89 protein-coding genes, 1 tRNA gene, 3 pseudogenes and 1 riboswitch (1 of these 94 only partly in view) are annotated in these 115,343 nt (G+C 52.2%); of the genes and pseudogenes, 54 read left to right on the plus strand and 39 right to left on the minus strand.

Going from position 1 to position 115,343, the window contains the following annotated elements:
• Positions 1–1,464 (minus strand): BT4734/BF3469 family protein (locus BQ8005_RS02720; RefSeq protein ID WP_159436191.1); only part of this gene is annotated, 1,464 nt, incomplete at its 3' end.
• Here BQ8005_RS02720 and BQ8005_RS17315 point away from each other — a divergent pair.
• The 8 genes from BQ8005_RS17315 (at position 1,442) to cbiD (ending at position 13,372) form a co-directional block, all read left to right on the plus strand.
• Positions 1,442–1,753 carry a hypothetical protein gene (locus tag BQ8005_RS17315; protein WP_159436192.1) on the plus strand — a complete coding sequence of 104 codons (312 nt, stop codon included), beginning with the start codon at positions 1,442–1,444 and terminating at the stop codon, positions 1,751–1,753. The two genes, BQ8005_RS02720 and BQ8005_RS17315, sit on opposite strands and share 23 nt — an antisense overlap.
• 111 nt (positions 1,754–1,864) lie before the next feature.
• Positions 1,865–2,081: riboswitch (cobalamin riboswitch) on the plus strand.
• Between the two features lie 142 nt (positions 2,082–2,223).
• Entirely contained in the window at positions 2,224–4,611 is a 2,388-nt protein-coding gene (locus tag BQ8005_RS02725) for a TonB-dependent receptor (protein ID WP_083610480.1), read from the plus strand.
• 26 nt (positions 4,612–4,637) lie between these two features.
• The gene (locus BQ8005_RS02730) at positions 4,638–5,963 is read left to right on the plus strand and encodes a hypothetical protein (RefSeq protein ID WP_075316957.1); all 1,326 of its coding nucleotides are present in this window, start codon (positions 4,638–4,640) and stop codon (positions 5,961–5,963) included.
• 12 nt (positions 5,964–5,975) lie between these two features.
• Positions 5,976–6,917 (plus strand): sirohydrochlorin cobaltochelatase, encoded by a 942-nt coding sequence (locus BQ8005_RS02735; protein ID WP_075316958.1) that lies wholly within the window; start codon positions 5,976–5,978, stop codon positions 6,915–6,917.
• Positions 6,918–7,012: 95 nt separating this feature from the next.
• Positions 7,013–8,422: a precorrin-3B C(17)-methyltransferase gene (gene cobJ / locus BQ8005_RS02740; protein WP_075318867.1), complete on the plus strand. Its 1,410-nt coding sequence runs from the start codon at positions 7,013–7,015 to the stop codon at positions 8,420–8,422.
• 10 nt (positions 8,423–8,432) lie between these two features.
• Entirely contained in the window at positions 8,433–9,638 is a 1,206-nt protein-coding gene (locus BQ8005_RS02745) for a bifunctional cobalt-precorrin-7 (C(5))-methyltransferase/cobalt-precorrin-6B (C(15))-methyltransferase (RefSeq protein ID WP_075318869.1), read from the plus strand.
• 14 nt (positions 9,639–9,652) lie between these two features.
• Entirely contained in the window at positions 9,653–11,506 is a 1,854-nt protein-coding gene (cobM, locus tag BQ8005_RS02750; protein ID WP_075316959.1) for a precorrin-4 C(11)-methyltransferase, read from the plus strand.
• A gap of 3 nt (positions 11,507–11,509) precedes the next feature.
• Complete coding sequence (gene cbiD, locus BQ8005_RS02755) at positions 11,510–13,372, plus strand: cobalt-precorrin-5B (C(1))-methyltransferase CbiD (protein ID WP_075316960.1); 1,863 nt, start codon at positions 11,510–11,512, stop codon at positions 13,370–13,372.
• A gap of 5 nt (positions 13,373–13,377) precedes the next feature.
• Here cbiD and BQ8005_RS02760 read toward each other — a convergent pair whose 3' ends face one another.
• Genes BQ8005_RS02760 through BQ8005_RS02775 form a run of 4 tightly spaced genes read right to left on the minus strand, consistent with a single transcriptional unit; the run spans position 13,378 to position 18,047 of the window.
• Positions 13,378–14,751: an MATE family efflux transporter gene (locus tag BQ8005_RS02760; protein WP_021848505.1), complete on the minus strand. Its 1,374-nt coding sequence runs from the start codon at positions 14,749–14,751 to the stop codon at positions 13,378–13,380.
• Positions 14,752–14,766: 15 nt separating this feature from the next.
• On the minus strand, positions 14,767–15,795 hold the full coding sequence (locus BQ8005_RS02765) for an ABC transporter ATP-binding protein (RefSeq protein ID WP_075316961.1): 1,029 nt from the start codon (positions 15,793–15,795) through the stop codon (positions 14,767–14,769).
• Positions 15,796–15,828: 33 nt separating this feature from the next.
• The gene (locus tag BQ8005_RS02770) at positions 15,829–16,869 is read right to left on the minus strand and encodes an iron ABC transporter permease (protein WP_075316962.1); all 1,041 of its coding nucleotides are present in this window, start codon (positions 16,867–16,869) and stop codon (positions 15,829–15,831) included.
• A 5-nt stretch (positions 16,870–16,874) separates the two neighbouring features.
• Positions 16,875–18,047 carry an ABC transporter substrate-binding protein gene (locus BQ8005_RS02775; protein ID WP_075316963.1) on the minus strand — a complete coding sequence of 391 codons (1,173 nt, stop codon included), beginning with the start codon at positions 18,045–18,047 and terminating at the stop codon, positions 16,875–16,877.
• A 213-nt stretch (positions 18,048–18,260) separates the two neighbouring features.
• Between BQ8005_RS02775 and BQ8005_RS02780 the strand changes: the two genes are divergently transcribed.
• A complete protein-coding gene (locus BQ8005_RS02780; RefSeq protein ID WP_075316964.1) occupies positions 18,261–18,965 on the plus strand; it encodes a precorrin-2 C(20)-methyltransferase in 705 nt (234 codons plus the stop codon).
• A gap of 121 nt (positions 18,966–19,086) precedes the next feature.
• On the opposite strand, the gene BQ8005_RS02785 is transcribed toward BQ8005_RS02780, so the two are convergent.
• From BQ8005_RS02785 to BQ8005_RS02815, 7 genes are all read right to left on the minus strand, one after another.
• Complete coding sequence (locus BQ8005_RS02785; protein WP_075316965.1) at positions 19,087–20,631, minus strand: alpha-N-arabinofuranosidase; 1,545 nt, start codon at positions 20,629–20,631, stop codon at positions 19,087–19,089.
• Positions 20,632–20,982: 351 nt separating this feature from the next.
• Positions 20,983–22,578, minus strand: coding sequence for a xylulokinase (locus tag BQ8005_RS02790; RefSeq protein ID WP_075316966.1), 1,596 nt, complete (start codon positions 22,576–22,578; stop codon positions 20,983–20,985).
• A gap of 83 nt (positions 22,579–22,661) precedes the next feature.
• Positions 22,662–24,188: an L-arabinose isomerase gene (gene araA / locus BQ8005_RS02795; protein ID WP_021848513.1), complete on the minus strand. Its 1,527-nt coding sequence runs from the start codon at positions 24,186–24,188 to the stop codon at positions 22,662–22,664.
• Positions 24,189–24,245: 57 nt separating this feature from the next.
• Entirely contained in the window at positions 24,246–24,935 is a 690-nt protein-coding gene (locus BQ8005_RS02800; protein ID WP_075316967.1) for an L-ribulose-5-phosphate 4-epimerase, read from the minus strand.
• 23 nt (positions 24,936–24,958) lie between these two features.
• A complete protein-coding gene (locus BQ8005_RS02805) occupies positions 24,959–25,636 on the minus strand; it encodes an NUDIX hydrolase (RefSeq protein WP_075316968.1) in 678 nt (225 codons plus the stop codon).
• 20 nt (positions 25,637–25,656) lie between these two features.
• Positions 25,657–27,402, minus strand: a complete 1,746-nt coding sequence (locus BQ8005_RS02810; RefSeq protein ID WP_021848516.1) for a sodium:solute symporter — start codon at positions 27,400–27,402, stop codon at positions 25,657–25,659.
• 36 nt (positions 27,403–27,438) lie between these two features.
• Positions 27,439–28,575 carry an aldose epimerase family protein gene (locus tag BQ8005_RS02815; protein WP_075318871.1) on the minus strand — a complete coding sequence of 379 codons (1,137 nt, stop codon included), beginning with the start codon at positions 28,573–28,575 and terminating at the stop codon, positions 27,439–27,441.
• Positions 28,576–28,918: 343 nt separating this feature from the next.
• Between BQ8005_RS02815 and atpD the strand changes: the two genes are divergently transcribed.
• The 13 genes from atpD to BQ8005_RS02880 all read left to right on the plus strand — a co-directional run bounded on the left by atpD (position 28,919) and on the right by BQ8005_RS02880 (position 41,011).
• Positions 28,919–30,439, plus strand: coding sequence for a F0F1 ATP synthase subunit beta (gene atpD / locus BQ8005_RS02820; RefSeq protein ID WP_075316969.1), 1,521 nt, complete (start codon positions 28,919–28,921; stop codon positions 30,437–30,439).
• A gap of 64 nt (positions 30,440–30,503) precedes the next feature.
• Positions 30,504–30,749 (plus strand): ATP synthase F1 subunit epsilon, encoded by a 246-nt coding sequence (gene atpC, locus BQ8005_RS02825; protein ID WP_075316970.1) that lies wholly within the window; start codon positions 30,504–30,506, stop codon positions 30,747–30,749.
• 43 nt (positions 30,750–30,792) lie between these two features.
• Positions 30,793–31,200, plus strand: a complete 408-nt coding sequence (locus tag BQ8005_RS02830; protein ID WP_021848520.1) for a hypothetical protein — start codon at positions 30,793–30,795, stop codon at positions 31,198–31,200.
• Entirely contained in the window at positions 31,197–32,327 is a 1,131-nt protein-coding gene (gene atpB, locus BQ8005_RS02835) for a F0F1 ATP synthase subunit A (RefSeq protein WP_075316971.1), read from the plus strand. The genes BQ8005_RS02830 and atpB overlap by 4 nt, the downstream gene beginning before the upstream one ends.
• A 21-nt stretch (positions 32,328–32,348) precedes the next feature.
• Complete coding sequence (gene atpE, locus BQ8005_RS02840; RefSeq protein ID WP_075316972.1) at positions 32,349–32,606, plus strand: ATP synthase F0 subunit C; 258 nt, start codon at positions 32,349–32,351, stop codon at positions 32,604–32,606.
• Between the two features lie 79 nt (positions 32,607–32,685).
• A complete protein-coding gene (gene atpF / locus BQ8005_RS02845) occupies positions 32,686–33,192 on the plus strand; it encodes a F0F1 ATP synthase subunit B (protein WP_021848523.1) in 507 nt (168 codons plus the stop codon).
• Positions 33,193–33,213: 21 nt separating this feature from the next.
• On the plus strand, positions 33,214–33,774 hold the full coding sequence (locus BQ8005_RS02850) for a F0F1 ATP synthase subunit delta (RefSeq protein ID WP_075316973.1): 561 nt from the start codon (positions 33,214–33,216) through the stop codon (positions 33,772–33,774).
• Between the two features lie 81 nt (positions 33,775–33,855).
• Complete coding sequence (atpA, locus tag BQ8005_RS02855) at positions 33,856–35,439, plus strand: F0F1 ATP synthase subunit alpha (RefSeq protein WP_111936090.1); 1,584 nt, start codon at positions 33,856–33,858, stop codon at positions 35,437–35,439.
• Positions 35,440–35,532: 93 nt separating this feature from the next.
• Positions 35,533–36,426 (plus strand): F0F1 ATP synthase subunit gamma, encoded by an 894-nt coding sequence (locus BQ8005_RS02860; protein WP_075316975.1) that lies wholly within the window; start codon positions 35,533–35,535, stop codon positions 36,424–36,426.
• Positions 36,427–36,514: 88 nt separating this feature from the next.
• Positions 36,515–36,904 (plus strand): DUF1573 domain-containing protein, encoded by a 390-nt coding sequence (locus tag BQ8005_RS02865; protein WP_021848527.1) that lies wholly within the window; start codon positions 36,515–36,517, stop codon positions 36,902–36,904.
• Between the two features lie 460 nt (positions 36,905–37,364).
• Positions 37,365–39,359 carry an OPT family oligopeptide transporter gene (locus BQ8005_RS02870; protein WP_075316976.1) on the plus strand — a complete coding sequence of 665 codons (1,995 nt, stop codon included), beginning with the start codon at positions 37,365–37,367 and terminating at the stop codon, positions 39,357–39,359.
• A gap of 15 nt (positions 39,360–39,374) precedes the next feature.
• A complete protein-coding gene (locus tag BQ8005_RS02875) occupies positions 39,375–40,238 on the plus strand; it encodes an alpha/beta hydrolase (RefSeq protein ID WP_075318873.1) in 864 nt (287 codons plus the stop codon).
• Positions 40,239–40,240: 2 nt separating this feature from the next.
• Complete coding sequence (locus BQ8005_RS02880; RefSeq protein ID WP_234983987.1) at positions 40,241–41,011, plus strand: N-acetylmuramoyl-L-alanine amidase-like domain-containing protein; 771 nt, start codon at positions 40,241–40,243, stop codon at positions 41,009–41,011.
• Between the two features lie 212 nt (positions 41,012–41,223).
• Here the strand turns inward: BQ8005_RS02880 and dnaB are convergent, their stop codons facing one another.
• On the minus strand, positions 41,224–42,780 hold the full coding sequence (gene dnaB / locus BQ8005_RS02885) for a replicative DNA helicase (RefSeq protein ID WP_021848531.1): 1,557 nt from the start codon (positions 42,778–42,780) through the stop codon (positions 41,224–41,226).
• A gap of 192 nt (positions 42,781–42,972) precedes the next feature.
• On the opposite strand from dnaB, the gene ispE reads away from it, so the two are divergent.
• Positions 42,973–43,803, plus strand: a complete 831-nt coding sequence (gene ispE / locus BQ8005_RS02890; protein WP_075316978.1) for a 4-(cytidine 5'-diphospho)-2-C-methyl-D-erythritol kinase — start codon at positions 42,973–42,975, stop codon at positions 43,801–43,803.
• Between the two features lie 89 nt (positions 43,804–43,892).
• On the opposite strand, the gene purT is transcribed toward ispE, so the two are convergent.
• Positions 43,893–45,059, minus strand: coding sequence for a formate-dependent phosphoribosylglycinamide formyltransferase (purT, locus tag BQ8005_RS02895; RefSeq protein ID WP_075316979.1), 1,167 nt, complete (start codon positions 45,057–45,059; stop codon positions 43,893–43,895).
• A 135-nt stretch (positions 45,060–45,194) separates the two neighbouring features.
• Complete coding sequence (locus tag BQ8005_RS02900; RefSeq protein WP_021848534.1) at positions 45,195–46,712, minus strand: DUF4301 family protein; 1,518 nt, start codon at positions 46,710–46,712, stop codon at positions 45,195–45,197.
• Between the two features lie 204 nt (positions 46,713–46,916).
• Here BQ8005_RS02900 and BQ8005_RS02905 point away from each other — a divergent pair, with 204 nt between their 5' ends.
• The 6 genes from BQ8005_RS02905 (at position 46,917) to BQ8005_RS02925 (ending at position 53,886) form a co-directional block, all read left to right on the plus strand.
• A complete protein-coding gene (locus tag BQ8005_RS02905; RefSeq protein WP_075316980.1) occupies positions 46,917–48,248 on the plus strand; it encodes a sigma-54-dependent transcriptional regulator in 1,332 nt (443 codons plus the stop codon).
• Between the two features lie 15 nt (positions 48,249–48,263).
• Positions 48,264–49,634, plus strand: coding sequence for a sensor histidine kinase (locus BQ8005_RS02910; RefSeq protein WP_075316981.1), 1,371 nt, complete (start codon positions 48,264–48,266; stop codon positions 49,632–49,634).
• A gap of 30 nt (positions 49,635–49,664) precedes the next feature.
• Positions 49,665–51,116 (plus strand): potassium/proton antiporter, encoded by a 1,452-nt coding sequence (locus tag BQ8005_RS02915; protein WP_075316982.1) that lies wholly within the window; start codon positions 49,665–49,667, stop codon positions 51,114–51,116.
• A 118-nt stretch (positions 51,117–51,234) separates the two neighbouring features.
• Positions 51,235–52,902, plus strand: a complete 1,668-nt coding sequence (locus tag BQ8005_RS02920; protein ID WP_075316983.1) for a long-chain fatty acid--CoA ligase — start codon at positions 51,235–51,237, stop codon at positions 52,900–52,902.
• 2 nt (positions 52,903–52,904) lie between these two features.
• Positions 52,905–53,174: a hypothetical protein gene (locus tag BQ8005_RS17490; RefSeq protein ID WP_200806320.1), complete on the plus strand. Its 270-nt coding sequence runs from the start codon at positions 52,905–52,907 to the stop codon at positions 53,172–53,174.
• A gap of 439 nt (positions 53,175–53,613) precedes the next feature.
• Positions 53,614–53,886 (plus strand): hypothetical protein, encoded by a 273-nt coding sequence (locus BQ8005_RS02925; RefSeq protein ID WP_075316984.1) that lies wholly within the window; start codon positions 53,614–53,616, stop codon positions 53,884–53,886.
• 29 nt (positions 53,887–53,915) lie between these two features.
• Here the strand turns inward: BQ8005_RS02925 and BQ8005_RS02930 are convergent, their stop codons facing one another.
• Entirely contained in the window at positions 53,916–55,625 is a 1,710-nt protein-coding gene (locus BQ8005_RS02930) for a DUF3078 domain-containing protein (protein ID WP_234983988.1), read from the minus strand.
• Positions 55,626–55,791: 166 nt separating this feature from the next.
• On the opposite strand from BQ8005_RS02930, the gene BQ8005_RS02935 reads away from it, so the two are divergent.
• From BQ8005_RS02935 to BQ8005_RS02945, 3 genes are all read left to right on the plus strand, one after another.
• Positions 55,792–57,429, plus strand: a complete 1,638-nt coding sequence (locus tag BQ8005_RS02935; protein WP_075316985.1) for a CTP synthase — start codon at positions 55,792–55,794, stop codon at positions 57,427–57,429.
• A gap of 40 nt (positions 57,430–57,469) precedes the next feature.
• Complete coding sequence (gene yidC, locus BQ8005_RS02940) at positions 57,470–59,320, plus strand: membrane protein insertase YidC (RefSeq protein WP_075316986.1); 1,851 nt, start codon at positions 57,470–57,472, stop codon at positions 59,318–59,320.
• A gap of 138 nt (positions 59,321–59,458) precedes the next feature.
• Positions 59,459–60,802 carry an MATE family efflux transporter gene (locus BQ8005_RS02945; RefSeq protein ID WP_075316987.1) on the plus strand — a complete coding sequence of 448 codons (1,344 nt, stop codon included), beginning with the start codon at positions 59,459–59,461 and terminating at the stop codon, positions 60,800–60,802.
• Between the two features lie 494 nt (positions 60,803–61,296).
• Here the strand turns inward: BQ8005_RS02945 and BQ8005_RS02955 are convergent, their stop codons facing one another.
• The 7 genes from BQ8005_RS02955 to BQ8005_RS02985 form a co-directional block, all read right to left on the minus strand.
• Positions 61,297–62,808 (minus strand): S41 family peptidase, encoded by a 1,512-nt coding sequence (locus tag BQ8005_RS02955; protein WP_083610594.1) that lies wholly within the window; start codon positions 62,806–62,808, stop codon positions 61,297–61,299.
• A 39-nt stretch (positions 62,809–62,847) separates the two neighbouring features.
• Entirely contained in the window at positions 62,848–65,331 is a 2,484-nt protein-coding gene (locus tag BQ8005_RS02960; RefSeq protein WP_075316990.1) for a glycoside hydrolase family 31 protein, read from the minus strand.
• 42 nt (positions 65,332–65,373) lie between these two features.
• Entirely contained in the window at positions 65,374–66,681 is a 1,308-nt protein-coding gene (locus BQ8005_RS02965; RefSeq protein WP_075316991.1) for an anaerobic C4-dicarboxylate transporter family protein, read from the minus strand.
• A gap of 1 nt (position 66,682) precedes the next feature.
• The gene (locus BQ8005_RS02970; protein WP_075316992.1) at positions 66,683–70,288 is read right to left on the minus strand and encodes a glycosyl hydrolase 2 galactose-binding domain-containing protein; all 3,606 of its coding nucleotides are present in this window, start codon (positions 70,286–70,288) and stop codon (positions 66,683–66,685) included.
• Positions 70,289–70,534: 246 nt separating this feature from the next.
• A complete protein-coding gene (locus BQ8005_RS02975) occupies positions 70,535–72,757 on the minus strand; it encodes a GH92 family glycosyl hydrolase (protein WP_075316993.1) in 2,223 nt (740 codons plus the stop codon).
• Positions 72,758–72,844: 87 nt separating this feature from the next.
• Positions 72,845–74,320, minus strand: a complete 1,476-nt coding sequence (locus tag BQ8005_RS02980; protein ID WP_083610482.1) for a glycoside hydrolase family 125 protein — start codon at positions 74,318–74,320, stop codon at positions 72,845–72,847.
• A 15-nt stretch (positions 74,321–74,335) separates the two neighbouring features.
• Positions 74,336–76,393 (minus strand): glycoside hydrolase family 20 protein, encoded by a 2,058-nt coding sequence (locus tag BQ8005_RS02985; protein WP_075316994.1) that lies wholly within the window; start codon positions 76,391–76,393, stop codon positions 74,336–74,338.
• A 682-nt stretch (positions 76,394–77,075) separates the two neighbouring features.
• Here BQ8005_RS02985 and BQ8005_RS02990 point away from each other — a divergent pair.
• From BQ8005_RS02990 to BQ8005_RS03000, 3 genes are all read left to right on the plus strand, one after another.
• Entirely contained in the window at positions 77,076–77,927 is an 852-nt protein-coding gene (locus BQ8005_RS02990) for a DUF6261 family protein (protein ID WP_075316995.1), read from the plus strand.
• An 84-nt stretch (positions 77,928–78,011) separates the two neighbouring features.
• The gene (locus tag BQ8005_RS02995) at positions 78,012–78,212 is read left to right on the plus strand and encodes a LytTR family DNA-binding domain-containing protein (protein WP_159436194.1); all 201 of its coding nucleotides are present in this window, start codon (positions 78,012–78,014) and stop codon (positions 78,210–78,212) included.
• Positions 78,213–78,290: 78 nt separating this feature from the next.
• A complete protein-coding gene (locus BQ8005_RS03000; protein WP_075316997.1) occupies positions 78,291–80,405 on the plus strand; it encodes a dipeptidyl-peptidase Dpp5 in 2,115 nt (704 codons plus the stop codon).
• Positions 80,406–80,472: 67 nt separating this feature from the next.
• Here the strand turns inward: BQ8005_RS03000 and BQ8005_RS03005 are convergent, their stop codons facing one another.
• Together BQ8005_RS03005 and BQ8005_RS03010 are read right to left on the minus strand one after the other, a co-directional pair.
• Positions 80,473–81,585 carry a PspC domain-containing protein gene (locus BQ8005_RS03005; RefSeq protein ID WP_075316998.1) on the minus strand — a complete coding sequence of 371 codons (1,113 nt, stop codon included), beginning with the start codon at positions 81,583–81,585 and terminating at the stop codon, positions 80,473–80,475.
• Between the two features lie 44 nt (positions 81,586–81,629).
• Complete coding sequence (locus tag BQ8005_RS03010; protein ID WP_075316999.1) at positions 81,630–81,956, minus strand: PadR family transcriptional regulator; 327 nt, start codon at positions 81,954–81,956, stop codon at positions 81,630–81,632.
• 304 nt (positions 81,957–82,260) lie between these two features.
• Between BQ8005_RS03010 and BQ8005_RS03015 the strand changes: the two genes are divergently transcribed.
• Positions 82,261–83,601, plus strand: coding sequence for a hypothetical protein (locus BQ8005_RS03015; protein ID WP_234983989.1), 1,341 nt, complete (start codon positions 82,261–82,263; stop codon positions 83,599–83,601).
• Positions 83,602–83,651: 50 nt separating this feature from the next.
• Positions 83,652–84,149: a GNAT family N-acetyltransferase gene (locus BQ8005_RS03020; RefSeq protein ID WP_075317001.1), complete on the plus strand. Its 498-nt coding sequence runs from the start codon at positions 83,652–83,654 to the stop codon at positions 84,147–84,149.
• Positions 84,150–84,207: 58 nt separating this feature from the next.
• Here BQ8005_RS03020 and BQ8005_RS03025 read toward each other — a convergent pair whose 3' ends face one another.
• From BQ8005_RS03025 to uvrA, 3 genes are all read right to left on the minus strand, one after another.
• The gene (locus tag BQ8005_RS03025) at positions 84,208–85,731 is read right to left on the minus strand and encodes a peptide MFS transporter (RefSeq protein WP_075317002.1); all 1,524 of its coding nucleotides are present in this window, start codon (positions 85,729–85,731) and stop codon (positions 84,208–84,210) included.
• 70 nt (positions 85,732–85,801) lie between these two features.
• The gene (gene ybaK / locus BQ8005_RS03030; RefSeq protein WP_021847633.1) at positions 85,802–86,278 is read right to left on the minus strand and encodes a Cys-tRNA(Pro) deacylase; all 477 of its coding nucleotides are present in this window, start codon (positions 86,276–86,278) and stop codon (positions 85,802–85,804) included.
• Positions 86,279–86,479: 201 nt separating this feature from the next.
• A complete protein-coding gene (gene uvrA / locus BQ8005_RS03035) occupies positions 86,480–89,308 on the minus strand; it encodes an excinuclease ABC subunit UvrA (RefSeq protein ID WP_075318879.1) in 2,829 nt (942 codons plus the stop codon).
• 193 nt (positions 89,309–89,501) lie between these two features.
• Between uvrA and BQ8005_RS03040 the strand changes: the two genes are divergently transcribed.
• Positions 89,502–91,274: a LysM peptidoglycan-binding domain-containing protein gene (locus BQ8005_RS03040; protein ID WP_075318881.1), complete on the plus strand. Its 1,773-nt coding sequence runs from the start codon at positions 89,502–89,504 to the stop codon at positions 91,272–91,274.
• A 54-nt stretch (positions 91,275–91,328) separates the two neighbouring features.
• Positions 91,329–92,018 (plus strand): porin family protein, encoded by a 690-nt coding sequence (locus BQ8005_RS03045; protein WP_075317003.1) that lies wholly within the window; start codon positions 91,329–91,331, stop codon positions 92,016–92,018.
• A gap of 27 nt (positions 92,019–92,045) precedes the next feature.
• On the opposite strand, the gene BQ8005_RS03050 is transcribed toward BQ8005_RS03045, so the two are convergent.
• The 3 genes from BQ8005_RS03050 to BQ8005_RS03065 form a co-directional block, all read right to left on the minus strand.
• Entirely contained in the window at positions 92,046–92,990 is a 945-nt protein-coding gene (locus BQ8005_RS03050) for a retropepsin-like aspartic protease (RefSeq protein ID WP_075317004.1), read from the minus strand.
• Between the two features lie 69 nt (positions 92,991–93,059).
• Positions 93,060–95,195 (minus strand): outer membrane beta-barrel protein, encoded by a 2,136-nt coding sequence (locus tag BQ8005_RS03055; RefSeq protein ID WP_075317005.1) that lies wholly within the window; start codon positions 95,193–95,195, stop codon positions 93,060–93,062.
• Between the two features lie 425 nt (positions 95,196–95,620).
• Positions 95,621–96,292: a CatA-like O-acetyltransferase gene (locus BQ8005_RS03065; protein ID WP_075317007.1), complete on the minus strand. Its 672-nt coding sequence runs from the start codon at positions 96,290–96,292 to the stop codon at positions 95,621–95,623.
• Between the two features lie 166 nt (positions 96,293–96,458).
• Here BQ8005_RS03065 and BQ8005_RS03070 point away from each other — a divergent pair, with 166 nt between their 5' ends.
• From BQ8005_RS03070 to bioA, 8 genes and pseudogenes are all read left to right on the plus strand, one after another.
• Complete coding sequence (locus tag BQ8005_RS03070; RefSeq protein ID WP_075317008.1) at positions 96,459–97,025, plus strand: DapH/DapD/GlmU-related protein; 567 nt, start codon at positions 96,459–96,461, stop codon at positions 97,023–97,025.
• 14 nt (positions 97,026–97,039) lie between these two features.
• Positions 97,040–97,858: a carboxymuconolactone decarboxylase family protein gene (locus tag BQ8005_RS03075; protein WP_021847447.1), complete on the plus strand. Its 819-nt coding sequence runs from the start codon at positions 97,040–97,042 to the stop codon at positions 97,856–97,858.
• A 13-nt stretch (positions 97,859–97,871) separates the two neighbouring features.
• On the plus strand, positions 97,872–98,432 hold the full coding sequence (locus BQ8005_RS03080; protein WP_075317009.1) for a flavodoxin: 561 nt from the start codon (positions 97,872–97,874) through the stop codon (positions 98,430–98,432).
• 74 nt (positions 98,433–98,506) lie between these two features.
• A complete protein-coding gene (locus tag BQ8005_RS03085) occupies positions 98,507–100,027 on the plus strand; it encodes a sensor histidine kinase (protein WP_075317010.1) in 1,521 nt (506 codons plus the stop codon).
• A 4-nt stretch (positions 100,028–100,031) separates the two neighbouring features.
• Entirely contained in the window at positions 100,032–100,727 is a 696-nt protein-coding gene (locus BQ8005_RS03090) for a response regulator transcription factor (protein ID WP_075317011.1), read from the plus strand.
• An 82-nt stretch (positions 100,728–100,809) separates the two neighbouring features.
• Positions 100,810–101,409 carry an occludin gene (locus tag BQ8005_RS03095; protein ID WP_075317012.1) on the plus strand — a complete coding sequence of 200 codons (600 nt, stop codon included), beginning with the start codon at positions 100,810–100,812 and terminating at the stop codon, positions 101,407–101,409.
• A gap of 13 nt (positions 101,410–101,422) precedes the next feature.
• Positions 101,423–102,319: an SDR family oxidoreductase gene (locus BQ8005_RS03100; RefSeq protein WP_200806321.1), complete on the plus strand. Its 897-nt coding sequence runs from the start codon at positions 101,423–101,425 to the stop codon at positions 102,317–102,319.
• Positions 102,320–102,584: 265 nt separating this feature from the next.
• Positions 102,585–104,642, plus strand: a pseudogene (gene bioA / locus BQ8005_RS03105) (adenosylmethionine--8-amino-7-oxononanoate transaminase); the annotation flags it as partial.
• On the opposite strand, the pseudogene BQ8005_RS17960 reads toward bioA, so the two are convergent.
• The 6 genes and pseudogenes from BQ8005_RS17960 to BQ8005_RS03130 all read right to left on the minus strand — a co-directional run.
• Positions 104,613–104,711 (minus strand): annotated as a pseudogene (locus tag BQ8005_RS17960) (hypothetical protein); the annotation flags it as partial. The pseudogenes bioA and BQ8005_RS17960 sit on opposite strands and share 30 nt — an antisense overlap.
• Positions 104,712–104,823: 112 nt before the next feature.
• On the minus strand, positions 104,824–105,015 hold the full coding sequence (locus tag BQ8005_RS17885) for an energy transducer TonB (protein WP_083610484.1): 192 nt from the start codon (positions 105,013–105,015) through the stop codon (positions 104,824–104,826).
• A gap of 6 nt (positions 105,016–105,021) precedes the next feature.
• On the minus strand, positions 105,022–105,234 hold the full coding sequence (locus BQ8005_RS03115) for a hypothetical protein (protein WP_075317013.1): 213 nt from the start codon (positions 105,232–105,234) through the stop codon (positions 105,022–105,024).
• 323 nt (positions 105,235–105,557) lie between these two features.
• A complete protein-coding gene (locus BQ8005_RS03125; RefSeq protein WP_159436195.1) occupies positions 105,558–106,070 on the minus strand; it encodes a hypothetical protein in 513 nt (170 codons plus the stop codon).
• Between the two features lie 12 nt (positions 106,071–106,082).
• Positions 106,083–106,325: a hypothetical protein gene (locus tag BQ8005_RS17325; RefSeq protein WP_159436196.1), complete on the minus strand. Its 243-nt coding sequence runs from the start codon at positions 106,323–106,325 to the stop codon at positions 106,083–106,085.
• Positions 106,294–108,003, minus strand: a complete 1,710-nt coding sequence (locus BQ8005_RS03130) for an RHS repeat-associated core domain-containing protein (RefSeq protein WP_394334091.1) — start codon at positions 108,001–108,003, stop codon at positions 106,294–106,296. The genes BQ8005_RS17325 and BQ8005_RS03130 overlap by 32 nt, the downstream gene beginning before the upstream one ends.
• 127 nt (positions 108,004–108,130) lie before the next feature.
• On the opposite strand from BQ8005_RS03130, the pseudogene BQ8005_RS03135 reads away from it, so the two are divergent.
• From BQ8005_RS03135 to BQ8005_RS03155, 6 genes and pseudogenes are all read left to right on the plus strand, one after another.
• Positions 108,131–109,681, plus strand: a pseudogene (locus BQ8005_RS03135) (AAA family ATPase); the annotation flags it as partial.
• Positions 109,682–109,700: 19 nt separating this feature from the next.
• Positions 109,701–110,114, plus strand: a complete 414-nt coding sequence (locus BQ8005_RS03140; RefSeq protein ID WP_075317016.1) for a helix-turn-helix domain-containing protein — start codon at positions 109,701–109,703, stop codon at positions 110,112–110,114.
• A 228-nt stretch (positions 110,115–110,342) separates the two neighbouring features.
• On the plus strand, positions 110,343–110,501 hold the full coding sequence (locus BQ8005_RS17495; protein ID WP_200806323.1) for a hypothetical protein: 159 nt from the start codon (positions 110,343–110,345) through the stop codon (positions 110,499–110,501).
• 7 nt (positions 110,502–110,508) lie between these two features.
• Positions 110,509–111,054 carry a GNAT family N-acetyltransferase gene (locus BQ8005_RS03145; RefSeq protein WP_075317017.1) on the plus strand — a complete coding sequence of 182 codons (546 nt, stop codon included), beginning with the start codon at positions 110,509–110,511 and terminating at the stop codon, positions 111,052–111,054.
• Between the two features lie 448 nt (positions 111,055–111,502).
• On the plus strand, positions 111,503–112,549 hold the full coding sequence (locus BQ8005_RS03150) for an N-acetyltransferase (protein WP_075317018.1): 1,047 nt from the start codon (positions 111,503–111,505) through the stop codon (positions 112,547–112,549).
• Positions 112,527–112,937, plus strand: coding sequence for an ASCH domain-containing protein (locus BQ8005_RS03155; protein WP_075317019.1), 411 nt, complete (start codon positions 112,527–112,529; stop codon positions 112,935–112,937). Before BQ8005_RS03150 ends, BQ8005_RS03155 begins: the two co-directional genes overlap by 23 nt.
• A gap of 374 nt (positions 112,938–113,311) precedes the next feature.
• On the opposite strand, the gene BQ8005_RS03160 is transcribed toward BQ8005_RS03155, so the two are convergent.
• Positions 113,312–114,403 (minus strand): site-specific integrase, encoded by a 1,092-nt coding sequence (locus BQ8005_RS03160; protein WP_075317020.1) that lies wholly within the window; start codon positions 114,401–114,403, stop codon positions 113,312–113,314.
• A gap of 404 nt (positions 114,404–114,807) precedes the next feature.
• Positions 114,808–114,882 (minus strand) — tRNA-Asp (locus BQ8005_RS03165).
• 168 nt (positions 114,883–115,050) lie between these two features.
• Here BQ8005_RS03165 and BQ8005_RS03170 point away from each other — a divergent pair.
• Positions 115,051–115,343: the 5' portion of a pyridoxal phosphate-dependent aminotransferase gene (locus BQ8005_RS03170; RefSeq protein WP_021848239.1), read on the plus strand. Its footprint extends 1,027 nt past the window's final position; only the first 293 of its 1,320 coding nucleotides appear in the window; the start codon lies at positions 115,051–115,053; the stop codon falls past the right edge of the window.

Below are 115,343 nucleotides of genomic sequence, written 5' to 3' on the forward strand. Positions count from 1 at the left end.
ATGTGTATAAGAGACAGGCTTGAAGTAGGGCATCTTCTCCTCCTCGGGCTTCAGGGCAAAGTCAGGCTGGCGGCGCTGCTTGCGGGCTTCGGCCAGCTCCTGCTCCCACAGGGTCTGCGCCTCCTCGTTCTTCCGGCGCCGCTCGGCACGCAAGCGGCCGTACCAGTCTTCGGTGGCGTCGAGCAGCGAGGCGGTGAAGGCCACGACTCCCTTGCCCGTACCGGCTGGGGCCACGACGGCCAGGTAGAAGTGGGGCGAATACTCCACCCGCTTGTAGAGGAAGCGCACGCGGGGCAGCAGCGCGCTGCAGCTGTTGAGCGAACCCAGCAGCAGGAAATCGCGCTCGTAGGCATTGGCCGCGGGGCGGACACACCGCTCCAGCAGCGGCGGCAGGGCGTCATACACTTCCCGGGGGATGAGGGGCAGGGCAGCCATGAGGGCTTCATTTTTTTCCGACACTTCGTCCGCCTCGTCGGCCGTTTTCGCCGAAAAACCGGGTTTAAGGGAACCCTGAAACTTGCCTTGGCCCTTTTCGCCTGCCTTTTCCGGCGGCATTCGCGAACTAACATACTGATAACCAGACAGCACCCGCTGGCGGATGTCGCCGGCGTTGAAGTCGGACATGGCGTGGCGGGCGGCATAGAGCGCGATGACCTCGTCCAGTTCCTGCGTCGAAAAACCTTTACGGCGGGCCGAGCGGCCCAGGCGCAGGGCGATGTCGTTGCGCTGTCCGGGACGGAAGGGATACTCCTGCTCGAAGCGGTGGACGAAAGCCGCCAGGAAGCCTTCGCCCGGCACGACGCCGGCATCCTCTCCGCCTGTGGCGGCAGAAGCGGTGCCCACAGGTTGCGGGGCGGTAGGACGTGATGCGGGAACAGCCTCCGCAGGGTCGTAGGGGAAAGGCGTGGCGGCGGGATTGTAGTACGCGGCGGGGTCCCAGGAGTAATAGCAGGGCTGGGTCACGGGGGCGCACTTCTCGTCGTAGGCATGGCGCACGGCGGCACTCACCGCACGCCCCACGGCAGCGTAGACGGGCGCATAGCCCCCGGCCAGGTCCTCCGTACGGATACGGACGAAGATCTTCACCCCTTCGCCCGATATGCTGCGGAAGGCGGCCGCCACATAGGGCAGTGCAGCAGCCAGGGCCATAATCTCGTCCGTTCGACCGACGGTGCCGTCGTAGTCCGCACACGCCAAGCCGCTGTACGACTGCAAGTTGCTCGCGGCATGCCCGCCGAAACAGCGACACGAGGGCGTGACGCAGGGCATGGACGACTTGACGCGTTGTGCCTCGGCCTCCTGTCCGCGCTGCGAGCGCAGGCGACGGTACTGCTCCACCCGCTTGCGGAAGGCCTCGCCGCGGATGTCGGCCACGAACTGCTCGAGCGTAGTGTCCGTGGCACATTTGCTCCTCACGCTGCTGAAACGCGAGAAGCAGAAGATGTTTTTGGATGTTGTTTCCATCGTTTTTGTGATTTTAAAGTCCGGCAAGGGCACCATTGCCCTTGCACAGAGGCAAATCACGGAAGAAAACAACAAAAGAATTCCGGCGGATACCGCACTTTTGGGCAGACACGAAGTGAACGGTATGCAGACAAATGTCACCGTCACTCACATGGATGGACACAGATTATACGCTGAAAACCAAGCTTCTGGAGAGAAACCTATATCTATCCGTATAAGCGAAGGTGAGTTTTTCCATCTCTCCCCGCCCGTCCGAAAAGTGCGGCGCCTGTCGCGAGCGGACTTTTAAGACGATTTAACGGCCGGCATCCGTTTTCTCGGAATCGCGCATGTTGATAAAATCATTGCAACGCCACAAAATATTTCTGCCGACATGGCGACGGAACTCGAAAAAAGGACTATCTTTGCCGCCGATTTTGGTATCGCAGCCCCACCCGCTTCGGAGGCCGCGATGAAAAGGGAACCAGGTGAAAGTCCTGGACAGACCCGCTGCTGTGAGTCCCCGCCATGAAGAATCCTTGGAAAACCCCAAGCCACTGTCCCCTACCAACGGAGGGATGGGAAGGCATCCAGGGATTGGGACAAGTCAGAAGACCTGCCAGAATCTGCCAACGTTTTAACGCTTTCGGGAAATAAGGCGGTGAAACATCGAGTCGGACCTTTCTTTGCCGGACATCCCCCTGTCGCGGACAGGCGAGGGCAAGGCCGTTTCTCTTTGTACTTCTTCTGTCCCTGTTTTCCCGTAGAACTGATAGGAATATGAAAATGGGTAAAACAAACATCCGCTCCTGCCTCCTGCTCGTCGGGATACTGCTGTGTCTGACCGCAGGCAGCCTTGAGGCCATAGGCCAAGTCAAGGTGCGCCTTTCGGGCAAGGTGACCGACCGCGAAGGTCATCCGGTGGAACAGGCCACCATCGCCATCGAAAACAGCAGCACGGGCTGCTACAGCCATACGGACGGAAGCTACGAACTGATGGTGACGCCGGGCAGGCATGTGGTGGTGGTGTCGTTCGTGGGATACGAAACACTGAAGATGCCGCTTCGCATCGACGGACCTGTGACCCAGGATTTCCGCCTGAAGGAAAACAACGTGGGACTGGGGACGGTAGAGGTGTACGGCAAAAGCCAGACGCAGAAACTGAAGGAAGGCGTATTTGCGGTCAACGCGCTGGACGTGAAGGCACTGGCCTCTTCGCTGAACGACCTGAACAGCCTGATGGACCGCACGACAGGCGTCAAGGTACGCGAAGAGGGCGGCGTGGGTTCGGACTTCGATCTGTCTATCAACGGACTTTCGGGCAACTCGGTGCGCTACTTCCTGGACGGCATGCCACTGGACAGCAAAGGCAGCGGCATGTCGCTGGCCAACCTGCCTGTCGGCATCATCGACCGCATAGAAGTGTATAAGGGCGTAGTGCCTGCCCACCTGGGTACCGACGCGCTGGGCGGTGCCATCAACATCGTCACGAAACAGGAGAAGAAAAACTACCTGGACGCATCCTACGGCATCGGCTCGTTCCATACGCACAAGGCAGACCTGAACGCACTGTGGGTGGAACGGCGGACAGGACTCATCGTGCGGCCTACGGTGGGCATCAACTATTCGAAGAACGACTATCGGATGAAAGACGTGGAGGTGTGGGACGAAGAGGCGGACGCCTACGTCTACGCCGACCGCAAGCGTTTCCATGACGACTATCTCTCCCTGCTGGGCCAGCTGGAAATAGGTTTCGCCGACAAGTGGTGGGCCGACGCCTTCTTCGTCTCGGGCTCCTACTCGAAAACGGACAAGGAACTGCAGACCGGCTCGGTGCAGACGGTGGTCTACGGCATGGCCGAACGGCAGACGGACGCATGGAACGTGGCGGCACGCTACCGGAAACGCGACTTCCTGGTGGAGGGACTACAGCTGAACGCCTCGCTGTCGCACACGTGGGACCACTCGCTGACGGTAGATACCGCCTACCGGAAATATGACTGGAACGGAGGCTACATCGTGAGCTCACGCAACGAAATTACGGGAAACAAACGCTCGATGCGCCACTACAAACGTCCGATGACCCTGGTACACGCCAATGCCGACTATGCGCTGAACGCACACCATGGTTTCAACCTGGACTACTCGATGAACCGCACGGGCAATGACCGCTATGACGACCTGGATACGGACTTCGAACCGTCGAACGACATACTGACCAAGCATATCACAGGCCTCTCCTATTATCAGTCGTTCTTCGACGACCGGTGGAACAACACCCTCTTCGTGAAAGACTACGTGAACCATGCCAATATCCGCCAGACCGACTCGGGCGCGACGACGGGTTCGAATAACGTGCGGGGCTCCATCACCCGGAACTACTGGGGATATGGCGTAGGTACCCGCTTCACCCTTGCCGCTCCCTTTGCCGTGAAGGCCTCTTTCGAACACAGTGTACGCCTGCCCATCGCCCGCGAACTGCTGGGCAACGGAACGACGGTCTATGCCAACGTGGCACTGGAGCCCGAAAGCAGCGACAACGTCAACCTGGGCTTCTTCGGAACCTGGCGTCCGGCTGCCGGGCACACGTTGTACTACGAAGCCAACGGTTTCCTGCGCAATGTGGACAACTTCATCCAGGTGCAGGTGATCGAAAAGGAAGGCATGATGCAATACCAGAACGTTCCGGCCGTACACATCAAAGGCATGGAAGGGGAAGTGCGCTACGACTGGCAGAACAGACTGCAACTGTCCGGCAACCTGAGCTTTCAGGACGCACGCGACCAGCAACAATACAAGACCGACGGAAAACCTTCGGCCACCTACAACAACCGCCTGCCCAACCGTCCCTGGCTGTTCGGCCGAGCCGAAGCAAGCTATACGTTCCACAACGTAGGCCTGCCGGACAGCCGCCTGCGACTGAACTGCAACTACCAATGGGTGCACTGGTATTTCCTGACGTGGGAAGCCTATGGTTCGTACGAGAACAAGTCGCGTATACCGACGCAGCACATCTGCAATGCGGGCCTCTCCTACTCGTGGAAGAACGACACTTACAGCCTGTCGCTGGAATGCTCCAACCTGCTGGACGAAACGGCTTACGACAACTACAAGCTGCAAAAGCCTGGCCGGGCCTTCTTTGCCAAATTCAGACTATTCATCAACTAATCTAACCAATAACCAATTGTTTCATTATGAAAAAATTCAAATTTTTACTGAGTGCATGTATGGCTGCCCTGCTGGCCACTTCTTTCACAGCCTGTTCGGACGATCCCGCCGAAGGAAATGGAGGCAACAATAATCCGGAAGAAACGACGAAGGACTATCACTTCGACCTTTTCCTTAGTGTGGGCAAGCATGGCGGCATGAGCCAGGGCGACGGAACCATCGTCAGAAGTGTATCCGACCTGAGCGCCGATGCAGACAAGATTACGATCGAAGGAATCGGCTCCGAATTCGAATCCAATGGAAACACCTACACCATGGAGGCGATCGTGAAAGGCAAATATTATTATGAAGTGCCTTACCAGCCGGCCGACCGCTTTGTGAAACTGGAAGTGAACTATGACCCCACGACCGGCAAAAACGCCCTGAACATTGTTGGCCAACGTCCGTTTGCCGACGGCTATACATTCAAGGCACGCTCGTACACACATGCCTGGCTGGACGACAACACACTGCTCATCATGGCCGCCAACGGCGATGCAGACAAAATCATCTGGACCAAGCTGAACGCCGACGACATGAGCATCATCGACAGCGGCACCCTGAGTGAAATTACTGCTCCCGAAGGCTATCCGGTACTCACGACATCGGGCATCCTGACCTACCGCCAAAGCGACAAGAAACTTTATTATTTCTACTTTGCCAAGACTTCGAAACGGAACGGAAAGGCTACACCTTATTTCTATACGGCCATCATCGACCCGGCTACCATGAAGGTGGAAAGCAACGAACCGAACAATATAGCCCAACAGACAGCCGGCAGCGCCTACGGCGAACTGATGCAGAACAGCGTGATGTATGATGAGGATGACAATCTTTACCTGGCCACTTTCACTCCGGACGAAAACGAGAAGGAAATAGGCCACCTGCTTCGCATCAAAAAGGGCGAAACACAGTTTGATACGACTTACGACGGTTATCCGAACGCTGACGGCAAGTTGCTGACCATTCAATACCTGGGCAACGGAAAGGCACTGGCCTACGCACGCAACGATGACGGTGACCCGCAGGACGGTACACTAAACATCGACTCCTACTGCCACTACTACACCATCCTGAACCTGGCAGACGGCACAAGAGAACGGCTGAAATACAACGGTGAGGAAATAGCCTACAATGCCGGCCGCTTCTCCCAACGCACGGCCGTTGTCGACGGGAAAGCGTATGTAGGCGTGAACACCCGTGAGGAATCCTGCATCTATGTCTACGACATCGCAACAGGGAAAGTTGAAAAAGGCGCAGAGGTGGATGCCAGCTTCTACTTCGACATCCTGCGCGTAATGAGCAACCAGTAATCAGCCCCCTGCATGAGAAAAGTCCTTACTTTACTTTTGTTATGTCAAACCGCCCTCCTCTGTCGCGCATACGGAGAGGGCGGTTTTGTTCCTTGCGACTTGCTTGCCAATCTGAAGAGTGGCGAGAAAGCAGCCCTGCTGATGGTACATTTCGGTACGACATACGACGACACACGTGCCCTCACCATCGATGCCCTGAACCGGAAAGCGCAGGAAGCGTTTCCTGAACTTACCTTTACCGAAGCCTACACATCGCGTATTGTCATCCGCCGCCTCAAGCAACGCGGTATCCGGAAAGACACGCCGCTCGAAGCACTTCTGCGCCTGAGGGCCGAAGGCTATACACACGTCGTCGTACAGAGCAGCAACATCATTGACGGAGTGGAAATGGAATCGCTTCGGCGCGACGTGGAAAGCGTACAGGCTTTCTTTAAAGAAATTCGGGTGGGTACTCCCCTGCTCTATTCGGTGAACGATTGCCAGAAAGTAGCCGATATCCTGACCAGACGCATGGGCGCAGCAACGCCGGATGGGAAAAAGGGAACAGAGCATTTCGTGCTCGTAGGGCACGGCACTCATACTCCAAGCACAGCTGTCTACAGCCAAATGGACCATGTATTGAAAGCCGCCGGACACTCAAACTGCCACGTAGCCACGATAGAAGGCTATCCGACCCTCGCCACCCTGCTGGCACAACTGAAAGCTGCGAAAGCCCGAAAAGTGACCTTACAACCCTTCATGCTGGTGGCAGGCGACCATGCCCGCAACGACATAGCCACAGAATGGAAAGAAAAGCTGGAAGCGGAAGGATATACCGTTAATATACGCCAGGAAGGCCTGGGACAAATACCTGAAATCCAAGACATCTTTATCGAACACCTCCGCTTCAGCCTGCACCATCGCAGTGTAGGCATCATGGAAAAGAAAGCTGCCTATGCTGCCGGAAAAGATTGAGGCAAGACTGAACCGCCCGCGATAAAGACAGCAGTAACGACCGGAAAGTTTGCCGAAAAAACGTATCTTTGCCAGAGATTATGAAATCCAAAGAAATGAAACAACCGAAAATAATCGTTGCCGGCATCGGACCGGGCAACGAACAAGACATCACCCCGGCCGTCAAGGCTGCACTGCACGAAGCAGATGCCGTGATAGGCTACAAATACTATTTTCAGTTTATCACTCCTTACCTGCATCCGGAAACACCCTGCATCGACACAGGGATGAAACGCGAACGCGTGCGGGCCGAACAGGCTTTCGAACTGGCAGAGCAGGGAAAGACGGTATGCGTCATCAGTTCGGGCGATGCAGGCATCTATGGCATGACACCGCTCATCTACGAAATGAAGCGCGAACGGGGCAGCTCTGTCGAAATCGTATCCCTGCCCGGCATCAGTGCCTTTCAGAAGGCAGCCTCCCTGCTGGGCGCACCGGTGGGCCACGACTTCTGCGTCATTTCCCTCAGCGACCTGATGACTCCGTGGGAACGCATCGAGAAACGAATCGTGGCCGCTGCCCAGGCCGATTTTGTCACTGCAGTCTATAATCCCAAAAGCGAAGGCCGCTACTGGCAACTCTATCGGCTGAAAGAAATATTCCTGCAGGAAGGCCGTTCCCCCCAGACACCTGTGGGCTACGTCCGCCAGGCCGGAAGACCGGAACAGGAAGTACACGTGACCTCCTTACAAGAATTTGATCCCGAACAGACAGACATGTTCACAGTCGTCATTATCGGCAACTCACAGTCTTACGAATGGGAAGGCAGCTTTGTTACTCCCCGGGGATACTATCGGGAAAACGAGGAATCGGGAGCTTCCATCGGACAGGACATCATGATACGCAGTTTCCGTACCATCGAAAGCGAACTGAAGAACAAGGATATCCCTTTGGACCACAAATGGGCCCTGCTGCACGCCATCCATACTACGGCCGATTTCGAAATGGAAGACTTGCTGCGGACCGACAACCATGCCGTATCTACGCTGTACAGACAGATTGCTGATGGACAAGTGAAAACCATTGTCACCGATGTGACCATGGCCGCCAGCGGCATCCGCAAGGGAGCGTTGCAACGGCTGGGAGTGGAAGTGAAATGTTATCTCAGTGATCCGCGCTCGGCTGAAATGGCTGCTGAAAAAAAGATTACCCGTACACAGGCCGGCATCCGACTCGCGGTAGAAGAACATCCTGACGCCCTGTTTGTCTTCGGCAACGCACCGACGGCGCTGATGGAGCTATGCGACCTGATTCGCAAAGGGAAAGCCCGTCCGGCAGGCATCGTGGCAGCACCTGTAGGTTTCGTTCACGTAAAGGAATCCAAGCACATGGTGAAACCTTTTACAGAAATCCCCAAAATCATTGTGGAAGGACGCAAGGGAGGAAGCAACCTAGCCGCTACGCTGGTCAACGCCATCCTTTGCTACAACGATGCCGAGCAACTGCGCCCCGGCCGAGACGTATAAACAGATAAATATGGAACAGAATTTCATCCTGATAGGACTGGATGACAGTCCCTCACCCTTCTTTCCTCCCGAAGTACAGGAACTGATCCGAAACGGAAGGTACTTCTCGGGCGGTGTACGGCACAGGGAGATTGTAGCTTCCCTGCTGCCGGATGATGCCACGTGGATGACCATCAACATACCGCTGGACAACGTATTCGCAGAATACAAGGCCCATTTCAAGACCGACGGACATCCTATTGTGGTATTCGCTTCGGGCGATCCGCTTTTTTTCGGTTTTGCCAACACGCTCCGTAAACGGATGCCTGAAGCCCATCTGCGACTCTATCCTGCCTTCAACTCCTTGCAGACATTGGCACACAGGATGGTAATCCCCTACAGCGACATGCGAAACGTATCGCTGACCGGACGCCCTTGGCAGGAACTGGACAGAGCCTTGATAGAACGAAGCACCCAAATCGGCATCCTGACCGACCGGGAACATACTCCCGACGCCATTGCCCGCCGCATGCTGGACTATGGCTACAACCAATATACGGTCTATGTAGGCGAACACCTGGGAAACCCAGACAAAGAACGCATCCGCCGGATGACGGTTGAAGAGACTGCCCGAAGCTGCTTTGAACGCCCCAATTGCTTGATCTTGAAAGCTGACACTCCTCTCCCACCACGTCCCTTCGGCATCCCTGACGAGGCTTTCGATCATTTGGACGGACGTGCCCGCATGATAACCAAGGCCCCTATCCGGCTGCTTACGCTCCGTGCACTCGGACTGAACAGCCGACATGTGTTCTGGGATATCGGTTCCTGCACGGGTTCGGTATCCATCGAAGCACGCCTCCAGTTTCCGCATCTGACGGTCGTTTCTTTTGAAATACGTCCCGAAGGCCGACAACTGATGGAAGTGAACAGTCGCCGCTTCGGCGTTCCGGGCATACAACATCTGACAGGAGACTTTCTGCAAACCGACCTTTCCTCCCTACCTCTTCCCGATGCCGTATTTATCGGTGGTCATGGAGGCAAACTGGGCGTAATGATGGAAGGAATAAAGAAACTTCTCCAGCCCGGTGGATGTATCGTCTTCAACTCCGTATCTGCCGAAAGCGGGAAAGCCTTCCGCGAGGCAGTCGCAAAACTGGGTATGCAACTGCAACCATCGGTACGCATTGCGTTGGATGACTACAATCCCATCGAAATAATGAAAGCTACCTTATAATAGAAACAGAAAACATGGATAAAAAGACAGCCATTATATTGATTTCCGAAGAAGGATTGCCGCTGGCACACCGTCTGTTGCCGGAATTTCCCCAAGCCGTCATCCTCAGTACGACGGTCAAGGACAATACCTGCCTGAATGTAGAAAGCTATGCGAACTTCTTCAATGAAAATTTCCATCGCTATGACGCCTTTATCTTTATCGGAGCCATGGGGATTTGTGTACGGAGCATAGCGCCTTTCATCGCAGACAAGCATACTGATCCTGCAGTAGTATGTATAGACAGTACGGGGCGATATGCCATTCCTGTCCTGTCGGGACATGTAGGCGGAGCAAACGAGCTGGCCCGATGTGTGGCCGGATGTATCGGAGCGGAAGCCGTGATTACTACACAAAGTGACCGTACCGGCCTGTGGGCACTCGATACACTGGGCACTGAATACAACTGGACAGTCCTGACTGCCGAAGGTGGAAACATGATTTCCGCAAATTCTGATGAAGGACATCGCATAATAAACCGACTCATCAGCCTGTTTGTCAAACAGGTACCCACATTGCTGTACATCGGTGTACGGGTGCCGGGGGTAGAGCGGTTGGAGCGGACTTGTCCGCCGCATGTCAGCATCCGTTACGGACGCTTCGAAGACATCGACTTAAAGCCTTACGAACTAGTCTTGCTGATTACGCCTTTCCGCTACAACACTGCCGGAATCCCTGCTCTTTATTACATTCCGCAGGTACTCCATGCAGGCATCGGACTGGCACACAACGCCGGACCTGTCGAGGAAGTCATCCGGCAACTGGACGAAACGCTGTACAGCCAACACATCCATCCCGCCGCAATTTCCGATTTTGCTACTATCTGCGAGAAACGTGAAGAGCCGGTAGTCGGACAGCTGCAATCCCGGTTCCCCGTGCAGTTTTATACAGCCGACGAGCTGAAGACCGTAAACGTACCTACCCCGAGCGAAGTAGTACAAAAACACATGGGTACGCCCAGCGTCAGCGAAGCAGCAGCCCTGCTGGCCTCGGAAAGCGGGTGTCTGGTACTGAACAAACAGAAAGGCAGCAACTATACCCTGGCCGTAGCCATTGGAAAGGGAATAATGACCGACAGCGGCCATATCGAAATCGTGGGAGCCGGTCCGGGCGATCCCGACCTGATATCCGTACGCGGACGACAGATGCTGGAAAAAGCCGATCTGATACTCTATGCCGGCAGTCTGGTGCCCCGCGAACTGACCTATTGTGCCAAACCGGGTGCCGTAGTCCGCAGTTCTGCCTCCATGAATCTGGAGGAACAGTTCGCGCTGATGAAAGAATTCTATGACCGCGGTTGCTTCATTGTCCGGTTGCACACGGGTGATCCTTGTATCTATGGAGCCATACAGGAACAGATGAACTATTTCGACCAATACCAGATGAGTTATCACATCACGCCGGGTATTTCTTCTTTCCAAGCCGCTGCCGCTGCCCTGAAATCACAGTTTACCATTCCCGAAAAAGTGCAGAGTATCATCCTGACCCGCGGCGAAGGACGGACACCCATGCCCGAACGGGAAAAGCTCCACCTCATGGCGCGGTCGCAAAGTACGATGTGCATATTCCTCAGCGCGGGTATTGTAGACCAGGTGCAGAGCGAACTGTTGCAGGAATATCCCGAAGATACGCCTGTAGCTGCCTGTTACCATCTGACGTGGAAGGACGAACGAATCTACCGCGGTGTGCTGAAAGATTTGGCCAAGATTGTGAAAGAAAACAACCTGACACTGACTACCCTGCTAGTAGTGGGCGAAGCCATTGACAACCGCCAAGGCTTGTCCCGCCTCTATGCGCATGAGTTCAAACATCTGTATCGGAAGGATTGAATTATGATTCTTATTTTAGGAGGAACCACCGAAGGCCGACTGGCGGCAAACACACTGGACGAATCGGGCAGTCCGTTCTACTATTCCACCCGTGGAGATGAACAGGAAGTGTCCCTACACCACGGCATCCGCCTGCAAGGAGGCATGGATGCGGAAGCGATGGAGCTATTCTGCCGGCAAAAGGAAATCCGGCTACTGGTCGATGCCGCTCATCCTTTTGCTGAGGAACTGCATCGCAACGTGGCTACAGTGGGGCAACGTCTGCAAATCCCTGTAATCAGACTTGAGCGCATCTATCCGCCACGTACGGCCTGTCCTGTTATCTGGTGTGCCGGCTATGACGAAGCTGTGAAAAAAATACAGCAATCGCATCCGGCCTCTCTCCTCCTGCTTACGGGCGTACAGAGCATTGCCCGCCTGGCTGCGCTATGGAAAGATGAAAACATATGCTGCCACTGCCGCATCCTCGACCGCGACAGCTCACGCCTGTTGGCCGACCGCCAAGGATTTCCTCGCGAACGCCTCTGCTATTACCACGAAGGCGAAGACGAACGAATCGTGATGGAGCAACTTCATCCGGAAGCTATCATACTGAAAGAAAGCGGTTTATCAGGAGGATTTAAAGAAAAAGTTGAAGTGGCAACAAGCCTTGGTATCCAAGTGTTTGCCATCCAACGCCCGCCACTTCCTCCTTCGTTTATAACCGTAACAGGGAGACATGGACTCCGTCGGCAAGTTGAACAACTGCTTCCCGAATTCTACCCGCAACACACGGGACTTACCACCGGAACCTGTGCCACAGCCGCCACCGTAGCTGCTGTTTGGAAAGCCCTTGACGATAATACTCCCGACACTTTTCCAGTCCTTCTGCCAGACGGCGAAATCCTGACGATACCTGCCCGTCCGACAGAAAGGATTTTATCTGCCGACGGTAAGACCGTCGTCGCTTCAGCCTTTACTGTAAAAGATGCAGGAGATGATCCGGATATTACCAACGGCATGACGATAGAAGCCCGCGTCACGTTGCACCTATCGTCCGCTGCCACTTCTACCACTCCTCTATCCATTCACATCGATGGCGGTTGCGGAGTGGGTCGTGTTACGTTACCAGGTTTGGGAATTGAGGTGGGACAAGCTGCCATTAACGCTACCCCACGTCGGATGATAGAAAACAGCATCCGTCACTTGCTGCATTCCTTGCCTATGAAAGCCAATCCTGTCTCGATAGACGTCCTCATTTCCGTACCGAGTGGTGAAGAAATTGCCCGCCGCACTTTCAACCCTCGCCTAGGCATTGAAGGGGGAATTTCGATTATTGGCACGTCGGGCATTGTGAAGCCCTTCTCGACAGATGCTTTTATCCGCTCCATCGCCAAATCTATGGAAGTGGCACGCGCTACAGGCAGTCCCCGTGTCGTTATCAATTCGGGGGCCAAGAGTGAACGTTTCGTCCGTGCCTATTATCCCGACCTACCGCCACAGGCTTTCGTACACTACGGCAACTTTATCGGCGAAACGCTGAAACTGGCTGACAGCCTGAAGCTGCCTCGCATTACGCTGGGTGTTATGATAGGTAAGGCTGTCAAGCTGGCAGAAGGGCATCTGGATACCCACAGCCGCCAGGTGACGATGAACCGTGATTTCATCATTTCAATGGCTCGTGAAGTCGGTTGCGGTGAAGATGTCTGCACACGCATCGACGGCATCACTTTGGCTCGTGAATTATGGGATCTTATACCAGCCTCGCTTTTGCCAACCTTTACGCAGACCGTCATTGACCACTGCCACCACCACTGTGCCCCTCTCTTACCTCACGGTGAACTGACCATTTTACTGATTTCGGAAGATGGGCGAATATACGTATAATCCTATCAGCTTTTCAATCCATTTTCTTGCCGCTTCATCTCCAGTAATACGCCAAACGTCAGCGGAAGGGCCAGTAAGAAAGTGCAGATGTCGGAAACGGCCTGACACATCTCCACGCCCTGAAGCCCGAAGAAATGGGGAAGGATAAAGATAAACGGCACAAAGAACAAGCCCTGACGGGCAGACGAAAGGATGGTGGCACGCACGGATTTGCGGATAGTCTGCAACATCATGTTGCTGATGATGACAAACGTGCCCAGCGGATAGGTGACAAGCTGCCAGCGCAGGGCCGAAGCACCTGTGGCCACCACAGCGGGGTCGCCTTTACGGAACAGCTCCACCACCTCTTCGGCAAAGCCGAAACCCAACACAGCACAGCAGGTCAGGAAAATAAAACCGATACGTACACAGAGCCAGAAACCCTGACGCACACGGCTATAAAGACCTGCGCCGTAGCAGAAGCCACAGAGGGGCTGGAAACCCTGCCCGAAACCGATCAGGAAAGAATTGATGAACATACCAATGCGTGACACGATGGACATGCCTGCGATGGCAGCGTCGCCATACGCTCCGGCGGCCAAGTTCAGCAGGATGGTGGACAGACTAGCGAGTCCCTGGCGGGCAAGCGAGGGCGTACCACCGCCAATAATTTCCTTGATGAAGGCGAACGACGGCGTAAAGTTGCGATAACGGATGGGGATATTCCCCCCCTTCGTAGCCATGTAGAGCAGCAGCGTAAAGCTGCACACCTGACTAATGACCGTGGCCAGCGCAGCACCCGCCACGCCCATATCGCAGACGAAGATGAATAGCGGGTCGAGCACCACGTTGAGGATCGCCCCGCTCACGATACCCACCATAGCGTAGGCAGCATTCCCCTGAAAGCGTATCTGATTGTTCAGCACCAGCGATGAAGCCATGAAAGGCGTACCTGTCAAGATAATACCCAAGTAGCGTTCCGTATAAGGCAAGATGGTGGGTGTAGAGCCCAGCATCAGCGACAGCGGTGTGAGGAATAGCAACCCCAGCACTGCCAACACACAGCCCGTGAAGAAGGCCATGAAAAAGCCCGTGGCTGCCATCTTCTCCGCATTGGCCACGTCGCGGGCGCCCAGACGGCGCGAGATGTAGTTACCCGACCCGTGGCCGAAGAAGAAACCGACAGCCTGGATGATGGACATCAGCGAGAACACGATGCCTACCGCCGCCGTGGACTGCGTATTAATCTTACCGACGAAGTACGTGTCGGCCATGTTGTAGAAAGCCGTCACCAGCATACTGATGATGGTGGGGATGGCCAGGCGGGTGATGACACCCGCAATGGGGGCAGTAGTCAGCTGCTCGTAATTTTCTTTGGCTGTGTGGTGGTGTATCAACATCTCATATAATCTTTTTTATCCGTTAGGTAACAAGTCCGCCTCCCGGATAACGCCCAGCAATTCGCTGATACTGCAGACAGTGACCATAGTGCCGTCCGCCCGGTGAAGCACGAAGGGAGCGTCACCCCGCAGGTCGCCCGTCTCGATGAAGACAGCAGACTCCACGTTGCGGTTAGCCAGAATGCCGTTGCGCTGCAAGGCCTTGCGCACCATGGCATAGCGTTGTCCGTGTCCGGCGAGGCGGATTTGCGAAGTGTATTCATTGTCCATACGGAAGAGGCCCGTCTCCAGATCGAACACAATGCCCTTACGGGCGAAAAAGCGACTCAGGCTGCCGTCCAGCGACAGGTCTTCGGGCGTGCCGATGGTCACCCCGCTCGCCTTGTCCATCAGCCAGATTTTGTCGGCTATTTGGAGAGCCAGCTCCAGGTCATGGGTAGAGAGAAAGATGGTCTTGCCCGTGCTACGGCTCAGGCGGTGGAGCAACTGCATCATCTCCACCTTGCTGGGAAAATCGAGGAAGGCCGTCGGCTCGTCCAGGTAGATGACGGGCGTCTCCTGTGCCAGCGCCTTGGCTATCATCACCTTCTGGCGCTCGCCGTCGCTCAGGGTATCCACCATGCGGTCGGCCAGGTGTGCGATGCCCACCAGGGCGATGGAGCGCGCCACCACCTCCTTGTCTGCCTTCGACAGGGTTCCCCAAAAGCCGGTGTAAGGGCTGCGTCCCAGACCCACCAGCTCCGTGGCGGTCATGTTACGAATGTCGCATTTCTCCGTCAGCACCACGCTCAGCACGCGCGACAGCTGCTTGTCCGTGTAGGCATCAATTTCCTTGCCCTGCACGTAAATGTTTCCGTCCAGCTTGGGCTGGAAGGCCGAGAGCGTGCGCAGCAGGGTGGACTTCCCCACTCCGTTGGCTCCCAAAAGGCAGGTCAGCTCGCCGCCGCAGATGTCGGCCGAAATGCCTGCCGCCACCATCTTCACGCTGTGCTTCGAGGCATAGCCGATGGAGAGGTTTTCGATATGGATGGTCGGTTCGTTCAAAGGGTCTTTCTATATTAATAGGTTCATATTCAGTTATTCGTCTATCTCACTTTTCCTGCGTCTGAAGAGCACCGAAGCAACGACCGGTGCACCAATGAGTGCCGTCACCGAGTTCACCGGCAGAGCGCCTTCGAAGCCCGGCATACGGGCAATGAGGTTGCACACCAGAGCCAGGGCGGCACCCGTCAGCAGCGTGGCAGGCATCAGCACACGGTGGTCCGACGAGCGGAAGATGGCACGGCACAGATGGGGCACGGCCAGCCCCAGAAACATGATGGGGCCGCAATAGGCCGTCACGATGGCCACCAACACGCCCGAGCAGAGAATGACCAGCAGGCGGGCCCGCCGGATGTTCAGTCCCAGGTTGCGCGCATAGCTGTTGCCCAGCAACAGCAGATTCATGGTCTTGATGAGCAGGAACGACAGCGGCAGCAGCACAGCCATGATGCCCACGAACAGCAGCATCTGGTCGCCCGATACGCGGGCGAAGCTGCCCAGCCCCCAAATGACATAGGCACGGATATCTTCTTCAACGCTGAAGAACTTCAGCACACCGATGACGGCATTGGCCACGTAACCTATCATGACGCCGATGATGAGCAGCGTCACGTTGCCGCGCACCTTCATCGACACATAGACGATGAGCGCCATCACCGACATGGCACCCACGATGGCGGCCAGCGACAACGCCACTTCGCCCAGATAACCCAAACGGCTCAGGGCCACGCCCCCGACAGCACCGGACAGCAGCACTACCATCGCCACGCCCAGGCTGGCACCCGAGCTAACGCCCAGCACCGAAGGGTCGGCCAGCGGATTGCGGAACACCGTCTGCATCTGCAGGCCGCTGACCGACAGACCCGCGCCCGCCACAAGCGCCGTCAGGGCCTGGGGCACGCGCGACTTCCACACGATGTTCTGCCACACCACCGGCTCGTCCGTCCCGCCCGCCAGGATGCGGCACACCGAGCGCAGGGGGATGTCCACCGAGCCTAGCAGCAGGTTCAGCAGGAAGAACAGGGCGATGAACACGGTCATCAGCAGCATCAGGGGGAGTATGGGGCGATGGTTCATGGCGTTTATTTCAGTCGTTCGTAATACGTGGGTTCATACTGGGGCAGCAGGTCGGGATGGAAGGCGTGTATCAGGTCCTTCAGCACCACGTCGGGCTGCATGGGCATGCTCTCGTAGAAGGGCGTGGTGCGCATGTTGCAATAGACCACCGCCCGCTCGCGGAAGGCACGGAAGTCGGCATAGCGCGCGTCGGTGGCCTTCAGAGCGTCGTAGGAGAAGGTGCCTTCGTAGCTGTTGACGATGCGCCAGAAGTCGGCCTCGTCGGCCCGGCTATAGACGGTCTCGAAGTCCAGCGTCACACCGCCCGAACGGGGGTCGTCCTTCAGGAAATAGTCGGCTCCGGCATCGCGGAACAGCTGGGCCAGGAAACTTTTGCCGCCTACTGCATACCAGTTGCCTCCACGCAGCTCGCCGCTGAACACCACGGGACGCTTCTCCACGCCCGCGGCCAGGCGACAAAGCTCCTTGTAGCGCGCCTCAATGGCGGCAAAGCACTCGTTGGCTTCGCGTTCGCGCCCGATAAACAGGCCCACCAACTTCACCCACTCCGCCTGTCCCAGGGGCGTCATCTCCTTGTAGCCCAGATGGGGCACCAAGGGGATATCCGTGTCGCGCAGGGCGTCGTAGCCACCGCGCTTGAAGGGGGAGATGAAAATGACATCGGGTTCCACGCTCATCACCACCTCAGAGTCGAAGTTGCCTTCGATGCCTATCTTCACCGTGTGGCCCTCGGCCAGCTGGCGGTTCATGGTGGGGTCGAAGAGGTGGCGCGTGCTGGTGATGCCCGTCACCAGCGGACAGGCGTCCAGAGCAATGAAATTGGACAGCTGGAGCGACGTCATGCAGATGACGCTGCGCACGGGTGTTTCTATCGGGGTATAGTCGCGAGGAATACCGGCCGGATGCGTACCGCGGGGCACAAGGGCGAAATGATAACCCGGCGCCTCGGGGTTCTGCGGGTCGTGTACGTCCAGCAGGCGCACGCCGTCGGCACGATAGTCTATGGTGTAGCCTTCGGCATAGGTGGGAATCACCCGTAACAAAGAGTCGGTCGGGGCCATGGCGGCGCTGTCGGTCTGCATTCCATCGGCGGCCGAAGGCTTCGACGACCGGGAACCGCAAGAGCCCGCAAAACAGGTGACGGCAAACAACAGGCCGGCAAAGAGGAGTCTGTTCATCGGTAAGGTCTTTTTAAAATCAGGTGCAAAGTTAACCGAAACGACTGAATATCGCAACTTACGTGTGTGAAACTTCCCTATCGGCGGACAATGGAATGGATACGCAGACAGGATAATCTGTGGTTGAAAAACCATCCGCGACACACACCCGTTCCGCATTTCTTTTTGTAATTTTGCCACCGCAAAAAAACCGAAACAACAGAAGAAAAAACTATGAACCACTACCCCATCCTGTTCATCTCCCTGGGCCCCGGCGACCCGGAACTCATCACCCTGAAGGGCTGGAAGGCCCTGCAGGCAGCCGACATCGTGTTCTGCCCCGAGACGGAGGGGCGCAACGGAGAGCGCACCTCGCGCGCAGCGAACATCGTGCGGTGGCTCGGCGTGGGCGACGACCACATCCGCCGCTTCCTGCTACCCATGAGCAAACGGCGCGAAGCGGCGCTTCAGGCCTACGACGGCGTGTATGCCGAAGCGCGTGCCCTGCAGGACGAGGGTCTGCACGTCTGCATCGTAGCAGAGGGCGACGCGGGCTTCTACTCGTCCGTCCACTACGTCTTCGAGCGGTTGCGGGCCGACGGACGGGCGGCGGAACACGTGGCGGGCATCCCTGCCTTCATTGCTGCAGGAGCCCTGGCAGGACTGCACACAGCCAGCCAGGAACAGCGGCTCACGGTGTTGCCCGGCACGGCGACCGCACAGGAGTTGGAACGGCTGGTGGACGACGGCGGAACGGTGGTCATCATGAAGCTGTCGCAATGCGCCGACGAAGTGCACCGCTGCATGGCCCTGCATCCAGAGTACACGTACCACTACTTCGAGAACGTAGGTACGGCGACGGAGTTCTACACGTGCGACGCGGCGGTGGTGGCCGCGCGGCGCTTCCCCTACTTCTCGCTGATGATTGTACAAGGGTAACGAAGAGAACATAAGAAAGACACACAATATTTTCATAAACAAACTGGTGTATAAAAAAGGGGGCCGAAGCCCCCCCTTTTTAGAAAAATCTGCGTATTCCGCGTCATCCGCGGCAGAACCGTCATTGCAGCTCCAGCGTCACGATGGACTTCGCCGGCAACGTCAATCGCAGAACTCCCTTCTCAATTTTGGTATCCTTGAACGGTACGGGCCGCACGCGGTCGGGCTGGTCGAAGGTGTTGCAGTCGGTGACGTGCTCGGCCGTCAGCACCTCGCCCACGGCCTTGAGTGCCGTGATGCCAGGCAGGTGGACGGTGACTTCCTGTGCTTCATTCAAATCGACGTTGGAGAGCGAGAGGTGCACGCGCCCCTCCTTGTCGCGCGAGGCGGTGGCGCTGAGCAGCGGCAAGCGTCGGCCGTCGCGCACATCGACAGTGGCGCAGTCCAGTTCCAACGGCAAATAAGTGGCATCCTGGTGCACGCGGTACATCTTGAAGACGTAGTACGTAGGCGTCAAGACCATGCGGTCGTCCTTCGTCAGAATCATGGACTGGAGGACGTTGACCACCTGGGCGATGTTGGCCATCTTCAGGCGATCGGTGTACTTGTGGAAGATGTCGAGCGAAAGGGAGGCCACGAAGGCGTCGCGTAGGGAGTTCTGCTGGTAGAGGTGTCCGCGGATAGTGCCCGGTTCTTCATCCCACCACGTGCCCCACTCGTCGAGCATCAGGGCTATCTGCTTCTTGGGGTCATACTTGTCCATGATGGCGCAGTGGCGACGGATGACGTCCTCCACCTCGCGGCACTTGCCCAGCGCCCAGTAGTAGTCTTCGTCGGTGAACTGCGTGGCCGAACCCTTGCTGCCGCTCCAGCCTGCCACGGTGTAGTAATGGAGCGAGAGACCCTGCATCCGTCCTCCCACGCGGTTCATGAGGACGTCGGTCCAGTTGTAGTCATAATCGCTGGCACCGCTGGCTATCTTGAACAGGCGGTTGCCGTCGTAGTTGCGGCAGTAGGTGGAGTAGCGGCGGTAGAGGTCGGCGTAGTATTCGGGGCGCATGCTGCCGCCACATCCCCAGCTCTCGTTGCCCACGCCGAGGTATTTCACCTTCCAGGCCTTGTCGCGTCCGTTCTGCCGGCGCAGGCGTGCCATGGGCGAATCGCCCTCGGAGGTCATGTATTCCACCCACTTGGCCAGCTCCTCGACCGTGCCGCTGCCCACGTTTCCGCTGACGTAGGGCTCGCAGCCCAGCATCTCGCAGAGGTTCAGGAACTCGTGCGTGCCGAAGCTGTTGTCCTCGATGGTGCCGCCCCAGTTGTTGTTCACCATCTTAGGGCGCTGCTCACGGGGACCGATGCCGTCCATCCAGTGGTATTCGTCGGCAAAGCAGCCGCCGGGCCAGCGCAGGACGGGCACGCGGAGCTCCTTCAGGGCGTTGAACACGTCGGTGCGGTAGCCCTGGATGTTGGGTATCGGCGAGTCCTCGCCCACCCACAGGCCGCCGTAGATGCAGGTGCCCAGGTGTTCGGCAAACTGGCCGTAGATTTCTTTCGGAATGATTTGGTTGCCGCGGTCGGCCTCCACGGTAAGGTTCGCGCTGCGCTGTGCGGGGAGCGACAGCGAGGCGGTCAGCAGCAGGCTGCTGAGGAAGAGTTTGTTTGTCATGGAATAGTAATCTTTAAGTATGATAAATAGAGTTCTACAGTTGTTGATAGATAAGGAAAGCCAGCCGACAGGTGTCGGCTGACCGTCCGAGCCCTCGGGAATGCTCCCGATATAGGTCGGCTGGCCGTCCGAGCCCTCGGAAATGCTCCCGATATAGGTCGGCTGGCCGTCCGAGCCCTCGGAAATGCTCCCGATATAGGTCGGCTGGCCGTCCGAGGCCTCAGAAATGCTCCCGACCTATGTCGGCTGGCTGTCCGAGGCCTCAGAAATGCTCCCGACCTATGTCGGCTGGCTATCCGAGGCCGCAGATTTGCTCCCGACCTGTGTTGGCTGGCCGTCCGAGGCCTTCGCCTATTTCTTGCAACTGACAGCTGACGCTTCCACAGGCAGGCAAGCCTTGTAGGTCTCGATGTAGGCGTTGAAGCCGGCCACGTCTTCGGGCACGGGCGCCATCTCGACACCGGCGTCGCCGGCAAACACCTGCGCGTCCAGGAAGTCGGGCAACGACAGGCCCTGAGCATTGTTCACCAGGTAGGAACCCAGCAGGGCGATGCCCCAGGCTCCCCCCTCGCCTGCCGTCTCCATGACGGAGATGGGCGAGTTGATGGCTGCCGCCAGGATGCGCTGGCCCACGCCCTTGGTCTTGAACAGGCCGCCGTGGCCCGTGATGCGGTCCACACGGATTTTCTCGTCGTTGAACAGGATGTCGTTGCCTATTTTCAGCACGGCCACGGAAGCGTAGAGGTGGGCGCGCATCAGGTTGGCCAGGCTGAACTTGTCCGTGGCCGAGCGCACGAACAAGGGACGCCCTTCGGCCAGTCCGGTGACGGGTTCGCCGGAGAAATAGTTGTAGGCCATCAGGCCGCCGCAGTCGGCATCGCCTTCGAGGGCATGGTTGTAGAGTTTGCCGTAGATGTCGTTCATGTCGACGGGCAATCCCATCAGTTCCTGGTATTCCTTGAAGAGGTTGACCCACGCGTTGAGGTCGGAGGTGCAGTTGTTGCAGTGGACCATCGCCACGGGGCTTCCGTCGGGCGTGGTCACGATGTCGATGGCCTCGTAGGGGCGCGAAAGCTCCTTCTCCAGCACAATCATGGAGAACGACGACGTTCCGGCGGAGACGTTGCCCGTGCGCTGCTTCACGGCGTTGGTGGCCACCATGCCCGTGCCTGCGTCGCCTTCGGGCGGACAGAGCGGGATACCGGCTTTCAGCCGTCCCGTGGGGTCGAGCTTGCGGGCACCTTCGGCCGTCAGGCGTCCGGCATCCTCACCGGCCATCAGCACACGAGGCAGGATGTCGCGCAGCTTCCAGCCGTAGCCCGGAGCAATCAGCTGCTCGAACTTCTCCACCATCGGGGCGGAATAGTCTTTCGTTTCGGGATCGATGGGCAGCATACCGGAGGCATCGCCGATGCCCAGCACGCGTTCACCCGTCAGCTGCCAGTGGACGTATCCGGCCAGCGTCGTCAGAAAGTCGATGGAGGGCACATGGGCCTCGCCGTTCAGAATGGCCTGGTAGAGGTGCGAGATGCTCCAGCGCAGGGGGATGTTGTAAACAAAGAGCTCGGACAGCCGGGCGGCGGCGGGACCGGTGTTCGTGTTGCGCCACGTGCGGAAGGGCACGAGGATGTTCTGCTGCTTGTCGAAGGCCATGTAGCCGTGCATCATGGCGCTGACGCCGATGGCGGCGAGGGTCTCTATCTCCGTGCCATACTGCTTCTTCACGTCGGCTTGCAGGTCGGCGTAGCAGTCTTGCAGGCCGCCCCACACGGCGTCGAGGCTGTAGGTCCAGAGGCCGTCGACAAGCTGGTTCTCCCACGTGTGGCTGCCCTGTGCGATGGGCTTGTTTTCCTCGTCGATGAGTACCGCCTTGATGCGGGTGGAGCCGAACTCGATGCCGAGGATGGCGCGTCCGGCTTCTATGGTGGATTTGGGATCTGATTTCATACGAATGGTATTGTATATAAGGTGAAACAAAAAGAAGAAGGAAGACACACTCAATATGTGCCTTCCTTTCTTCGGTTACAGATTTAGCAAAGCGCCTTGTTCAGCATGTAGTACACTTCGTTCATGCGGAGCTCTTTCTTGAACTCGCTGATAGTGGTGTCCTTGTTGATGTGAACCATCTCGATGCCTGCAATCTCGGCGTAGTCTTCCCAGTATTCGGCCGTCAGGTCGTAGGAGAAGCAGGAGTGGTGTGTACCACCGGCCAGGATCCAGGCGCCTGCGCCTACCTCGAAGTTGGGCATCGGTTTCCACAGGGCGGAAGCCACGGGCAGCTTGGGCAGCGGTTTCGGCTCGATGCACTCTACATCGTTTACAATCAGGCGGAAGCGGTTGCCCAAGTCAACGACCGTAGCGGTGCAGCCGGTACCCACCTTCGACGTGAACACGAGACGGGCCGTCTGGCTCTTGCGGATGCCGATGCCGAGAAAGTGTACCTCCAGGCGGGGTTTCTGGGCAGCGATGAGCGGACATACCTCCAGCATGTGGGCCTGAAGGATGGAGCTGTTCTCGCCGTCGAAGTTCAGCGTGTAGTCCTCAAGGAAGGAACAGCCGGTGGGCAGGCCCTGGTTCATCACCCATACGGTGCGGTAGAGGGCGGCAGACTTCCAGTCGCCTTCGGCACCGAAGCCGTAACCCTCGGCCATCAGGCGCTGAGATGCCAATCCCGGAATCTGGTCGAAGTAGCTGCCGTCGGTCTGGCCCAGGTCGTCGAAGTTGGTGGTGAAGCCTTTGGCACCCTTCGCCTTCAGGATGGCACGCAGGGCGAGTTCGGCCTTGGCGGCATTCCATACCTTTCCATAAGCCTCGGTACGTCCGTCTTCCAATGCGGCGTCGTGGTCGTAGAGGCGGAAGTATTCGTCCACCAGAGCCTTCACGTCTTCGTCCTTCACCTGTGCGTGGTATTCCATCAGCTCGCTCACGGGGCAATAGTCCACGTGGTAGCCCATGCGCTGCTCGGCCTCCACCTTGTCGCCGTCGGTCACGGCCACGTTGTTCATCTGGTCGCCGAAGCGGATAATGAGCATGTCCTGAGCATCGGCCCAAGCGGCGCAGACGCGCATCCATACGGCGATCTTCTTCTGCGTTTCCTCTTCCTTCCAGTAGCCTACCACCACTTTGCGGCGGATGCGCATGCGGGTGCAGATGTGGCCGAACTCACGGTCGCCGTGGGCACTCTGGTTGAGGTTCATGAAGTCCATGTCCATCGTATCCCAGGGAATTTCCTTGTTGTACTGCGTGTGCAGGTGGAGCAACGGCTTCTTCAGCTGCTGCAAGCCGTGAATCCACATCTTGGCGGGCGAGAAGGTGTGCATCCAGGTGATGACACCGATACAGCGTTCTTCGTTGTTGGCAGCCTTGAACACGGCTTCCACTTCCTTGGACGAGTTGGCCGTACCTTTATATACCACCTTGACAGGCAGCTTGCCCGACTCGTTCAGCCCCTTAACCATCTCGTTGCTGTGTGCATCTACTGCGATTACTGCGTCTCCTCCGTACAGAAGCTGTGCTCCTGTGACGAACCATACTTCATATTGATCAAATGCGTTCATAATAGTACAATGTTTATTAATTATTGGGTTATGATTCTTTTTGGTTGATTATTCATATCATTTCTTCTGTCCGTAGTAGGCATTCGGTCCGTGCTTGCGGCTGAAGTGCTTCTCGATGAGCAGCGGGTTCATGGTCAGGTTAGGATTGACGGCGTAGGCAATGGATGCCATCTTGGCCACCTGCTCCATGACGACGGCGTTGTGAACAGCGTCGTGCGCATCCTTGCCCCAGGCAAAGGGACCGTGGTTCTTGACCAGCACGCCTGGTGTGTGCACGGGGTTCAGGCCTTCGAAACGCTTCACGATGACGTTGCCCGTCTCCAGCTCATACTCGCCCTTCACTTCGGCCTCGGTCATGTCGGCCGTGCAGGGAATGGCGTCGTGAAAGTAGTCGGCGTGCGTCGTGCCGATGTTAGGTATATCGCATCCGGCCTGTGCCCAGGCAGTGGCATAGGTAGAGTGTGTATGCACCACTCCACCGATTTCGGGAAAAGCCTTGTAGAGCACCACATGGGTCGGCGTATCTGAAGAAGGACGAAGATTCCCCTCCACTACCTTACCGTCTAGATCTACCACCACCATGTCCGTGGCCTTCATCTCGTCATAGCTTACACCACTGGGCTTGATGACCACCAGCCCGCTTGCGCGGTCGATGGCCGACACGTTTCCCCAAGTGAAGATGACCAGTCCGTGCTTCACCAAGTCGAGGTTGGCACGGAATACTTTTTCTTTCAGTTCTTCTAGCATAATTATATCGCTTAAACGTTAACTTATAATTTAAATTTAGGAGCTTTCCGATAAATGTTCTCATTAAATTGATACAGGGCCGCACTACGTTTGGAGCCGGTTTTGTCTTTTTTGTCCGTCTTCTCAATGTAGTTCATCTCCGCAATCCGCTTACGGAAATTGCGTTTATCAATAGGCTCTCCATAAATAGCTTCATACAGACTTTGCAATTGTGACAGGGTAAAGAGCTTGGGAAGCAGATTGAAGCCGATAGGCTCCGTAGATGCTTTCTTCTGCATCATAGCACGTGCCTTCTGAACCATCTCCAAATGGTCGAATATCAAAGGAGGCAAGTCATTGATTCCAATCCAGAAAGCATTATGCTGTTGAACCAGTTCACGGTCGTATTCATCGATATTGATCAAGGCATAATATGCAATGGAAATGACTCTTCCTCCCGGATCGCGGTCTATGGCACCGAACGCTCCAACCTGTTCTATATAGACTTGTTCCAAACCTGTCAACTCAGCCAAGACTCGTTTGGCAGCATCGTCCACGCTTTCATTTTCCTGCACAAAACCGCCCATCAGCGACCACTCGCCTTTGGCCGGCTCAAAGTTTCGTTTCAACAGGAGAAGGCTCAGTTCTCCTTTGCTGAAACCGAAAATAATGCAGTCTACCGAAATATAGAACTTCGGATTAATATTATAATATGTTGTCATTCAAGAAACATTAAATACAATTACCAGAAATAAGCATAGAACAGGGCACAAAGCAACACGACACCCAGTGAAGCAATAACGTCCCATTTATTCCAGCTCTCACGGATGAGTTGTTTATAACTGCCAGTGAAAGTAATGGCTTCAATCTGCTGGGCAGAAGGTTTCGGCGTAAAGCAGGATACAACAACCATCAAAACAATCAAAAAGACAAGCAACCAGACTTCGAAAATAAGCCAATTGGTCTGCCAGAACCAAGTAGTGCATTCCCAGAAAGCACCATCCATCACGGCCTTACCCGAATCTGTGATGACATTGGTAAGCAGACGGACCATACCGATGAGGAAACCGCCGATGAGTCCCCATTCGCCTGCTTTCGGAGTGATACGCTTTGAGAAGATACCCAGCGTAAAGACAGCAACCATTGCGGGTGCAATCAGTGACTGAATGTCCTGCAGGTATGAATAAAGATTTCCCATATTCATCATGATAGGCATCCAGGCCAGGCCCAGCAATACGACTACTACTGTAGCAATACGCCCTACCAGTACGTAATGGCTTTCGCTCATGCCTTTCTTCATCGGTTTGTAAAAGTCCTCTGTGAACAACGTGGCGCAGCTGTTGAAGAAGGCTGCCAGCGAGGCGACAAGAGCACAGATGAAACCGATAGTCACAATTCCCTTAATACCGGCAGGCAAAATATTTTTCACCATCATGGCAAAAGCACCGTCTGTATCGTGAGCGTTGGTAATATCCATCACAATGCCACTACCAGTCTTTTGAGCAAGCGCATAAGCAACCATACCAGGAATCAAGAACATGAATACTGGTAACAGTTTGAAATAACCAGCAGCAATAGAACCACGACGAGCACGTTTCATCACGACATCGTCCGATTCACCCTTTTGCTGTCCGAGTACACGTTGTACGATGTGTTGGTCGGTACACCAATACCAGAACCCAATAATGGAAGCACCGAGGAATACTACATATCCGGGAAATTGCGGATACATGGGATCTGCAGGATCGGTATGGAACATGTGAGTTGTACCAAAACCGTCGTGAGCAGCGTTACAAACAGCCATCATCTGTGACCAGCCTTCGCTGATACTACCGTCACCCAACATGCTCAGTCCCAAAAACAATACCAGGAAAGAACCGATAATCAAAATCGGAGTCTGAATGGCAGACAGTGTCATTACACCCTTCATACCACCGAAAACCGTGAATACAGCCGTAACAGCAATCAAGCCAATAGCACCATACCAAAAAGGTAAGCCAAGCAAATACTCAAAGAAAATACCACCTGTAAAGGCTGTAACAGAAACCTTAGTCAACACATAAGCTATCAAAGTGATGATAGACAACCACGAGCCCGTACGTTGAGTATAACGGAATTTCAAGAAATCAGGCATAGTGATAATCTTACCCATCTTGTTGTTCAGCAGTTGATAGAAAGGAACAAACAGCCATCCCAAAATCAGAATCATCCATCCCTGCATTTCCCAATGAGCCATCCCTACACCATCTTTGGCTCCAGTTCCTGCAAGACCAACCAAATGTTCAGAACCAATGTTGGCAGCAAAGATAGCCGCGCCAATGATATACCAAGGTTCGCCTTTTCCGAACAGATAATCCTGACTATCGGCACCTTTCATTTTTTCCTTATCTTTCTTTATGGCACGATAAATCGCCCAGACTATAGCTACGACTCCTACAGCAAGTATCACCCAGTCGAGCCAGATAAATTCATTTGTATTCCAATTCATATATTTCTATTTTTCTAGTTAGCACTATTTTTAAGGTTATTTTTCAATACCGAATTTAAAGATACATTCACTGTTATATGTTTGCCCCGGTTCTAGAATCACAGATGGCCATTCAGCTTTATTGGGACTATCAGGATAATGCTGAGTCTCCAGACAAACGGATGCCCGTTGATTATAGACAATACCTTTTTTACCTTTTACTGTTCCATCCAAGAAATTACCTGTATAAACTTGAATTCCAGGTTCATTAGTATATACCTCCAAAGTTATTCCTGTTTCAGGAGACGTCAAACGAGCAGCGACCTGCGTCAAATCACCTTTAGTATTCAATACCCAATTATGATCATATCCATTGCCATTCTTCAATTGAACGAAATCATAATTGCTGATATCCTTTCCTATAACTTTAGGAACAGTAAAATCCATTGGCGTATCTTTTACAGGCAGAATCTCTCCAGTTGTCATAAATGTACTGTCAACAGGAGTATAAGTATCTGCATTTATATATAGAATATGGTCAGTAGCAGCCTTGGATGGATCTCCTGACAAATTGAAATATGAATGGTTAGTCATGTTAATCACCGTTTTCTTATCGGTCGTTGCACTGTATTTGATATCAATGGCATTGTCATCCGTAAGTTTATAGATAACTTTGGCTGTTACATTTCCAGGAAAGTTCTCATCACCGTCTGGCGAAACAATTGTCAACTCCAGTGTAGTATCATCAATTTGGTTAGCGTCATACACTTGATACTGCCATCCCTTAGGACCTCCATGTAAACAATGGCCAAAATTATTTTGCGGTAATTGAATCGTATCTCCATCCAAGACCAAACGTCCTTGGTTTATACGATTGGCATAGCGCCCAATAGACGCACCAAAATCACTCGGAATATGAATATAGTCAACAATTCTGTCAAAGCCTAAAACTACATCCCTCATTTCCCCATTTTTATCTGGGACCATAACAGAAACTATACGGCCTCCAAAATTTGTCACACAGACCTCCATTCCCCTTTGATTTCTCAGTTTATACAAATTGGTCTGGGCATCATTCACTATTGTCTGATAAGCCATAGGATTTAATCCAGAAAGTGTCAAATCAGATTTTTGAACACAAGAAGCTGATAATAAACAAATTATAGCTCCAACTAACAAAAAATGTTTTTTCATAATAACTGGTATTTGATTCAAACTCCTTTTTAAGTGTAAAAATAACACTTTATTTTCATCCAGTAATCAAACATTATTATGTTTCACAACATGAAAGAAAGAGAGAACATATGCTTAAACAAACGTTAACAATACTTGCATCTACGTAAACCGAATGTTCAAAAAGGAACCTTAAACGTCCAAAATTATATAATCATTAAAAAAAAACATATGCAAAAGTACATCTCATGCCGAATTGTTTCTACTTTTGCACGTGAAGTAAGAGAGATATGAATAAATTTTCAATATTTTTCTAGTCTTCGATAGAAATATGAGATTTAGATTATATATAAAGAATTAGCTTATGTCACAAATTGTCGGACATATTTCCCAGGTCATCGGACCTGTGGTTGATGTATATTTCGAAGGAGCTGAAACAGAAACGGTTCTTCCAGCCATTCATGATGCACTCGAAATAAAGAGACACAACGGCAAACGCCTGATTGTGGAGGTACAGCAGCACATTGGTGAAAACACTGTTCGTACGGTAGCGATGGACAGCACCGACGGTCTGCAACGAGGCATGAAAGTACGACCTTTGGGTGGTCCTATAACAATGCCAGTAGGTGATCAAATCAAAGGTCGATTGATGAACGTAGTAGGCGACTCTATTGACGGTATGCGAGAATTGGACCGCACAGGCGCTTACCCCATTCATCGCGAACCTCCCAAATTTGAAGACTTAACCACAACTCAAGAAGTTCTTTACACAGGTATTAAAGTTATCGATTTACTAGAGCCTTATAGCAAAGGTGGAAAAATCGGTTTGTTTGGAGGTGCAGGTGTAGGCAAGACAGTCCTTATTCAGGAACTCATTAATAATATTGCTAAAAAACAACACGGCTTTTCTGTATTTGCCGGTGTAGGTGAACGTACGCGCGAAGGTAATGATTTGCTAAGAGAAATGATTGAATCGGGCGTAATACGTTATGGAGATGAGTTTAAGAAAAGCATGGAAGAAGGAAATTGGGATTTATCAAAAGTAGACTACAACGAAGTAGCCAAATCTCAAGTATCACTAATATTCGGACAGATGAACGAACCTCCTGGAGCACGTCAATCCGTAGCCCTTTCCGGTCTGACTGTCGCTGAATCATTCCGTGATATGGGTTCAGAAACAGATGGGCCACGCGATATCCTGTTCTTTATTGATAATATCTTCCGTTTCACGCAGGCGGGTTCCGAGGTTTCTGCTTTGTTAGGTCGTATGCCTTCAGCTGTAGGCTACCAACCGACATTGGCAACTGAAATGGGAGCCATGCAGGAGCGAATCACATCAACACGCAACGGTTCAATTACTTCAGTTCAGGCTGTATATGTACCTGCAGATGACTTGACCGACCCTGCTCCAGCTACAACCTTTACTCACTTGGACGCAACGACAGTGCTTAGTCGTAAAATTACCGAACTGGGTATCTATCCAGCCGTAGATCCTTTGGAATCTACTTCACGTATTCTGGATCCGCACATCGTAGGCGAAGAGCATTATCAAGTTGCCCAACGGGTAAAACAGATATTGCAACGAAACAAGGAATTACAGGATATCATCTCCATCTTAGGTATGGAAGAGTTATCGGATGAAGACCGCACATTGGTTAATCGCGCACGTCGTGTCCAACGATTCCTTTCTCAACCGTTTGCCGTAGCCGAGCAGTTTACGGGCGTCCCCGGTACCATGGTGAATATCGAAGACACCATCAAGGGATTCCGTATGATCTTGGATGGAGAAGTTGACTACTTACCCGAACCAGCTTTCTTGAATGTAGGTACTATCGAGGAAGCTATAGAAAAAGGTAAAAAGCTGTTGCAACAGGCCAAATCATAATACGTAATTATCTGTCTGTAGCTTATTTAACTGCCGACGATAAACCAAATATCAAATAAAGGCAATGAAAAAATTACAGTTGACTATCGTATCACCGGAAAAAAAACTCTTTCAAGGTGAAGTGAATCAAGTCACTCTACCAGGAGTCATGGGTTCTTTTACCATTTTGCCACAACATGCCCCTATCGTTTCTTCACTCACACGTGGAAAAATTCTGTATGTTACGGCAGACGGTACGTCACAAAACTTAGAAATAATGGGAGGATTCGTAGAGATGAATGACAACAACGTTTCCGTCTGCATTAATTAATAAAGTACATTATTATAAATACATTGAAAAAACGAATGAGGACGTGAGCAAAACAAAACGTAATTACCTGATCCAAACCGCGGTATTAACCTTCTTATTGGGAATAGTAGGAGGATGGATCTATTTTAATACTAATCCACACCATTATTTTAACGGTTATCCATTAATTCCCTCCTATTTCTTTCTATTCGGTTGGTTAATGATCAACATAGTGGAATGGAGTCGCAAAAAGATGACGGGCAAGTTGTTGCAAATATATATGTTGCTCCGTGTAATGCGAATGCTTGCCTCATTCATTCTGATGGTACTTTATTGCGTGATAGTCCGCGAAGAAGCACAAGCTTTTCTGCTGACGTTCATCGCCAACTACTTGATATATCTAACGTATGATTCTTGGTTCTTCTTCACATTTGAAGTGAACAAAAAATCACAAAAAGAGAATAAACGATGAAACGATTGTATAAAATATGGACCGGATTGTACATCATGGCAGCATTATTGCTCCTATGTCCTGCTTCCGCTTGGTCAGCTGACTCCTCCTCAGAACAACCGGCTGAAGAAAAAGTCGATATTAAAGAAATTGTATTCGGACATATCGGTGACTCATACGAATGGCACATTACATCATGGGGAGATACTCATCTCACCATTCCTCTACCAGTAATTGTGTACAGCCAAACGAGTGGATGGCACATATTCTCTTCAGCACGCTTAGAGGAAAATGAAGGCAGCTACGAAGGACTGTCCATTGCCCCTGCCGGTAGTCCATACGAAGGGAAACTGATAGAACATGATGCTGCCGGTAACGAAATCCGCCCTTTCGATATTTCGATTACCAAAGTTGTTCTAGCGTTACTAATCAACAGTGTACTACTAACATTTATCATCCTTTATGTAGCACGCTGGTATAAGAGACACCCGAAAGACAGTGCAGCTCCTGGAGGATTTGTTGGACTGATGGAAATGCTCATTATGATGGTCAATGATGACATCATCAAAAGTTGCGTAGGACCCAAATACAAAAAATTTGCTCCCTACCTTTTGACTGCTTTCTTTTTTATTTTCATCAATAATCTGATGGGGTTGATACCTTTCTTCCCTGGTGGTGCTAACGTGACAGGAAACATTGCCATTACCATGGTATTGGCACTCTGCACTTTTTTGGCAGTCAATCTGTTCGGAACCAAAACCTATTGGAAGGATATTTTCTGGCCAGACGTTCCATGGTGGCTGAAAGTACCGGTACCGATGATGCCATTTATCGAATTCTTTGGTATTTTCACTAAGCCATTTGCACTGATGATCCGTCTTTTTGCCAATATGTTAGCTGGACACGTAGCAATGTTGGTACTGACCGGACTGATATTTATTTCTGCCAGCATGGGACCAGCACTGAATGGAACACTAACAGTTGCTTCCGTTTTATTTAACCTGTTCATGAATGCCCTTGAATTACTGGTAGCCTTTATACAAGCTTATGTTTTCACCATGTTGTCTGCTGTATTTATAGGACTGGCACAAGAAGAACATACTCACAAAGAAGAAGTTAAAATAGAAGAAAAACAATTAATAAAATAACCCTTTAAAAATTAGAAAGTTATGTTACTATCTGTATTATTACAAGCTGCTGCGGCAGGTGTTGGAGTTACAAAACTGGGAGCTGCACTGGGTGCCGGCCTCGCTGTAATTGGTGCCGGTTTAGGTATTGGTAGAATCGGAAGCTCGGCTATGGAAGCTATCGCTCGTCAACCGGAAGCTTCAGGCGATATCCGTATGAACATGATTATTGCTGCAGCTTTGATCGAGGGTGTTGCCCTTCTGGCTGTAGTTGTATGTTTGTTGGTATTCCTCATCTGATTTGTAAAACTTCCAATTTGTATATGTCTGATCGTTTTTAACGATCGGGCATTACAGATTGACAAATAAACGAATATTTATGTCATTGTTATTACCCGACAGTGGTCTGCTGTTTTGGATGGTCTTGTCTTTTGGCATTGTCTTCGTCATCCTGGCCAAATACGGTTTCCCTGTGATTACCCGAATGGTAGAAGAACGAAAAGCTTACATCGACCAGTCCATGAAGGTAGCCCAGGAAGCAAATGCCCAACTTGCCCATTTGAAAGAAGAGAGTGAAGCATTGATAGCTTCTGCTAGCAAGGAACAGGGACGCATCTTGCGGGAGGCGATGCAGGAACGTGATAAAATTATCGCCGACGCACGCAAACAAGCAGAAATTGCAGCCCAAAAAGAATTGGACGAAGTGCGCATGCAGATTCAACAAGAAAAGGAAGAAGCCATTCGCGACATCCATCGCCAAGTGGCAGTTCTTTCAGTGGACATTGCCGAAAAAGTGCTTCGTAAGAAATTGGACGAAAAGCACGAACAAATGGACATGATAGAACGCATGCTCGACGAGATGCTGACTACGCCCAAAAAGAACTAACGAGATAGATAAAAGGAAAAGATGGATATAGGAATTGTTTCAATGCGATATGCCAAAGCATTGATTGATTATGCTTACAACAGTGGTAAGGAAGATATAATGTACAGAGAATTCAGTACACTGGCACATAGTCTGGAAACATATTCCGAACTACGTGAAGCATTACTGAACCCTATTCTCTCTGCCGAAGATAAGTTCACGCTTATCTGTACAGCAGCCTGTGGTGAACAACCGGCAAGCGAAGAGTTCAAACGCTCTATAGCACTGATACAGAAAAACAGGCGTGAAGGGATGCTTCAATATATCAGCCTGTCATTTCAGAGGCTATATCGCCAAAGAAAACATATTGGTACCGCCAAACTGACGACAGCTATTCCTGTCAGTCAGAAAGTGGAGGAACGTATCCGCCAAACAGCCTCTTCCCTGTTGCATGCCCGCATGGAATTGCAGACGGAGGTAAATCCTGCCATAGAAGGAGGGTTTATCTTCGACATCAACGATTTTCGCCTGGATGCCAGCATCGCAACCCAGATCAAGAAAGTGAAACAACAATTCATCGACAAGAACCGCAGAATTGTATAATTTTCCGCTATGAAGACAAGATTGTTGGACTCACTCTATTCATTAGGAAAGTAAAAAGTAAATTATTAGGAAAGTAAAATGATCTCAGAAAACATAAAAGTAAGTGAAGTTTCTGACGTCTTACGCAAACAACTGGAAGGCATCGATACCCGCGTCCAACTGGACGAAATAGGTACCGTACTCCAGGTAAGTGACGGTGTTGCCCGTATATACGGACTGCGTAACGCAGAGGCAAACGAACTGCTTGAATTTGAAAATGGCATTAAAGCCATTGTGATGAACCTGGAGGAAGACAATGTAGGTGCCGTATTACTGGGACCAACCGACCGAATCAAAGAAGGATTCACCGTAAAGCGTACCAAACGTATTGCCTCCATCATGGTAGGCGAAAGCATGCTGGGACGTGTTATCGATCCACTAGGTGCTCCTCTTGATGGCAAAGGACTGATAGGTGGTGAACTTTGTGAGATGCCATTGGAACGTAAAGCTCCTGGTGTCATTTTCCGCCAACCGGTCAACCAGCCATTACAGACGGGATTGAAAGCGGTGGACGCCATGATTCCTATCGGCCGAGGACAACGTGAGCTGATTATCGGTGACCGCCAAACTGGTAAGACAGCTATTGCCATCGATACCATTATCAATCAGCGGGCCAACTACGAAGCAGGGGATCCAGTCTACTGTATCTATGTGGCTATCGGTCAAAAGGGTTCTACTGTTGCCACGATTGTCAATACCCTGCGCCAATATGGAGCCATGGATTATACCATTGTCGTAGCTGCAACAGCCGGTGACCCGGCCGCTCTGCAATACTATGCTCCTTTCGCAGGTGCCGCTATCGGTGAATATTTCCGCGACACCGGCCGTCATGCGCTGGTTGTTTACGACGATTTGTCCAAACAGGCCGTCGCCTATCGCGAAGTTTCCCTGATTCTGCGCCGTCCTTCTGGCCGTGAAGCCTATCCGGGTGACATTTTCTACCTGCACTCCCGTCTGCTGGAACGTGCTGCAAAGATCATCAACCAGCCCGAAGTGGCTGCCCAAATGAACGACCTGCCCGACAGTCTGAAAGGCAAAGTCAAAGGAGGAGGTTCGTTGACGGCACTCCCCATCATTGAAACGCAGGCAGGTGACGTATCGGCCTATATTCCGACCAACGTAATCTCCATTACCGACGGCCAGATATTCCTCGACAGCAACCTCTTCAACCAAGGCAACCGTCCGGCTATCGACGTAGGTATTTCCGTCAGCCGTGTAGGTGGTAATGCTCAGATCAAGGCCATGAAGAAAGTAGCCGGAACGTTGAAGATAGACCAGGCACAATATCGCGAACTGGAAGCCTTCTCCAAGTTCAGCGGCGACATGGACCCCGTTACGGCTCTCACCATCGACAAAGGACAGAAGAATACGCGACTGCTCGTACAGCCACAGTATTGCCCGATGCCGGTAGAAAAACAAGTCGCTATCCTCTATTGCGGTACACACGGACTGCTGAAAAACGTTCCGCTAGCCAAGGTCAGCGACTTTGAACGCAGCTTCCTCGATACACTTGAGATGAACCATCGGGAAGATGTACTCGATGTACTGAAAAAAGGTGTTATCGATGACGATGTATGCAAAAAGCTGGAAGAAACGGCCGAAATGGTCGCCAGACAATTCTCATAAACAGACGGACTTCTGGCTACATCGGTACAAGGTCGGTAAAATCTTGTACCGATAGCCTTAAATCCTGAATATATCATTCATAATCAAACAGAAATGGCATCACTCAAAGAAGTAAAAAATAGAATTAATTCCGTAAAGAGTACTCGCCAGATTACTTCAGCCATGAAGATGGTGGCTTCTGCCAAACTCCACAAAGCACAGGGACGGATCGAAAGCATGTATCCCTATCAGCAGAAGCTGAATGAGATTCTGACGAACTTTTTAGGAACTGACATCACGGTCGAATCTCCCTACATCGAGGTACGTCCCGTAACGAAAGTTGCTATCGTCGCCTTCTCGTCCAACAGTTCATTGTGCGGTGCCTTCAACTCCAACGTGGTGAAAATGCTCGAACACACGCTGGAAGAATACAGCACGCTTGGTAAAGATAATATTCTCCTTTTCCCCGTAGGCAAAAAGGTAGAAGAAGCTGTCAAGAAGCTAGGATATACTCCTCAAGGAACTTATCAGTCCATGGCCGATAAACCTTGCTATACCGAAGCCTACCAACTGGCCGAACAGTTGCTGGCACTATATGCTGAAAAAGCGATAGACCGCGTCATACTGATCTATCACCATTTCAAGTCCATGGGTTCGCAAGTGCTGCAGCAAGAAGACTATCTCCCTCTTGATCTGGAACAAATGGGCATGCAAGTAGCAATGCATCCCGACAAGAAAGAAATGGCAACTTATAACAACGACTACATTGTGGAACCGTCGGTCAGCGAGCTGATAGCCGAACTGCTTCCCAAGGTACTCTGCCAAAAGATATTCACGGTGCTTCAGGACTCCAACGCTTCCGAACACGCTGCGCGCATGCTGGCCATGCAGGCTGCAACCGACAATGCCAACGAGCTCATTCAGGACCTGACGCTGCAATACAACAAAACCCGACAACAGACCATTACCAACGAACTGCTCGACATCATCGGCGGCAGCTTGAGGTAAAAAAATACTAATAAACTCCGAAAGACAAGTTACTTACAGGAAAATAGCTTATCTTTGCCGCCGTAGTAACTGAAAACGTGTAATAAAAATGAAGAGAGCATTTTTGTATATGATGTTTGCCCTGTTGGGTATGGGTTATGCCATGGCACAGGCTGAAATCAAGTTTGATAAAACCACTGCCAACCTCGGTACATTCCCCGAAGAAAAACCCGTAGTAAGCTGTGTATTTACTTTCACCAACATTGGCGACGCTCCCCTGGTCATTCATCAGGCAGTAGCCTCTTGTGGATGTACAGTTCCCGAATACACACAAGAGCCTGTATTACCTGGAAAGAAAGGAACAATCAAGGTAACTTACAACGGAACAGGCAAGTATCCTGGTCACTTCAAGAAGTCCATTACATTGCGTACAAATGCCAAGACGGAAATGATGCGCCTGTTCATCGAAGGAGATATGACTCCGAAAGGCGAAAAATAAGAAACAAACCTACCAAGTTATAACCGAAAAGGATGCCCGACACTGCGACGGCATCCTTTTTCTTTTCCTGCAGTTCTCCTTCCTCCCTAATCTTATCAGAATAACATCAGCTGTAGGAAGCTCCTTTGACACAGCACTTCCTGACACACTCACGAAGCACTTTCTCACCACCTCATAAAGCACTTCTTCAGACCCTCATGAAGCACTGTGTTACACCCTGAGGAAGCACTGTGTCAGAAGTCCATAAAGTACTGTGTCCATTCACCATCTTCAGACACATACGTTCTGTCCGGTTTTTCGGCAAAAGATTTATCTCCTTACTGGCTGCAGACCTCACTCACCACATTTAGGACACAGATAATTTTGACACCTCCCGTTTTTTTATTTTCTTTGACCTCCAAATAAGGAGTACATAGCTAGCCTATTATTAATTCTAAAAAACAATATCAAACATTCTACTATGAAACAGGAAGAAGAACAAGTGACCGGTTTGCCGGAAAACGCATTCCGAGAACTGAAACCGGGCGAAACGTACAACCCGCTGATGAGTCCGGACAAAAAGTATCCCGAAGTAAACGTGTGGTCGGTATCGTGGGGTATCTGCATGGCCATCCTCTTTTCAGCTGCCGCTGCCTATCTGGGCCTGAAGGTAGGCCAAGTTTTTGAAGCCGCCATCCCCATCGCCATCATTGCCGTCGGCGTGTCGAGTGCCGCCAAACGCAAACATGCTTTAGGCGAAAATGTCATCATCCAATCTATCGGTGCCAGTTCGGGTGTTATCGTGGCCGGTGCCATCTTTACCCTACCCGCCCTTTATATCTTGCAGGAAAGCTATCCACAGGAAGTGGCCGTCACTTTTGCCCAGGTGTTCATTAGTTCTCTGCTGGGAGGTGTATTGGGCATTCTGTTCCTCATTCCCTTCCGCAAATACTTTGTCAGCGACATGCACGGCAAGTATCCTTTCCCCGAAGCCACAGCTACCACACAGGTGCTTGTGTCGGGCGAGAAAGGTGGTAGCCAGGCCAAGCCGCTACTGGCCGCCGGTCTGATAGGAGGTCTGTACGACTTCATCGTGGCCACTTTCGGCTGGTGGAACGAAAACTTTACTACCCGCTTCTGCTCGTGGGGCGAAATGCTGGCCGAGAAAACCAAGCTGGTGTTCAAAGTGAACGTCGGCGCAGCCGTATTGGGTCTGGGTTATATCGTCGGCTTAAAATATGCTGCTATTATTTGCTTCGGCTCACTGGCCGTGTGGTGGATCATCATTCCTGGCATGTCACTCATTTGGGGTGATGCTGTATTGAACCAATGGAACCCTGAAATTACAGCAACCGTCGGCCAGATGTCGCCCGAACAGATATTCACCTACTATGCCAAGAGCATCGGTATCGGCGGTATTGCCATGGCGGGCATCATCGGCATCATCAAGTCATGGGGAATCATCAAGAGCGCCGTGGGGCTGGCCGCCAAGGAAATGGGTGGCAAGTCGAAAGCCGACGTTAACGTCATCCGTACCCAGCGCGACCTCTCGATGAAATTCATCGCCATCGGCTCTCTCATCACGCTGGTGCTGGTGTTCCTCTTCTTCTACTTCGACGTGATGCAGGGCAACCTGCTGCACACCGTTGTAGCTATTCTGCTTGTGGCAGGTATCGCCTTCCTCTTCACCACCGTAGCAGCCAATGCCATTGCCATCGTAGGTACCAACCCTGTATCGGGCATGACGCTGATGACGCTTATACTGGCTTCGGTAGTCATGGTAGCCGTCGGCCTGAAAGGCCCCGGCGGCATGGTAGCTGCACTGGTTATGGGTGGCGTAGTCTGCACAGCTTTGTCTATGGCAGGTGGGTTCATTACTGACCTCAAGATCGGTTATTGGTTGGGAACAACTCCCATCAAGCAGGAAGCCTGGAAATTCTTGGGTACCATCGTCTCAGCAGCTACCGTAGGCGGAGTAATGATTATCCTGAACAAGACTTACGGCTTCACAAGTGGACAGCTTGCCGCCCCGCAGGCCAACGCCATGGCTGCCGTCATCGAACCGCTGATGAACGGTGTAGCCGCCCCCTGGTTGCTCTACGGCATCGGTGCCATACTAGCCATCGTACTTACACTACTCAAAGTGCCCGCACTGGCTTTCGCCCTGGGTATGTTCATTCCACTCGAGCTGAACATCCCGCTGCTTGTGGGCGGTGCCATCAACTGGTATGTGACAACCCGCAGCAAGGATGCCAAAGTAAATGCCGAACGTGGTGAAAAAGGTACATTGCTGGCCTCTGGTTTCATTGCTGGCGGTGCACTGATGGGTGTAGTCAGTGCAGGTATGCGTTTCGGCGGTGTCAATCTGGTCAACGACGCCTGGATTGCCAACACGTGGTCACAGATTGTAGCACTCGCAGCCTACGCTATCCTGATATTCTACTTCATCAAGGCATCCATGAAAATCAAATCATAAATATTGGACAAGCTCATGAAAACAATCTTTTTTTCAATCTTATTATCTGTTGCAACGATGTTATCTGCACAAAATACGTTTGAACTTCCACTCTGGCCCGCCGGAGCGCCCAACAGTAACGGCCTGACCGGAACAGAAGAGGACCTCGAGGGAGGACGGGTAGCCAATGTGATAACCCCCTCCATTACTGTCTATAAAGCCGACAAGCCCAACGGCGTGGCCATCATCATGTGCCCCGGCGGTGGATATGCCCGTCTGGCCATGAACCACGAAGGCCACGACATGGCGCCCTGGCTCAATGCCCAAGGTATCACTTATATTGTACTGAAATACCGCATGCCGAACGGCCATTATGAAGTACCGCTGAGCGACGCCGAGCAAGCCATCCGCCTTGTTCGCCAACATGCCAAGGAATGGAACATCCGACCGGACCGCATCGGAATCATGGGTGCCTCGGCCGGCGGCCATTTGGCAGCCTCGTTAGCTACCCTCTACAGCAGTAACGAGACGCGCCCCGACTTTCAAGTATTGTTCTATCCGGTCATTTCGATGGTACCCGGCGTGACCCACGGAGGCTCCCGCCAAAACCTGCTAGGCAACAATCCTTCGCAAGAATTGGAGGATAAATACACACTGGAGAAACAAGTAAACGAACGCACCCCCCAAGCCTTCATCATGCTCTCGGCTGACGATGGAGCCGTACCTCCAGCCAATGGCATTCATTACTTTGAAGCCTTGCTCCAACATCAGGTTCCGGCTACACTGCATGTCTATCCTACCGGTGGCCACGGCTGGGGGTTCCGCGACGCGTTCACTTACAAACGCCAATGGACAGGCGAACTGGAAAAATGGTTGCGCGAAGGACTTAAATTTGAATGATAATGAAACTATCGATCCTTATACTGCTGCTAACGGCAGCCTCTTTATCCCTGACAGCCGGTGCTCAAGAGCCCGGCTGTCAGCTTGTATTAAACAATGCCCTTACCTATCTGGGCAAGCCCTATGTAGCTCACACATTGGAAATAAACGACGAAGAACAGTTAGTTGTGAATCTTGAAGAAGTAGATTGCACTACATTCGTAGAATATGTATTAGCCCAGTCGCTGGCCACAGTCCGCGGTGGAGCAATGGAAGATTACCTGAAGCGCATCCGCTATCGCGACGGACGCATTGACGGCTATACTTCACGCCTGCACTACATAGCCGAATGGGTAGAAAGCGGCGTACAGAACGGCTTTATCGAGGACATTACAGCAATGAATAGCACGGATACTGTTCCACTGAAGCTTTCATTCATGTCCACCCATCCAAACGCCTACCGACATCTGAAGGACTCTCCTGAAAATGTGAAAAAGATGAAAGATGTCGAAAGGAAACTATCCGTAGGATCCTTTCACTATCTCCCTAAAGAAAAAATCTCCGACGAAGGTCTTCCTTGGATCAAGGACGGTGATATCTTCTGCATCACGACCAACATCACCGGGTTGGATGTTGTTCATCTCGGCTTTGCCTGCTACCGCGACGGACAACTGAAGTTGCTCCATGCATCTTCCAGCAGCAAACAGGTCGTTCTGTCCGAAGGCTCCTTTGCACAAATGTTCCGTCACAACAAAAATTGGACAGGCGTACGAGTACTGCGAATGATACAGTAAAATCTCTATAGCGATCGTTCACCTTTACCAGACTACCAGCTTTAAAAAATTCAATCCCCTATTTTTACCATGCAAAACCATGCAAACAAATAACCCGCTCCGTACCTGCTCCGTACCAACTCCGTTTACAGGTACCTTTACAGGGAGAAAATACGGAGATGGTACGGAGCGGGTAATAGCTTGGTACGTTTCTTCTGGCATGCCATCAGTCGTCAGAACGGGACGGGGCCATCCATACCTACCCCGCCGAAAGGATTGAAATCAGCTTCAGTGGGAGGAGGAGGGGTAGCCGTACTCCCAATAGGTGCATTCATGCGAGAGCCGAAAGTTGTTCCTCCACCTTCGCCCGGAGGCGGTATTACCAAATCGTCCTCCGGATTCTGGAAGCGGGTATACTGACCGATAAAACGCAGGCGAACATCACCGACAGCACCATTACGGTGCTTGGCTATAATGATTTCGGCCATACCGCGCAGGTCTGTACCGTCGGCCGAAGTATAAATCTTATAATATTCGGGACGATGGATAAAACATACCATATCGGCATCCTGCTCGATGGCACCAGACTCACGCAGGTCGCTCAGCTGCGGACGCTTGCCTTCCTCTCCTTCACGATTTTCTACACCACGATTCAACTGCGACAGGGCGATGATGGGGATGTTCAGTTCCTTGGCCAATCCCTTCAACGAACGAGAAATGGTGCTGACCTCTTCCTGACGGCTACCGAAGGACATACCGCTGGCATTCATCAATTGCAGGTAGTCGATGATAATGAGCTTCACCCCGTGCTCGCGCACCAGTCGGCGTGCCTTGGTACGCAGTTCGAAAACGGAGAGCGAAGGCGTATCATCCACGTATAGCGGAGCGTCCAGCAGATCACGCAGTTTATAATCCAGTTGTTGCCACTCGTAGTCAGCCAACTGTCCGCTCTTAATTTTCTCGCTTGGTATTTCGCAGACGTTCGATATCAGACGGTTCACGAGCTGCACATTACTCATTTCGAGCGAAAACAGTGCGACGGGATTGTGAAAGTTCACGGCAATATTCTTAGCCATAGACAGCACGAAAGCAGTCTTACCCATAGCCGGACGGGCAGCAATGATGATGAGGTCGGAGTTCTGCCATCCGGAAGTCATCTTATCCAGTTTGGTAAATCCGCTTTCCAATCCGCTCAAACCGTCTGTACGCGCAGCCGCCTTCTGTATCAACTGATAGGCCTCGGAAATGACGGGATTAATTTGCGTATAATCTTTCTTCATGTTCTGCTGGGAGATTTCGAAGAGCTTTCCTTCAGCCTCCTGCATCAAGTCGTCCACATCGATCGTTTCATCAAAAGCCTTCGTCTGGATATTGCTGGTGAAAGTAATTAATTCACGAGCCAAGGCTTTTTGAGCAATGATGCGGGCATGGTATTCAATATGAGCCGACGAAGCCACCTTGCTGCTGAGTTGTGCCAAGTAGAAAGGGCCACCCACCTCTTCCAATTCTCCCCGCTTGGAAAGCTGATCCTTGACAGTGAGAATATCCACAGGCTTCTGATTGACAGCCAGGTCGGTAATGGCTGCATAAATCAGCTGATGGCGGTGTTCATAAAAAGATTCCGGCCTCAGTATCTCGCCTACCAGTGAATAAGCATCTTTTTCTATCATCAGTGCACCTAGTACAGCTTCCTCCAGTTCGGGAGCTTGGGGCTGAATACGCCCGTAGTCGGTCACCGGCTGCGGCGTCTTGCTTCTCGATGTGCGTATGTTTCGTTTCTGTTCTGCCACGGTCTTGAATTATAGCGGTTTAATTAAATGCATTTCTTTTTCCCTTGTTGCTTTTAACATAAAGGGAAAACAAAGATACATGAAATTCTCCATACTCTATCTCCTCATCCCCGTCTTTTTATAAAACCTTTGTGCGGTGGTTTGCCGGTTTATTGTTACATTTGTGCGAACAACCACTAACTTAAAACAAGTATGATCACCTTTCCGAATGCTAAAATAAATTTGGGTTTGAACATTACTGAAAAAAGACCTGATGGATATCACAATCTGGAAACCATTTTCTATCCCATCCCGCTAGAAGACGCTTTGGAAGTATGCACCCGCCATGAAGGTGAAGGGAAATATTCGCTTACACAAAGCGGACTGTCAATCGAAGGAGATATAGAAAAAAATCTGGTTGTGAAAGCTTATAAGTTACTACAAGATGAAGGTTGTGACTTGCCTCCCGTAGATATCTATCTGCATAAACACATTCCCTCGGGAGCCGGGCTGGGAGGTGGTTCGGCTGATGCGGCCTTCATGCTGAAACTGCTAAACGGGATTTATAACTTACATCTGACAGAGGACTGTCTGGAAGAATATGCCGCCCGCCTGGGTGCAGACTGCGCTTTCTTTATCCGTAACCAACCGACGTATGCGGAAGGTATCGGAAATATCTTTTCACCTGTCAAGCTATCGTTGGCAGGCTGGCAATTGCTGCTGGTGAAACCGAATGTCTTTGTTTCTACACGCGACGCTTTTGCCCGCATCTGTCCACAACATCCAGCACACAACCTGAAAGACATCATAAAGCTACCCATAGAAAAATGGAAAGACTATATGATTAATGATTTCGAAGAAAGTGTATTCCCACAATTCCCCACTATCGGTGATATCAAGGCGAAACTCTATCGGCTGGGGGCTGTTTATGCATCGATGAGTGGTTCCGGATCGTCAGTTTACGGTCTGTTCGCTCCCGGTAGTTCTCTACCCGATGCAGACTTCGGTACAGAAAGCCAGGTGTTCAGGCTTACACTGAAATGAACGTACAACAAAAAAGAAGAATGGCACCCTGATTCCGAGAAATCATTGCTCTGATCAGTGTGCCATTCTTATGCAAACGGGTACGCTTATCAATAGACTTCTACCTTGGCAGCCAACGCTTTGGCCTTATCACGCAGGGCATCGAGGTCACTGCCTAAAGGCGCATAACACAATACCACACCCATACGGCGATTGACACGAGTAGTAGGCTTACCAAAAATACGAAGATAAGTATCCTCTGCCTCAGTCACAGCTTCCATTCCTCGGTATTTTGGGCGTTCCTGGCTGGCAATCGGCGAAAGGATAACCGCACTGGCTCCCATTCGTTCTTGCTTAATGCCAGGAATAGGAAGTCCCAAAACAGCACGCAGGTGCAGTTCGAACTCATTCAGGTTCTGTGTTCCGGCCAATGTCACCATACCTGTATCATGCGGACGCGGCGAGAGCTCTGAGAAATAGACACCATTTTCGTGACTCAAGAAGAATTCTACTCCCCACAGGCCTGCGCCCGTCAACGCACGTGTCACTTTTTCTGCCATGTCCTGCGCCTCTTTCAAGTGAGCCGGATCGATATGTGCAGGCTGGAAACTTTCACGGTAATCTCCACCTTTCTGTACATGACCGATAGGCGGGCAGAACAACGTAGGACCATTTTTTTGAGTTACAGTAAGCAACGTTATCTCACTGTCAAACTTAATAAATTCTTCAATAATCAGTTCCTTGATATCACCACGGCTTCCGTTGCAACCATATTCCCAGGCATGTTCCAATTCGTCTGCACTCTTTACAAGTGACTGTCCCTTTCCCGATGAAGACATCAACGGTTTTACTACACAAGGGAAACCAATCTGAGCAGCAGCTTCCTTCAATTCGTCGAGCGATTTTGCATAAAAATATTTTGCCGTTTTCAGCCCTAACTCCTTGGCTGCTAAGTCGCGAATGGCTTTACGGTTCATTGTAAAGTTCACTGCGCGCGCACTCGGAACGACCTGAATTCCTTCTTTCTCGAAATCATAAAGACGCTCGGTACGAATAGCCTCAATCTCCGGTACGATGATATCGGGATGATGTTTACGCACAACACGTTCCAAAGCATCGCCATCAAGCATGCTGAACACTTCACATTCATCTGCTACCTGCATAGCAGGTGCACCAACATACGAATCGCAAGCTATGATATACTGTCCTTTTCGTTGAGCTGAGATAACAAATTCTTTACCCAGTTCACCAGAACCTAATAACAAAATCTTCTTCATTGCAATCTGTCTTTTAAATATATCTTTTGTAATGACAAAGAGGATGTTTCAAAACAAAAGAGATATTGAGACAGATAATTTGTCTCTTTCTTTTGTTCTGAAACAGCCTCTGAAATTTTCAAATTCAACACTCATTTATTGATGCTGTTCTCTCAGCAAATCGTTTACAGTCTTCACAGGATTAAATGTACTTAAAGGAACTTCTACAAATATGGTATTCCAATCGCTCATAGCACCGTTCCACAAACCTGGAAGTTCGAGAGCCTTCAGTTCTTTTCCATTCTTCGACTTATATGAAATAAACCCAGTCGCCTTATCCACATATTTCGTCAGGTCGAACTTGTTTCCTTTATAATCGCGTATTGCACAAACCAGATCAACAGGATTGAAGTGCGTCCCTTTTTCGAACATTTCTTTCTTTTCAGGATCTTTCATGTCTATCTGAGAACTTTCCAAAATCTGCAATGAAATGGTTCCGTCACTATTGTAAGCCAGGAACGGTCCACCACCAGGTTCACCCACATTCTTTACCATACCGCATACACGCATCGGTCGGTTGAGTTTCTTTTTCAGATAGATAGCCAGCTCAGAATCCTCAAAATTCTTCACCTCCGGATTCTTGCAATGAAGTTTTTTCTGGAGGAATTGAAGCATCTCAAGAACTTGTTCGTGAGAATATTTTCCACTGTCGAGCAACTGCAGATAGGCAAATGCCTTTTGCTGTAAAGCAACCAATACACCGGCTATCAGCTTCTTATATAATACGGTATCACCCTTCAACTTGTCGGGTACTACGTTGTCGATGTTTTTGATGAAGACGATATCTGCATCCAAGTCATTCAAGTTCTCGATCAATGCCCCGTGACCTCCCGGACGGAAAAGGAGTTTCCCATTATCACGGAAAGGTTTGTTCTCCATATCTGCAGCAATAGTATCTGTGCTGGGCTTTTGTTCGGAAAAACTAATATTATAATCCACACCATATTTTTTGGCATAAGCAGCAGCCTTTTTATCAACAAGTTCCTTGAACAGTGCACGATGTTCGGGTGATACCGTAAAATGTACGTTCACTTTTCCATTCTTATTAGCCGCATAAAGAGCCCCTTCTACCAGATGTTCTTCAACTGGAGTACGATTACCGTCTTCGTATTTATGGAATTTCAGCAAACCTTTGGGAAGAGCGCCATAATTCAATCCGGCAGATTCCAACAAAGCAGCAACTACAGCCTTGTAATTTCCTTCACCTGTCAGTTCAGCTATTTTCTTACCAGTCGTCTTCAGACAGGCTTCTTCCAAATCAGCATAGAATGCAAACTTTTCGATTTTCTCAAAAAAAGTCTTTTCAAAAGACGTCTGCGGCATATCATATTCAGCTCCCAAAAATTCGAATAAGTTCTTAAACATACGACTGGCAGCTCCAGAAGCAGGAACAAACTTCACAACCGTCTTGTCTGTCTGCATGTAAGCATCCCATGCGTCTAAATACTTTTTCTGTTCATCGATAGCAGGAGCAAAGATTCCGTTCTCTACAGAAGCCGCAGCAGCCAGTTTCAGATAAGGAAATCCCTTTTCGAAGCAAGCCAACTGTTCTTCAATTTGTTTTTCACTGATGCCCTTTTTTTCAAGCATCTCTTTGTCTTGTGGTGTCATCATAATATGTATGTTTTTTAAAAGTTTCAGTCTTTTATTGCCCAAAAATACAAAAAAACTGTAACAGCCGGTAAGAAACAGACGAAAAAAACAATCTAAGACAAAATCATTTTGTTTACCCTAATCAGAAATCTAATTGCAAAAAGATTATCCACAAAAAAAACGTATATTTGCCTGCTAAAACTGACAAGCATTGCGAAAATCAAGATGAAAAAAGCCGGAAACATACTCATTATAGACGACAACCGCGGCGTACGCGACGCTTTGCAATTGCTGCTAAAGCCTCACTTCGACCGCATAGAAGCCCTCTCCTCACCTGCCACTCTACCGACATGCCTAAACACTACAGATTGGCAAGTCATACTACTCGACATGAACTTTAAGGCAGGAATCAACAACGGCAATGAAGGCCTCTACTGGCTGCATGAAATAAAGAAAATGAAACCGTATATTCCTGTAGTACTGTTTACAGCCTACGCAGACATCAGCCTAGCCGTACGCGGAATCAAGGAAGGAGCTACGGACTTTGTGGTAAAGCCATGGGATAACGATAAACTGATTGAGACCTTGCTTGCAGCTGCCATACCTTCCGAGAGACCACAGGTAAAACAAGAAAGGATGCCGATGTATTGGGGGGAAAGTGCTGCCATGAACCGTCTAAGACATCTTGTAGAAAAAATAGCAGACACCGATGCCAATGTACTGATAACCGGTGAGAATGGTACAGGAAAAGAAATGCTTGCACGAGAAATACACCATCTTTCATCGCGCCGTCATCACGAGATGATCACTGTAGATATGGGTGCTTTGACGGAAACATTGTTTGAAAGCGAGCTTTTCGGTCATGTAAAAGGAGCTTTTACTGACGCACGGAATGAGCGTACAGGCAAATTTGAAGCTGCTAACGACAGTTCCTTATTTCTTGACGAAATAGGTAATCTGCCTTTCCATCTGCAAGCCAAATTGCTTACAGCCATCCAACAGAAAGCCGTTGTCAAAGTAGGAAGCAATCTGCCCATCCCCGTCAACATACGCCTAATTTGCGCAACCAACCGCAACCTACCCGATATGGTAAAACGAGGTGAATTTCGTGAAGACTTGCTTTACCGCATAAACACGATCCATCTGGAAATACCACCTCTACGTCAACGAACAGAAGATATTCTGCCTCTTGCTGAACAATTTATCTGCCGTTTTTGTCAACAATATCACAAAAAATCGCTTAAACTGCCTGACGATTCATGCGAAAAGCTCTTAAAGCATCCATGGTATGGCAACATCCGTGAATTGGAACACACCATCGAAAAGGCAGTCATCATTTGCGACGGCACTACCCTGACGACTGATTGCTTTCAGTTAGCACATTCGCCAGCTCGGACAACCATGGAACTTCCCCAAGTCTCTACGCTGGAGGCAATGGAGCGACAAATGATAGCGAAGGCATTACAAAATTGTGAAGGTAATCTATCAGCTGTAGCAGCCAGTTTGGGCATTAGCCGACAAACCTTATATAACAAGATGAAAAGATACGGACTTTAATTCCAAACAGAAATCATGAGTTTCCGCAACCTTTCCCAATATTATTCTTTTCGCACAACCGTCAGCCTTGTAACAGCACTTGCGGCAGGATTTGCATGGGCTGTCTGTCTCATTGCCACTTCCGGACTACAGCTATCGGAAAGCAAATTCCTTTTAGCCCTCTTCCTAACCGCTCTGTTGCCTGTAGTGCTATACTGGCAATTGCAGTTATATAGACAACATGCCCGAAAAGTGCTCTTCCTTCTTGATGCCATCGAAAACAATGATACATCTATTCACTTCGCAGAAGATAACGGTACCCCCGACAGTCGGCTCGTAAACCATGCTATCAATCGGGTTGCCCAAATTTTATATCAAGTTAAGACAGAAACTGCTCAACAAGAAAAATATTATGAACTAATATTAAATTGCGTAGATACAGGCATCATTGTGCTCAATGATAAAGGTGTCATCTGCCAAAAAAACAATGGCGCCTTACGACTGTTAGGTACGGACGTACTGACTCACATTATCCAACTGGAACGCATCGACAAAAAGCTGGCCAGCCTGTTGAAAGATTGCCATGCAGGTAATAAACTACAAGTCCCCATCTGCAACGAAAGAGGAACAAAAAATTTAGCTGTACACGTTAGCGAAATTGTACTTCATGGAGATCATCTCCGCATACTGGCCTTAAACGATATCCATAATGAACTGGATGAAAAAGAAATGGACTCGTGGAACAAACTCACCAGAGTACTGACACACGAAATCATGAACTCTGTCACCCCCATTACTTCCCTGAGCGAAACTCTATTGCAACTTACCAAGAATGAAAAAGAAATCAATCGCGACGAACTACAAGGCGGACTTCAGACCATTCGTGCCACAGGTCAGAGCCTGTTGGCTTTTGTTGAATCCTACCGGCAGTTCACACACATTCCGTCACCAATACCAGGATTGTTCTATGTAAAGGATTTCACCAAACGTATGATTAACCTGGCCCGCCATCAGTATCCAAACTCCAGTATTGCCTTTCTAACAGAAATCACTCCTGATGACCTTATCCTGTATGCAGATGAGAATCTGATTTCTCAAGTAATGACCAATCTTTTGAAAAACGCAGTACAGGCTATCGAAAGCGAAAATAAAGATAAAAAAGAGAAATACATCCGCATCCATGCCTACTGCAACGAAGAAGAAGCCGTCGTCATCGAAATAAAGAACAACGGACCACCTATCCCACCCGACGTAGAAAGCCACATTTTTGTACCTTTCTTCACCACACGCGAAGAAGGTAGTGGTGTAGGATTAAGTATCTCACGTCAGATCATGCGTTTGTCGGGAGGTAGCCTCACTTTAAAAAGTGACGGAAAAGAAACTACATTTGTACTTAAATTCAATTAAATCATAAACAAATCCAAAAGATTCAACATTATGCTTTTTACTCCTGAAAATATCCTACTCGCAGGTTCTATCCTGCTTTTTGTCAGTATATTGGCTGGAAAGACCGGCTATCGTTTTGGTGTCCCTACTTTACTATTATTTTTGGTAGTAGGTATGCTTTTCGGAAGCGACGGATTGGGTATTCAATTCTACAATATGAAGGCAGCCCAATTCATCGGCATGGTCGCCCTCAGCATCATCCTGTTTACGGGTGGTATGGATACCAAATTCAGCGACATCAGGCCGGTACTAGCTCCTGGTATCATGCTTTCAACGGTAGGCGTACTTTTTACCACTTTATTTACAGGCCTTTTTATCTGGTGGCTTTCAGGTATGAGCTGGACCAATATCCATTTTTCGCTCATCCCATCATTATTGCTGGCGGCCACCATGTCGTCTACCGATTCCGCTTCCGTCTTTTCCATTCTGAGATCACAAAAGATCAATTTGAAGTACAATTTACGACCTATGCTCGAACTAGAAAGCGGAAGTAATGATCCGATGGCCTACATGCTGACTATTGTTCTCGTCCAACTGGCCCAGATGGGAGGAATGGGATGGTTACAGATAGCAGGGTCTTTCATCGTACAGTTTGCTGTTGGAGTGGCCGCAGGTTACCTGTTTGGAAAACTAGCCATCATCATGCTGAATAAGCTCAATATCGACAATCCTGCCCTCTACCCTATTCTATTGTTAGCTTTCATCTTCTTCACTTTTTCCACGACCAGCCTCCTGAACGGAAACGGGTATTTGGCCGTTTATTTGGCAGGCATGATGGTTGGTAACCATAAAATTGCCAATCGCAAAGAAATCAATACCTTTATGGACGGTCTGACCTGGCTTTTCCAGATTATTATGTTCCTTTGCCTGGGTTTATTGGTAAATCCTCACGAAATGCTCGAAGTAGCAGCCGTAGCCCTGCTCATCGGCGTATTCATGGTTCTCGTAGGACGTCCTCTCAGCGTGTATATCAGTTTATTGCCTTTTGGAAAAAAAATAACTCAAAAGTCACGTCTTTTTGTATCTTGGGTAGGCCTGCGTGGAGCCGTACCTATTATCTTTGCCACTTATCCTGTCGTAGCCGAAATGCCTGGAGCAAACAGCATCTTTAATATCGTATTCTTCATTACCATTCTGTCGCTGATCGTCCAAGGAACAACAATCACCTCTCTATCACGTATGCTGGGCCTTTCCATGCCGCAACCCAAAACTGGCAATGAATTTGGTGTAGAATTACCCGAAGAAATAGGCTCCGACCTTCACGATATGACTATCACAACTGAAATCCTCGCTAAAGCTTCTACCCTGAAAGATATGAACTTGCCTCAAGGGACTCTGGTAATGATTGTAAAGCGGAATGATGAATACCTAATACCAAACGGATCATTGAAACTTCAGGAAGGCGACAAATTACTTCTCATTTCCGAAAAGACCAGAAAATAAGTAATTAAGACCATCATCAAAATTACGCCGACCAATAAAATAACAAAAACTGCTTGCAGGAGATAACCAGAAGCCCTATCTTTGCACAGTTTTTAAATAAACGCGCAAAATAGGACCAATGGAATCAAAAAAAAGCTTCATCGGGTATATCGAACAGAGCATCGCCCGAAATTGGGATCGTAATGCCCTGACCGATTATAACGGAGCGACCCTACAATATAAGGATGTTGCAAGAAAAATAGCCAAATTCCACATCGTGTTGGAAAGGGCAGGTATCAAGCCCGGTGACAAGATTGCAGTCTGCGGACGCAACAGTGCTCATTGGGCTGTTACTTTTTTGGCAACCATTACTTACGGAGCTGTTATCGTTCCTATTTTGCACGAATTCAAGGCAGACAATATCCACAACATCGTGAACCACTCTGAAGCTAAACTGCTTTTTGTAGGCGATCAAGCCTGGGAAAATCTGAATGAGGACCGCATGCCTAACCTTATCGGTGTTGTACTTCTGACCGATTTCACACCAGTAGTTTCACGTGATGAACGACTAACAGAAGCTTTTGATAACCGTAATGCCATCTATGGGCAACGCTATCCGAAGAATTTCCGTCCAGAACATGTCCGTTACCGCAAAGAAGAATCTCCGGAAGAGCTGGCCATCATCAACTATACCTCCGGAACTACAGGCTATTCCAAAGGTGTCATGCTCCCCTACCACAGTATCCGTTCCAATGTAGATTACTGTTATGAGATGCGTCCCATTCAGCCTGGTGACCGTATCGTATCCATGCTTCCTTTGGGACATGTATTCGGCATGGTCTACGACTTTCTTTATGGCATTTGTCAAGGAGCACATCTCTATTTCCTGACGCGCATGCCATCGCCTAAAATCATAGCCCAATCATTTGCAGAAATACGTCCACGACTCATCTCGTGTGTGCCTCTTATTGTTGAGAAAATCATTAAGAAAAACATCCTACCACGCTTGGACAATACAATCGGCAAACTGCTGTTGCACGTTCCTTTGGTAAATGATAAGATAAAAGCCTCCGCATGTAAAGCTGCTATGGAAATCTTTGGAGGTGAGTTCAATGATATCATCATTGGAGGTGCCCCTTTCAATGCCGACGTAGAGCGTTTCCTCAAGCAAATCGGCTTCCCCTATACCATTGCATACGGTATGACGGAATGTGGCCCTATTATTTGTTCGAGTCGCTGGCAAGACTTGAAATTGGCTTCTTGTGGCAAAGCTGCTTCACGTATGGAAGTACGCATCGACTCTCCCGACCCAGTCAACCGTGCAGGCGAAATCATCTGCCGTGGCGAAAACCTGATGTTAGGTTATTACAAAAATCCGGAAGCGACCGCACAAATCATCGATGTAAACGGCTGGCTTCATACTGGCGACTTGGCCACAATGGATGCAGAAGGTAATGTTACCGTCCGCGGACGCAGCAAAAACATGCTCTTGACCGCCAGCGGACAAAACATTTATCCAGAAGAAATCGAAAGCCGACTGAACAACATGCCCTATGTATCCGAGTCACTCATTGTCTTACAAAAAGACAAGTTAGTCGCACTTATCTATCCAGACTTTGATGAAGCTTTCGCGCGTGGCTTGCAGCAATCGGACGTGGAAGAAGCTATGGAACAAAACCGTATTGAATTGAACCAGCAACTCCCCGCCTATTGTCAGATTACGAAAGTCAAAATCCATTTCGAAGAATTCGAAAAGACGGCAAAGAAGAGCATCAAGCGTTTCCTCTATCAAGAGGCAAAGGGATAATCATGACGTCCGCTCACGAACCGCCGGGAGAATTTCCACACCGAAACATACATGCACGCACGTCCGTCGAACAGTTCGACGGACCGCCCCAACGTGCGGAGAGACTTTCAAACAGTTCGACGGGCTGTCCCAACGCTCGGAGAAGCTTTCGAACTGTTCGACGGGCTGTCTCAACGCTCGGAGAAGCTTTCGAACTGTTCGACGGGCTGAACGAACACCCGGTAAGGCTTCAGAAAGACAATGCCATTGTCATTCGTATTCCACTCTTCTGAATATCTGGATGGTTACGATAATTTAATCGCCAGACATAATCTATGCTCAGGAAATTAAAAATATTTTCGATTCCTGCGCTTGCCTCCATATAAGGAGCACGTCCCATCTCATAAGTACAGGTTTCATTCTCCAATTTATTTCCTCAGGATTAAACAATGCAATATTTTTTACTATACAAACCTGTAAATAGTTTACAGAAGTAATAGACTTCATCTACCTTACAAAGCCTATACAAATCAAGATTTAGCCTACAAAAACCTTTCAAAAAGCCATATAAGGCCTCTTTTATCTTTAATCGTAAACTATCCTGTTTAAAACTTCGCCGCAAAAATAGAGATAAACTGCCATTCACATGTGTTCAATTTTCCACAAATAGAAGTCTATAATACCCTAATTCACTTCCGATGAAAACTTATTGAAAAAAATGAAATTGCGAACATGGTGTTTGCAAACATCTACTTTAGCCGCGTAAAGTGCCACTTTAGAATGCTAAAGAGGGACTTTACAAGGCTAAAGAAGAACTTGGCAGAAATAGAGGAAACCACTCTTTCAAAGAAAGTAAAAAGAGCCACAAATAAAAAAGCAATGCTTTACAGGAAGAAAAACATCGTTTTCTTCATCGCAAAGCATTGCTTTCTATTGAATGTAACCGAGGAAACAAAAATGAGGAAATGCCTTCAAGCTTTCACGATACCCCATCAATTATTCTGATAAAACCGATTAATGTAAATGCATTCTGTCTACCATGTGTAATTGAAACCAAAACCAAGCGTCTCGGTAGCCTGCAAATAATTATCACCTACCGTAGGTTTTGTACCGTCATCGAAACGGGCCAGTACATACAATTTTGCTGATAAGAACCGAGTCAGAATAAAATTGATATCGTTTTCCCATTCTGCACGAATCCATTCATAACTCGTCAAGTAATCAAGACGGGTCTTCCATTTAATGGAAGAAATGATAGTCCACTCAAAATTCGTCTGAATCTGCGAACCAAAATTGTGCTTCACAGTAGAACCTTCATCCAAACCGTAACTGGTTTCGCTTACTTTCTTATTTCCGATGTAACGCATCGTATGGGTCAAAGGTGCCAGAAAGACAGACAATTTATACTTCGATTTCTCCAACTTATAGTCCATACCAAGGCTGGTCGACCAATCGAACGGAGCCAGGAAGGCTGCTTTCAGGTCCATGCTGTTTTTCCCATATGAATTAAGTATCTGCGTTTTCAGTTCGGTAGAAATAGTATAATACCACTTGGAAAAAGCCTTAATACCCATCTTGCTATACAAGCGAAGCTGGTCGCTGGTTACCAAGAAATTGTGGCACGTATCCGAAGGTGCCGAGTTTACATTGGTCTTAATCTCCAACAGATTTTCCCACTCTACGCGCACATGATCATTGTAATTGGCCTTTAGCAGGAGATTGATCAATACAGCGTTCGAACTTTCACCTCCCTTGTACCAGTTCTTCGAAATGCTATTTTGAGAGAACTGTAACGAACCACTTCCTGAAGTTATCCACCAATTAGGCTTTCGGATGATGACTCCTGCCTCTTCGTTTATATCGATGTGTTTCTTCTTGATCAGCTTCGTTACTGAAGGTTTGGAAGAAGCCTCTTTCTGGATATCGTCATTGTAACTGGGCCCTAACATCACTTCATCCTCTGTCAGTACCACCTGTTTCGAACAGTAGGGATAGGCGGCAAGCAGAGTACGGTTCACTATCTCGTTTGTTTGCTCTATGGCCCTGAAAGGTTGCGGATCGAATGAGAGCGGCTCAGGAGTAGAGACGGTCACCGAATCATTCCACAACGAAGGCTTCCACGTCAGCTGAGAAATCTGTGCCATCGGTGCGTAATAGAACGTAAAGGGCAAGAACATGCGGAAGTATTTGGGATCGGGCGCAATATAACGCTCAGGGGTAGCCGGATCGTTCAGGTAATACAAGACGCCCAGATTCTTTTCATACAAGATAGACACTGTATCCAATGCCATCTCCGAAGTACCCTCTACGGGTTTTAACTTGAGAACACAATAGCGGGAAAGAAGTTCCGATAATTGGGGTTGTTTTTTCTTGCTCTTCTCTTCTTTCTTCTTTTTCTCCGTTGTTACTTCCTGAGGAACAATCTCTTGACGCACCGTGTCCTGCCGCACCGTATCAGCCTGCACAACTGCCGATGACAAAGAATCGACCTTCAAGGAATCGGCCTGCATGGAGATAACAGCCTGTTCTGCTTCGTTCTGCAAAGAATCCGTCTCCAAAGAGTTCAGCCGGACAACAGGTACAAGCGAAATCAAGGTATCCTGTTCCTGGGCTCTGCCCTGAACAAGCGTATCCACTACCCGCGAAGAGGCGGACCATTCGTTTTGTGTCACAGAGACTTGCGCCGAAAGCGACAGGGACATCATCGACAGCATCGCCACGACGCAGACATTTCTATTCTTCATAAAACTCATAAAATTTATAAAGCCCTAAAATCCATGAATCGGGCACAAATTTAGCTTAAAATATTTACTTCCTCTTCTTTTTTTTGTAATTTTGCAGCTTAAAATGTGAATAAGGTCGCAGACCTTTTGAAGATAATCGATCTAACATATTAAAACCTATATAATTGTGGGAGAAACAAAGTATATTTTCGTCACCGGTGGTGTTGCCTCTTCTTTAGGCAAAGGAATCATTTCGTCTTCCATCGGAAAATTGCTGCAAGCAAGAGGTTATAAAGTAACCATCCAAAAGTTTGATCCGTATATCAACATCGATCCGGGTACACTGAACCCGTACGAACACGGTGAATGCTACGTAACCGTGGATGGACACGAGGCCGACCTCGACCTGGGACACTACGAACGCTTCCTGGGTATACAAACAACCAAAGCCAATAATATCACAACGGGACGCATCTACAAAAGTGTCATCGACAAGGAACGCCGCGGAGATTATTTAGGCAAAACGATCCAAATCATCCCTCACATCACGGACGAAATCAAACGTAACGTGAAATTGCTGGGCAACAAATATAAATTCGACTTCGTCATTACCGAAATCGGCGGAACCGTGGGCGATATCGAGTCGCTGCCGTATCTGGAAAGTATCCGACAGCTGAAGTGGGAACTGGGCAAAGACGCCTTGTGCGTACACCTGACTTATGTTCCCTATCTGGCAGCCGCCGGCGAGCTGAAGACCAAGCCCACCCAGCACTCGGTCAAGGAACTGCAAAGTGCCGGTATCCAACCGGACATCCTGGTGTTGCGTACCGAACATGAACTGAGCCTGAACCTTCGCAAGAAAGTCGCCCTGTTCTGCAACGTAGACGAAGATGCCGTAGTACAAAGCATCGACGCACCGACCATTTACGAAGTGCCCATCCTGATGCAGGCTCAAAAGCTGGACGAGACCATCCTGAAGAAGATGGGACTTCCCGTAGGCGATACTCCGGGACTTGGCCCCTGGCGCAGCTTCCTGGAGCGCCGCCACAAGGCAGAGAAGACTGAGCCTATCCACATCGCACTGGTAGGAAAATACGACCTGCAGGATGCCTACAAGTCTATCCGCGAGGCCCTCTCGCAGGCTGGAACCTACAACGACCGCAAAGTGTCCGTAGACTTCGTGAACAGCGAGAAACTGACCGACGAGAACATCGCCGAGGCTCTGAAGGGTATGTCGGGCGTGCTCATCGGCCCAGGATTCGGCGAACGTGGCATCAACGGCAAGTTTGTAGCCATCAAGTATGCACGTACGCACAATATCCCGACATTCGGTATCTGCCTGGGTATGCAATGTATTGCCATCGAGTTTGCCCGCGACGTACTGGGTTATGCCGATGCCAACTCACGCGAGATGGACGAGAAGACACCGCACAACGTGATCGACATCATGGAAGAACAGAAGTCCATCACCAACATGGGCGGAACCATGCGTCTGGGTGCCTACGAATGCGTGTTGCAGAAAGGAAGCAAAGCCTACGAAGCATACGGCACTGAGCACATCCAGGAACGCCACCGCCACCGCTATGAGTTCAACAATCAGTACAAGGCCGAATACGAAGCTGCCGGCATGAAGTGTACGGGCATCAATCCGGAGTCCGACCTGGTTGAAATCGTAGAAATTCCCGCTCTCCGCTGGTATGTAGGTACGCAGTTCCATCCCGAATACAGCAGCACCGTGCTCCATCCGCATCCGCTGTTTGTATCTTTCGTAAAAGCTGCCATCGAATATCACGAAGACGAAAAGAAGAAACAGACAAACAACTAATTCATCTTAATCATACTCATATTTAACAGAAAAGATCCCAATGGATAAAAATACCATTACCGGACTGGTGCTGATAGCGATCCTTCTGGTCGGATTCAGTTTCTTGAGCCGCCCCAGCAAGGAGCAGTTGGAAGCCCAGCAACGCTACTACGACTCCATCGCACTGGTACAACAACGCGAAGCCGACCTGAAAGCCAAAGCGGAAGCTGCCCTTGCCAACGAGAAAGCGGAAGCCGTCAACGACTCCACTTCCGTGTTCTTCCACGCGCTCGAAGGACAGAACGAAAAAGTGACCATCCAGAACGACGTGATGGAACTGGCTGTCTGCACCAAAGGCGGCACGCCGTTCTCCGTGACCCTCAAGGAATACATGGAGCAGGACAAAAAGACACCGCTCACCCTCTTCAACGGCAACGATATCGACCTCAACTTCCTGTTCTATAACAAACGGGAGACTATCCAGACGCAGAATTATTACTTCAAGGCTGTCAATCGCACGGACAGCACCCTCACCATGCGCCTGGTTGCCAGTGCCGACAGCTACATCGACTTCAACTACGCCTTGCGCCAAGGCTCTTACCTGGTAGATTTCAATATCCACGCCGTAGGCATGGAGAACCTGCTGGCTGCCGGAAACAACCACGTCGATATCGAGTGGTCGCAGCGCGCACGCCAGATCGAGAAAGGCTATACGTACGAGAACCGCCTGGCCGAACTGACCTACAAAGTCAGCGGAGAAGGGACGGACTACCTCTCGGCCGCCAAAAACGACGAGAAAGAAGTGGCCGAGCCCCTGAACTGGATCGCCTTCAAGAACCAGTTCTTCTCATCGGTCTTCATTACGGACGCGAACTTCGAGAAAGCGAAGCTGGCCTCCAAGATGGAGACACAGGGAAGCGGCTACATCAAGGACTACTCGGCCGAAATGAACACCCTGTTCGACCCGACGGGAAAAGAGACTACGCAGATGTACTTCTACTTCGGCCCCAACCACTACAAGACGCTGACCGCACTGGACAAGGGCCGCGACAGCGAGTGGGAGCTGAACAAGCTGGTCTACCTGGGCTGGCCGCTGTTCCGCTGGGTGAACAAATGGTTCATCATCAACATCTTCGACTGGCTGTCGGGCTGGGGACTGAGCATGGGCATGGTGCTGCTCCTGCTGACGCTCATCGTGAAGGCCGTCGTGTTCCCCGCCACGTGGAAGACTTACCTGTCGTCCGCCAAGATGCGCGTGCTGAAACCGAAAATCGACGTCATCAACCAAAAGTATCCCAAGCAGGAGGACGCCATGAAGAAGCAGCAGGAGATCATGACCCTCTACAGCCAGTACGGCGTCAGCCCCATGGGCGGATGTCTGCCGATGCTCATCCAGATGCCGGTGCTCATCGCCCTGTTCATGTTCATCCCGAGCGCCATCGAGCTGCGCCAGCAGGGATTCCTCTGGGCCGACGACCTGTCGACGTATGACGCCTTCGTCACCTTCCCGTTCCGCATCCCGTTCCTGGGCGACCACCTGAGCCTGTTCTGCGTGCTGATGACGGTGACGAACATCCTGAACACGAAATACATGATGCAGCAGCAGGACACGGGCGCCAACCCGCAGATGGCCGCCATGAAGTGGATGTCCTACCTGATGCCCGTCATGTTCCTGTTCATCCTGAACGACTATCCTTCGGGACTGAACTACTACTACTTCCTGTCGACGCTGATCAGTGTGGCAACCACCCTCGTACTGCGCAAGACGACGAACGAGGCGAAGCTCCTTGCCCAGCTGGAAGCCAACAAGAAGGACCCCAAGAAGATGAAGACATCCGGTTTCGCCGCCCGCCTGGAGGCCATGCAGAAGCAGCAGGAAGAGCTGATGAAGCAGCGGCAGAACCGCAAGTAAAAGACGTACATAACGGTGCCTCCGCGGAGGCACGATGACAAATCCGACGCAGACGACGCGGATGACACTGATTCTTTCCCATTGATTCGTGTCGTCCGCGTCATCCGTTTCAAGACTCAACCGAAAACAAGAATCCCTATGCAAACGACCCCGACCACCCACTATACCAACAAGCAAATCTGGCTCATCGCCTACCCCATCCTCGTCAGCCTGATCATGGAGCAGATGATCGGGATGACCGACACCGCCTTCCTGGGCCGCGTGGGCGAGGTGGAGCTGGGCGCCTCGGCCATCGCCGGCGTGTTCTACATGGTCATCTTCATGGTGGCCTTCGGCTTCAGCATCGGCACGCAGATACTCATCGCCCGCCGCAACGGCGAGGGACAATACCGCGAGATAGGGTCCCTGTTCTACCAGGGCATCTACTTCCAGACGGGGCTGGCCGCCGTGCTGTTCCTGCTGTCCTACTGCTTCTCGCCCCTGCTGCTGAAGCGCATCATCGCCTCGCCGCAGATTTACGAGGCGGCCACGGACTACCTGCACTGGCGCGTGTTCGGCGCCTTCTTCTCGTTCAGCGCCGTCATCTTCCGCGCCTTCTTCCTGGGCACCACGCAGACGCGCACGCTGACGCTGAACTCGGTCGTCATGGTCGTGAGCAACGTGGTGTTCAACTACCTCCTCATCTTCGGCAATCTGGGCCTGCCCGCGCTGGGCATCGCCGGAGCCGCCATCGGCTCGTCGCTGGCCGAGGGGGTATCGCTCGTGTTCTTCGTGGTCTACACCCGCTGCCGCATCGACTGCCGCAAGTACGGGCTCGACCGCATCCCGCGGCTGCAATGGGCGGTGCTGCGGCGGATGCTCGACGTGTCGTTCTGGACGATGTTGCAGAACTTCCTGTCGCTGTCGACGTGGTTCCTGTTCTTCCTCTACATCGAGCACCTGGGCGAGCGGTCGCTGGCGGTGACGAACATCATCCGCAGCGTCAGCGGCATCCTGTTCATGGTGATGATGGCCTTCGCCTCGACGTGCGGCTCGCTGGTGAGCAACCTCATCGGGGCGGGCTGCTCCGACAGCGTGCGCCCCACCATCCGCCAGCACATCCGCCTGGCCTATGCCTTCGTGCTGCCGCTGGCCCTGATGTTCGCCCTCTTCCCGGAGGTCATCCTGAGCGTCTACACCGACCTGCCCGAGCTGCGGCAGGCGGCGGTTCCCTCGCTGTGGGTCATGTGCTCCACCTACCTGCTGCTGGTGCCTGCCAATGTCTACTTCCAGGCCGTCTCGGGCACGGGCAACACGCGCACGGCGCTCTGTCTGGAGCTGGCGGTACTGGTCATCTACGTGGCCTACATCACCTTCACCATCCTCTACCTGCGTCTCGACGTGGCGCTGTGCTGGACGTCGGAGCTGGTCTACGCGGGCTTCATCCTGCTCTTCTGCCGCCGCTACATCTGCCGGGGCAACTGGGCGGAGAAGCGCATCTGAGCCTCGCTTCCGCCCCTCTTTTCGCCCGCCCCTCGATTTTTCCGCCGGAAATGGCGGGATTTATCGGAGAAATTCTTACATTTACGGCTGACAATCGGGATTTTCTTGCCGTCTACCACGGTGGACGGGGCAAAAATCGGGATAGTCGCCCAAAAACCGTGGTAAACGAGCCGACAATCGGGATTTTTTACCCATTTACCGCGGTGGACGGCAAAAAAATCGGGATAGTCGCCCGAAAACCGTGGTGGACGGCAAAAAAATCGGGATGTTCTGCCCGTCAACCGCGGTAGACGGCAAGAAAATCGGGATAGTCGCCCGACAACCGCGGTGGACGGCAAGAAAATCGGGATGTTCTGCCCGACAACCGTGGTAGACGGCAAGAAAATCGGGATTGTCGGGCTCCGCCCACGACAAAACAGAGAGAAGATATCGTTAACCAGAATATTAACCTTAAAATTTAATGTAACATTATGGCAGTTCAACAAATCACACAGTTAGCCACGACGCACATGACCCTCGGCGCCCACAACAAGTTCAACATCGACGTGAACAACGCCATCATCCAGGCCACCGCCGCCGCGCTCCGCGTGGAAAACTACGCCACCCTCTATGCGCAGAAGATTGAAGAAGAAAGCCGCATCGTCAACCGGCAGACCGCCATGGCGAGCACCGTCGACGTCGCCCAGCCGGTAGGGCAACAGCGGCACGTCCGCCACCTCCACGTCGGGCACCATGCCGTCCGGCATGCAGGGCGTCTCGCCGTCGGCGTTCTGGTAGATGCTCACCATCACGTAGATGCCCCAGTCCTCGATGGCCTTCGGGCACGACTCGTAAGCCTCCTTCGCGGCCATCATCCAGCCCGTGCAATACTTGCCGTGCGTCTGGCTGCCGATGAGCTGCACGTCCATGTACGGCATCAGCCCGCCCAGCAGCGCCTCCGACGCCGACGCCGAGCCGCTGCCTATCAGGCCGTACACCTTCTTCAGGCCGATGTTGGCGCCCTTGGTGCTGACCTTTTTCGTCACATTCCCGTCCTGATACTCAAATTCCGTGGCGAAGCGCGTTTCCAGGCTGTAGCCCAGTTTCCGGTACTCCTCCGTCAGGTAGTCGTTGTAGTCCTCCTGCTCGAACACCAGCTTCTGGTCCACGGCCTCCTGCGGGGCGAAGAGCGACGCCAGCACATTCTCCGTGATGACGTATCCGCCGCCGTTGTAGCGCAGGTCGAGCACCAGCTCCTCGACGCCCGCCGCCTTGAACTCGCGGGCCGTCTCCACCAGCTTCTCGATGGAATGGAGGTCGAAACTGGAATAGGCCAGGTAGCCCACCTTCTTGCCGCCGAACTCGTAGATGGAGTCGCAGAGGACGGGGTCTTCGTACATCGTCCGGGCGGTCAGCTCCACACTTTTGCCCAAGGGGGAGATGGTGTTGGTGGCGGCCTCGTAGCGGCCCAGGTCCACCTTCAGCGAGGAGGCATAGTAGAGGTCGAGGTAGTTCTCCGTCGTCAGGTTTCCGCCGTTCAGGCCGACGATGATGTCGCCGCGGTCCAGCCCCGCCTCGGCCGCCGGCGTACCGGCGTGAACATAGTTGACGGCTGCCACGCACTGGTTACTGGTCGCGCTCACCGGATAGACCGACAGGCTCCAGCCAAAGGTGGTCGACACGCCCTCCACGCTGCTGGTGAAGGAGTCCATGTCGTCGGTCAGCATCGACCACTTGTCGATGTACTTCTCGCCCTCGTGGTAGCGGATGCGGTCCACCGTCCCGATGGGGTCCGTGTTGGTCTTGATGTTCCACGCGTCAAGGTCGGCGCCGATTTCGTCGCACCAGTAGTAGAACGTGCTCATCACGTCCTTGCCGAACATGTTGGCATAATAGATTTCTTCGGTCACCTCCTGCGTTTCCGAACCACCGCCCGGCTCTTCGCCGGAATTCTCGTCGGAACAGCCTGTAAAGATACTGCCTCCCAGCAGGAGGGACAGCATCATGCAGAATAGTTTCTTGTTCATGTCCATTTATCGATAAATTATTAAAAAAGTTTCCTCTGTTCAGAAGCGCACAGCAATCTCGCGGCCCGCGTAGCGCACTTCACGGTCGGCCTTCCCGAGCACCTTTTCAGCCGAGGGCTTGCCCGGCTCCATCAGTGTGATGCGGAACTTGCGGCGCTTCAGCATCTGCGGGAACTCGCCGTTGCGGTCGGAAATGGTCAGCACCCTCCGCGCGTCGTCCCAAGTGAAACGGATGGTAGAGAACATCCCTTTCTCATAATTGTAGTTGTCGAACTCGTCTTCGTAAAGGACAAACTCGCCGTCCGCGCCGGGATAGACACAGATATCAAGATTGTCCCACTTCTTCTCGGTGGCATACTGCACGTCGGGCCCCAGCGGCAGAATACTTCCGGCCTTGACATAGACCGGTATCAGCGAGATGGGGCATTCGCGCTGCACGTCCTGTCCGCCCTCCAGCATTTCGTTCGTCCAGAAATCAATCCAACGGGAACCTTCGGGCAGATAGACCTCGAAAGGCAGGCTGGCCTTGGCCACGTCGGGCACGAGGGCCACTCCCCGGTTCTTTTCGACCTTCTTCGTATAAAGCGGTTCGGTCACGGGGCAAACCAGCAGACTCCGGCCGAAGAGATATTCATCGTCAAGCTGGATGGCCTTGCGGTCCGACGCAAAATCCATCACCAGCGGACGCATCATGACACCATCCCGATGGACCACCTCGCCGGCCGTACTGTAGATGTAGGGCAACAGGCGGTATCGGAGCTCGATGATCCGCTTCTGCGCGTCGTAAGCCCAGTCGCCCTCCTTTCCGAACAGATAGATTTCGTTCAGCATGGGCGAAGAACAGTGGTTGCGCATCATCGGCTGGAAACATCCCCACTGGAACCAGCGGACGTGCAGTTCCTGGTAAGCGACATTGGTCCAGTCGTTGTTGTACTCCCAACCGAAGAAACCGGCCAGATCCGTCGTCCAGAACGGGATGCCGCACAGCATATAGTTCAAGCCTGCGGGGATCTGCTGGCGCATGGTCTGCCAGTTGGACACCACGTCGCCGCTCCAGCTGAACGAGCCGTAGTGCTGCTGCCCCAAGTACGAAGAACGTGTCATCAAAAAGAGGCGTTTGTCGTCCGAAACTTCACGCTGGTGCTCATAGATGCCCTTGTTGGTCATCAACGGGAAGGCATTGTGCACGGAACGGAATGAACCGTCGGCCGTCATCAGGTCGAAGTCGCTGTCCTTGACATTGAAATGATCCGGTTCGGTAGAATCGGTCCACCAGGCGTCCATCCCCATGTCATACATCGGCCGCAGGTAACGCCAGTACAGGTCGCGCGCCTTTTCATTGAACGGGTCATAAGGGGTCGTGCCGGAATTCAGGGGCCACGTCTCAAAAGGCAACAAGGCGTTCATCTCCTTCAGTTCCTTGTACTGGTCGGTCCACGGACCGAAGCTGGCCCAAATGGAAATCATCAGATGGGCATTGTTCTTGTGGACATAATCCACCATTTCCTGCGGGCTCTTGATGCGCGGCTTCCGGCTCAGCGCAGCCTCGTCATCGGCATTATGGCCTTTGGGGATGTATTTCATCCAATCTTTATCGCCCACCTTATTGATATAACTGGGATTCATAAACTTCATGGCATTCCAGTTGGAGTCGCATCCCCAATATTGCCAGTCCTGCACAATGCCATCGAGAGGCACGCCCAGTTCGCGATACTTGTCGAGCACGTTGCACAATTCGTCAGGACTCTTGTAGCGTTCGCGACACTGCCAATAGCCCATAGTCCAGAGCGGGAACATGGTAGCCTTGCCGGTCAGGTCACGAAGCGCGGAAATGACCCCGTCCATGCTGCCGTCGCGGTAGAGGAAATAGTAATCCGAGCATAACCCCACCTGGGAAGAGAACGAAGTCTCGTAAGGCGTGTCGTTAAACTGCGACAGTCCGGGGTTATCCCAGTATACGCCATACCCTTTTTCCGAAGTGAAATACGGAATGCAGATATTCGTATTGACATTGCGCAACTCAATCTGCTGGTTCCGATGGTTCATGACACCCGTCTGCCGCTGTCCCAGGCCATAAATCACTTCATCGGGGTGAAGCATAAAGGTCTGGCTCACGGTGTAGGAATCCTTCTCCACATCCTTACGCGGCAGGAAGTTGGTTCCATAAGGTTTCTCGGCCAGCAACCGATTCCCCTTCAGATCGCAATACGTCACCTGTCCCGTACGCACATTGAGTGTCACCGACATGCACGCCGATTGCATCACCACCTCATCACCCGTCTCCCGGTAAGTTATATCCACCCCGCCCGGCATCAGGATAACAGGATAACTCTTCTTGGGAGGCATTTCTGCCGAAGGATATTTCACGACCCGGACGATGGAAGGCGAATAAAAAGTCACCTCACCGTTCAGCACGGGCTGAGCTGTGGAAAATTTGATTCCACCTGTAGTTTTCTCAAGCGTTTGTGCTTGCATAGAGGCAGCCGCCACAAGGGCTGCCACCCACATACATTTTCTTTTCATAATCCAAATCTTAATTGAAACGATACACACAAAGGTAAGGATTTACAACCATATCAACAACAGTCCCACCGCGATACTTACGATGGTACACACCAGGCCCGGCATCATGAACGAGTGGTTGAGGACGTATTTCCCGATGCGGGTCGTTCCCGTCCGGTCGAAATTGATGGCCGCCACCACCGTCGGATAGTTGGGGATGAAGAAATAGCCGTTCACCGCCGGAAAGAGGGCGATCAGCATCCAGGGAGAGATACTCAAGGCAATGCCCAGCGGAACCACCACCCGGATCGTAGCCGCCTGACTGTAAAGTAGGATGGACATGACGAACAGTGCCACGCCGAACAGCCAAGGCATGGACTGGACTACGTGTTCGATGGAAGCAGTCAGTGAAGACAGGTTGCCCGCAATGAACGTATCACCCATCCACGCAATGCCGAAGATGGCAATCACCGCCTGCATGCCCGCCGAGAAGATACTTCCCTGCACCGCCTTGATGCCGTCGATCCGGCAGACAAGCAGAATGAGGGCCGATGTGCTGAGCATGACGATTTCGATGATGGACGGCATGTCGAGTGGTACATTTTTCCCGTCCGACTGGAACACTGGCCGCAAGGCATCGACCGAACCGAACAGCACAATCAGGAACGTGGCCAACAGGAATATCCCCACCGATATGCGAGCTTTACGGACGTCGAACGACGAAGCGGTTTCCACCAACCGATTTTCTATCACGCCCTCCTTCAGACGGCGCTGGTATTCGGGATCGTCCTCCAGTTCCTTGCCCACCTTCATCGAGCAGAAAGCCCCCACCAGTACCCCTATCAAGGTAGCGGGAACGGAAATCTTCAGGATGTCGAACAGGGAGATGTCGAAACCGGCCAGCATCCCCAGCAAGGCTACCGTAGCCGCCGAGATGGGACTGGCCGTAATAGCCTGCTGCGAAGCAATGACCGCAATGCCCAGCGGACGCTCGGGGCGGATCTTCGTCTCGCGCGCCACTTCGGCTATCACGGGCAGGACGGAATAGGCGATGTGCCCCGTCCCCGCCACAAAGGTGAACAGATAGGTGACAAGCGGACTAAGCAGTGTGACGCGGGACGGATGCTTGCGCAGCATCCGCTCGGCCAACTTCACCATATAATCAAGTCCTCCGGCAGCCTGCATACACGAGGCTGCCGAAATGACGGCCACAATCATCAGCATCACGTCGATGGGCGGGGCGGTGGGCTGAAGCCCGAAAACGAAACAGAGCAAAGCCAGCCCCAGACCGCCCATCACACCCAGTCCGATGCCGCCCAGACGGGCACCGATAATGATGGCTGCCAAAACGACGATCAGTTGCAACCACATACTATTCTACATTATAACCGGACACCTTCAGCAGGGGCGCGTTGCCACGCGTATCCACATCTTTCCAATGCACACGCACCACCTTCGTCTCGCCCGGCAACAACGCAAAGTAGTTGTCGGAATAGAAGATGGGAAGGAACTGCTTGCTGTCCTTGTCGCCCACAATATTCAGACGAACCATCAGCGCCGGGGCGTCCGAACGGTTCTCCACCGTTACTTCGGCCTTCCATTCGCCGTCGTCCCCCTTGTCATATTGGGTCTGTGCACGCAAAGAGACTTTCGGAAGCTGCTTCAGCGCCTGATAGTTGTTCTCCACTTTGCTGCGGTGGTAGAAGTTCTCGGAAACGGCCTTCCCGTTCTCTTCCAGCACCAGCTTGATGAAATGAACCTGGCTCAGCCCGTCGGGGAATTCCAGCTTGATGCACTTCTCGGTCGTGTCTTCACGGCTGTCTACCGTGACTTCCTTCTCCCAGGCTACGGTGGCATCCATGTTGAGCACCTGTACACGGGCCTTCAGGCCGGGACGCAGGCCGGCGTGGTAGTTCACCACCTCCACCTCGTCGGTGGCCGGGTTCCACTGGATGTGCAGCGGCTCGGACGCCTTTTTGATGGCGAAGTACGCCGCCGTCGGCTCGAAGTAGTAGTCGTACGTCTGCCATACCATCGAAGGCCAGCACGAATGGCTCATCCACATCAGCAGCCCCATGCGGTTCTTGCTGCGCGACTCGAAGAGGCTGCGATGGCCGTCGTAGTTCACCCACTGAGCTAGATCGGCAAATTCTTTGGCGCTTTCGGGCTGTCCGTATCCGGTCGCGATAATCTCGTTGAAGGATGTGGCACCCTGTGCTCCTTCCAACGTATAGTCGTGCATACCCCACTGGTCGGACTGCGGCCAGATGCCTTCGGGCGAATAGGTGCGCAGGAAGCTTTCGTAGGTCAACACATTGGGCATACCGCGTTCGCTGTGGAACTTGTCGTTGCCGGTCTCCAGCGTGAAGTAGGTCTTGGCAGGCAACATGCGGTAGGGACCGTGGCCGCTCACCACATCGTCGGCCGAACTAGAAATGTAGTGCATTCCCGGATGTTCTTCCTTCACGATACGGCGCAAAGCCTTGTCGATGGTCTCGGGCGGGAAGCCCTCGTTGCGGCCGCAGTACAAGCCGATGGAGGCATGGCTGCGGATGCGCTTCACATAATCTTCGGCATTGGCGATGAACATGTCGGGATAGTAAGGATCGGGACCGTCGGCGGGATTGGCCAGCCAGAAGTCCTGCCAGATCATGATGCCGTACTTGTCGCAGGCGTCATACAGTTCTTCGTCGCCAATCATACCCACCCAGTTGCGCAGCATGGTGAAATTCATGTCGGCATGGTAGGCCACAGCTGTCTCGTATTCGCGTCCGCGGTAGTTGAGGTTCGATTCGCTGAAGCCCCAGTTACCGCCACGGCCGATGAAGCGCCGTCCGTTGACGTAGAGGTTCAGTACACCGCCGTCTTCGTTGAACGTCATCTGGCGGATACCTACCTTAAAGTCGCGGGCATCGGATACTTCCTCGCCCACCTTGAACGTAAAGTTGGCATCATATAAATAAGGTGTACCATAACCGTTGGGCCACCACAGACGCGGATTCTTCACCTGAAGCTGGGGGAAACGGTCTGCATCGAACACAACGGTCCGCTCCTCGCCCGCCTTCAGCTCCACGGGCTGCTCGAAGGTAACGTCGCCTACCTTGCCCTGCAAGACACCGCTTACATCCCTGCCATCATGGTTCTTCACCACCACCTCAGCTGTCAGACGGGCCTGTGTGGTATCGAGCAGAGCGAACTGGGTCTGCACGTAGGGATCCTGCACGGTCACCTTGCCGGTTGTTGTCAGGAAGACGTCGTTCCAGATACCGATGTTACGTCCGCGCATGGTGGGTATCCAGTCCCAGCCGATGGTGGCATGGAACGTGGGGTTGTCCGCACCGAGGATACCACCGTTGAAGTCCGTGCTCTGTTTGTTCTTTTCCTTGATGGCACCGATGTGCGCGTTCTTGATGATTTCTACAGCCAGCACGTTCGTACCTTCCTTCACGCAGTCCGTCACGTCGAACTTGCCGCGGATGAAGGCTCCTTCCAGGCGACCGACCTGCTTTCCGTTCAGGTAGACATTCGCCTTCCAGTTGATGCCGTCGAAGTTCAGGAATATGCGGTCGCGCTTGAACGAGGGCGCCACCTGGAACTCGTTGCGATACCAGAAGTTGGAGTTGAAGAACGATTCGGATATCATCAGCTGGTTGTCGGCGTAGTTGGGGTCGGCCAAGGCTCCCACGTTCTTGTAGGAAGTGAGTACCGTACCCGGTACCGTAGCCGTCACCCATCCTTCGGTCTTGTAGGCAGGCGAAGCAATTTCCACACCGCCGGCCTGCACCTCGGAAGCGCGCTGCAACTGCCAGCCGCCACCTGAAAGTGTCAGCCGTCCGCCAGCCGCCTCGGGCATGGCTGCCGCACGGGGCAGCAATCCGCCACGTCCCATCACCTCCAGTTCGCTCAGGATGTAGCGTCCGCCATCGACCGACCGGTCCATGCAGACACGCACGTAGCGCGCCTTGCCCCGAACGGCTATCTCGTCCGTCAGTCCCTCACCGCCGGGCAGCGGGGCCGCGTCGGTCCAGGTCTGTGCATCGCCCGAAGTCTGTATCCGTCCCTCGACGGCCTTATTCACCCAGTGAAGGATCACCTTGTCAAATTCTGAATGTGAGCCCAAATCTACACTGACCCACTCCTCGCCCGCCGTAGCGCTCATCCAAGTGCTTGTAAAGAATTGCGAGGGCTTCAGGTCCACCACTCCGTCGGCATTGGAGAACTCCACTTCGTGGAAGGTCCACTCGAAAGCACCCTTCATCCGCAGACGGATGCGATAGGAAGTATAGGCCGTTGTGTTAGTAAACTCAAACGTTTCTTCCAACCGACGCATCGGCATGGAAACGGTACCAGTCTGCTTGTTGGGATCGTTCACTTCTACTCGACCGGAACGAGCCTTGCCGGGCAGTCCGGCCCCCTTGTTCACGGCCAGAACCGTCCAAGTAGTACCATCGTTCGAGGCTTCCCACGTCATTTCGTAACCACCCTGAGCCGCCTTGTCATCGTAAATCAGAGTACCGGTCACGATCGCACGACTGATAGTCTTGTTATAATTATGCATGCTGAACAGGAAGAAGGCCTCCTCGCCGCGCACGGTGTTGCGCGAATAGGGACCTCCGTCTATCATCCATTCCCGTTCTCGCTTAGGCACACTGCCTTTGGCGGTCTGGAGGTCGAAATACTGGGGAGCGCGGTCGGTCACGATGCCGTCAGTCAGCAGTTGCGATGTCAGGTTATAGTCATAGGCAGAGGATTGGTACGTGGCACGCAGGAGGGCCAGATTGCGGTATTGGTCTTCATCAGGCAGGAGCTCAGGCGAAAAGTCTTCCTGGGGACTACCCGGATAGACGCCGATGCCTCGGGTATAGTAGTCGGAACGGAGGAACCCTTCCGAAGCTGTACGCACATCGGAACAGCCGGACAGTAGCAACAAAGCTCCTACTCCGCCATACATAAAAGCGATGTTTTTTTTCTTTTTCATAAGAACTTAATAGACAATTAGATTATTAAGAATAACAAAACCGCCCTTTCCGGACGAAAAGGCTATCGGCTTCCGGACAAGGCGGCTATCTAAGATTAGATAAGGTAATTATCTGCTAGCGAATAAGGAGTTTATCTACCGACGGATAAAGTGATTATCTGCTAGCGGATAAGGAATTTATCTACCGACGGATAAAGTGATTATCTACCAGCAGATAAAATACCTATCTGCCGGTAGATAAGGTGCTTATTCTTCCAATGAATGGGGTCTATCCGCTACGTCGGCACCAAATGCCTTGTTTGGTTCTCTACCCATCTCGAAGCTCAGCGTACCACCCTTCATGATGTCCTCGTAGCTGATGTAGCTCTTCGTGTAGGGCTCGCCGTTCAGGCGTACGGACTGGATGTACTTGTTGTCCTTGCTAGCGGCCGGAGCCTCGACGGTAAAGGTCTTTCCTTCCGGTAGGTTGATCGTGACTTTCTCAAAGCGTGGACTACCGAAAACGAATATACCATTGGACGGATTCACTTGATAGAGGCCCAAAGCAGAAAGCACATGCCAAGCGGACATCTGGCCGCAGTCCTCGTTACCGATAATGCCTTCGGGCTGGTCGGTATAGAAGTTGTGCTGGATGTAGCTGACTTTCTCTGCCGTCTTCCACTGCTGCCCGGCATAAGCATAGAGGTAGGCCACGTGGTGGCTGGGCTCGTTACCGTGGGCATACATGCCAATCAGACCGCTGATGTCGGCCGAAGCATGTTCGCCCATGTCGCCTTCGGCTACAAAGAGCGAATCCAGCTTGCCCACAAAGCGTTCGTCGCCGCCCATCAGGCTGATGAGGCCTTCGGGATGCTGGGGCACGAAGAAAGTATAGTGCCAACCATTGCCCTCACAGAAGTCGCCCCAACCGTGAATGGACTGGAAAGGATCGTAGGGCGTACGCCAACTGCCGTCGTCCATCTTCGGACGGATGAAGTTGATGCTCTTGTCGAAGTATTGCTCATAATAGTGTCCGCGCTTCAGGAAGGTGTCGTAAATGTCCTGTTTGCCCATCTTCTTCGCCATCATGGCCAATCCCCAGTCGCCTACAGCATACTCCATGGCGATGGAAGTAGCTTCTGGCATCTTGTCGCAAGGGATCCAACCCTTTTCCAACACGTAAGGCACGCCGCGCTGCTTCTCGTACGTGGCCGAAGCAACCATAGCGTTCAAAGCACGTTCGGAGTCGAAGCCCTGGAAGCCTTTCAGATAAGCGTCGGCAATGACGGGAATGGCGCTGTAGCCCGGCATCTGATTGGTTTCGCCTCCCACCAGCGGCCAGATAGGCAGCTTGCCCTGCTGGTCGTAGATGCTCAGCATGGAGTTTACCATGTCGGGCACCAGCTGCGGCCGGATGATGGTGAGCAGCGGATGAAGGGTACGGTACGTATCCCACAACGAGAAAGTGGAATAGTTGGTCCAGCCATCTGCCTTATAAATTTTGTCGTCGTGACCGCGGAACTCTCCGTTTACGTCGGCATACAGTGTCGGAGCAATGAACATGTGATAAAGGCTGGTGTAGAAAATCTTCTTGCCTCGCTCGTCAGTACTCTCCACGTCAATGCATGACAACATCTGGTTCCAGCGCTTTTCGGCATCCGTGCGCACCTTCTCGAAGTCCCATCCGGGCTGCTCAGCCTCCAGATTGGCCAGTGCGTTGGCACAGCTCACGGACGACAAAGCCACCTTCAGCTGCACGTTCTTCGGATTATTCTTGAAAGTCAATACACCCTTCACGGCCTTACCCGTCAGCGTGTCCTGACCGGCCGGCGTATCGTCGTCGAATACGGCGACACTCTCAATGGGTTGTTCGGACTTCAACACGAAGAACACTTTGTGCTGCGGGCTCCATCCCTTGGAGAAGCGGTAGCCCTCCACCGTATATTCGTCCACACGCTTCAGTCCGGTCTCGTAGGCACGGTCGCCGTTGCCTTCCTTCAGGTTCACAAGCAGACGCGGCGTTCCTTCGGGATAGGTGTAGCGGTGAATGGCCACACGGTCGGTAGCCGAAAGCTCGGCACGCACGCCGTTGTCCATCAGCAATGAATAGTAGCCGGGAGCCACTTCCTCGTTCGCGTGCGAATAGTAGGTCGAGCAGGTGCCTTCGATGTTGTCCTGTTCGCCACGGGCCGTACGGACCTCGCCCACGTAGGGCATCAGAAGCACGTCACCCAAGTCGGCACAGCCCGTGCCGCTGAGGTGCGTATGGCTGAAGCCGATCAGCACGCTGTCCGAATAATGATAGCCCGAACACCAGTCCCAGCCTTTATGGATGTTCTGCGGCCCAATCTGCACCATGCCCAGGGGAACACTGGCGCCGACAAAGACATGTCCGTGCTCGCCCGAACCGATGTAGGGGTCTACGTAGCTGAGGTAGTCCTGCCCCGCTACTTTGTTTTCTTTCTGCGAAACGCAGGCGGACGGCAGCATAGCCAGCAGTCCGCATAGCACTACACTTGTAGTAAGTGAAAGGATTTTCATATCGTTACGATTGTTTTTCTTTGAGAGTTATATTCATTAAAGGCTGTTCAGCAAATCCAACTTGCCTTCGTCGATCAGTTTGATGATCAGTTCGCCAAACAGCGTGTTCTGCCAGGCAAACCATTTGCGCGTGAACTTCTCGGGATTGTCCTTGTGGAAGGATTCGTGCATGAAGCCCGTACCGGCATCGGTCGCCATCAGCATGCGGAGACAATCCTTAATCTCTTCGTCGTCCTGGCTGGTGAAGGCTTTCATCATGATGCTCATGGGCCACACCATGTCGTAGCCGATATGCGGTCCGCCGATGCCTTCGCCTGCCTTGCCTTTGAAGAAGTAGGGATTGTCCTCGCTCCACACGAAGCGGCGGGTGTTCTGATAAACAGGATCATTCACATCGACATCGCCCAGATAAGGCAAGGCCAAGAGGCTGGGCACGTTGGCGTCGTCCATCAGCATGTGGCTGCCGTAGCCGTCCACTTCGAAAGCATAGATGGTGCCGTACTTCGGATGCTCGCACGTGGCATACTTCTTCAGCGCCTGCTCCACTTCGTCGGCCAGGTCGGTGCACTGGCGGGCCAGGTCGGCGTTCTTGTTCACTTCGGTCAGAATCTCGGCAGCCTTCCGCAAGGAGGTCACGGCAAAGAAGTTGGACGAGATGAGGAAAGGCAGTGTCGTGGCGTCGTCCGACGGACGGAAGATGGAAACAATCAGCCCCACGGGATTGGCAGGGGCGCCCCAGCCGTCGGTGATGGTAGGGTCCGTGGCGCGCTCGGTCTTGCGCTGGAAGCGATACGGGCCTTTGCCCTCCTTGCGCTGCTGCTCCTTGAAGGTGCGCAGGATGTTTTCGACGGCCTTCAGCCAGTTTTCGTCGAAGATGCCGGCGTCGCCCGTCACTTTCCAATAGTGGTAAGCCAGACGCAAGGGATAGCACAGGGAATCGATCTCCCACTTGCGTTCGTGCAGCTCGGGCTTCATCGCGGTGCGGTCGGTCTCCCATTCGCTGCCTTTCGGTCCGTCGTTGAAGGCGTTGGCATACGGGTCGAGGTTGATGCACAGGAACTGGCGGCGGATCACTCCCTCGAGCATGGATTTCAGCTTGGGATCTTCGTTGGCGAACTGCACGTAGGGCCAGACTTGTGCGCCCGAGTCGCGCAGCCACATGGCGTGGATGTCGCCCGTATAGACAAAGGTGTCGGGCTTGCCGTCCAGCAGGCGGAAATGCACCGTCGTGTCCAGCGTGTTGGGAAAACAGTTCTCGAACATCCACGCCAGGTAGGGATTTTTCAACAGTGCCTTGATTTCGGCAATCTTCTTCTCGATGATGTCAGACTGGAACAGCCGGTCGGCCGGCGACGGGCGCTGGCTGACGTAGCGTCCCACGTTATCTTTCGGCGCCGTGAAGGCCACTTCTGAAAGCGGTGCAAAAGCATGGATTGTGGTTTCGGCGGCAACCGTGCCCGAAGCCGCTCCCGACAGGAGCAGGGCGGCTGCCCAAAGTTTCTTGTTTGTCATAGATACCTTATTATATTATTTGATTACGATTTCGTCGGTAAACATCCAGCCCATCACTTCGCGGTTCAGCAGTCCCTGGAAGTGGACGTAGCGGGCCTTGGCGTTGCCTTCCCAGCGATAGTTGCGGAAGGTGAGCCGTTCTTCGGTCACGGGGACGTCTGTGGCGATGCGTTTCATTTCGGTGAAGGTCTGTCCGTCTTCGGAGAGGGAGATGACGACTTCTTTCGGAAGCCAGACTTCGGGACCGCGCAGTTGCAGGAAGTCAGCTTCGACCAGCTTGACGTCCGTCACCTTACCCAGGTCGATGGTTACGTCGACGTCCTTGCACAGGAAGCCCTGCCAGCGTTTGTCGCCATACGTCCAACCGCCGCGCACGCCGTCGGTCAGCGTGGAGTCGCCCGAAGCCGGATAGGCCGACGACCAGGGCTGGGCATACGTGACGGGGCAATGCAGGCCGAGGTGCTCCACAGGCTGGAGGGACTCGGGACGCTCGCCCACCTCCTTGCTCAGGTCGAAGGGATGGTAGCCCTGCGACTGCAACCATTGTACTTCCTTCAGCGCCGCCTGGCGGAAGCGCGGCCAGTCCTTATGCTCGGGTGCGGTCCACGCCACTTCGGCCAGGGCCAGCAGACGGGGGTAGATCATGTATTCGGCATGTTCTTCGGTAGGGATGTATTCGGTCCAGACGTTGGCCTGCACGCCCTTGATGAACGTCTTCTGCGCGTCGGTCAGTCCGGCGGGAACGGGGTCGTAGGAATAGACTTTCGCAAGCGTCAGGTAGCCGCCGATGGCTTCGGGCTGCGTGACGGGGGCGTCCTGATAGGCGTCGAGGTAGCAGAATTCGCCGGGCGTCATGATGACGTCGTGTTCGGCCTTCGCCGCCGTGATGCCGCCCTGCTCGCCGCGCCAGGACATTACCGTGGCACTGGGTGCCAGGCCGCCTTCGAGGATTTCGTCCCAGCCGATGAGCTTACGGCCGTGGTCGTTCAGGAATTTCTCGATGCGGTGTATCAGGTAGCTCTGCAACTCCTTCTCGTCCTTCAGCCCTTCTTTGCGGATGCGGGCCTGACACTTCGGGCATTTTTCCCAGCTGTTCTTGGCCGCTTCGTCGCCGCCGATGTGGATGTATTCCGAGGGGAAGAGGTCCATCACTTCGAGCAGCACGTTCTCGAGGAAGGTGAAGGTCTCATCGTTGCCGATGCACAGTTCGCCGTTCTTGTAGGGCTTGCCCGAACAGGAGAGTTGCGGGAAGACGGCCAGCACTTCGTCCGAATGGCCGGGCATCTCGATTTCGGGGATGACGGTGATGTGCAGCCGGCGCGCATGTTCGAGCACCTGGCGCACGTCGTCCTGCGTGTAGTATCCGCCCTCGGCGCCCTCGGCGTCCTTGAGGCAATATCTGCGGTCGCCCTTCCACCAGGCTTTCCAGTTGGGATAAGGGCGATAGGCGGTCTGCTCCGTCAACTGGGGATAGCGCTTGATTTCCAGACGCCAGCCCGCGCCGTCGGTCAGGTGCCAGTGGAAGCGGTTCAGCTTGTAGCGCGCCATGGCGTCGAGCTGCTTCATCACGAACTCTTTTGAGCGGAAGTGGCGCGACACGTCCAGATGCAGGCCGCGGTAGCCGAAGCGAGGATAGTCGCTTACGCGGACGAACGGCAACGAGAAGCGGCCGCCTTCGTCGTCGGCCAGCTGAAGCAGCGACTGGAAGGCGTAGAACAGGCCGGAGGGCGTGGTGGCTTCGGCACGGACACCGTCGGCGCCGACCGTCAGACGGTAGCCCTCGGCGGAGGATATGCCCGACAGGGAGTCTACGCGCTCGAAGCGGAAAGCCGCGCCGGCATCCCCGGAAGCCGTCAGGCGGAAAGGCGAGGAGGCAAGGACGGCAGAGAGGTCGTCGAGCTCGCTGCCCGACAGGTTGGAACTGAAAGCGCCGCCTGCCGCAAAGATGTAGCTGCCCGCCTGCACGTCGCAGGACTGGGGTTGCGGAACGATGGCTACAGATTTTTTTTCGGAAGTGCCGCATCCCATCAGCAGAAGACACGACAAGAACAAAGTCAACTGAATTTTTTTCATGGTCTATAGATTAAGTAATGTTGTTTCTTACCTTCAGCGGCCTAAATTACGAAAAATATTTGGAATACCGCCGGATTATGCCGATTTATCTTACTTCTGCCCACGGATTATGCGGATTGACAGAGAAAATGCTTATCCATTTTTTTCACAAAAAAATTGTCTGTTCTGATGTTTTTTTGTACATTGGGCGCAGAATGACGGACATTCCGACGGGGCGTACAGGCATTCGGAGAGACTTTCGAAATGTTCGACGGGTTGCCCGAACGCTCCGAGAAGCTTTCGGAAAGTCCGACGGAGCATCCCAATGCTCGGAGAAGCTTTCGAAATGTTCGACGGAGCGTCCCAACACTCGGAGAAGCTTTCGGAAAGTCCGAAAGTCTCTCCCAACGCTCGGAAAAGCTGTCGGAAAGTCCGAAAGTCTCTCCCAACGCTCGGAGAAGCTTTCGGAAAGTCCGACGAAGCGTCCCAACGCTCGGAGAAGCTTTCGGAAAGTCCGACGGAACATCCAAACGCTCGGAGAAGCTTTCGGAAAGTCCGCTTGGCTGTCCCAACGCTCGGAGAAGCTTTCGGAAAGTCCGACAGGCCGCCAGAATGTTCGGAGAGACTTTCGGACATTCCGACGGAAAAACAGAATGAGAAACCTATAAAAAACTATTTATTAACTTTAAAAACAAGTACTATTATGCAAATCATCACATCGCAAGTTCCCTACACGAGCAAGGCCCGCAACGCGGAACACGACTACCTGTTCAACAAACTCGTCGAAGCCATTTCGAAGGAATTCGCCACGAAACACAACTTCCTGGCCTACCACCAGCGCATGACCGCCGCCCTGGCCGACGAAAACGCCAGCTACACGCGCACGACGAAGTACGTCGACACCGACACGCTGGTGCAGAAAGACAACGCGCGCGACAACCTCTTCCGCCGCCTGAAGCTCCACCTCCAGTCCGCCGAGCTCGACCCCGATGCCGACGTGGCTGCCGCAGCCGCACGCTGCCTCGAAGCCGTCGGCTCGCAGAACCCGACGACCCTGCCCTACACCGAAAACACTGCCACCGTGCGCGACATCGTCGACAAGCTAGAGTCCGACCACTACGCCCCGTCGGTAGAGCAAGTGGGCGCCGCGCAGCTCGTGGCCGACCTGAAGGCGGCGAACAACGACTTCGACGCCCTCTACACCGCCCGCGCCGACGAACGCTACGCGCGCAACACCTCGGCGCCCGACATGAAAGTGGCCCGCGTGGCGATGGAAGCGGCCTATGCCGACGTGGCCGACATCGTGAACGCCCTCTACATCCAGTCGACCGTTCTCGCGCCGGACGAAGAGACGCTGGCCGAAGTGACCGCCATCGCCACGACGGTGAACGCCCTCATCTCGCAGTACACGCTGGTACTCTCGCGCCGCGGCGTGGGCAAGACGACAGACGACACCACCGACACCGACACGCCGGATGAAGGCGGCACCGACACGCCGCAACCCGAACCCGAAGAGCCGGGCGGCGACGAGGGCGAAGGCGGAAGCCCTCTATAATGGAGAATGGAAAATGGAAAATTGAGAATGGAAAAGGGGGCGCAAGCCCCTTTTTTTATGTACATCCGCCATCCCGTACATGAGATGCGGCCCCCCCTCGCGCCGGACGGCCGAAATCCCTGCCAGTTCTTCCGCGCCAACCGCCAGTATATCGTGGCCCACAAGGCGGTTACCGGCGTCAGCCTGTGGTTTGGTGGACGTATGGTGCTCCAGCTCACCCCTCCTACCGACGAAAAGGTCCTCATCAGCAAGGCACGTGTCCCTGCTTTTAGGGAATGGTTCTAATAATCGGAAGAAAACAATGTTTTTTCAGGACGAATGCATACCTTTGCAGACAGACAATCATAACGAAAAAACATTTATATGAAACCAACCAACCTTTTACTTATGTCAGCAGTGATGACACTGGCTTCGTGCGGCAGCTCGTCCGAAGCCACCAAAGAAGGCGATGCAGACCTCATCGGACGTTCGGATATCCGCATCGAGAACCGCCGCATGACGCCCGAAGCCCTCTGGGCCATGGGACGCATCGGAAGTGTAACCCCTTCGCCCGACGCCAAACAGGTGGCTTACACCGTGAGCTACTACAGTGTGCCCCAGAACAAGAGCAATACCGAACTTTTCGTGATGAACGCCGACGGCAGCGCCAATACGCAGCTGACCCGTACGACGTGGCACGAAGGCCAGCCCACCTGGATCAAGGGAGGCACCAAGTTGGCTTACCTGAGCAGTGAAAGCGGCAGCAGCCAGGTGTGGGAAATGAACCCTGACGGAACGGAACGCCGTCAGCTCACCGACTACGAAGGCGACATCGAAGGATTTGCCTTCAGCCACGACGAGAAGCGTCTGCTCTTCATCGCCCAAGTGAAAACCGTGCCCAGCACACAGGACAAATATCCCGACCTGGACAAAACGACAGGCATCATCGTCACCGACCTGATGTACAAGCATTGGGACGAGTGGGTAACAACTGCCCCACATCCGTTTGTAGCCGACTTCGACGGATCGGCCATCAGCAACGTGCAGGACATCCTCGAAGGCGAACCCTACGAAAGCCCCATGAAGCCTTTCGGCGGTATCGAGCAACTGGCCTGGAGTCCCGACGGCAAAGAAGTGGCCTACACCTGCCGCAAGAAGACAGGACTGGAATATGCCATCTCCACCAACTCGGACATCTATATTTATGACGTAGCCAGCAAACAAACCCGCAACATCACCGAGGAAAACAAGGGCTACGACACCAATCCGCAATACTCGCCCGACGGCCGCTACATTGCCTGGCAGAGCATGGAGCGCGACGGTTACGAAGCTGACTGGAACCGCCTTTTCATCATGGACCGTCAGACGGGCGAAAAGAAGTTCCTCAGCCAGGCCTATCCCTCGAACGTCGACTCCTTCGTGTGGAACAACGACTCGCAGGGCATCTACTTCCTGGGCGTATGGCACGGCGAAGAACAAATCTACTACATCGCCCTCGACCAGCCCGAACAGGTGGTACAACTCACCGAAGGCATGCACGACTACGGCTCCATCGCCCTCTGCGGCGACAAGCTGATGACCACCCGCCACTCCATGAGCATGGCCGACGAAATCTATGCCGTAGACAAGACGCGCAAAGGCGATGCCTTCGCACAGGCCAAGCAGCTCACAACCGAGAACAAGCACATCTACGACCAGCTCGACATGGGCCGCGTAGAAGGCCGCTGGATGAAGACCACGGACGGCAAGCAGATGCTGACATGGGTCATCTATCCGCCCCAGTTCGATCCCAACAAAAAGTATCCTACCCTGCTCTTCTGCGAAGGCGGACCGCAAAGCCCCGTCAGCCAGTTCTGGAGCTACCGCTGGAACTTCCAGATCATGGCGGCCAACGACTACATCATCGTGGCTCCCAACCGCCGCGGCCTGCCGGGCTTCGGAGTGGAATGGAACGAGGCCATCAGCGGCGACTACGGAGGCCAGTGCATGAAGGACTACTTCACCGCCATCGACGAAATGGCCAAGGAACCGTTTGTCGACAAGGACCGCCTGGGCTGCGTAGGTGCCAGCTTCGGAGGCTTCTCCGTCTATTGGCTGGCCGGACACCACGACAAGCGTTTCAAGGCCTTCATCGCTCACGACGGCATCTTCAACATGGAGATGCAATACCTGGAGACGGAAGAGAAATGGTTTGCCAACTGGGACATGGGCGGTGCATACTGGGAAAAAGACAACGCCACAGCCCAACGTACCTTCGCCAACTCGCCTCACAAGTTCGTGGACAAGTGGGACACGCCCATCCTCTGCATCCACGGCGAGAAAGACTACCGCATCCTGGCCAACCAGGCCATGGCAGCCTTCGATGCCGCCAAGATGCGTGGCGTGCCGGCCGAACTACTGATTTATCCCGACGAAAACCATTGGGTACTGAAACCCCAGAACGGCGTGCTGTGGCAACGCGTGTTCTTCGAATGGCTGGACAAGTGGCTGAAGAAATAAGAAACGGAAACGTACAAAAAGAGGCACCGGAAGATGCCTCTTTTTTATATGATATAAACAGCTGTCGTCACACCGACATATATTCCTGCCCCATATAGAAGTCAGGGAAGGACAAGCCTCCCAACGTGAAACACAAAGCAAACACTATCGCACTGACTATCCAGAGTATCAGCAGCGTCCACTTTAACCCACCGGCCATAGGCTGCCATTTCAACAGGTTGCGGAACAGGGCATGCAGCAGGCTGAACAACGGAATGGCTACCAGCAGAATACCGGCAATGTACATTGCAATGGCCTCGAATGGTGAAGCCGGTAACACAAAGTCCATTGTAGGGAAAAGTGAGAACAGAGCTGCTCCACCGCCTACAGCCACCATGATAGCCGCAAACAGCAAAGCGACAAACGCAATGCCTAAAGCAAACAGCACCGGGCTACAGATAATAATCAGGACGATCAGTCCCACTTTCAGAATCCACCCGGCCAGCGTCACCAGCGCATCACCCATTCGTTGCAGCATCGTACGAGGCTTGTCGGAACGCATGTAGCTGTTCACGCCGTCAGCCATCCGCTCAAAGCCTCCGGTCACCGTCTTGCCAATGTTCTCCACCGTTACCGCCTCGCCGTGCATACTCAGCTTCTCGGCAGCTGTGCGCGCCTCAGGGATAATCAGCCAACAAACAATATAAATAGGTATCAACGTGCCGTAACCGAAAATCAGAATGACGAACAGCAGCAGACGCACCAGCGTCGTGTCCCAGCCCAGATAAGCCGCCAGACCACTGCACACGCCTCCCAACATCTTGTCATCAGGATTTCGAAACAGCCTGCGACGTACCTTTACTGTCTCCTCGTTCCGTGTCCATGAACCGGCTCCATATCCTCCACCACTGCTCGCTGTATGTTTCTCCTCTCCGTCAGCGTCATCCATCTCTTCAGGCTTACCCATGCGTGCTATTACTTCTTCTACATCGCCCAAGGTAATCACTTGGCGATTTCCAGCCAGTTTCTCGGCCAGCAATTCAGAAATACGGCGTTCGATATCGTCTACAATCTCGTCCGCACCAGCTTCCTTGCGGAAATGCGACTTCAGATTCATCAGATAATTATCCAACAGACGGTAGGCATCTTCATCGATGTTGAACACCGTTCCGCCCAGATTTACAGTCAAAGTCTTTTTCATTGTGATATGTTTGTTTTAAAAGTTTCCGATATTCATTTTCATTTTTAGTTCCGGCGAATATGTTCCACCGTTTCGTTCAATTCTTGCCAGGCAGTCTCCAACTCCTGTAAGAAGTTCTCTCCCTTCGCTGTCAGCCGATAATATTTTCGGGGTGGTCCCTGTGTCGATTCTATCCACTCATATCCTAACAGATCATCGTTCTTCAGACGCGTCAGCAATGGATAGAGTGTCCCTTCCACTACAATCAGCCGGGCTTCTTTCAGTTTCTGAATGATGTCGGAAGCGTAGGCCGGCTCCTTGTGCAGCAACAGCATAATGCAATATTCCAGCATTCCTTTACGCATCTGCGACTTTACATTGTCTACATTCATACTCTATCTTCTTAATCATTTAGTTTACTTACTTATTTTGTATGACACAAATATATGTATAATATAGGTACCTTGCATTACATAATACTATATATTAGTATATATTAACGCAAAAAATATCTGTATACATACAGATTGAGGAGTAGAAAGAAAACATCTTTTTATCGTATCAGTTTGCACATCCCGGAAAATGTTGATACCTTGCAGGAAAATTTAATCTATAGAAACAATGATCCTACCATTAAGAAAGACTTATACACACATTCTGTGCCTGGGAATAGCCTGCTGCACACTTTCCTCCGCTATGGCACAAAAGGAAGACCAGACTTTGAAAGAAAAGTATCAGAAAGAAATAACCTCCTTTTTCGACCAGCGACTGAAAGATGATACAATCACTTTCAGTACAACCATCCGTATGAAATGGAAAGAAACAGACGACATGAAGCAGGCTGTATGGCAACTATGGAAGGAATCCAATGAAGCTTTCAAAGAAGAAAAACTACCTGCTCTCTCCCCCCTCTCAGATCAATCGGCAAGCAGTTGGAAGCTGCCCCAGGAATTGGAACCACATGCCACGTTGAATTTCTACTGGGGGTGGAAGAAAACGGCTGAATCAACAAGCACTGAACAACGACTCCCCCTGTTCCTCTACCTTCACGGCTCCGGCCCCAAAGCACAGGAATGGGCTACCGGACTGAAGATATGCAGCCGCTTTGACGATGCACCCTCCATCTACTTCATCCCACAGATACCCAACGAAGGTGCCTACTACCGCTGGTATCAACGCGCCAAACAATACGCCTGGGAAAAACTCCTTCGACAGGCGCTGCTGTCTGAAGAGATCAATCCCGATCGTATCTACGTATTCGGCATCTCTGAAGGTGGTTACGGCAGCCAACGGCTTGCCTCGTTCTATGCCGACTATTGGGCGGCGGCAGGTCCCATGGCGGGCGGCGAACCCTTGAAGAACGCTCCAGCCGAAAACCTGAGCAACACAGCTTTCTCCCTCCGCACAGGTGCTGAAGACAAAGGCTTCTACCGCGACCGTCTCACCCGTTACACTGCCGAAGCGCTGGACAGCTTACAACATCTTTATCCCGACCGCTATAAGCACTGGATAGAACTGATCCCTGGTCGCGGACATCACATCGACTACTCACCCACTACTCCCTGGCTGAAACAACATGTCCGCAATCCCTACCCCAAACACTTCTGTTGGGAGAACTTCGAAATGGACGGACGCTACCGTCAGGGATTCTACAACCTACGCGTGGAGCAACGTTCGAATGCCGACAGCAATACACGCACCCGCTACACACTGGACATTGAAAGCAACCAGATTTCATTGGCCATTGACGAAGTGACCTACCGCACTACAGAAATCGATCCGCAATGGGGTATTGAACTGAAATTCGCTAAAACGTACCAACCTGCCCAGCGAGGAAAGGTAACGATCTATCTCTGCTCCGAACTAGTAGACCTAGACAAGCCAGTCACACTGACGGTCAACGGACGCAGTGCATTCAAAGGCCACGTAAAACCCGACGTGAAGCATCTGGTGAACAGTTGCGCTACCTTCTTTGACCCGCAGCGCCTCTATCCTGCCGCTATCGAAGTGGATCTGGAAACGCTGGAACAACTATAATCTGACAACCGAGAACACATTTTGTCGAACCATTAAAATACAAACACGCAATGTTTACCATTCGAAAAGCAGATACTGCCGACTGCCAGCTCATCAACAAGCTGGCCTGGCAAGTTTTCCCTGAAACCTACAAAGACATCCTGACCCCAGCACAGATTGACTACATGATGGACTGGATGTATTCTCCTGAAAACATCCGCAAGCAAATGGAAGAAGAAGGCCACGTCTACCTGCTGGCCTACGAAGAGTGCGAAGCAGCGGGCTACGTATCCGTCCAGCCCGAAAGCGAAGACCTCTTCCACCTCCAGAAGATTTATGTGCTGCCCTACTTCCAGAAAGCACACTGCGGCAGCTTCCTTTTCCGTGAGGCCATCAAGTACATCAAGGAAGTACATCCCGCTCCCTGCCGCATGGAGCTCAACGTGAACCGCCACAATCCTGCCCTCGGCTTCTACCAACACATGGGTATGACGAAGGTACGTGAAGGTGATTTTCCTATCGGTAACGGCTACTACATGAATGACTATATCATGGGAATGGAGTTATAAAGAAAGTGGGGCAGGATTTTCCTGCCCCACTTTCTTTATATCCTTATATCAATATCAATTAAGCTACTTTTTCCAATTTCTTCATTACAGAGAAGATGAACAGAGCAGCCAGCAGGCAGAGGCCCATCAAAACGCCCCATACGATCCACAGGTTAAGATCGCCCCACAACCAGGCTGCAACGGCTGTCAGATAGTTACCGATGGCAGTAGCCACAAACCAGCCACCCATCATCATACCCTTGTACTTCGGAGGAGCCACCTTCGATACGAACGAGATACCCATCGGAGAGAGCAACAATTCACCAAATGTCAATACCAGATAAGTAGACACCAGCCAGTTGGGCGATACGAACGTAGCTGTACCAGCCTCTACGGCAGCAGCCTGAGCATTAGGAGTCAGCAGACCAAAGGAAGCAAACATCATCAGTACATAACCGCAGGCAGCCACCAGCATACCCAAACCGATCTTGCGCGGAGCAGAAGGTTCCTTGCCCTTACGTGCCAGCGAACCGAAGATTGCCATCGATACCGGTGTCAGCGCTACTACAAAGAAGGGGTTGAACTGCTGGAAGATAGGAGCATCCACCGGCGTAGCACCCTCGATAGCGGAATAACGATATACCAGGAAGAGGACTGCCAGCAGGATAACGACACCCGAAATAGCCTTGCCCTTACCCGTCTTCGACTGGAAGAGAGAGAACAGAGCATATACGATGAAGATGACAGCTACCAGATTCCACACGCTGAACATCATGCTCTCGAGTCCTACTGAACTCTTGGCTGTAAATTCATCGGCAAAATATGTCAGTGTCAAACCGTTCTGATGGAAAGCCATCCAGAAGAAAATAACCACAGCAAATACCAGGCAGAGAGCCACGATACGATCTTTCGTCTCACGCGGAGAAAGCTCTTCGACAGCTGCGTCCTGCTTGCTGCCGGCTTTCTTGCCGCTGCCTTCTACATGCTTGAAGGTGCTACGGAAACCGTAATAGATAGCCATGGACACAATCAGTGACACACAAGCCACGGCGAAAGCAAAGTGATAGGAGTCGTTTACACTCACACCCCAGCTTTTCTGAGCATATTCCATCATGGCTACAGCTGCTGTAGGAGCAAACAAGGCACCGATGTTGATGGCCATATAGAAAATACTGAAAGCCGAATCGCGCTTGGAAGCATATTCGGGCGAGTCATACAGATTGCCCACCATTACTTGCAAATTGCCTTTGAACAAACCCGTTCCGCTGCTGATAACCACCAGTGCAGCAAACATGGCGATCATTCCCATCGTACTGCTGCCCAACGGGAGTGCCAGCAGCACGTAGCCTGCAAACATGGCGACGATACCGATCTTCACCATCTTGCCGTAACCGAACTTATCGGCCAGGATACCACCGATGAACGGGAGGAAATAAACTAATGCCAGAAACGTAGAATAAATAGTGCCGGCCATGGCTGCCGACAAACCAAAGTTGGCCTTCAGAAACAAAACGAAGATGGCCAGCATCGTGTAGTAGCCGAAGCGTTCGCCTGTGTTGGCGAGCGCCAAAGCATAGAGACCTTTAGGTTGCCCTTCAAACATAATGTTGTAGAAATTAAGATTAATAAATTGAGTTATTTTGCGCAAATATAAGACATTTGCCCCATATATCCTAAAAAAGCTGACAAACTTCCGCTCCCGTTTCCCGAATCAAATCCTTCGGATCGAGCTTCAGCTGAAGACCACGCTGCCCCGCACTGATATAGATGTAGGGAAACTGGAGGCACGTCTCGTGGATGTACGTGGGGAAAGGCTTCTTCATCCCGATGGGCGAACAGCCGCCACGGATGTAGCCCGTCAGGGGCAACAGTTCCTTTACGGGGATGAGGTCGCACTTCTTGTTGCCCGACACCTTGGCGGCCAGCTTCAGGTCCACTTCGTGTTCGCCGGGGATGACGCAGACGAAGTGGCCCGTCTTGTCGCCGTGCAGGATGAGGGTCTTGAACACACAATCTATATTCTCACCCAGGCTGGCGGCTACGTGTACCGCGCTCAGGTCGCTTTCGTCCACCTCGTAGGGGATCAGTTCGTAGGCTATCTTGGCCTTGTCCAGCAGCCGGGCTGCATTGGTCTTATTGATCTTCTTCATTGTTCTTTCCTATATTTCCGAAGCTATGCATTGCTTCAATCCGTTTGTACTCTCAGTTCAACGCCTTTGTACTGCCAGTTTAATAGCTTTAAACTATCAGTTTACTGCCTTTAAACTGGCAGTTTAATCCGTATAAACTGACAGTTTATTTTCCTTAAACTAAAATAAACTCGTATTTCTCTGACAAACAACACCTTCCTGTTACATCCCTAATTCCTCTTTCAGGAACTTCGGCGTATATCCCTTGCCACTCATCGCCACCTCCTCGGGCGTGCCGCGCGACAGGACTTCTCCCCCGCCCTTGCCGCCTTCGGGACCCATGTCGATGATGTAGTCGGCCATCTTGATGACGTCCAGGTTGTGTTCGATGACAATCACCGTATTGCCCTTGTCCACCAGCCGCTCCAACACATTCATCAGCACGCGGATGTCCTCGAAGTGCAGACCCGTGGTGGGCTCGTCGAGGATGTAGAGTGTCTTGCCCGTGTCGCGCTTGGACAGCTCCGTGGCCAGCTTGACGCGCTGGCTTTCGCCGCCCGAGAGTGTGGTACTGGACTGTCCGAGCTTGATGTAGCCCAGGCCCACGTCCTGAATAACCTTGATTTTGTTCAGTATCTGCGGCACGTTCTCGAAGAACTCCACGGCGCGGTTGATGGTCATGTCGAGCACGTCGGCAATGGACTTGCCCTTGAAGCGCACCTCCAGTGTCTCGCGGTTGTAGCGCTTGCCGTGGCACACCTCGCAGGGCACATAGACGTCGGGCAGGAAATTCATCTCGATAGTCTTGTAGCCGTTACCCTGACAGGCTTCACAACGGCCGCCGCTCACGTTGAACGAGAAGCGTCCGGGCTTGTAGCCGCGTATCTTCGCCTCAGGCAGGCCGACGAACAGGTTGCGGATGTCGCTGAACACGCCTGTATAAGTGGCAGGATTGGAGCGCGGCGTACGCCCCAGGGGCGACTGGTCGACGTTCACCACCTTGTCGATGTATTCCAACCCTTCGATGCTGTCGTAGGGCAAGGGGTCTTGCAAAGAACGGTAGAACTTCTGCGAAAGGATGGGTTGCAGGGTTTCGTTGATGAGGGTGGACTTTCCGCTGCCCGACACACCCGTCACGCAGATGAGCTTGCCCAAGGGGAACTCCACGTCCACATTCTTCAAGTTGTTGCCACGAGCTCCGCGCAGCCACAGGCTGTGTCCGTTACCTTTGCGTCGCTCCTTAGGCACCTCGATGGCACGTTCACCATTCAGGTATTGCGAAGTCAGCGTATGCGTCTGAAGCATCTGGCGGGGCGTACCTTCGAACACCACTTCGCCACCCAAGCGCCCTGCTTTGGGGCCCATGTCTATCACGTAGTCGGCGGCCAGCATCATGTCCTTGTCGTGCTCCACCACGATGACAGAGTTTCCGATGTCGCGCAACTCCTTCAGCGAATTGATCAGGCGCAGGTTGTCACGCTGGTGCAAGCCGATACTCGGCTCATCCAAGATATAGAGCACGTTCACCAGTTGCGAACCGATCTGCGTGGCCAGTCGGATGCGCTGGCTCTCACCGCCGGACAGGCTCATCGAACTGCGGTCGAGCGAAAGGTAGTCCAACCCCACGTCGAGCAGGAACTTCAGACGGGTGCGTATCTCCTTGAGTATCTCCACGGCTATCTGCCGTTGCTTGTTGCTGAGGTGTTCTTCTACGTGCATCAGCCATTCGTAGAGTTCGCTGATGTCCATCGTGGCCAGCTCTTGAATGTTCTTGTCGTGGATGCGGAAAGAAAGAGCCTCACGGTTCAGCTTGGCTCCGTGGCACTCAGGACAGGTGGCCGTACGGGCAAACTGCTCCGCCCACTTCTGTGCCGTAGGCGAAGGATCTCGCTCCTGCAACAACTGGATGTACTTCACCACGCCTTCGTAGGTTGTGAAGTAGTCCGACGAAGTACCCACCAGCTGGCTCTTGATCTTCAGCCGTTCGTCCGAACCGTTGAGTATCTCGTCGATAGCCTCGTCGGGCAGATCCTTGACCGGCGTCTTCAGATTGGCATCATACTTCTCCAACAACGCTTCGATCTGCCAGAAGATCATGCTGTTCTTATATTTTCCCAACGGCACGACGGCTCCGTTGTACACGGACAGTTCACGATCGGGGATCACCTTGTCGATGTCTATCTGGTTCACTACGCCCAACCCCTTGCATCGGGGACAGGCACCTTGGGGTGAGTTGAACGAGAAGTTATGGGGAGCAGGCTCCTTGTAGGACAGGCCCGTCACGGGGCACATCAGTCGTTTGCTGTAATGGCGCACGCTTTCCGTCTGCGCGTCCAGTATCATCATCAGCCCGTCGCCCTGACGCATGGCCGTAGCCACACTGCCTTTCAGCCGCGTATCGTCCTTGTCGGCCACCACCAGCTTGTCGATTACGACTTCCACATCGTGGTTCTTGTAGCGGTCCAGCTTCATGCCTGGAAGTGCTTCCTTCAGTTCGCCGTCCACGCGGACATAGAGGTAACCTTTCTTCCTAACCTGTTCGAACAGTTCCTTGTAGTGTCCCTTACGGTTGCGCACCAGCGGAGCAAGCAGATAGATGCGCTTGCCTTTGTACTCCTTCAGAATGAGATCCAGAATCTGTTCCTCCGTATATTTCACCATCTTCTCGCCGCTGAGGTACGAATAGGCCTCGCCTGCCCTGGCATAGAGCAGACGCAGGAAGTCGTAGATTTCGGTTGTGGTGCCCACGGTAGAACGCGGGTTCTTGTTCGTCGTCTTCTGTTCGATGGAGATGACGGGGCTCAGACCCGTTATCTTGTCCACGTCAGGACGCTCCAGATTACCCAGGAAGTTGCGGGCATAGGCCGAGAACGTCTCGATGTAACGCCGTTGTCCCTCGGCAAAGATGGTGTCGAAAGCCAGCGAAGACTTACCGCTACCGCTCAGCCCCGTGATGACTGTCAGGCTGTTTCGCGGAATCTGTGCGTCGATGTTCTTCAGATTGTGTACCCTGGCTCCGTAGACATTGATATATTCGTTTTCTTCTTGCATATCCGACTGCATTTTATTCAACTTGCAAAAATAAACGTTTCTTGGCGAATATCAGCTGGTACTGCGCTTTTTTCGGCTTTGGAGCAACACAATATTATTTCTTAACTCAATCCTTTGGCTGAAATGCGACAGATTTGTTAACTTTGCGGCAACTTTGGGTATTATTTTTATTAAAACCGAACGAATGATTGGAATGAAAACAGCCAAACGCACCCTTTGCACCCTGTTGCTGGCTACAGCCTGCAGCTTCGGCATCCGTGCACAAGAAAACCAGACATACTTTTTGCATACCATCGAAAAAGGTCAAAGTCTTTACTCCATCGCCAGCATGTATGGCATCAGCCAGTCCGACATTGTCCGACTGAATCCGGGTAGTGACGAAAAGATATATGTGGGACGCACCCTGCGCATTCCCCGCAAGAAAGAAAGCCAGACGCAGGAAACTTTCCACACCATCGCTGCAGGCGAAACGCTCTACCGCCTCAGCAACCTGTACGGCGTATCGGTACAAGCCATTTGTGATGCCAATCCCGGCCTGGATGCCAATAATTTCCGCACAGGACAAGTCATCCGCATCCCCGCCAAGACACCTGAAACGACAGTCGAAGTTCCCAAAGAACAACCGAAAGAGCCCGAAATGCTCAAACCCAACTGCCGCGACATGCACAAGGTGAAGCGCCGCGAAACCATCTACAGCATCAGCCGTGAATATGGCATTACGGAAGAAGAGCTCATTGCCGCCAATCCTGAACTGAAAGGCGAAAACAAAATCAAGCGCGGCTCCTTCCTCTGCATTCCTTATGCACGCGAAGCCCGTCCAGACAAGACAACGGAACAGAAACCGCTCACCGACCGCGAGCTGTTCGAAGAAAACGACAAGAAAGCCAAGAAATACGCTACCGTAAAGGCTGCCATCATCCTGCCTTTACTGCCCGAAGGCATTCAGAAAAGCGAGTCTACCCGTATGCTCGAATACTACGAAGGACTGCTGATGGCCGTCGACAGCCTGAAGCGCCAGGGTGTATCGTTCGACCTTTATACCTACAACTCCGGTCCTGAAAATGCTTCGTTGCAAAGCATCCTTTCCCGCCGCGAGATGCAGGACGTAAATATCATCTTCGGCCCGCTTTACCAGCAGCATATTCAGCCACTGGCCGAATTTGCCCAAAAGAAAGACATCCGACTGGTCATCCCTTTCACGTCGAAAGACAATTCGGTTTTCCGCAATCCCTGCGTCTACCAGATCAATACGCCGCAGTCCTATCTTTATTCTGAGGTCTACGACCACTTCCTGCGTACTTTCAGCCGCCCCAATGTCATCTTCATCGAAGCCAAAGAAGGAGCCAAGGAAAAGGCAGACTTCATCAAAGGCCTGAAAGAAGAATTGCGCAGCCGTTCCATTCCGATGGTTTCCTTGGCAGACAATTCCGAAGAAGCATCGCTCAGTGCTGCCATGCGAGCCGGCTATGAGAATATCTTCATCCCTACATCGGGCAGCAACCTTACGCTCATCAAACTCCTGCCACACCTGACACTGGCCGTACGCCAACATCCCGAGATGCAATGCCACCTGTTCGGCTATCCCGAATGGCAGACCTACACCAAGGATCATCTGGAATCGTTCTTCGAACTCGATACTTATTTCTATTCGTCTTTCTATACCAACAACCTGTTGCCGGCAGCCTCCAACTTCACCCGCAACTACCGTCACTGGTATGGCAAAGACCTGGAAGAGCGCTACCCGAAGTATGGCATCTTAGGATTCGACACGGGATATTTCTTCCTGAAAGGTTTGTCGCAATACGGTTCCAAGCTTGAAGACAATCTGGATCGCCTGCAAGTCAATCCCATTCAGACGGGCTTCAAGTTCCAGCGCGTCAACAACTGGGGAGGCTTCATCAACCGGAAAGTATTCTTCGTGCGTTTTACCAAAAACTACGAGTTACTCAAACTGGACTTTGACTGATTGAGAGTTGAGAATTGATTGAGAGATGAAACATTGAGAATTGAACGTTGAATAATGAAACTGAAAACCATACTTCCCGCCATCCTGTTCCTCTCCGCCCTGACTGTTCCCGTGCAAGCTCAGGTAGGAGAACAGCGCTACAACTTCACCGTCGGCATCAACGGCGGTGTCAACCTCAACAGTGTCAGCTTTTCGCCCAGCGTGCAACAGAAGAACCTGATGGCTCCCGTAGGAGGCATCACGTTGCGCTATGTCTCCGAACGTTTCTTCAGAATGATTTGTGGTGTCCAACTGGAAGTCAACTATTCACAACACGGATGGGACGAGTTCTACGAAGACTATCCCGACCTGCAATACACGCGCAAGATGAATTACGTCGAACTGCCGTTCCTGGCCCATCTGGCATTCGGCAAGGAAGGCCGCGGTCTGCAATTCTTCCTCAACGCCGGACCGCAAATCGGTTTCTTCCTGAACGAAAGCTACACACAAAGCGGTCCGTGGGAAAACTATCCCAACCTTACCACCGAACAGCATGACATGGATGTGGAAAACAAGTTCGATTATGGTATAACGGCCGGCCTCGGTGTAGAACTGCGCACCAAAGTCGGCCATTTCCAGGTAGAAGGACGCTATTACTATGGCCTCTCCGATTTCTACCACAGCACCAAGAAAGATTATTTCGCCCGTGCTGCCCACGGGGTGATCGGAATCAAAATGGCTTATCTGTTCGACATCACCAAATAATCCGGAAAAGAAGAACAATCCCTTTATTCAACGAACCAGAAAATCATAGAAAGGAGTATAGAGCCGGTCGTTCACTTCCAGATAGAGATCATTGTTCTTGAAGTCATAGAGCTGGTTGAAACGCTGTAGGAAGTTGTTTCCCAGCACACCGTCCATTTTTTTGCTTGCCTGTACTCCTGTTGTCACCGTAGAAAAAGCACCGGGTATGCGAAGCAAAGTCAATGTTCCTCCCAGTGTTACCGAGTCGAAGAATACGTTCTGAAGTTCGCCGCCATCCTTCACCGTACCGGCTATGCGCGAGATGGCGAAGGGTTTCTGCGTGCCCAACAGGCCGTTGCGACGTACAAAGGGCGTATTGAGGTCGAACACACGGTCGGAACCCGTATCCACCGCTACCGACACCTGATAATCTACCCCATTGACCTTTACGCCGACCGGTACGACCGGCACTCCCAAACGATAGTCCATCTTCAGCCTGACAGCCTTGTCCGATACCGCCTTCTGCCCGTCGCCCAACTCATACAGGAAGATGGATTTCCGCCGATAATCAATGCGGACATCGAAGTTCCTCAGATAAGACAGCCCCAGCACGCCGTCCCAGGCATCGGGCGGATAAGGGATGGCTATCAACTTCAGGCCGGAAATGGCCCGGCTGCCCATCCTCACCACCTGCGAGGGGGCTGTGGAAGGAATAGTCTCCACCGAATTGGCACTATTGTTCTCCACACTTTCCGTAAAGGCAGCCAGCCCTTCGGTGCGCGGCGAATTGGAATTGAGCACCACATCCGTCGCTCCCGTGTCCAGCAGAAAGCGCAGGGGACGGTCATCCTGTCCGTTGATATAAACTGTCACATACAAACGTTTGTCGGCACCCAGTTCGAAAGGTATCGTGTCGACCGGAATTACTTCTGCCCGGAGCGGCAAACCCAACAGGCAGGCAAAGCATAAACTTAACAATGTTGTTTTCTTCATATTATTCTTTCATTTGAAATTCTTCCATGAGTATACAATCTTCTCCCTTTTATCTCCTCCTCGTCTTTCCTATTTGAACCGCGACGTATCCACCGCCTCGCGCTTCTTCTCCTTGTATCCACCAAACTTCCAGGCGAAGGAAAGGCCAACGCTGCGGAAGCTGGAGTACTCGTTCGTCACCCACTGGCGGGCGTAGCGTATCTGCGGACAGGGCATCGAGGTCTGGAGGATGTCGCGACACCAGGCGGTAAGCACGGCATTGCCGCCGAGAAAGGTGTAGCGCAGCGTGGCCGAAAGGTCGCCGCATGTGGGAATATCGTAGATACCCTGGATGGCGCGGCCTTGGAGACGCCCGTCGACGGTCAGGCGGATGTCGGGCTTGCGGCTCAGGGTGAAGGTGTTGTTCAGCACGGCAATGCCCAGCAGGCGGTGGCGGTCGAAGGGCAGGTCGTAGAAGTCGCTGTCCTTCTGACGCATCCACAGGCCGATGAGGGTAAGGCGCGAGTTGAGCCACTGTCCGGCCTTGAAGGGGACGGAGGCCTGGAGGCCCGCCTGCTGCTCGAAGTCGAAGTTCAGGTACTTGTACAGCTCCAGCAGTTCGTCGGGCGACTGGTAGAGCGTCTGCACGGCGCGGTCCTTGGTATGGTTGAACCAGGCGCGGAAGACATACTTCGACTTCAGGATATAGGTCAGCGAGGTGGAATAGTCGATGGCAGGTTTCAGCAACGGATTGCCGTGTATCTCGCTGTAGCCGCCGCCCAGGTAGGAGACGACGTCCTGTACGGCCCAATAGTCGGGATAGCTCTTGTCGCTGCTGAAGTTGAGCTGGAGGATGTGCCCGTCGGCAGGCAGATAAGTCAGGTTGAGGACGGGATAGACGTCCCACTCGTCCCACACGGGTGTCTTGTAGCGCTCCACGGCCAGCGAGAAGTCCGTCATCAGCTTCCGGCCGAACGACTTGCTGAAGCCTGCATACAGGTTGAGCGTCTGTTCGCGGCGGCGCGACCGGACGTCGGCCGGCAACCCGGATTCTTCATTCTTCTTTAATTCTTCATTCTCATACGTCTGGTACGAATGGTCCACGCTCGTGGTGTAGACCGCCCCGTAGTTCAGCCCCCAGCCGTTCTTCAGCTGATGCTCCTGCGCGAGGAAGAACTTCCAGGCGTTGATGCGCTGGCCGTCTTCAGTATAGAAGTCGAGGGAATCATTGCCCATGCGGCTGTGCAGCAGCTGGTCGCCCGGAGCGTTGTACCACGTGAACTCCGCGCCCGCCTTCAGTCCGATGGGCGTCCGATAATCCAGGCGGCCGTTGTGCAGCCACGAGGTCTGGCCGCTCACGCTTTCGGCCGTCTGTGTGCCCGTAGAGTTCTGGCGGGTGTGACTGGTGGCATAGGCGCCGTTGTAGACGAAGCTCAGCGAATGGTTCTCGGCCAGCGTGTAGTCCGTGCCCAGGCGGAAGCTGTGGGTGTGGCTGCGGGCGCGCATCTCCTCGTGGTTGTCGATGAGATGCGTCGAGCCGTCGGCCTGCTGCCAGTGGCGGGCTTCCTTGTCGGTGGTGTTGAAGCTCTCGCCGTGGCTGTGAGAGTAAAGAAAGTCGGCCGAAAATTTCCGGCCATTATATAATAAGGAAGCGCGCTCCTCGAACGAGGCCTCGTGCTCCTGGTTGTATTTCCCGTAGACCTCGCCCTGCACCACGCCGGGGTCGCCGATGCGGTGGCGCAGGCGGACGTTGATCATCGCCCCGCGCACCTGATAGCGGGCAGGCGCGTTATACATCACCTCCACGCGCTCAATGCGGTCGGCAGGCAGCGACTTCAGCAGGGCGTAGAGCTGCGCGCCGCTCATGTTCGTCACCTTGCCGTCCAGCACGACGGTGACCGCCTGCATGCCCAGCGTCAGTGCGCCGTCCTGCTCCACCACGCCGGGCAGTTCCTTCAGGGCTTCGTAGACGTTGTCCACGGGGCGGTCCTTGATCATCCGCGACAGGTCGTATTCCAGCTTGCCTGCCGATGCCTTGACGACGGGTCGTTCGCCCACCACCATTACCTCGGGCAGGTGGCGGTAGAGGCTGTCCATGCGGGCATCGCCCGTCAGGATGCTGTCGGCGGACAGCGTCCGCAGGTTCTCATTTTTCAGATTCTCCTGGGCGGAGAGCGGCAGGGCCAGAAGCAGGCAGGCTGCCGGGAGGAAGTAGAGTCGTTTCATATATGGTATTTTTATAAAATCCTCATCCCAAAACTGCTGAGGTACCTCAGCCGGCCGTCAGAGGCCTCAGATTTGCTCCCGACATAGGTCGGCTGGCCGTCAGAGGCCGCGGATTTGCTCCCGACATAGGTCGGCGGGCTGTCGGAGGCCGCGGATTTGCTCCCGACATAGGTCGGCGGGCCGTCAGAGCCCTCGGAAACGCTCCCGACATAGGTCGGCTGGCCGTCAGAGCCCTCGGAAATGCTCCCGACATAGGTCGGCGGGCCGTCGGAGGCCGCGGAAATGCTCCCGACATAGGTCGGCTGGCCGTCAGAGGCCGCGGAAATGCTCCCGACATAGGTCGGCAGATGCAAAAGTCCGAAAAAAAACAAAAAGCCCGCGTTACCGCAGGCTTACGAAGTCTTATCGAGTGTTATCGGGCGGGATTATTCTGTCTTTCCGTCCTCCGCAATCTCCTTCAGATGTTGCTCTATCTTCTGGAAGAACAGCGACAGATGGGAACCGTCGACAAAGGCGTGGTTCACGTAGATGGACAGCGGCATCAGCAGGCGGCCTTCGCGGGTGACGGCCTTGCCGGCGGTCATCAGCGGATAGTTGCAGGCGTTGCCCGCCTCGGCCAGGGTGTAGGTGACGGAGGTGAAGTACATGCCGGGCACGGCGCTCAGGTGCACCACGTCGTAGTCGCCCTGCGCCATCAGGGTCTTCTCGGCACCGTAGGGGTCACCGTCAGGAGGGATGTTCGTCATGAGCCGATGGGCTTCGGCGTAGAAGGTATCAAAGTCTTCGTGATAAGGGATGCGCAGGGTGAAGAACGTGCGACCCGGCACGGCGATGGGCGTGATGATGTCCACGCGGTCGTGGAACACCACTTGTCCCTGCTTGTCGATGCGGTAGCGCAGCTCGTCCACCTCGTTGGCGGCGCGCACCACGGCGTAGAGGTAATGGAGGAAAAAGGAACGGCCCCGGCGACGGGCGGCCTCGCGGGCTTCGGTACAGTCTATCTCGGTGGTGACGGTGTACCACGAGCTGACGAAGGTCTGGAAGAAACGGTAGTTGTCGCGGCGGACCCAGGTGTCTACATCAATGATATGTTTCATGCTTCATTCATTTTTAATACGAGCGCAAAGATAGGCTTTTCGGCGCTCCCCGCCAACGCCGTCCTTGGCGAAATCCGTAAAACGGGTACAAAATTCCCGCATCGGGGTTATCTTCCCATCCGCCCGCCACGCTATCTTTGCATCGGATATCAAAACGGACTGAATCATGACTATCGAAAATTTCAAAGAATTTGTAAAGACGCGCCGTCCGCTGGACACCGAAGACATCGGACGGTTCATGAACGACATGAGCGACGAAGCACGGCGCATCACCTTCCAACTGAACACAGCCTACCACACACCCGACGAAGTACGCCGGCTGCTCTCCCAGCTCTTCGGCTACGAGGTGCCCGGCTCGCTCCGCGTGTTCCCGCCCTTCTATACGGACTTCGGCAAGAACATCACCGTGGGACGCGACGTGTTCATCAACGCCTGCTGCCACTTCCAGGACCACGGCGGAGTGACGCTGGGCGACGGTTGCCAGATAGGACACAACGTCGTGTTCGCCACCCTCAACCACGAACTCGCCCCCGAGCGGCGGCACGTCACCCTGCCCGCCCCCATCGTCCTGGGGCGCCGCGTCTGGGTGGGGTCGAACGCCACCATCCTCTCCGGAGTGACCATCGGCGACAATGCCGTCGTGGCGGCCGGTGCCGTGGTGACGAAGGACGTACCTCCCGGCGCCGTGGTGGGAGGAGTGCCCGCCCGCATCATCAAGTACATCACCAACTAAACACACCTATTCGTATGAACAAACTTATTGTATCATCTATCTTTTGCATTCTAACACTGAACAGTATGGCACAACAGAAAATTGTACAGACAGCCGGACGTGACCAACTGGGCGAGTTCGCCCCCGAGTTTGCCCGCCTGAACGACGACATCCTCTTCGGAGAGGTATGGAGCCGCAACGACCTCCTGAGCCTGCGCGACCGCAGCCTCGTCACCCTGACCGCCCTCATCAGCCAGGGCATGACCGACTCGTCGCTCACCTATCACCTGCAGACGGCCCGCCAGAACGGCATCAGCCGGACGGAGATCTCCGAAATCATCACCCACATCGCCTTCTACGCCGGATGGCCCAAGGCATGGGCAGCCTTCCGCCTGGCCAAGGACGTATGGGCCGACGACACGCCCGCCACGGACGCCAAAGCCGCCTTCCAGCGAACGATGATTTTCCCCATCGGCGAACCGAATACGGCCTACAGCCGCTACTTCACGGGAAACAGCTACCTGGCCCGTATCTCAGACACACAGGTGCCTTTTGCCAACGTCACCTTCGAGCCACGCTGCCGCAACAACTGGCACATCCACAAGGCCACGAAGGGCGGCGGACAGATGCTGGTCGGCGTAGCCGGACGCGGCTGGTACCAGGAAGAAGGCAAGCCTGCACAGGAAATCCTGCCCGGCACGGTCATCCACATCCCCGCCAACGTGAAGCACTGGCACGGCGCGGCGGCCGACAGCTGGTTTGCCCACCTGGCCTTCGAAATCGCAGGCGAGAACACCTCCAACGAATGGCTGGAACCCGTGACGGACGAGGAATACAACCAACTTCAACCCTAAAAAACATCCCTTTATGTACAAACGATTATTCACCTGGCTGGCAGTGGTGGGCATCTGTCTCGCCCTGCCGGCACAATCCAAACTACACATGAAAACATCAGATACCCCAAAGGCACTCGTAACCTACTTCTCGGCCACGGGCAACACCGCCCGAGCCGCCCGGCTGATAGCTGCTGCCACCGGCGCCGACCTCTACGAAATCCGCCCTGCACAAACCTATACAGAAAAAGACCTTGACTGGCACGATGCCCACTCGCGCAGCTCGGTCGAAATGAAGGACCCCAAAGCCCGCCCCGCCATCCAGACACCCAAAGCCGACGTGGAAGCCTACGACGTCATCTTCATCGGCTACCCCATCTGGTGGGATCTCGCGCCGAGGGTCATCAACACCTTCATCGAAAGCCACAACCTGAAAGGCAAGACGGTCGTACCCTTCGCCACCTCGGGCAGCAGTTCGATCACTAACAGCGCCGCCACGTTGAAGAAGGATTATCCCGACCTCAACTGGAAGGCAGGCAAACTGCTGAACCGCGCCACCGAAAAAACGGTAAGCGAATGGGTAGAAAACCTGTAATTTCCGGCCGCAAAAGTGTTATTTAGTCTTACCATATTCGTGGGGATAAGGATGAACTCCGTATCTTTATCCCCATGAAACTGCCCTCGAAATACATCGCCCTGCTCGTCGTCCTCTCGCTGGCGGGCATTTTCGCCTATCAGGCCTACTGGCTGACAGGCCTCTATCGCACCATGCGCACCGACCTGGAACGCAACATTACGGAGGCCATGCGCATCAGCGACTACAACGAGATGCTGGTACGCATCGAACGCTTGCAGGAAAGGAACAGAGAGCATGGCGAAGTTTCCATCTCCACTGGATTTGATGAGCAGGGCAAACAGTTCGTGCGGAGCAGCACCGTGCTGCATCAAGTATCTGACACTGTGATAGAGGGATTCACCGCCCGGAACGATACGCTACAGCGGATAGAGACGGATACCGTATGCCCCAGTGCCATGCTTCATGCAAAGGAGGGATTTGATATGCTGCTGCGTAACCAGCGTACTATGACCGGCATGGCCATTTACCTGCAACGCGGACTGCACTCGGGGCTCGACATATTGACAAGTCCCGATTTCAGTGTATACGACAGCCTGCTCAACACCCGCCTCAGGGAGATGAACATCCCCATCCGCTACCGCCTGCAATACCTCTACTCGGGCTATGACATCCATGACCGCTGGATGTATACAGATACCCTGGCTACGGGCGGTACACCCGGCTATGTACCCGGCCCCGATGCCGTCAGCTACCAGTATGCCTTCTCTTCCTCGGAGCATGATGTTTATCGGCTCACTACTGAGCCGTTGGGCAACCTCGTACTGCGACAGATGGCGGGTATCCTCACGACCTCGCTGGTCATCCTCCTCATCCTCGGTTTCTCCTTCTGGTACCTCATCCGCACCATCCTGCGGCAGAAGACGCTGGAAGAAATGAAGAGCGACTTCACCAACAACATCACCCACGAACTGAAGACGCCCATCGCCGTGGCTTATGCTGCCACCGATGCCCTACTCAACTTCCATCAGGCCGACGACCCCGGCAAGCGCGAACGCTACCTGCGTATCTGCCAAGAGCAGCTCAGCCGCCTTGGCGGACTGGTGGAGCAGATACTCTCCATGTCGATGGAACGGCGCAAGACCTTCCGCCTCCACCTCGAAGAGATACGGCTGGCCGACCTCCTGCCCTCGCTCATAGAGCTGCACAAGCTGAAGGCCGACAAGCCTGTCCATGTCACCCTCGACATCGTCCCCGAAGACCTGACCGTCACTGCCGACCGCACACACCTGGCCAACATCGTGAGCAACCTGCTGGACAACGCCGTGAAGTATTCGCGCGACAGAGCCGACATCACCGTCCGCTGCCGCCGCACCGAAACCGATGGCCGGACGTGGGCAGAAATCAACGTCGCCGACCACGGCATCGGCATTGCCCGCGACCGCCAGCCTCACGTATTCGACAAGTTCTATCGCGTGCCCACCGGCAACCTGCATGAAGTGAAAGGCTACGGCCTTGGCCTCTTCTATGTCAAGACGATGGTGGAGAAGCACGGCGGAACGGTGGAAGTGAAAAGCGAACCTGGAAAAGGAAGTGAGTTTATTGTAAGAATTTAATCGAATGGAAAAGATAAAAGTACTATTAGTCGAGGATGAACAGACCCTCGCCATGATTATCAAGGACACCCTCGAAGGCCAGGGTTTCCTCATCCAAACTGCCGCCGACGGCGAAGAGGGATTGCGCCTGTTCTTCGACCTGCGCCCCGACGTGCTGGTGGCCGACGTCATGATGCCCCGCATGGACGGCTTCGAAATGGTGCGCCGCATCCGCCAGACCGACCGACGCACGCCCGTCCTCTTCCTCACAGCCCGTTCGGCGGTGAACGACGTGGTCGAAGGCTTCGAACTGGGTGCCAACGACTATCTGAAGAAACCCTTCGGCATGCAGGAACTCATCGTGCGCATCAAGGCACTGATGGGCCGCGCCTGCACCTACACCCCGCCTGCCGAAAGCGAACAAATTCTCTACGAGATAGGCCGTTACCAACTCGACACACGCCGCCAGCTCCTTCTGCACGAAGGTCTGAAGCAGGAACTTTCACATCGCGAAGCCGAAATCCTGCGCCGCCTTTGCCAAAACCGCAACTGCGTAGTGAGCATGCGAGACATCCTGCTCGACCTTTGGGGTGACGACTCCTTCTTCAACCAGCGCAGCCTGCACGTCTTCATCACCAAGCTCCGCCACAAGCTGGCCAAGGACGACCACATCCGCATCATCAACGTGCGGGGTGTCGGATACAAACTGATTACAGAATAAAAAACCGATAAATAGTCTTAAGACAGAGTGAAGAGTGTCAGGAAAAGCCGTATCTTTGATGCTGACAACAATATATAAAGATATGAAACGATTCTTAGTTCTCTTTTCACTCCTTGCCATATACTGCGGCATTGCCCTTGCACAGACCGAAGCGGCCGCCGATACCCTGCGCCAGGCAACGGGCGACATTCCTCCGACAGGCGACCAATTACTGCCCGACGGTGTAAAAAGCTACGACGGTTTCCTGATAGACATGAACAATCTGGTGAAGCTGCCTACACCGGACATGAACAAGACTTACAAAATCGTTATTCCCGACGCCAGCAAGGATTATAACTGGATATTCCGCCTGAACCCCGATGTCACCTATTCGTCGGGACTGAGCAATATGTTCTCCCTGTCGGGTTCACCCTATTTCAGCAGCAACCCGTTCGGCATCATGGGCTTCGGCTTCGGCAACACGACGGACAACGTGCAGATGGGCAGTTTCCGCCTGAAGAACGGCTGGCGGCTGAACACCTACGGCGAATACGACAAGGACGGCTGGCGGGTACCCAACCCTTCGGCCCTGCCCTGGCAGAAGAACAACTTCAAGGGCGCTTTCGAACTGAAGTCGCAGGACGGTTCGTTCGGCATCCGCATTGAGGTGCAGAAGGGACGTGAAAATCCGTTCTTCTATTAAAATACCGAACATCATGCAACAGAAGATACTGATCGTAGGAGCCAACGGCTTTACGGGCCGGCGCATCCTCGACACCCTGTCGGGCAAAGCAGACTTCCAGGTGACCGGCTGTTCGCTGCACCCTGATATCTGCCCGGACGCAAACAGCTACCGCTTTGTGCAAGCCGACATCCGCGATGATGCAGCCGTCCGCCGCCTGTTTGAGGAAATACAACCCGACATCGTCATCAATACCTCCGCCCTCTCCTCGCCCGACTATTGCGAAAACCACCGCGAAGAGACAGACGAGACCAACATCCATGCCGCCGCCCGCCTGGCCGAAAACTGCGAACGCCTCGGCAGCCGCCTCATCCACCTGTCCACGGACTTCGTGTTCGGCGGAGACACCGACCGCCTCTACACCGAAGAAGACATGCCCGCCCCCGTGAACTACTACGGCCGGAGCAAGTGGGAGAGCGAACAACAGGTGGCCCGGCTGTGCAGCAACTATGCCGTGGCACGCATCGTGGTGGTCTACGGACAACCCCTGCCCGGCCAGCACGGCAACATCGTACGCCTCGTGGCCGACCGCCTGCGCAGCGGACAGCCCATCCGTGTGGTGAACGACCAATGGCGCACGCCGACCTTTGTGAACGACGTGGCGCAAGGCGTGGAACAGCTCATCAGCCACCCGTCCAACGGCCTCTTCCACATCTGCGGCCCGGAATGCCTGACTATTGCCGACATTGCCTGTCGCGTGGCCGACGTACTGCAACTGGACGCCTCGCTGATACAACCCGTCAGCACCGCCGAGATGCAGGAAGCTACGCCCCGCCCCCGCTTCAGCGGCCTGAGCATCGACAAGGCCCGTCGCCTGCTGGGCTACCGCCCGCACTCGCTGGACGAAGGTATCCGGGCCATGTTCAGCTGAAAACTGCGTTTTCGCTTTTGTACGTCACTCAGTTTACTTATCTTTGCCATCCGTAAAATCAAACAGGAGACTGACCCTCGTGAAAAAGAAATTCATCTCAAAAACGTCGTTGCGCTTCCGCCGCTGGAGTCACAAGAGCTATGCTGCCTTTGCCAGCATCGGGCGGAATGTCACCATCGGACGCCTGTCCAAAGGCGTGGCCGACAGCTCGCTGCGCAAACAGACGGACACGACGGACACACTCCTTCCATCCTTATCATCCATTATGACCATCGAACAACTGAAACTGCGGGTACTGGCAGGCACAGCCCTGTCGCCCGAAGAAGCGGCCTGGCTGGCAGGTACAGCCGACCGCGAGGCGCTCTACCGCGCCGCCCATGAGATTACCGAGGCATGCGCCCCGCGCGAATTCGATATGTGCTCCATCGTCAATGCCAAGTCGGGCCGATGCCCTGAAAACTGCAAATGGTGCGCACAATCCTCTCACTACCACACACAGGCCGACATCTACGACCTGCTGCCCGCCGAAGAATGCCTGCGGCACGCCCGTGCCAACGAAGAGCAGGACGTCAACCGGTTCTCACTGGTGACCAGCGGACGAAAACCTTCCAAGAAACAGATTGAACAACTTTGCGACACGGTGCGCTACCTGCGCCGCCATTCGTCCATCCAGCTCTGTGCCTCGCTGGGCCTGGCCGATGAAGACGAACTGCGGCAACTGCACGAAGCCGGCGTGACGCGCTACCACTGCAACCTCGAGACGGCTCCCAGCTATTTCCCCACCCTCTGCTCCACGCATACGCAGGAGGAAAAGATACGCACGCTGGAGGCAGCCCGCCGCGTGGGTATGAACGTGTGCAGCGGCGGCATCATCGGCATGGGCGAAACGATGGAGCAGCGCATCGAACTGGCCTTCACGCTCCGCAAGCTGGGCGTGCAATCCATCCCCATGAATCTGCTCAGCCCCATCAAGGGCACGCCGCTCGAACATCAGGCACCGCTGACCGAAGACGAAATACTGACAACCATCGCCCTCTTCCGCTTCATCAACCCCACGGCCTACCTGCGTTTCGCAGGCGGACGTTCGCAGCTGAGCCGCGACGCCGTGAAGAAAGCCTTATATATAGGTATCAACTCGGCCATCGTGGGTGACCTGCTCACCACCCTCGGCTCGAAGGTAGCCGAAGACAAGCAGCTGGTGCGTGAAGCGGGCTACCGCCTGTGCGACTCGCAATTCGACCGCGAACACCTGTGGCATCCCTATACCTCGACCACCAACCCGCTACCCGTCTATAAAGTGAAGAGTGCGCAGGGGGCGACCATCACGCTGGAAAGCGGTGAGACGCTGGTCGAAGGCATGTCGTCGTGGTGGTGCCAGGTACACGGATACAACCATTCCGTGCTGAACCGGGCCGTGGAAGAACAACTGAAACGGATGTCGCACGTCATGTTCGGCGGCCTGACGCACGACCCTGCCATCGAACTGGGCCGTCTGCTGCTGCCGCTGGTGCCGCCGTCGATGCAGAAAATCTTCTACGCCGACTCAGGCTCCGTAGCCGTGGAGGTAGCGCTGAAGATGGCCGTACAATATTGGGTCGGACGGGGAAAGGAGAAGAAAAACAATTTCGTCACCATCCGCTCGGGCTACCACGGCGACACGTGGAATGCCATGTCGGTCTGCGACCCCGTCACGGGCATGCACTCGCTCTTCGGAAGCGCCCTGCCTGTGCGCTACTTCGTGCCGCAGCCCCGCTCGCGCTTCGACGGCGAATGGACCCCCGACGACATCCTGCCGCTGAAAGAGACCATCGAACGTCATGCCGACGAACTGGCCCCCCTCACCCTCGACCCCATCGTACAGGGCGCGGGCGGCATGTGGTTCTCCCCCCCGCAATCCCTGCGCGAAGCCGCCCGCCTGTGCCGCGAACACGGCCTGCTGCTCATCTTCGACGAGATAGCCACGGGCTTCGGACGGACGGGACGCCTCTTTGCCTGGGAGCACGCGGGTGTGGAGCCGGACATCATGTGCATCGGCAAGGCGCTGACGGGCGGATACATGACGCTGTCCGCCGTGCTGGCCACGAACGAGGTGGCGGACACCATCTCGAACCACGCCCCCGGCTGCTTCATGCACGGCCCCACGTTCATGGGCAATCCGCTGGCCTGCGCCTGCGCCTGCGCCTCCATCCGCCTACTCACGTCGGCCGAATACGACTGGCAGGGACGGGTGCGCCGCATCGAAGCGCAGCTGCGCCGCGAGCTGGAGCGGGGAAGCGCCCGCCCGCAACGTCTGCACGGGGCGTCCCAGGCCGTCGAAATAAGACAGCGTCTCCAGGAAAAGGTTGCCCGAGGTGTCGAGCATGTCGCGGCGGAGGATGTGGCTGCGGTCCATGCAGATTGTCGTAGTATAGTAAAAATGTAGTAGACATTGAAATACAGAATAATCCCTGAAACAGACAAAATCTGAAGTAGGGATTACTTTCCGCCTTAATTAAATGGATCAATTACTTTATGCGACAATGTATCGGTAAAAAGTATTCAGAGCTCACCATCTGACCATTTTTCTTACCCAGACGCCATTGAGGCATAGAATATATTATTCTTACCACTTCATCATTTAACTTTGCATCAATGCCTTGCAAAACTTCTACATCAATTATATTACCTTTTTCTGTTACAACAAACTTACATATAATCTGACCTTAAAAACTTGCATCTGCATAGACTTCAGGAAAAACAAAATGTTTATCAACATAAGCAAGCAAAAAATCATACTCGCCTGTAAACATTAGGATGGAATCAAGCTCCATTAGCTGATATATTTTACCTTCCTTTTGATGAAGGGTATTTGGACCATTTTGTGAATAGCCATAAAAACACAACAATAAAGTTATAACTAAAGCCCTTATTCCCATTTCATGTTTCTAATAGTTCATTTATTGATTCATTTATTTTTTTAAACAGTTCTCTATTTAAATCAATCTCTCCACTTCCATACTGGTGTGATGCCTGTTTCCTATCATCTTGAGTTTTTATATAAGTGTGAGCATGGCCATTAGCTTCGTGACTATAAGTCTGAGCTCGCCCTTCTTCCAGCAAATCAGAGTTTACAATAATTTTTCATTTACTAATGTTGCTTTCCTAGTATACTGACATCATTATAATAAACCATGAAATAAGCAAAATAAACAAGTAATTCTTGAAACAGAAAAACTGAATCAAGAATTACTTTTTATAGCTACATATTTACATATGCAATGTATAATTGTTGCTTAATGGGATCTAATATATAAAATGCCACAGCTCCAGTTGCTGAATATAATGCAAAATACGCATAATTCGAATTGAGAAGTTGAAACATCTCAGAACTCCATTGATTACGTTTATTACTATCAAATCGAATAGAAAAAGCGATCTCACATTCATTTCTCCATTCAATTGTATCCATTGGACATATATGCCAATTCTCTTTTAACCAAACAGAGTCATAAGGCTTATCATATAATTTGAAAGATGAGTTAAAGATAAAAGAGTGAATAGTTGAACTTGACAAATGGTATACCTCAATTACATCATAGTCATGCAAAGTAAAAGGATCATATGAATAGTCAACAGAAATTATTGATGCTTCTGTTATTCCTAATATCTGCGCTATTTCTTCTTCGCTTTTTCCATGATAATAAAAGCAAGCATAATAAATTACACTACCACTAATAAGAATTAGTAATAAAATTATCCATTTATTATTCATATCCATCTAAATCTATAAAAACCATCTTCTACTACCAAAAGGCCTGTAAACTTTATTATGTACTTGTCCTACTCCGTAACCATAAATACCATATTTTATACCTTCTCCTGCCCAAAATTTTCCAATCCTTGTTGCAAAGTTGCGGAACATCCTTCCTTTTTGGTAATCAAAGTCATATGTATCTATAAGCCCATTCGTTCCGCCTACTCTAACATGCCCGACTTCATCCAATAAAGTTATACCTAATGTTCCCATATACCAATCCTGTTTTCACATTTGGATGTAGTGGATGAAAGTAATTATAGTATACAATCTTGTTTAAAGTCAGATCCTCGATAGTCAACGGTGACAAATCAATTTTTGAAACATCAACGAACAAAGGTTGCCCACTTCCTTTTCTGTACCATTCGTTGGCTTCACCCAGAGTCAATACTCCATCATAATCTGGTCTGCTTGACAAACTGCTGAAACTTTGTTGGAAGTTAGCCTGAGCCTGTAGTCCGTTCAATCCTTCAAATCCCAAATTATGTGCCAACGCTTCCTCATGAGACATTCCTTGGGTAAAATCATCAGCGTCCATAATGATTGCATCTCCTTGCAAACCTTCATCATCAGTTCCCAATAAATTACCGTTTCTGTCATAGATAGGACTTGTCAGACACCCGCTGGGATCTATGAAATTCGTCGGATTGTTACCGCAATAACCATAAGGAGAAGTGGTATAATCTTCCCCTGCCATCGGATCCACCGTCGTAAACCTTCCCAGCGCCGGGTCATAGTGTCGTGCCCCGTAGTCGTACCAGTTCAGACCGTTCTTCGTATCCAATTCCTTCCCGTTGTACTTGTAAGGCTGAACGTTCGTAGAGCTTGCGAAAAGTCCTCCGAAGGGATAGTAATGGTTCACCTCCTCTACCGTACCGTTCTGATTCAGCACCACCCGGTTGTTCCCCTGATGGTCCGTCAGGTAGTAGTGGTATTTCCGGTCGGACAGGGTGACGTAGCCGGCTTCCGTCAGCAGCAGCTTCTGCACACCGTTTTCATAGACCACGTTCCCGCAATAGTCCGTTGTGGTGGTAGTACCGTTGATGACATGCTTCGTGCGGAGCTTGGTTCCGTCGGCAGCATAGACGTATTCAATGGTGCTTCCGTCACCGAACGTGACCTTGCCTGGCAAATTTAAGAAATTATACTGAATATTGCTAATGTTACGGTTCAAATCTTTCGTCAGGTTGCCGTTCGCGTCGTAGGCATACTCATTGGCCTGCTTTACAGCATCTTTGAACTCGAAACCGTTGTTGTAGGCCGTGGCGGTGGAAGCGTCGTCCACACGGTTCAGTTGGTTACCGTTCAGGGTGAAAATCAGGTTGTCTATCAAACCGTAGCTGCTTGCCCCCGTCTGCCCGTAGCGGTGAAGGCTGAGGATGTTCCCGTTCTTGTCGTAACTTGTCACCTTCTCGGTGAAGCGGCCTGCGTTGCTGCTTAGCGAAGTACCTTCCCCGTAGACCGCATCAAGCAGACGGTTCAGCCCGTCATAGGTGAACTTGTAGCCACGGGGCGTTGTCTCATTCCCCGCCTTCCACGTCATGCCGCTGATGTTCCCGTTGTAACAGGGAATTGCGCCGTCGTTGTACTGCAAGGTCTGCGTGAACTTCCCGTCGATACCCGTCAGCCAGTCGCGGATGTTGTAGGTATAAGTCTGGCGGTTTGCCTCCAACCCGTGCGGAGTCTTGCTCTGCAGACGGCCCAGTTCGTCGTAGGTATTCGAGACAAGCGTCACCGTCACGCCTCCCAGCGTGTGCTCCACCTTCGTCAGGCGTTCGGCATGGTCGTAGGTGTAGGTGGTCACTTCCGTGAGTGCGGGTTTCCCGCTTGCCGTGTGCGTATGGCTCACCACGGCGGGCTTGCCGGTGAAGGTATAGACGGTGGTGGTCACGTCGTGCCCGCCCAGCAGGTTGCTACGTGCCGTTTAATATTATTCTTTTTTTTATTTCATAGTAGTACCATTTGATTAAAAGCTTCAAGAGAGGTTGTGCCAACGTTTCAACACAACCTCACGGCCTCTGCATTCGTTCAGTTCCGTCAATCAGGAAGGGAAAAGCTATACCTTGACTGAAACGGCACAGGAACCGATGTATGGCTATGTAGGCGACAAATACATTAAAATCTACCGCCCGCGCTCGGAGATGCGTTTCCTCTATGCCGGAGATTTGGGCGACAATTACTGCTTCGGACTTGACCAATTATCCGCCAAAGGGGATCTGTTGTTTATCACAGGCGGTGAGAAAGACGTGATGAGCCTTGCGGCAAACGGATTCCATGCCATCTGTTTCAATTCGGAAACGACGGTCATCCCTACCTCTGTGCTGATGCTGCTCTCCTACCGGTTCAAACACATTGTCCTGCTGTATGATATGGACAAGACCGGTCTGGAAGTTTCCGCCAAACGGCAGGAAGAATTGAAGCCGTTTGCATTGAAACGCCTTTTGCTGCCACTGTCAGGAACAAAAGAAGAAAAGGATGTAACGGATTATTTTGCGTTGGGACACACGCACGACGATTTATTGAAATTGTTCTTAAACCATTTGGATTCATTATACAAGGAAGATATGTCAGCATGAAAATCATGCGAGTTGGATTTCAACAACCCGCCACCTGTGGCACAGACGATAGTATCGGTGAACGGCGTGCCGCTCGGAACACAAGGGAACCTGCTCTGCATCACCGGCGGGGAGGGTACGGGGAAAAGCAACTATGTGGCCGCCCTGATTGCCGGGGCTGTGAAACCGGAAAACGCGGAAGGCATCGACACGCTGGGCATTTCCATCGAGGGGAACCCGAAAGGCAAGGCGGTGCTGTTCTATGACACCGAACAGAGCGAGGTGCAACTATACAAGAACGTAAGTACCCTGCTGCGCCGTTGCGGGCGCGACACGATGCCGGAGTGGTTCAAGGCATACTGCCTGACGGGAATGAGCCGCAAGGAGCGGCTGAAGTCCATCGTGCTCAGCATGGACAAGTTCCATTACCAGTACGGGGGCATCCATCTGGTGGTGATTGACGGCATCGCCGACCTGATACGCTGCGCCAACGACGAGGCGGAGAGCATCGCCGTCGTGGAGGAACTCTACCGGCTGGCGGGCATCTACAACACGTGCATCGTCACGGTGCTGCACTTCATCCCCAACGGGCTGAAGCTGCGCGGGCACTTGGGCAGCGAACTGCAACGCAAGACTGCCGCCATCCTCTCCATCGAAAAGGACACGAAGCCCGCCGTGTCGGTGGTGAAAGCCCTGAAGGTACGGGACGGCAGCCCGCTGGATGTACCGCTCATGCAATTCGCATGGGACAAGGAGAAGGCGATGCACGCCTATCTGGGCGAGAAACCGAAAGAGGAAAAGGACAGGCGCAAGGAAGAGGAACTCGTGTCGGTAGCACGCGAACTGTTCAGCCGGAAACGCTTCATCGGCTACATGGAGCTTTCAGAAGAACTTCAGGCGGCGTTCGACGTGAAGGAACGCACGGCCAAGAGCTACATCCGCTTCATGCGGGAGAAGGAAATCATTGTGAAATCACCCGACACCCCGAACAGCTACATGCTGGGCGAGGTGTAAAACCATAGGAGGAACGGCCATGTTAGTGGACAAAACAGAATTTGAGGCGTGGATGGAGCGTATCATGGGCGAACTGTACCGCATATCGCGCAAGCTGGACAAGGCGGAGAACCGACAGAAGCACCTGAACTACCTGAACGGGGAACGGCTGTACGACAACCAGGAAGTGTGCCAACTGCTGCGCATCAGCAAGCGCACGCTCCAGCGATACCGGAACAACGGGGCGTTGAAGTTCCATTCGATATACCACAAGACCTATTACAAGGAATCAGACCTGCACGAGTTCATCCGCAACAACTTCGACGAGAACGAAATCAAGCGTCAGGCACGGAAAGACAAGCTGTCGGAAACCTATCCGATGCCCGAAGAAACGGATGAAACCGGCGGGGAGAAAGATACAGAAGATAAAGAACTCCCAGATGATTGTGGATAATGCATCTTGGATTTGCACCGTTCAGGGATATTGCCTACCGCTGTGAAGCCATTCTTTTTGCAATCCGGGAATGTATTTCGCAACTTTTATTCTCCAAAATTTGCAAATTCAATTATTCCGCCCGGCAAAAGGCATGAACGCACCGCTCATTATCAAAGAAATATACCTCATAATTTGATTTTCAATGATATTATCCGTACCTTTGCAATGAATTAAAAACTAAAGATTATGGCTCGACCGATTAAAGAAACGCCGGTGGTTACCGGTAAGGATGCTAAACGCTTTGCAGAAAAAATGGCTCACCTGAAGCCGGAAAGCAAGGAAGAGAAAGAGGCTGCAAAGAAAGTTTATGAGAAGTTCAAGGCCATAGCCGCATTTGCATTCTGATACGAACATGGCTCTTGAAGATTATTATTTCATGCCGCTGAAAGCGGACAGCGAGATAAAGCCGTTTAAGTGCAAGGATGATGACTTAAACGGCTTTTTATTTGAAGATGCCCGAAAGTACCTGACCGACTTGATGGCTGTCACTTATCTATGGGAGGATTTGCCCAATGGCAGGACTGTGGCCTATTTCAGCCTCCTGAACGATAAAATCACTTTTGACCCGGAACAGCGTAGCATTTGGAACCGGTTGAGCCGTCGTGTGCCCAATCCCAAACGGCGCAAAGATTATCCAGCCGTGAAAATAGGCAGACTGGCCGTATCGGAAGAATATGCCGGGCAAGGCATAGGCAGAGATATTATCCGCCTTATCAAATATACTTTCACTCATGGCAATAGAACCGGTTGCCGTTTCATCACGGTAGATGCCTATCAGGACGCCGTCGGTTTTTACCAACAATGCGGTTTTGATTTTCTGTCCGCCAAAGATGAAAAAGACAAGACGCGCTCCATGTACTATGATTTGAAACGTTTTTTAGATAGCGAAGATAGATAGTTCTTTGAATTGAAAAGGCTTGGCAGCCATCCGGCATATACCGGTTGTTGCCAAGCCTTTTTGTTGAACCCCTCTCAGATCCTACTGTTTGTTGAATTGTCAATCAGTTTAGTATCAAATTCTCATGAATAGAAACTATAACCTCTAATCTTATTGTCCACAAATGAGTAAAGACACACCGATAATTTCACAGAAGATATATCCGATTCGAAATAAACAGATAGTTCAAATTTTATTAGGAAAACACTCAAACCACTTCATAATCATTTTTGGGGCTATTGCCAAAGTATCTTACTTTTTTGTATTACCTTTGCACTCGCCCAATTAAACGAAACGAAACAATATGAATCCCTTTTCAGTGCATAACCTGTAGCCAGTCGGGTTAAGGTTGTTTCAAACCTTTGGGCACGGGCTGGATAGGGATCCGTTCGATTTTATTTTAAATATCATGGAAAAAGTAAAGTTTCAACAGATTAATTTGGAAGACCCGTTCTTCACAAGTCTGAAAGAAGATTACTACGGATTTGAAGACTGGTTCCAACGCAAAAGTGACAGTGAAGCCTACATTCAGAGAAAAGACAATGGCGAATTGGAGGCTTTCCTCTATCTTAAAATTGAAAAAGGAGCCGTTGAGGATGTAAATCCCAGACTGCCTGAAGGCAAGCACCTGAAAGTGGGAACATTCAAGATTGATGCCCATAATACAAAGTTGGGCGAGTATTTCATCCAGATGATTATTCGCGTGGCTGTCTACGAACAAGTGGGAGACATTTATGTCACGATATTCGAGAAGCACGAAGGACTGGTGAACTTGCTCAAGAGATACGGCTTTGAACGACGAGGCGCCAAGGGCAATCCCGAAAATCCGGAGAGCGTATATGTCAAGTCGATGACTGCTGTAGGCGATGATTTATGCAAGTGTTTCCCTTTCGTGCACACCAATGGCAAGAATAAATATATGCTGTCTGTACATCCTGATTATCACACGCCTCTATTCCCCGATTCTATTTTGAATACGGAGCAACGGAACAGGGATGAACTGATAAAAGATGTTTCCCATACCAATAGCATCCACAAAGTTTATCTGTGCAAGATGAAAGGTGTCGAAATGTTGATCCCAGGAGATATCCTTGTCATTTATCGCACCAGTGATGGCCAAGGACCTGCATACTACAGGAGCGTGGCAACCTCCATTTGCGTGGTGGAAGAAGTAAAAAGACCTGGTGACTTCAAGAATTTGAATGAATTCATCAAATATACGAATGCTTATAGTGTCTTTGATGAGAAAAAATTAAGAGATTACTATTATAATCACAAAACTGTCGTTATAAAAATGACCTATAATGCGGCATTCAACCATCGCCTTATCAACAAAGAACTGGTTGAGAAAGTAGGATTGGCTCCTCAGTATTGGGGATTTTTCAAGCTGACGGACAAGCAATTTAATGATATAATAGCAAGAGGACAAATAGATGAAAGTATTATTGTCGATTAAACCGGAATTCGTCCACGAGATATTCCAAGGACGAAAAAAATATGAATACAGGAAAAGCATATTTGCCAGGCATGTCACCAAGGTTCTGGTCTACTCCACAAAGCCTGAGGGGATGATTGTCGGCGAATTTTCCATAAAGGCTGTGCTTCAATCCACGCCCAAAGAGTTGTGGGAAAGGACTCGTGAGGATTCGGGCGTATCCAAGCAATACTTTGACGAATATTTCGAAGGTCGTGACACGGGATATGCTTTGCAAATAGAGAATCCAGTGTTATACAGGGAACCGGTGAATCCATTTGAAATGTTCGATTCCTTCGTCGCTCCTCAGTCGTTTCGGTATATTAGGGAAAGGGAGTTGCAACAAGCTATTGATTTTGCTACATTATGAAATGGAACATCCTGTTATAGACGGCATTCATACCGTTAGATAAAGATGATAAGGTATAGTTGAAATAATGCAGAATTATTCATAAGGATAGCGGAACCATGGAAGAAGTTTCGCTATCCTTTTTTAAGCATCTTACCAGACTTCTTTAATGGCAAGCTTGACAAGTATCATTCTTTGCTCCTTTGTTTATTGCGATTATCCATATACAAATATAGACCTTTCATAAAAAATCAAGAAGAGAAATATCTTTTCAGAGGAATAGTTTTGGTAATAAGGGTAGAAAATATTACTTTTGCAAATGAGAAAAGCGTTCTTTTGATTAGTGCAGAACATTGCAGAATATAGAAGCCCACTGGTTTCCAAGTCGTTACTTGTCAAGCTGATAATCTTTGTAAGTTTCTTGTTTTCAATGAATAATAGGAAACGATATGTCTTGCGAGGTGATAGGTCAGGTTCTTCCTAATTCCGCAAATATCAGCGAGTTCCTTCAGATATGCGTTCATCTTCTGATTGCTCGGCATGGGCAGGGCGCGGTGGTCGGGCTGTTTACCCTTGTACTTTTGCAGGATGCGCAGGGGAATGTCCAACAGGCGCACGTTGATGGGCACACCGGTCTTATGGCGCTTGGAGATAATCCAATAGTTGCCGTCCAGATACTTCTGGATATGTTCGTCTTTGAGCAGATATACGTCTATCCCCGTCCAACAGGAAAATACAAAGACGTCGCGCACCCGTTGCAGGCGTTCCACTTCAATCTCCTTGTCCATAATGCTCTGGAGTTCGTCCATCGTCAGAAAGCCTTTGTCCACCTGAACGAAGGTGATGGGCTGCGTGAATGGGTTGAACTGGATAAGACCGGCGTTCCTTGCGCGGGTAACGGCTTTCTTGAACAGTTGCATCATCTTCGAGGTGGCGTTGTGGCCGACCTTCTTGTCCACACGCAGGAAGTTGCGGAAGCCGTTGATAAATTCCTCGTTGATTTCCGTCAATGGAATGTCTTTATACTTTTCTTTCCTGAACCTGAACTGAATGTATTCTTCCATACGGCGGTATGTCAGGTCGTATTTCTTGTAGGTGTTCTGTGAGAGCGACGTGCCCACTTCCTTCCGCTTTTCCTCGTTCATCTTCTTGAACACGGTCAGCAGCGTGTTGGCTTTCGTTTCAATGCCCAGATAGATGTTCTTCAGCTTCAGCGGTGAAGGGTAGCGGTTGTTTTCGATTTCCTTTTCGTAGATGCGGGTAATGTCGGTCTTGATTTTCTCTATCTGCGTGCGCAAATACACCGCCGTCGCACTACGACCGACTACGCCACCGTCCTTCCACATCTTCTTATCCACCATTAACTGTGAGTTGAACTGTACCTGTTCGCTGTCAATGGTGATGCGAACCATGATAGGATATTGCTTGTCCTTTCCTTGTTCCCTTTTCCTTGCGTAACAAAGTACGCTGAATGTGTTCCGTTTCATGCGCTTTTAAGTTTTTTGTTGCAAAAATACTGTTTGACAATCACTTGACGCAATCCACAGGCGGACACTTGGCGGCTATGAAACAGACATTTGAGGGTCATTGTCGTGTATCCTCATGAAATGAATCGTAAACGTGCCGGTTGTTTCCTTTTTCTGCTCAGGATTTTAGGTTACGGCGTGTCGATAAAATTGAACGTAAACAACGACAAATCAACGACATATCTACGAAGTCGTAACCAAAATTCCCGTTTTTTTTCTTGGTTACGATTTGGTTACTCGATTTGTCCAATTTTCGACTTCCAACGGGGTATTCATCTGTCGTGGTATAACAAAAAAATATCCCCAAAGTTACTGACTTTGAGGATATTGTCTTCGACTTTCTTTTTTCAGTCTTTTTTCGTAAGCGGTGCGGACGGGACTCGAACCCGCGACCCCATGCGTGACAGGCATGTATTCTAACCAGGCTGAACTACCGCACCATTTCATTGTTTCGTCGCTATCTCTCTCGATTGCGGTTGCAAAGGTACGACTATTTTTGAAACCTGCAATAGGTTGGGCAAAAAAAATTCTTTTTTTTCGTTCGGGGCGCCAATATACCGCTTTTATATTACCTTTGCCATATACAATTTATACCAAAAACGAAAAACATGAAAGCTACTCCTATCGAACGAGATATCATCGACCGGACGATCGATGAGTTCCAGGTGGCCGATTTCGGCAGAGCCACCATCCGAGAAGTGAAGGCCATCGCGGCCAAGGCTGAAGCCCAGTCGGGCGTCGAGTTCATCAAAATGGAAATGGGCGTGCCCGGACTGCCGCCGTCGGCCGTTGGCGTGGAAGCCGAAATCGAAGCCCTGCGGAACGGCATCGCCAGTCTGTATCCTGACATCAACGGTCTGGACGAGCTGAAGCGGGAGGCATCGCGCTTCGTCAAGGCGTT

The organism is Bacteroides togonis (assembly GCF_900130135.1).
Lineage (GTDB): Bacteria > Bacteroidota > Bacteroidia > Bacteroidales > Bacteroidaceae > Bacteroides > Bacteroides pullorum.

What these genes read in the sequence shown, in the direction of transcription:
- BQ8005_RS17315 (WP_159436192.1), top strand. Translation starts at nt 1,442, where the DNA reads ATGTTTTTGGATGTTGTTTCCATCGTTTTTGTGATTTTAAAGTCCGGC.
- BQ8005_RS02725 (WP_083610480.1), top strand. Translation starts at nt 2,224, where the DNA reads ATGAAAATGGGTAAAACAAACATCCGCTCCTGCCTCCTGCTCGTCGGG.
- BQ8005_RS02730 (WP_075316957.1), top strand. Translation starts at nt 4,638, where the DNA reads ATGAAAAAATTCAAATTTTTACTGAGTGCATGTATGGCTGCCCTGCTG.
- BQ8005_RS02735 (WP_075316958.1), top strand. Translation starts at nt 5,976, where the DNA reads ATGAGAAAAGTCCTTACTTTACTTTTGTTATGTCAAACCGCCCTCCTC.
- cobJ (WP_075318867.1), top strand. Translation starts at nt 7,013, where the DNA reads ATGAAACAACCGAAAATAATCGTTGCCGGCATCGGACCGGGCAACGAA.
- BQ8005_RS02745 (WP_075318869.1), top strand. Translation starts at nt 8,433, where the DNA reads ATGGAACAGAATTTCATCCTGATAGGACTGGATGACAGTCCCTCACCC.
- cobM (WP_075316959.1), top strand. Translation starts at nt 9,653, where the DNA reads ATGGATAAAAAGACAGCCATTATATTGATTTCCGAAGAAGGATTGCCG.
- cbiD (WP_075316960.1), top strand. Translation starts at nt 11,510, where the DNA reads ATGATTCTTATTTTAGGAGGAACCACCGAAGGCCGACTGGCGGCAAAC.
- BQ8005_RS02760 (WP_021848505.1), bottom strand. Translation starts at nt 14,751, where the DNA reads ATGTTGATACACCACCACACAGCCAAAGAAAATTACGAGCAGCTGACT.
- BQ8005_RS02770 (WP_075316962.1), bottom strand. Translation starts at nt 16,869, where the DNA reads ATGAACCATCGCCCCATACTCCCCCTGATGCTGCTGATGACCGTGTTC.
- BQ8005_RS02775 (WP_075316963.1), bottom strand. Translation starts at nt 18,047, where the DNA reads ATGAACAGACTCCTCTTTGCCGGCCTGTTGTTTGCCGTCACCTGTTTT.
- BQ8005_RS02780 (WP_075316964.1), top strand. Translation starts at nt 18,261, where the DNA reads ATGAACCACTACCCCATCCTGTTCATCTCCCTGGGCCCCGGCGACCCG.
- BQ8005_RS02785 (WP_075316965.1), bottom strand. Translation starts at nt 20,631, where the DNA reads ATGACAAACAAACTCTTCCTCAGCAGCCTGCTGCTGACCGCCTCGCTG.
- BQ8005_RS02790 (WP_075316966.1), bottom strand. Translation starts at nt 22,578, where the DNA reads ATGAAATCAGATCCCAAATCCACCATAGAAGCCGGACGCGCCATCCTC.
- araA (WP_021848513.1), bottom strand. Translation starts at nt 24,188, where the DNA reads ATGAACGCATTTGATCAATATGAAGTATGGTTCGTCACAGGAGCACAG.
- BQ8005_RS02800 (WP_075316967.1), bottom strand. Translation starts at nt 24,935, where the DNA reads ATGCTAGAAGAACTGAAAGAAAAAGTATTCCGTGCCAACCTCGACTTG.
- BQ8005_RS02805 (WP_075316968.1), bottom strand. Translation starts at nt 25,636, where the DNA reads ATGACAACATATTATAATATTAATCCGAAGTTCTATATTTCGGTAGAC.
- BQ8005_RS02810 (WP_021848516.1), bottom strand. Translation starts at nt 27,402, where the DNA reads ATGAATTGGAATACAAATGAATTTATCTGGCTCGACTGGGTGATACTT.
- BQ8005_RS02815 (WP_075318871.1), bottom strand. Translation starts at nt 28,575, where the DNA reads ATGAAAAAACATTTTTTGTTAGTTGGAGCTATAATTTGTTTATTATCA.
- atpD (WP_075316969.1), top strand. Translation starts at nt 28,919, where the DNA reads ATGTCACAAATTGTCGGACATATTTCCCAGGTCATCGGACCTGTGGTT.
- atpC (WP_075316970.1), top strand. Translation starts at nt 30,504, where the DNA reads ATGAAAAAATTACAGTTGACTATCGTATCACCGGAAAAAAAACTCTTT.
- atpB (WP_075316971.1), top strand. Translation starts at nt 31,197, where the DNA reads ATGAAACGATTGTATAAAATATGGACCGGATTGTACATCATGGCAGCA.
- atpE (WP_075316972.1), top strand. Translation starts at nt 32,349, where the DNA reads ATGTTACTATCTGTATTATTACAAGCTGCTGCGGCAGGTGTTGGAGTT.
- atpF (WP_021848523.1), top strand. Translation starts at nt 32,686, where the DNA reads ATGTCATTGTTATTACCCGACAGTGGTCTGCTGTTTTGGATGGTCTTG.
- BQ8005_RS02850 (WP_075316973.1), top strand. Translation starts at nt 33,214, where the DNA reads ATGGATATAGGAATTGTTTCAATGCGATATGCCAAAGCATTGATTGAT.
- BQ8005_RS02860 (WP_075316975.1), top strand. Translation starts at nt 35,533, where the DNA reads ATGGCATCACTCAAAGAAGTAAAAAATAGAATTAATTCCGTAAAGAGT.
- BQ8005_RS02865 (WP_021848527.1), top strand. Translation starts at nt 36,515, where the DNA reads ATGAAGAGAGCATTTTTGTATATGATGTTTGCCCTGTTGGGTATGGGT.
- BQ8005_RS02870 (WP_075316976.1), top strand. Translation starts at nt 37,365, where the DNA reads ATGAAACAGGAAGAAGAACAAGTGACCGGTTTGCCGGAAAACGCATTC.
- BQ8005_RS02875 (WP_075318873.1), top strand. Translation starts at nt 39,375, where the DNA reads ATGAAAACAATCTTTTTTTCAATCTTATTATCTGTTGCAACGATGTTA.
- BQ8005_RS02880 (WP_234983987.1), top strand. Translation starts at nt 40,241, where the DNA reads ATGAAACTATCGATCCTTATACTGCTGCTAACGGCAGCCTCTTTATCC.
- ispE (WP_075316978.1), top strand. Translation starts at nt 42,973, where the DNA reads ATGATCACCTTTCCGAATGCTAAAATAAATTTGGGTTTGAACATTACT.
- purT (WP_075316979.1), bottom strand. Translation starts at nt 45,059, where the DNA reads ATGAAGAAGATTTTGTTATTAGGTTCTGGTGAACTGGGTAAAGAATTT.
- BQ8005_RS02900 (WP_021848534.1), bottom strand. Translation starts at nt 46,712, where the DNA reads ATGATGACACCACAAGACAAAGAGATGCTTGAAAAAAAGGGCATCAGT.
- BQ8005_RS02905 (WP_075316980.1), top strand. Translation starts at nt 46,917, where the DNA reads ATGAAAAAAGCCGGAAACATACTCATTATAGACGACAACCGCGGCGTA.
- BQ8005_RS02910 (WP_075316981.1), top strand. Translation starts at nt 48,264, where the DNA reads ATGAGTTTCCGCAACCTTTCCCAATATTATTCTTTTCGCACAACCGTC.
- BQ8005_RS02915 (WP_075316982.1), top strand. Translation starts at nt 49,665, where the DNA reads ATGCTTTTTACTCCTGAAAATATCCTACTCGCAGGTTCTATCCTGCTT.
- BQ8005_RS02920 (WP_075316983.1), top strand. Translation starts at nt 51,235, where the DNA reads ATGGAATCAAAAAAAAGCTTCATCGGGTATATCGAACAGAGCATCGCC.
- BQ8005_RS17490 (WP_200806320.1), top strand. Translation starts at nt 52,905, where the DNA reads ATGACGTCCGCTCACGAACCGCCGGGAGAATTTCCACACCGAAACATA.
- BQ8005_RS02925 (WP_075316984.1), top strand. Translation starts at nt 53,614, where the DNA reads ATGGTGTTTGCAAACATCTACTTTAGCCGCGTAAAGTGCCACTTTAGA.
- BQ8005_RS02930 (WP_234983988.1), bottom strand. Translation starts at nt 55,625, where the DNA reads ATGAAGAATAGAAATGTCTGCGTCGTGGCGATGCTGTCGATGATGTCC.
- yidC (WP_075316986.1), top strand. Translation starts at nt 57,470, where the DNA reads ATGGATAAAAATACCATTACCGGACTGGTGCTGATAGCGATCCTTCTG.
- BQ8005_RS02945 (WP_075316987.1), top strand. Translation starts at nt 59,459, where the DNA reads ATGCAAACGACCCCGACCACCCACTATACCAACAAGCAAATCTGGCTC.
- BQ8005_RS02955 (WP_083610594.1), bottom strand. Translation starts at nt 62,808, where the DNA reads ATGAACAAGAAACTATTCTGCATGATGCTGTCCCTCCTGCTGGGAGGC.
- BQ8005_RS02960 (WP_075316990.1), bottom strand. Translation starts at nt 65,331, where the DNA reads ATGAAAAGAAAATGTATGTGGGTGGCAGCCCTTGTGGCGGCTGCCTCT.
- BQ8005_RS02965 (WP_075316991.1), bottom strand. Translation starts at nt 66,681, where the DNA reads ATGTGGTTGCAACTGATCGTCGTTTTGGCAGCCATCATTATCGGTGCC.
- BQ8005_RS02970 (WP_075316992.1), bottom strand. Translation starts at nt 70,288, where the DNA reads ATGAAAAAGAAAAAAAACATCGCTTTTATGTATGGCGGAGTAGGAGCT.
- BQ8005_RS02975 (WP_075316993.1), bottom strand. Translation starts at nt 72,757, where the DNA reads ATGCTGCCGTCCGCCTGCGTTTCGCAGAAAGAAAACAAAGTAGCGGGG.
- BQ8005_RS02980 (WP_083610482.1), bottom strand. Translation starts at nt 74,320, where the DNA reads ATGACAAACAAGAAACTTTGGGCAGCCGCCCTGCTCCTGTCGGGAGCG.
- BQ8005_RS02985 (WP_075316994.1), bottom strand. Translation starts at nt 76,393, where the DNA reads ATGAAAAAAATTCAGTTGACTTTGTTCTTGTCGTGTCTTCTGCTGATG.
- BQ8005_RS02990 (WP_075316995.1), top strand. Translation starts at nt 77,076, where the DNA reads ATGCAAATCATCACATCGCAAGTTCCCTACACGAGCAAGGCCCGCAAC.
- BQ8005_RS02995 (WP_159436194.1), top strand. Translation starts at nt 78,012, where the DNA reads ATGCGGCCCCCCCTCGCGCCGGACGGCCGAAATCCCTGCCAGTTCTTC.
- BQ8005_RS03000 (WP_075316997.1), top strand. Translation starts at nt 78,291, where the DNA reads ATGAAACCAACCAACCTTTTACTTATGTCAGCAGTGATGACACTGGCT.
- BQ8005_RS03005 (WP_075316998.1), bottom strand. Translation starts at nt 81,585, where the DNA reads ATGAAAAAGACTTTGACTGTAAATCTGGGCGGAACGGTGTTCAACATC.
- BQ8005_RS03010 (WP_075316999.1), bottom strand. Translation starts at nt 81,956, where the DNA reads ATGAATGTAGACAATGTAAAGTCGCAGATGCGTAAAGGAATGCTGGAA.
- BQ8005_RS03015 (WP_234983989.1), top strand. Translation starts at nt 82,261, where the DNA reads ATGGCACAAAAGGAAGACCAGACTTTGAAAGAAAAGTATCAGAAAGAA.
- BQ8005_RS03020 (WP_075317001.1), top strand. Translation starts at nt 83,652, where the DNA reads ATGTTTACCATTCGAAAAGCAGATACTGCCGACTGCCAGCTCATCAAC.
- BQ8005_RS03025 (WP_075317002.1), bottom strand. Translation starts at nt 85,731, where the DNA reads ATGTTTGAAGGGCAACCTAAAGGTCTCTATGCTTTGGCGCTCGCCAAC.
- ybaK (WP_021847633.1), bottom strand. Translation starts at nt 86,278, where the DNA reads ATGAAGAAGATCAATAAGACCAATGCAGCCCGGCTGCTGGACAAGGCC.
- uvrA (WP_075318879.1), bottom strand. Translation starts at nt 89,308, where the DNA reads ATGCAAGAAGAAAACGAATATATCAATGTCTACGGAGCCAGGGTACAC.
- BQ8005_RS03040 (WP_075318881.1), top strand. Translation starts at nt 89,502, where the DNA reads ATGAAAACAGCCAAACGCACCCTTTGCACCCTGTTGCTGGCTACAGCC.
- BQ8005_RS03045 (WP_075317003.1), top strand. Translation starts at nt 91,329, where the DNA reads ATGAAACTGAAAACCATACTTCCCGCCATCCTGTTCCTCTCCGCCCTG.
- BQ8005_RS03050 (WP_075317004.1), bottom strand. Translation starts at nt 92,990, where the DNA reads ATGAAGAAAACAACATTGTTAAGTTTATGCTTTGCCTGCCTGTTGGGT.
- BQ8005_RS03055 (WP_075317005.1), bottom strand. Translation starts at nt 95,195, where the DNA reads ATGAAACGACTCTACTTCCTCCCGGCAGCCTGCCTGCTTCTGGCCCTG.
- BQ8005_RS03065 (WP_075317007.1), bottom strand. Translation starts at nt 96,292, where the DNA reads ATGAAACATATCATTGATGTAGACACCTGGGTCCGCCGCGACAACTAC.
- BQ8005_RS03070 (WP_075317008.1), top strand. Translation starts at nt 96,459, where the DNA reads ATGACTATCGAAAATTTCAAAGAATTTGTAAAGACGCGCCGTCCGCTG.
- BQ8005_RS03075 (WP_021847447.1), top strand. Translation starts at nt 97,040, where the DNA reads ATGAACAAACTTATTGTATCATCTATCTTTTGCATTCTAACACTGAAC.
- BQ8005_RS03080 (WP_075317009.1), top strand. Translation starts at nt 97,872, where the DNA reads ATGTACAAACGATTATTCACCTGGCTGGCAGTGGTGGGCATCTGTCTC.
- BQ8005_RS03085 (WP_075317010.1), top strand. Translation starts at nt 98,507, where the DNA reads ATGAAACTGCCCTCGAAATACATCGCCCTGCTCGTCGTCCTCTCGCTG.
- BQ8005_RS03090 (WP_075317011.1), top strand. Translation starts at nt 100,032, where the DNA reads ATGGAAAAGATAAAAGTACTATTAGTCGAGGATGAACAGACCCTCGCC.
- BQ8005_RS03095 (WP_075317012.1), top strand. Translation starts at nt 100,810, where the DNA reads ATGAAACGATTCTTAGTTCTCTTTTCACTCCTTGCCATATACTGCGGC.
- BQ8005_RS03100 (WP_200806321.1), top strand. Translation starts at nt 101,423, where the DNA reads ATGCAACAGAAGATACTGATCGTAGGAGCCAACGGCTTTACGGGCCGG.
- BQ8005_RS03115 (WP_075317013.1), bottom strand. Translation starts at nt 105,234, where the DNA reads ATGGGAATAAGGGCTTTAGTTATAACTTTATTGTTGTGTTTTTATGGC.
- BQ8005_RS03125 (WP_159436195.1), bottom strand. Translation starts at nt 106,070, where the DNA reads ATGAATAATAAATGGATAATTTTATTACTAATTCTTATTAGTGGTAGT.
- BQ8005_RS17325 (WP_159436196.1), bottom strand. Translation starts at nt 106,325, where the DNA reads ATGGGAACATTAGGTATAACTTTATTGGATGAAGTCGGGCATGTTAGA.
- BQ8005_RS03140 (WP_075317016.1), top strand. Translation starts at nt 109,701, where the DNA reads ATGTTAGTGGACAAAACAGAATTTGAGGCGTGGATGGAGCGTATCATG.
- BQ8005_RS17495 (WP_200806323.1), top strand. Translation starts at nt 110,343, where the DNA reads ATGGCTCGACCGATTAAAGAAACGCCGGTGGTTACCGGTAAGGATGCT.
- BQ8005_RS03145 (WP_075317017.1), top strand. Translation starts at nt 110,509, where the DNA reads ATGGCTCTTGAAGATTATTATTTCATGCCGCTGAAAGCGGACAGCGAG.
- BQ8005_RS03150 (WP_075317018.1), top strand. Translation starts at nt 111,503, where the DNA reads ATGGAAAAAGTAAAGTTTCAACAGATTAATTTGGAAGACCCGTTCTTC.
- BQ8005_RS03155 (WP_075317019.1), top strand. Translation starts at nt 112,527, where the DNA reads ATGAAAGTATTATTGTCGATTAAACCGGAATTCGTCCACGAGATATTC.
- BQ8005_RS03160 (WP_075317020.1), bottom strand. Translation starts at nt 114,403, where the DNA reads ATGAAACGGAACACATTCAGCGTACTTTGTTACGCAAGGAAAAGGGAA.